The sequence below is a fragment of the Pseudomonas protegens genome (assembly GCF_003363755.1).
GTDB lineage: Bacteria > Pseudomonadota > Gammaproteobacteria > Pseudomonadales > Pseudomonadaceae > Aquipseudomonas > Aquipseudomonas danubii.
In genome coordinates this window covers 6,142,346-6,255,611 of the sequence record NZ_CP031396.1, presented here as the reverse complement: position 1 = coordinate 6,255,611, position 113,266 = coordinate 6,142,346, and the positions used below count along the sequence as shown (strand labels likewise).

110 protein-coding genes and 1 pseudogene (1 of these 111 only partly in view) are annotated in these 113,266 nt (G+C 64.0%); 52 read left to right on the top strand and 59 right to left on the bottom strand.

The features are described 5' to 3' along the window. Positions 1-1,990 carry the 5' portion of a DNA polymerase II gene (locus DWF74_RS28460; protein WP_115582215.1) on the bottom strand. The gene continues 371 nt to the left of window position 1, outside the view, so 1,990 of the gene's 2,361 nt are visible here — the first part of the coding sequence; it begins with the start codon at positions 1,988-1,990; its stop codon lies off the left edge, out of view. A gap of 568 nt (positions 1,991-2,558) precedes the next feature. Here DWF74_RS28460 and DWF74_RS28455 point away from each other — a divergent pair. Continuing rightward, positions 2,559-2,888, top strand: a complete 330-nt coding sequence (locus DWF74_RS28455; RefSeq protein WP_016968704.1) for a hypothetical protein — start codon at positions 2,559-2,561, stop codon at positions 2,886-2,888. 228 nt (positions 2,889-3,116) lie between these two features. Here DWF74_RS28455 and DWF74_RS28450 read toward each other — a convergent pair whose 3' ends face one another. Genes DWF74_RS28450 through DWF74_RS28430 form a run of 5 tightly spaced genes read right to left on the bottom strand, consistent with a single transcriptional unit; the run spans position 3,117 to position 7,836 of the window. Beyond that, a complete protein-coding gene (locus DWF74_RS28450) occupies positions 3,117-3,842 on the bottom strand; it encodes a YczE/YyaS/YitT family protein (protein ID WP_102864357.1) in 726 nt (241 codons plus the stop codon). A 55-nt stretch (positions 3,843-3,897) separates the two neighbouring features. Next, positions 3,898-4,830: an ROK family protein gene (locus DWF74_RS28445; RefSeq protein WP_102864356.1), complete on the bottom strand. Its 933-nt coding sequence runs from the start codon at positions 4,828-4,830 to the stop codon at positions 3,898-3,900. Then, positions 4,830-5,573, bottom strand: coding sequence for an SDR family NAD(P)-dependent oxidoreductase (locus tag DWF74_RS28440; RefSeq protein ID WP_162884140.1), 744 nt, complete (start codon positions 5,571-5,573; stop codon positions 4,830-4,832). Before DWF74_RS28440 ends, DWF74_RS28445 begins: the two co-directional genes overlap by 1 nt. A 23-nt stretch (positions 5,574-5,596) precedes the next feature. After that, positions 5,597-6,556: a transglutaminase domain-containing protein gene (locus DWF74_RS28435; protein ID WP_115582214.1), complete on the bottom strand. Its 960-nt coding sequence runs from the start codon at positions 6,554-6,556 to the stop codon at positions 5,597-5,599. Further along, entirely contained in the window at positions 6,553-7,836 is a 1,284-nt protein-coding gene (locus tag DWF74_RS28430) for an alkaline phosphatase family protein (RefSeq protein ID WP_115582213.1), read from the bottom strand. The genes DWF74_RS28435 and DWF74_RS28430 overlap by 4 nt, the downstream gene beginning before the upstream one ends. A 615-nt stretch (positions 7,837-8,451) precedes the next feature. Between DWF74_RS28430 and DWF74_RS28425 the strand changes: the two genes are divergently transcribed. From DWF74_RS28425 to DWF74_RS28410, 4 genes are read left to right on the top strand one after another with little or no spacing between them, the layout of a single operon-like run. After that, positions 8,452-9,660, top strand: a complete 1,209-nt coding sequence (locus DWF74_RS28425) for a DegT/DnrJ/EryC1/StrS family aminotransferase (protein ID WP_102864352.1) — start codon at positions 8,452-8,454, stop codon at positions 9,658-9,660. Further along, a complete protein-coding gene (locus DWF74_RS28420) occupies positions 9,657-10,733 on the top strand; it encodes a Gfo/Idh/MocA family protein (RefSeq protein ID WP_102864351.1) in 1,077 nt (358 codons plus the stop codon). Before DWF74_RS28425 ends, DWF74_RS28420 begins: the two co-directional genes overlap by 4 nt. A gap of 28 nt (positions 10,734-10,761) precedes the next feature. Beyond that, entirely contained in the window at positions 10,762-12,141 is a 1,380-nt protein-coding gene (locus DWF74_RS28415; protein WP_102879846.1) for an MATE family efflux transporter, read from the top strand. Beyond that, positions 12,141-13,013: a glycosyltransferase family 2 protein gene (locus DWF74_RS28410; protein WP_115582212.1), complete on the top strand. Its 873-nt coding sequence runs from the start codon at positions 12,141-12,143 to the stop codon at positions 13,011-13,013. Before DWF74_RS28415 ends, DWF74_RS28410 begins: the two co-directional genes overlap by 1 nt. Here the strand turns inward: DWF74_RS28410 and DWF74_RS28405 are convergent. The 24 genes from DWF74_RS28405 to DWF74_RS28290 form a co-directional block, all read right to left on the bottom strand. Beyond that, on the bottom strand, positions 12,953-13,714 hold the full coding sequence (locus DWF74_RS28405) for a PIG-L deacetylase family protein (RefSeq protein ID WP_162884139.1): 762 nt from the start codon (positions 13,712-13,714) through the stop codon (positions 12,953-12,955). The genes DWF74_RS28410 and DWF74_RS28405 overlap by 61 nt on opposite strands. Next, a complete protein-coding gene (locus DWF74_RS28400) occupies positions 13,704-14,810 on the bottom strand; it encodes a bis-aminopropyl spermidine synthase family protein (RefSeq protein WP_162884138.1) in 1,107 nt (368 codons plus the stop codon). Before DWF74_RS28400 ends, DWF74_RS28405 begins: the two co-directional genes overlap by 11 nt. Before the next feature lie 84 nt (positions 14,811-14,894). Further along, positions 14,895-16,064: a hypothetical protein gene (locus tag DWF74_RS28395; RefSeq protein WP_102864346.1), complete on the bottom strand. Its 1,170-nt coding sequence runs from the start codon at positions 16,062-16,064 to the stop codon at positions 14,895-14,897. Positions 16,065-16,118: 54 nt separating this feature from the next. After that, complete coding sequence (locus DWF74_RS28390) at positions 16,119-17,330, bottom strand: hypothetical protein (RefSeq protein ID WP_102864345.1); 1,212 nt, start codon at positions 17,328-17,330, stop codon at positions 16,119-16,121. Beyond that, positions 17,327-18,130, bottom strand: a complete 804-nt coding sequence (locus DWF74_RS28385; RefSeq protein WP_102864344.1) for an outer membrane lipoprotein-sorting protein — start codon at positions 18,128-18,130, stop codon at positions 17,327-17,329. The genes DWF74_RS28390 and DWF74_RS28385 overlap by 4 nt, the downstream gene beginning before the upstream one ends. A 31-nt stretch (positions 18,131-18,161) precedes the next feature. Further along, a complete protein-coding gene (locus DWF74_RS28380; protein WP_115582210.1) occupies positions 18,162-20,486 on the bottom strand; it encodes an efflux RND transporter permease subunit in 2,325 nt (774 codons plus the stop codon). Further along, positions 20,486-21,109 (bottom strand): adenylyl-sulfate kinase, encoded by a 624-nt coding sequence (gene cysC / locus DWF74_RS28375; RefSeq protein ID WP_115582209.1) that lies wholly within the window; start codon positions 21,107-21,109, stop codon positions 20,486-20,488. Before cysC ends, DWF74_RS28380 begins: the two co-directional genes overlap by 1 nt. Before the next feature lie 17 nt (positions 21,110-21,126). Next, on the bottom strand, positions 21,127-21,747 hold the full coding sequence (locus tag DWF74_RS28370; protein ID WP_102864341.1) for a sugar O-acetyltransferase: 621 nt from the start codon (positions 21,745-21,747) through the stop codon (positions 21,127-21,129). A 24-nt stretch (positions 21,748-21,771) separates the two neighbouring features. After that, positions 21,772-22,512, bottom strand: a complete 741-nt coding sequence (locus tag DWF74_RS28365; protein ID WP_115582208.1) for a class I SAM-dependent DNA methyltransferase — start codon at positions 22,510-22,512, stop codon at positions 21,772-21,774. Positions 22,513-22,615: 103 nt separating this feature from the next. Beyond that, complete coding sequence (locus DWF74_RS28360) at positions 22,616-22,969, bottom strand: DUF1801 domain-containing protein (protein WP_115582500.1); 354 nt, start codon at positions 22,967-22,969, stop codon at positions 22,616-22,618. Positions 22,970-23,011: 42 nt separating this feature from the next. After that, a complete protein-coding gene (locus DWF74_RS28355; RefSeq protein WP_102864339.1) occupies positions 23,012-23,404 on the bottom strand; it encodes a VOC family protein in 393 nt (130 codons plus the stop codon). 214 nt (positions 23,405-23,618) lie between these two features. Continuing rightward, the gene (locus DWF74_RS28350; protein ID WP_162884137.1) at positions 23,619-27,638 is read right to left on the bottom strand and encodes a non-ribosomal peptide synthetase; all 4,020 of its coding nucleotides are present in this window, start codon (positions 27,636-27,638) and stop codon (positions 23,619-23,621) included. An 8-nt stretch (positions 27,639-27,646) separates the two neighbouring features. After that, positions 27,647-27,958 carry a phosphopantetheine-binding protein gene (locus tag DWF74_RS28345; RefSeq protein WP_162884136.1) on the bottom strand — a complete coding sequence of 104 codons (312 nt, stop codon included), beginning with the start codon at positions 27,956-27,958 and terminating at the stop codon, positions 27,647-27,649. Beyond that, a complete protein-coding gene (locus tag DWF74_RS28340; protein WP_102864336.1) occupies positions 27,951-28,385 on the bottom strand; it encodes a type II 3-dehydroquinate dehydratase in 435 nt (144 codons plus the stop codon). Before DWF74_RS28340 ends, DWF74_RS28345 begins: the two co-directional genes overlap by 8 nt. Beyond that, the gene (locus tag DWF74_RS28335; RefSeq protein ID WP_102879858.1) at positions 28,363-29,034 is read right to left on the bottom strand and encodes an HAD-IA family hydrolase; all 672 of its coding nucleotides are present in this window, start codon (positions 29,032-29,034) and stop codon (positions 28,363-28,365) included. The genes DWF74_RS28340 and DWF74_RS28335 overlap by 23 nt, the downstream gene beginning before the upstream one ends. After that, a complete protein-coding gene (locus DWF74_RS28330; RefSeq protein WP_102864334.1) occupies positions 29,027-29,671 on the bottom strand; it encodes a sulfotransferase family protein in 645 nt (214 codons plus the stop codon). Before DWF74_RS28330 ends, DWF74_RS28335 begins: the two co-directional genes overlap by 8 nt. Positions 29,672-29,680: 9 nt before the next feature. Beyond that, positions 29,681-30,091 carry a VOC family protein gene (locus DWF74_RS28325; protein ID WP_102864333.1) on the bottom strand — a complete coding sequence of 137 codons (411 nt, stop codon included), beginning with the start codon at positions 30,089-30,091 and terminating at the stop codon, positions 29,681-29,683. Next, positions 30,085-31,155: an OsmC family protein gene (locus DWF74_RS28320; protein WP_110595803.1), complete on the bottom strand. Its 1,071-nt coding sequence runs from the start codon at positions 31,153-31,155 to the stop codon at positions 30,085-30,087. The genes DWF74_RS28325 and DWF74_RS28320 overlap by 7 nt, the downstream gene beginning before the upstream one ends. Further along, a complete protein-coding gene (locus DWF74_RS28315; protein WP_102879861.1) occupies positions 31,152-32,450 on the bottom strand; it encodes a trans-sulfuration enzyme family protein in 1,299 nt (432 codons plus the stop codon). The genes DWF74_RS28320 and DWF74_RS28315 overlap by 4 nt, the downstream gene beginning before the upstream one ends. 147 nt (positions 32,451-32,597) lie before the next feature. Then, positions 32,598-32,852 (bottom strand): acyl carrier protein, encoded by a 255-nt coding sequence (locus DWF74_RS28310; RefSeq protein ID WP_102879862.1) that lies wholly within the window; start codon positions 32,850-32,852, stop codon positions 32,598-32,600. A gap of 3 nt (positions 32,853-32,855) precedes the next feature. Continuing rightward, on the bottom strand, positions 32,856-35,087 hold the full coding sequence (locus DWF74_RS28305) for an ANL family adenylate-forming protein (protein ID WP_115582206.1): 2,232 nt from the start codon (positions 35,085-35,087) through the stop codon (positions 32,856-32,858). Next, positions 35,077-36,204 carry a radical SAM protein gene (locus DWF74_RS28300; protein ID WP_115582205.1) on the bottom strand — a complete coding sequence of 376 codons (1,128 nt, stop codon included), beginning with the start codon at positions 36,202-36,204 and terminating at the stop codon, positions 35,077-35,079. The genes DWF74_RS28305 and DWF74_RS28300 overlap by 11 nt, the downstream gene beginning before the upstream one ends. Before the next feature lie 3 nt (positions 36,205-36,207). Further along, entirely contained in the window at positions 36,208-38,022 is a 1,815-nt protein-coding gene (locus tag DWF74_RS28295; RefSeq protein WP_102864327.1) for a B12-binding domain-containing radical SAM protein, read from the bottom strand. Further along, the gene (locus tag DWF74_RS28290; RefSeq protein WP_102864326.1) at positions 38,022-39,521 is read right to left on the bottom strand and encodes an alkaline phosphatase family protein; all 1,500 of its coding nucleotides are present in this window, start codon (positions 39,519-39,521) and stop codon (positions 38,022-38,024) included. The genes DWF74_RS28295 and DWF74_RS28290 overlap by 1 nt, the downstream gene beginning before the upstream one ends. A 592-nt stretch (positions 39,522-40,113) precedes the next feature. Here DWF74_RS28290 and speD point away from each other — a divergent pair. The 8 genes from speD (at position 40,114) to DWF74_RS28245 (ending at position 47,015) form a co-directional block, all read left to right on the top strand. After that, positions 40,114-40,548 carry an adenosylmethionine decarboxylase gene (gene speD, locus DWF74_RS28285; protein WP_102864325.1) on the top strand — a complete coding sequence of 145 codons (435 nt, stop codon included), beginning with the start codon at positions 40,114-40,116 and terminating at the stop codon, positions 40,546-40,548. 886 nt (positions 40,549-41,434) lie between these two features. After that, positions 41,435-42,799, top strand: a complete 1,365-nt coding sequence (locus tag DWF74_RS28275) for a glutamine synthetase family protein (protein WP_115582204.1) — start codon at positions 41,435-41,437, stop codon at positions 42,797-42,799. Positions 42,800-42,956: 157 nt separating this feature from the next. Further along, on the top strand, positions 42,957-44,270 hold the full coding sequence (locus DWF74_RS28270; RefSeq protein WP_115582203.1) for an NAD(P)/FAD-dependent oxidoreductase: 1,314 nt from the start codon (positions 42,957-42,959) through the stop codon (positions 44,268-44,270). Between the two features lie 173 nt (positions 44,271-44,443). Next, positions 44,444-45,109: a hypothetical protein gene (locus DWF74_RS28265; protein WP_115582202.1), complete on the top strand. Its 666-nt coding sequence runs from the start codon at positions 44,444-44,446 to the stop codon at positions 45,107-45,109. Then, positions 45,106-45,627, top strand: coding sequence for a hypothetical protein (locus tag DWF74_RS28260; protein ID WP_060838788.1), 522 nt, complete (start codon positions 45,106-45,108; stop codon positions 45,625-45,627). The genes DWF74_RS28265 and DWF74_RS28260 overlap by 4 nt, the downstream gene beginning before the upstream one ends. Further along, on the top strand, positions 45,624-46,145 hold the full coding sequence (locus DWF74_RS28255) for a hypothetical protein (RefSeq protein ID WP_060838787.1): 522 nt from the start codon (positions 45,624-45,626) through the stop codon (positions 46,143-46,145). Before DWF74_RS28260 ends, DWF74_RS28255 begins: the two co-directional genes overlap by 4 nt. Beyond that, positions 46,145-46,555: a GFA family protein gene (locus DWF74_RS28250; RefSeq protein WP_115582201.1), complete on the top strand. Its 411-nt coding sequence runs from the start codon at positions 46,145-46,147 to the stop codon at positions 46,553-46,555. Before DWF74_RS28255 ends, DWF74_RS28250 begins: the two co-directional genes overlap by 1 nt. Further along, positions 46,548-47,015 (top strand): hypothetical protein, encoded by a 468-nt coding sequence (locus DWF74_RS28245; RefSeq protein WP_115582200.1) that lies wholly within the window; start codon positions 46,548-46,550, stop codon positions 47,013-47,015. Before DWF74_RS28250 ends, DWF74_RS28245 begins: the two co-directional genes overlap by 8 nt. Positions 47,016-47,119: 104 nt before the next feature. Here the strand turns inward: DWF74_RS28245 and nadE are convergent, their stop codons facing one another. Genes nadE through DWF74_RS28230 form a run of 3 tightly spaced genes read right to left on the bottom strand, consistent with a single transcriptional unit; the run spans position 47,120 to position 49,835 of the window. Then, positions 47,120-47,947 (bottom strand): ammonia-dependent NAD(+) synthetase, encoded by an 828-nt coding sequence (nadE, locus tag DWF74_RS28240; protein ID WP_115582199.1) that lies wholly within the window; start codon positions 47,945-47,947, stop codon positions 47,120-47,122. A gap of 1 nt (position 47,948) precedes the next feature. After that, on the bottom strand, positions 47,949-49,178 hold the full coding sequence (gene pncB, locus DWF74_RS28235; protein WP_115582198.1) for a nicotinate phosphoribosyltransferase: 1,230 nt from the start codon (positions 49,176-49,178) through the stop codon (positions 47,949-47,951). A 9-nt stretch (positions 49,179-49,187) separates the two neighbouring features. Beyond that, positions 49,188-49,835: an isochorismatase family protein gene (locus DWF74_RS28230; RefSeq protein WP_110595813.1), complete on the bottom strand. Its 648-nt coding sequence runs from the start codon at positions 49,833-49,835 to the stop codon at positions 49,188-49,190. Between the two features lie 183 nt (positions 49,836-50,018). Between DWF74_RS28230 and DWF74_RS28225 the strand changes: the two genes are divergently transcribed. From DWF74_RS28225 to DWF74_RS28215, 3 genes are read left to right on the top strand one after another with little or no spacing between them, the layout of a single operon-like run. Beyond that, on the top strand, positions 50,019-50,564 hold the full coding sequence (locus DWF74_RS28225; RefSeq protein WP_115582197.1) for an adenylyltransferase/cytidyltransferase family protein: 546 nt from the start codon (positions 50,019-50,021) through the stop codon (positions 50,562-50,564). 1 nt (position 50,565) lies between these two features. Further along, complete coding sequence (locus DWF74_RS28220; protein WP_102864315.1) at positions 50,566-51,273, top strand: NUDIX hydrolase; 708 nt, start codon at positions 50,566-50,568, stop codon at positions 51,271-51,273. An 8-nt stretch (positions 51,274-51,281) separates the two neighbouring features. Beyond that, the gene (locus DWF74_RS28215; RefSeq protein ID WP_060843260.1) at positions 51,282-51,788 is read left to right on the top strand and encodes an NUDIX hydrolase; all 507 of its coding nucleotides are present in this window, start codon (positions 51,282-51,284) and stop codon (positions 51,786-51,788) included. Here DWF74_RS28215 and DWF74_RS28210 read toward each other — a convergent pair. Further along, a complete protein-coding gene (locus DWF74_RS28210; RefSeq protein WP_115582196.1) occupies positions 51,740-52,687 on the bottom strand; it encodes a LysR family transcriptional regulator in 948 nt (315 codons plus the stop codon). The genes DWF74_RS28215 and DWF74_RS28210 overlap by 49 nt on opposite strands. A gap of 101 nt (positions 52,688-52,788) precedes the next feature. Here DWF74_RS28210 and DWF74_RS28205 point away from each other — a divergent pair, with 101 nt between their 5' ends. Then, complete coding sequence (locus DWF74_RS28205; RefSeq protein ID WP_115582195.1) at positions 52,789-53,979, top strand: aspartate aminotransferase family protein; 1,191 nt, start codon at positions 52,789-52,791, stop codon at positions 53,977-53,979. A 63-nt stretch (positions 53,980-54,042) separates the two neighbouring features. Here DWF74_RS28205 and DWF74_RS28200 read toward each other — a convergent pair whose 3' ends face one another. Beyond that, a complete protein-coding gene (locus tag DWF74_RS28200; protein ID WP_115582194.1) occupies positions 54,043-54,579 on the bottom strand; it encodes a DUF4174 domain-containing protein in 537 nt (178 codons plus the stop codon). Positions 54,580-55,288: 709 nt separating this feature from the next. Between DWF74_RS28200 and DWF74_RS28195 the strand changes: the two genes are divergently transcribed. The 3 genes from DWF74_RS28195 (at position 55,289) to DWF74_RS28185 (ending at position 58,695) form a co-directional block, all read left to right on the top strand. Then, positions 55,289-56,278, top strand: coding sequence for a response regulator (locus tag DWF74_RS28195; RefSeq protein WP_102864310.1), 990 nt, complete (start codon positions 55,289-55,291; stop codon positions 56,276-56,278). A 3-nt stretch (positions 56,279-56,281) separates the two neighbouring features. After that, entirely contained in the window at positions 56,282-57,229 is a 948-nt protein-coding gene (locus DWF74_RS28190) for a sensor domain-containing diguanylate cyclase (RefSeq protein ID WP_115582193.1), read from the top strand. 140 nt (positions 57,230-57,369) lie between these two features. Further along, positions 57,370-58,695, top strand: coding sequence for a hypothetical protein (locus tag DWF74_RS28185; protein ID WP_115582192.1), 1,326 nt, complete (start codon positions 57,370-57,372; stop codon positions 58,693-58,695). A 7-nt stretch (positions 58,696-58,702) separates the two neighbouring features. Here DWF74_RS28185 and DWF74_RS28180 read toward each other — a convergent pair whose 3' ends face one another. Then, positions 58,703-59,830, bottom strand: a complete 1,128-nt coding sequence (locus tag DWF74_RS28180; RefSeq protein WP_115582191.1) for a saccharopine dehydrogenase family protein — start codon at positions 59,828-59,830, stop codon at positions 58,703-58,705. 438 nt (positions 59,831-60,268) lie between these two features. Here DWF74_RS28180 and DWF74_RS28175 point away from each other — a divergent pair, with 438 nt between their 5' ends. Continuing rightward, complete coding sequence (locus DWF74_RS28175) at positions 60,269-61,138, top strand: isocitrate lyase/PEP mutase family protein (protein WP_102864306.1); 870 nt, start codon at positions 60,269-60,271, stop codon at positions 61,136-61,138. Positions 61,139-61,171: 33 nt separating this feature from the next. Here DWF74_RS28175 and DWF74_RS28170 read toward each other — a convergent pair whose 3' ends face one another. Then, entirely contained in the window at positions 61,172-61,576 is a 405-nt protein-coding gene (locus DWF74_RS28170; protein WP_102864305.1) for a response regulator, read from the bottom strand. 180 nt (positions 61,577-61,756) lie between these two features. Between DWF74_RS28170 and DWF74_RS28165 the strand changes: the two genes are divergently transcribed. The 5 genes from DWF74_RS28165 to DWF74_RS28145 all read left to right on the top strand — a co-directional run bounded on the left by DWF74_RS28165 (position 61,757) and on the right by DWF74_RS28145 (position 67,571). After that, the gene (locus DWF74_RS28165) at positions 61,757-62,506 is read left to right on the top strand and encodes an SIR2 family NAD-dependent protein deacylase (RefSeq protein ID WP_115582190.1); all 750 of its coding nucleotides are present in this window, start codon (positions 61,757-61,759) and stop codon (positions 62,504-62,506) included. Between the two features lie 51 nt (positions 62,507-62,557). Further along, positions 62,558-63,223 carry a suppressor of fused domain protein gene (locus tag DWF74_RS28160; RefSeq protein WP_115582189.1) on the top strand — a complete coding sequence of 222 codons (666 nt, stop codon included), beginning with the start codon at positions 62,558-62,560 and terminating at the stop codon, positions 63,221-63,223. Positions 63,224-63,446: 223 nt separating this feature from the next. Continuing rightward, complete coding sequence (gene ppnN / locus DWF74_RS28155; protein ID WP_102879885.1) at positions 63,447-64,820, top strand: nucleotide 5'-monophosphate nucleosidase PpnN; 1,374 nt, start codon at positions 63,447-63,449, stop codon at positions 64,818-64,820. A gap of 177 nt (positions 64,821-64,997) precedes the next feature. Then, positions 64,998-65,609 carry a class I SAM-dependent methyltransferase gene (locus DWF74_RS28150; protein WP_115582188.1) on the top strand — a complete coding sequence of 204 codons (612 nt, stop codon included), beginning with the start codon at positions 64,998-65,000 and terminating at the stop codon, positions 65,607-65,609. A gap of 180 nt (positions 65,610-65,789) precedes the next feature. Next, on the top strand, positions 65,790-67,571 hold the full coding sequence (locus DWF74_RS28145; RefSeq protein ID WP_115582187.1) for an FAD-dependent oxidoreductase: 1,782 nt from the start codon (positions 65,790-65,792) through the stop codon (positions 67,569-67,571). A 15-nt stretch (positions 67,572-67,586) separates the two neighbouring features. On the opposite strand, the gene DWF74_RS28140 is transcribed toward DWF74_RS28145, so the two are convergent. Further along, positions 67,587-68,639 carry a hypothetical protein gene (locus tag DWF74_RS28140; RefSeq protein ID WP_240321976.1) on the bottom strand — a complete coding sequence of 351 codons (1,053 nt, stop codon included), beginning with the start codon at positions 68,637-68,639 and terminating at the stop codon, positions 67,587-67,589. 187 nt (positions 68,640-68,826) lie between these two features. Between DWF74_RS28140 and DWF74_RS28135 the strand changes: the two genes are divergently transcribed. After that, positions 68,827-69,201 carry a DUF2784 domain-containing protein gene (locus DWF74_RS28135; protein WP_102864296.1) on the top strand — a complete coding sequence of 125 codons (375 nt, stop codon included), beginning with the start codon at positions 68,827-68,829 and terminating at the stop codon, positions 69,199-69,201. A gap of 50 nt (positions 69,202-69,251) precedes the next feature. Here DWF74_RS28135 and DWF74_RS28130 read toward each other — a convergent pair whose 3' ends face one another. Together DWF74_RS28130 and DWF74_RS28125 are read right to left on the bottom strand one after the other, a co-directional pair. Beyond that, a complete protein-coding gene (locus DWF74_RS28130; protein WP_102864295.1) occupies positions 69,252-70,061 on the bottom strand; it encodes a helix-turn-helix domain-containing protein in 810 nt (269 codons plus the stop codon). A gap of 44 nt (positions 70,062-70,105) precedes the next feature. Then, the gene (locus DWF74_RS28125) at positions 70,106-70,564 is read right to left on the bottom strand and encodes a GNAT family N-acetyltransferase (protein WP_115582185.1); all 459 of its coding nucleotides are present in this window, start codon (positions 70,562-70,564) and stop codon (positions 70,106-70,108) included. Between the two features lie 148 nt (positions 70,565-70,712). Here DWF74_RS28125 and DWF74_RS28120 point away from each other — a divergent pair, with 148 nt between their 5' ends. Then, positions 70,713-71,102: a DUF6713 family protein gene (locus tag DWF74_RS28120; RefSeq protein WP_102864293.1), complete on the top strand. Its 390-nt coding sequence runs from the start codon at positions 70,713-70,715 to the stop codon at positions 71,100-71,102. Between the two features lie 26 nt (positions 71,103-71,128). Then, positions 71,129-71,449: a DUF2834 domain-containing protein gene (locus DWF74_RS28115; RefSeq protein ID WP_115582184.1), complete on the top strand. Its 321-nt coding sequence runs from the start codon at positions 71,129-71,131 to the stop codon at positions 71,447-71,449. Between the two features lie 12 nt (positions 71,450-71,461). Here DWF74_RS28115 and DWF74_RS28110 read toward each other — a convergent pair whose 3' ends face one another. Next, positions 71,462-72,817 (bottom strand): MATE family efflux transporter, encoded by a 1,356-nt coding sequence (locus tag DWF74_RS28110; protein WP_115582183.1) that lies wholly within the window; start codon positions 72,815-72,817, stop codon positions 71,462-71,464. Positions 72,818-72,952: 135 nt separating this feature from the next. Then, on the bottom strand, positions 72,953-73,936 hold the full coding sequence (locus DWF74_RS28105) for an MDR family oxidoreductase (RefSeq protein WP_102864290.1): 984 nt from the start codon (positions 73,934-73,936) through the stop codon (positions 72,953-72,955). Between the two features lie 349 nt (positions 73,937-74,285). Between DWF74_RS28105 and DWF74_RS28100 the strand changes: the two genes are divergently transcribed. Genes DWF74_RS28100 through DWF74_RS28090 form a run of 3 tightly spaced genes read left to right on the top strand, consistent with a single transcriptional unit; the run spans position 74,286 to position 76,715 of the window. After that, entirely contained in the window at positions 74,286-75,221 is a 936-nt protein-coding gene (locus DWF74_RS28100; protein ID WP_115582182.1) for an ankyrin repeat domain-containing protein, read from the top strand. 47 nt (positions 75,222-75,268) lie between these two features. Next, on the top strand, positions 75,269-75,715 hold the full coding sequence (locus DWF74_RS28095) for a hypothetical protein (protein WP_115582181.1): 447 nt from the start codon (positions 75,269-75,271) through the stop codon (positions 75,713-75,715). A gap of 58 nt (positions 75,716-75,773) precedes the next feature. Beyond that, a complete protein-coding gene (locus tag DWF74_RS28090; RefSeq protein WP_102864287.1) occupies positions 75,774-76,715 on the top strand; it encodes a class I SAM-dependent methyltransferase in 942 nt (313 codons plus the stop codon). A 552-nt stretch (positions 76,716-77,267) separates the two neighbouring features. On the opposite strand, the gene DWF74_RS28080 is transcribed toward DWF74_RS28090, so the two are convergent. The 5 genes from DWF74_RS28080 to DWF74_RS28060 all read right to left on the bottom strand — a co-directional run bounded on the left by DWF74_RS28080 (position 77,268) and on the right by DWF74_RS28060 (position 82,217). Beyond that, positions 77,268-77,726 (bottom strand): GNAT family N-acetyltransferase, encoded by a 459-nt coding sequence (locus DWF74_RS28080; RefSeq protein ID WP_115582180.1) that lies wholly within the window; start codon positions 77,724-77,726, stop codon positions 77,268-77,270. Positions 77,727-77,864: 138 nt separating this feature from the next. Then, entirely contained in the window at positions 77,865-78,983 is a 1,119-nt protein-coding gene (locus DWF74_RS28075) for an agmatine deiminase family protein (RefSeq protein WP_115582179.1), read from the bottom strand. A 147-nt stretch (positions 78,984-79,130) separates the two neighbouring features. Beyond that, positions 79,131-80,252: an extracellular solute-binding protein gene (locus tag DWF74_RS28070; protein ID WP_102864284.1), complete on the bottom strand. Its 1,122-nt coding sequence runs from the start codon at positions 80,250-80,252 to the stop codon at positions 79,131-79,133. A 1-nt stretch (position 80,253) separates the two neighbouring features. Continuing rightward, on the bottom strand, positions 80,254-81,162 hold the full coding sequence (aguB, locus tag DWF74_RS28065; RefSeq protein ID WP_115582178.1) for an N-carbamoylputrescine amidase: 909 nt from the start codon (positions 81,160-81,162) through the stop codon (positions 80,254-80,256). Next, positions 81,159-82,217, bottom strand: a complete 1,059-nt coding sequence (locus tag DWF74_RS28060; RefSeq protein ID WP_115582177.1) for an agmatine deiminase family protein — start codon at positions 82,215-82,217, stop codon at positions 81,159-81,161. Before DWF74_RS28060 ends, aguB begins: the two co-directional genes overlap by 4 nt. Before the next feature lie 137 nt (positions 82,218-82,354). Here DWF74_RS28060 and DWF74_RS28055 point away from each other — a divergent pair, with 137 nt between their 5' ends. The 4 genes from DWF74_RS28055 to DWF74_RS28040 all read left to right on the top strand — a co-directional run bounded on the left by DWF74_RS28055 (position 82,355) and on the right by DWF74_RS28040 (position 86,912). Then, on the top strand, positions 82,355-83,230 hold the full coding sequence (locus tag DWF74_RS28055; RefSeq protein ID WP_115582176.1) for a LysR family transcriptional regulator: 876 nt from the start codon (positions 82,355-82,357) through the stop codon (positions 83,228-83,230). Between the two features lie 179 nt (positions 83,231-83,409). Then, positions 83,410-84,120 carry a FadR/GntR family transcriptional regulator gene (locus DWF74_RS28050; protein ID WP_102864280.1) on the top strand — a complete coding sequence of 237 codons (711 nt, stop codon included), beginning with the start codon at positions 83,410-83,412 and terminating at the stop codon, positions 84,118-84,120. Between the two features lie 115 nt (positions 84,121-84,235). Further along, a complete protein-coding gene (gene lhgO / locus DWF74_RS28045) occupies positions 84,236-85,429 on the top strand; it encodes an L-2-hydroxyglutarate oxidase (protein WP_115582175.1) in 1,194 nt (397 codons plus the stop codon). 154 nt (positions 85,430-85,583) lie between these two features. Further along, a complete protein-coding gene (locus DWF74_RS28040) occupies positions 85,584-86,912 on the top strand; it encodes an MFS transporter (protein WP_115582174.1) in 1,329 nt (442 codons plus the stop codon). A 27-nt stretch (positions 86,913-86,939) separates the two neighbouring features. On the opposite strand, the gene DWF74_RS28035 is transcribed toward DWF74_RS28040, so the two are convergent. From DWF74_RS28035 to mqo, 3 genes are all read right to left on the bottom strand, one after another. Further along, positions 86,940-87,722, bottom strand: coding sequence for a DeoR/GlpR family DNA-binding transcription regulator (locus DWF74_RS28035; protein WP_115582173.1), 783 nt, complete (start codon positions 87,720-87,722; stop codon positions 86,940-86,942). 68 nt (positions 87,723-87,790) lie between these two features. Further along, positions 87,791-88,513: a GNAT family N-acetyltransferase gene (locus tag DWF74_RS28030; RefSeq protein ID WP_102864276.1), complete on the bottom strand. Its 723-nt coding sequence runs from the start codon at positions 88,511-88,513 to the stop codon at positions 87,791-87,793. Positions 88,514-88,778: 265 nt separating this feature from the next. Further along, positions 88,779-90,416: a malate dehydrogenase (quinone) gene (gene mqo, locus DWF74_RS28025; protein ID WP_115582172.1), complete on the bottom strand. Its 1,638-nt coding sequence runs from the start codon at positions 90,414-90,416 to the stop codon at positions 88,779-88,781. Between the two features lie 726 nt (positions 90,417-91,142). Between mqo and DWF74_RS28015 the strand changes: the two genes are divergently transcribed. The 6 genes from DWF74_RS28015 (at position 91,143) to DWF74_RS27990 (ending at position 97,559) form a co-directional block, all read left to right on the top strand. Next, positions 91,143-91,637 (top strand): PaaI family thioesterase, encoded by a 495-nt coding sequence (locus DWF74_RS28015; protein ID WP_102864274.1) that lies wholly within the window; start codon positions 91,143-91,145, stop codon positions 91,635-91,637. Positions 91,638-91,805: 168 nt separating this feature from the next. Then, the gene (locus tag DWF74_RS28010; protein ID WP_102864273.1) at positions 91,806-92,312 is read left to right on the top strand and encodes a sigma-70 family RNA polymerase sigma factor; all 507 of its coding nucleotides are present in this window, start codon (positions 91,806-91,808) and stop codon (positions 92,310-92,312) included. Then, the gene (locus DWF74_RS28005; protein WP_115582170.1) at positions 92,309-93,286 is read left to right on the top strand and encodes a FecR family protein; all 978 of its coding nucleotides are present in this window, start codon (positions 92,309-92,311) and stop codon (positions 93,284-93,286) included. Before DWF74_RS28010 ends, DWF74_RS28005 begins: the two co-directional genes overlap by 4 nt. A 90-nt stretch (positions 93,287-93,376) precedes the next feature. Then, positions 93,377-95,815 (top strand): TonB-dependent siderophore receptor, encoded by a 2,439-nt coding sequence (locus tag DWF74_RS28000; RefSeq protein ID WP_115582169.1) that lies wholly within the window; start codon positions 93,377-93,379, stop codon positions 95,813-95,815. 103 nt (positions 95,816-95,918) lie between these two features. After that, entirely contained in the window at positions 95,919-96,614 is a 696-nt protein-coding gene (locus tag DWF74_RS27995; RefSeq protein ID WP_115582168.1) for a hypothetical protein, read from the top strand. Between the two features lie 93 nt (positions 96,615-96,707). Continuing rightward, positions 96,708-97,559 (top strand): CAP domain-containing protein, encoded by an 852-nt coding sequence (locus DWF74_RS27990; RefSeq protein WP_102880092.1) that lies wholly within the window; start codon positions 96,708-96,710, stop codon positions 97,557-97,559. A 125-nt stretch (positions 97,560-97,684) separates the two neighbouring features. Here the strand turns inward: DWF74_RS27990 and DWF74_RS27985 are convergent, their stop codons facing one another. Beyond that, positions 97,685-98,359, bottom strand: a complete 675-nt coding sequence (locus DWF74_RS27985) for an ATPase (RefSeq protein WP_115582167.1) — start codon at positions 98,357-98,359, stop codon at positions 97,685-97,687. Between the two features lie 247 nt (positions 98,360-98,606). Between DWF74_RS27985 and DWF74_RS27980 the strand changes: the two genes are divergently transcribed. Then, entirely contained in the window at positions 98,607-99,248 is a 642-nt protein-coding gene (locus DWF74_RS27980; RefSeq protein WP_115582166.1) for a LysE family translocator, read from the top strand. Positions 99,249-99,299: 51 nt separating this feature from the next. On the opposite strand, the gene DWF74_RS27975 is transcribed toward DWF74_RS27980, so the two are convergent. The 3 genes from DWF74_RS27975 to DWF74_RS27965 form a co-directional block, all read right to left on the bottom strand. Next, positions 99,300-99,482 carry a DUF1289 domain-containing protein gene (locus DWF74_RS27975; RefSeq protein ID WP_102864264.1) on the bottom strand — a complete coding sequence of 61 codons (183 nt, stop codon included), beginning with the start codon at positions 99,480-99,482 and terminating at the stop codon, positions 99,300-99,302. A gap of 3 nt (positions 99,483-99,485) precedes the next feature. Continuing rightward, a complete protein-coding gene (locus DWF74_RS27970) occupies positions 99,486-99,857 on the bottom strand; it encodes a hypothetical protein (RefSeq protein WP_162884135.1) in 372 nt (123 codons plus the stop codon). 85 nt (positions 99,858-99,942) lie between these two features. Then, positions 99,943-101,517 (bottom strand): L,D-transpeptidase family protein, encoded by a 1,575-nt coding sequence (locus DWF74_RS27965; RefSeq protein WP_115582165.1) that lies wholly within the window; start codon positions 101,515-101,517, stop codon positions 99,943-99,945. Positions 101,518-101,668: 151 nt separating this feature from the next. Between DWF74_RS27965 and DWF74_RS27960 the strand changes: the two genes are divergently transcribed. From DWF74_RS27960 to DWF74_RS31130, 6 genes and pseudogenes are all read left to right on the top strand, one after another. Further along, positions 101,669-102,382 carry a murein L,D-transpeptidase catalytic domain family protein gene (locus tag DWF74_RS27960; protein WP_115582164.1) on the top strand — a complete coding sequence of 238 codons (714 nt, stop codon included), beginning with the start codon at positions 101,669-101,671 and terminating at the stop codon, positions 102,380-102,382. 67 nt (positions 102,383-102,449) lie between these two features. Further along, positions 102,450-102,806 carry a hypothetical protein gene (locus tag DWF74_RS27955; protein ID WP_240321975.1) on the top strand — a complete coding sequence of 119 codons (357 nt, stop codon included), beginning with the start codon at positions 102,450-102,452 and terminating at the stop codon, positions 102,804-102,806. A gap of 55 nt (positions 102,807-102,861) precedes the next feature. After that, positions 102,862-103,383 carry an alpha-ketoglutarate-dependent dioxygenase AlkB family protein gene (locus DWF74_RS27950; RefSeq protein WP_115582163.1) on the top strand — a complete coding sequence of 174 codons (522 nt, stop codon included), beginning with the start codon at positions 102,862-102,864 and terminating at the stop codon, positions 103,381-103,383. 87 nt (positions 103,384-103,470) lie between these two features. Continuing rightward, positions 103,471-104,352, top strand: a complete 882-nt coding sequence (locus DWF74_RS27945; protein ID WP_102864259.1) for an alpha/beta fold hydrolase — start codon at positions 103,471-103,473, stop codon at positions 104,350-104,352. A gap of 245 nt (positions 104,353-104,597) precedes the next feature. Next, a pseudogene (locus DWF74_RS31135) lies at positions 104,598-105,320 on the top strand (MCP four helix bundle domain-containing protein); the annotation flags it as partial. A 42-nt stretch (positions 105,321-105,362) separates the two neighbouring features. Next, positions 105,363-106,226: a methyl-accepting chemotaxis protein gene (locus DWF74_RS31130; RefSeq protein ID WP_416760326.1), complete on the top strand. Its 864-nt coding sequence runs from the start codon at positions 105,363-105,365 to the stop codon at positions 106,224-106,226. A 45-nt stretch (positions 106,227-106,271) separates the two neighbouring features. Here the strand turns inward: DWF74_RS31130 and DWF74_RS27935 are convergent, their stop codons facing one another. Next, positions 106,272-107,606 (bottom strand): PLP-dependent aminotransferase family protein, encoded by a 1,335-nt coding sequence (locus DWF74_RS27935; protein WP_115582161.1) that lies wholly within the window; start codon positions 107,604-107,606, stop codon positions 106,272-106,274. A gap of 113 nt (positions 107,607-107,719) precedes the next feature. Here DWF74_RS27935 and DWF74_RS27930 point away from each other — a divergent pair, with 113 nt between their 5' ends. Then, on the top strand, positions 107,720-108,616 hold the full coding sequence (locus DWF74_RS27930) for a DMT family transporter (protein ID WP_115582160.1): 897 nt from the start codon (positions 107,720-107,722) through the stop codon (positions 108,614-108,616). Between the two features lie 386 nt (positions 108,617-109,002). Here the strand turns inward: DWF74_RS27930 and DWF74_RS27925 are convergent, their stop codons facing one another. From DWF74_RS27925 to gcvA, 4 genes are all read right to left on the bottom strand, one after another. Beyond that, complete coding sequence (locus DWF74_RS27925; RefSeq protein WP_102864255.1) at positions 109,003-109,599, bottom strand: nucleotidyltransferase family protein; 597 nt, start codon at positions 109,597-109,599, stop codon at positions 109,003-109,005. After that, positions 109,596-110,033 carry a bifunctional diaminohydroxyphosphoribosylaminopyrimidine deaminase/5-amino-6-(5-phosphoribosylamino)uracil reductase RibD gene (gene ribD / locus DWF74_RS27920; RefSeq protein ID WP_102864254.1) on the bottom strand — a complete coding sequence of 146 codons (438 nt, stop codon included), beginning with the start codon at positions 110,031-110,033 and terminating at the stop codon, positions 109,596-109,598. The genes DWF74_RS27925 and ribD overlap by 4 nt, the downstream gene beginning before the upstream one ends. A 15-nt stretch (positions 110,034-110,048) precedes the next feature. Continuing rightward, complete coding sequence (locus tag DWF74_RS27915) at positions 110,049-110,378, bottom strand: hypothetical protein (RefSeq protein ID WP_115582159.1); 330 nt, start codon at positions 110,376-110,378, stop codon at positions 110,049-110,051. 136 nt (positions 110,379-110,514) lie between these two features. Further along, positions 110,515-111,411, bottom strand: a complete 897-nt coding sequence (gene gcvA, locus DWF74_RS27910; RefSeq protein WP_115582158.1) for a transcriptional regulator GcvA — start codon at positions 111,409-111,411, stop codon at positions 110,515-110,517. 153 nt (positions 111,412-111,564) lie between these two features. Between gcvA and DWF74_RS27905 the strand changes: the two genes are divergently transcribed. Beyond that, on the top strand, positions 111,565-112,524 hold the full coding sequence (locus DWF74_RS27905) for a DMT family transporter (protein ID WP_162884134.1): 960 nt from the start codon (positions 111,565-111,567) through the stop codon (positions 112,522-112,524). A 103-nt stretch (positions 112,525-112,627) separates the two neighbouring features. Then, positions 112,628-113,260 (top strand): glutathione transferase, encoded by a 633-nt coding sequence (gene yfcF / locus DWF74_RS27900; protein ID WP_102864250.1) that lies wholly within the window; start codon positions 112,628-112,630, stop codon positions 113,258-113,260. Positions 113,261-113,266: the final 6 nt, after the last annotated feature.

Genomic DNA, 113,266 nt, shown 5'->3' with positions numbered 1-113,266 from the left:
GCTGGCGGTGGAAGATGCGCTGGTACAGCTCCTGCTGGAATTCCCGGGCCAGGGGCGACCAGTCGGTGCGCACGGTCTCCAGGCCCTTGTAGACCATCTCCTGACTGCCATCGGCGCGCTGCACCAGGCCGGCGTAACGCTTCTTGCTGCCCTCCTCGGCGCCGCGGATGGTGGGCATCAGAAAGCGTTTGTAGTGGGTTTCGAACTGCAGCTCCAAGGCGCTGTCCAGGCCGTATTGCTGCTGCAGATGCTCGCGCCACCACTGATTGACGTGGGCCACCAGGCCGCGGCCGATCAGCGCCGCCTGCTCCTCGTCATGCAGGCTGCCGAGCCAGACGAAGGTGGAGTCGGTATCGCCATAGATCACTTGATGGCCCTGGGCTTCGATCAACTGCCGGGTACGGGCCATGATCTCGTGGCCACGCAAGGTGATGGATGACGCCAGGCGTGGATCGAAGAAGCGGCAGCCGCTGGAGCCGAGCACGCCGTAGAAGGCGTTCATGATGATCTTCAGGGCCTGGGACAATGGCGCGTTGTGCTCGCGCTTGGCCACTTCGCGGCCCTCGGCGACCCGGGTCACGATCGAGGGCAGGCAATGTCGGGTACGGGAGAAACGCGCGCCGCGAAAGCCTGGCACCGAGTGCGGGTCATCCGGTTGACGCAGGCCCTCCACCAGCCCCACCGGGTCGATCAGGAAACTGCGGATGATCGAGGGGTACAGACTCTTGTAGTCCAGCACCAGCACCGACTCGTAGAACCCGGGCCGCGAATCCATGACAAAACCGCCGGGGCTGGCCTGGGGCGGCAGCTCGCCGAGATTGGGCGCGACAAAGCCCTGGCGATGCATCAGCGGCATGTACAGGTGAGTGAAGGCCGCCACCGAGCCACCGCTGCGGTCGGCGGGCAGGCCGGTGACCGTGGCCCGCTCCAGCAGGAAGGTCAGCAGCTCGGTCTTGGCGAAGATCCGCGTCACCAGCTCGCAGTCCTTGAGGTTGTAGCGGGCCAGGGCCGGCTTGTCCTCGGCGAACATGCGGTTGATTTCGTCCATGCGCTGGTAGGGGTTGTCGATGGACTTGCCCTCCCCCAGCAGCGTCTGGGCCACGTTCTCCAGGCTGAAGGACGGGAAACTCCAAGTCGCCGAACGCAATGCCTCGATGCCGTCGATGATCAAGCGCCCGGCGGCCGAGGCGAAGTAATGGGTGCGGCTGCCGTGCTCGCGCCATTGCATTTCCTCGCCACCACGCCCCAGGCGCAGGGGCACGGCCAGGCGCCGGGCATGTTCGTGAAGCACCCGCAGGTCGAACTGCACCAGGTTCCAGCCAATGATCGCGTCGGGGTCGTGCTCGGCCAGCCACTGGTTGAGTTTCTCCAGCAACTGCTCGCGGCTGGCGCAGAACTCCAGGTCGAAGTCCACCGGGCTGTCGTCCTCCCGGGCCTTGCCGAGCATGTACACCTGGCGCTGGCCACACCCCTCCAGCGCAATGGAGTACAACTCACCGCGCTCGCTGGTTTCGATGTCCAGGGACACCAGCTTGAGGGTCGGGCGGTAGTCCGGCGCCGGCTTCATCTGCGCCTCAAGCAGCAGGCCGTCGGGCCCTGGCTGGCCGCCAAAGGACACCGGCGCGGTAATGAAACGCTCCATCAGGTAGCGCTCGGGCGGACGAACGTCGCCCTCGAACACCTCGACACCGGCACGGCGCAGGGTCTTGTCCAGGCGCATCAGCTGATTGTGCTGCGGGCAGTACATGCCCAGCACCGGGCGCTGGTGGAAGTCCCGCAACTGCAAGGGGCGCAGCTGGACATCCGGGTCGTCGGCCAGCAAACGCTCGGCCTGGGCCCGCTGGGCCGCCGGAACAAAGGCCACGGACGTTTGCAACGGCAAGCGGATACGGCGCGGCCCCTGATCGGTGGCCAGCCAGAATTCGACTTCCGTGCCCGCCGGCGTGTCGCGCCAGTGCCGGGTCAGGACGAAGCCTTGTTGTACATCCACCGCTGCAACCTCAGAACATTTCAAGGCGCCGATTCTACCTGCCCTGACCGGCATTGGGGGGCCTGAGTGATGGCTTTTCGGCTTTTGTCAGACAATATGTAGTGCCTTAAAATTTTCACTACAAAACCGTTGACGAGAGGATTTCGCCCTTGCATGATGCAGGCGTCCCCCCGATCGGGGGACGAGGCAAAGGTGTTATGAGCAAGCTCGTCTGACCGCCGAGCTGTGACCCGGATGTGTACTGCCCACAAGGCAGATTGATGAAACTGACCTGGCATTGATCGTCCAGAACAAGGACAGCAAGCTAGCGAGAACTCTTCAAGATGCTTGTGGCCGATGGTGGGAATGTCGGCAGCTTCATCCAGGTTTACGCTGCTTCTCTTCGTTGTGACGCTATTGCGTAGCAGTTAATCAAGGCAACTACACGCATCAGGCTCTGGGCCTTATCTGTATCCGACAGACACCCTCTGTCGCCCTGTTTCCGGTATCAGGGTTCAACTTACCGACGTAGCAAGATGAATTAGCGAATCAACTTAGATAGATCGATAAATGGTCAAGGGGGCTACAAATGAATCTTAATAATCAACCCACTATTGATGAATTGGCACGTATGTTCGCCGCACAGAAAGACAGCCACGACAGCCACATCCTGTGGATTGCCAAGTCGGGCCAAGTGCATATCGACTGCCTGTCGCCCCATAGCCATGAAGCAGAGTTCGACCAGAACAACCAGGAACTGGCGGCCCGCCTGAAGATGTACCGCCGCGGCCAGGGCTACGTCGGCAAGAAAGCCGCCGCCGACAAAGACTTCATCGGTCGGGTCCTGGAGACCCTGAAAGCCGAATGGCAATCGCTGCGGGACAAGTCGGAAGTTCGGGTTATTGATCGGTTTTGTTGAGTACCTTGTGTGATCAACGGGTTGAACCCCCGTTGATCCACCCTCTTCCTGGAACAACTGCAACACGGCACATAACCAACTTCTGCGTGTTGCAGCCCACCTCTAGCAACTTTCACTCCCCTCATGACTTGCCACAGCGTTGCAACAAGTGGCTCGGAACTTCCCTGACGCGCCTGTTTCTCGACCATTCGATCCGGCACCTGGGCATGCTCTTCGAGCACAGCGGCCTTACTTGCCAGTGAGCGACGCCGGAGGGACGAAATACACATCGCGGCGCTTTAGCCCATAGTTGCCCATGCGCAGGTAACGCTCGTTCATGTTCATGAAGGGCTTGATCATCGGCGCGATGATCAATAGAAACGCGATGGTCCCGATGCCGAATGGCCCACCCATGAACCAGCCGAGGACAAAGACCGAAATCTCCAGAACCATCTTCGCCAGGGTGAAGGACCAACCGAGTTTGTTCATCATGCTGATCACCAGCAAATCGATGACCCGGATGCCGATCCCGCTCATGATGATCAGCGCCGAGGAATAAGCGCACAGCCCCAAGCCAATGGCGAGCAGCACATAAGGCCCCAGGGCCGCCGCCAACACCTCGTCAAACTCCAGAAACAGCCAGAGATCGATGAACAGTCCGGTCAGGGTCGTGGTCACAAAGGGACTGATCGGCGGCCACTGCCTGTTCCACAGTGCCCACCAGAGCAACAAGCCCACGGAGAACAATGCAGAACAAGCCCCCAGTCCCACCTGCAGATGATTGTTCAAGGCGATGACAAACACATCCAGTGGATCGGTGCCCAATCGGCTGACAATAAAGAACAGTGCCCCCAGCGAAAAGATCATCACGCCTATCAAGTACATCGCCAGCCGACTCGGCGTCAGCCAGGCACGCACAGAGGCGGCCAGGACTTTCTTGAGGCGCTTGGGCTCGTGGATTGGTTCGTTGATCATATCGTTTGCCTTTTCTCAGAATGGATACATCCGTTGTGTCCTGCCATGCGCCCATTCACCTCGAGCTCATGGAGATAAAACTCATGCCGTTGCTGACATGGCGAATGCTGACCCTGGAGTTGTCGATGCCACCTTCGCAAATCTCGTTCTGCACTTCGTGGCTGGCCTGGGCCAGATACAACCCGCCCAGCACCGAGGCTTCGGTGCCCTGGGGGGAATGCATCACCAGGGGCGGATTCAAGGAGGGTTTCAGGTAGCCCGGCTCGCGCAGCAGCATGCCCACCTGATGGGGAATTTCCGGGAAGCGTCCGAGCATGCCCCCGCCAAGGCAGATCACCTCCACCCGGAACAGCTCCACCAGGTTGGCCGTGGCCAGCGCCAGGGCCTGTACCGCCCGCAAGCGCCAGTGGTTAAGCGTGGCCTCATCGGAAAAGCCCATCGAGGCGACAAACTTGTCCAGTGAACGGAACGACGCATAGGCCTGCAGACAACCCGCCCGTCCACAACTGCAGGGCGCTCCTCCGGGCCAGACCAGCAGGTGTCCCAATTCGCGATCGGGCAACATGCGGCCCTGATAGACCACGCCGCCACCAACCCCGGTGCCCAGGGAAAAATGCACCAGGTTGGAGGCACGCATGACCGTGGCATCGCCGAAAGTCGCCGCCGTTCCGTCATCGCACCAGATCACCCGTTCGACCCCCTCGATGCGAAAAGCCGGGCCGATGGCCAGGCCTTCCCAGTCGGGTCGATTGGGCCAGCGAATGATTGTGCCGTCGGCATTGATCGTCGGCGCGCTGGCAATCACCAGGCAATTGATCGGGCCGTACAGCGCTATTTGCTGGCACAACAGGACCACCGCCTGTTCAAGAATGCTTTGCGGAACACAACCGGCCGGAATCTCGATGCGCTCACGCTGCACAACGCGTCCGGCGATGCTGAAGTGAAGGGCCATCTTGCTGCCGCCCAGGTCGATACTTGCGCAATGCATCAGAAACGCCCTCCGCCATCGACCGCGATCACCGCACCGTTGATATAGGAGGCCCGGGCCGAGGCGAGAAAGCCGACCACTGCCGCCACTTCCTCGGGGCGTCCCAAGCGTCGCAGGCCAATACGCTGGCACACCTGCTGTTCCTCGGCGGCGCTGTAATGGGTCGGTGGTCCGGCCACGGCCCCCGGAGCTACCACATTGACGGTGATGCCGAACCCACCGACCTCAAAGGCCAGTGATCGGGCGTAACCATGCAGCGCCGCCTTGGACGCGGCATAAAGGCTTTGCCCGGGCATCCCGCTCTCGCCGGCCAGTGACCCCAGGAGCACCACGCGCCCGGCTCGCTGCCCCAGCATCGGCCGCACAACCTGACGCACCAGGCGGATCGTGGCCTCGACATTGAGTTCGAACAGCGGGTCGCCATCGAGTTGATTGCTGAGCAGGGCAGACTTGCGCAACATCTTCCCGGCACAACAGACCAAGGCATGAATCGGCCTTGAGTCAGCGGCCAGGGTGACCAGCATCCTTGAGGTATCTTCTGCGCATGTCAGGTCGCAAGCGACCGGAATCAGTGTGCCAGGCAGCTCCGCGGTCTCGGCGACCAGGGCTTGCATACGCTCGATGTTGTGTTGATAGACCCCGAAGACCCAAGCGCCTTCGCGGACCAGCTCTTCACATATCGCAGCGCCCAGCACACCTGAAGCCCCTGTGACAAGGCACACCCGTCCATTCAGTTCCAGCATGATTTTCCCTATCTGCAATCGATTTAAACAGGCAGCTGAACCGCTACCCTGTATGACACCTGGTACTGCGTGGTTCCTGCCGTCGCCACAGGAAGCTGGCGAAAGTACTTGTCTTCGAAGCAGCTCAGGCAGGGAGCTCCGTTGTGGTCGTAGGATTCGACAACGCACAGCCTCAACAGCGCGCCCAGCGGTGACCTGTGCAGCGGCCATTGATCACAGACAAGCCCCGCCTGCTGTGACAGCAGGCGGATCATCAAGGGGTCCACGGCAATCCACTCACCACAGATCTGCAGTTCGGCCCAGTAATGGCCGGTGGCATAGGGGGAACTGAGCAGCAGGCCGAATACCTGCCTGGCAGGCAAGCCGAGTGCCTTGGCCCGCTCAACCAGCAGTTTCGAGAAGCCACCGCATTCGGCCAGCTTATGCCGGCTCATGAATTCAATATCCCAACGAACTCCGTCATGCAGCATGTAGAACTGCATGCCGGCACTGACCTCTTCGATCAGCTCCCGAAACGGACTCGGCAGGAGCCGCATTTGGCCCGGTATGACTAGGCATTGGCGATAGAAGTCACCGCCCTGCGGTGCCTCCAGCACACACAGGCGCTCCGCGGCGGTCAGCACCTGGATCGGCCCCTGGGGCGGCTGTTTCTCGTTGAGCGTATACACCAGTTCAACCTGTCGCTGACGATCGGACTGGCGAAACGCCGTGGCCCAACTGCGCATGGCCAGTTTGTGCAACGACGGCAAGCGCAGGTGCAGGGACAGGCTGTACAGATCGTCAGGATCGAAGAACTCGTCGTGCTCCTGAATACGCGACACCAGGCCGATGGACTTCAGTGTCTGCAAGTCACTGTCGACAAAGCCATAGAGCCCCGCCTCCCCTGCCGCCACGCTGAACCGGCGATGGTGATCCTCGACCTTGCCCAGATTATCGAGAACAGCTTGCGCCAACGGCTGCCGAACAAGCGCCAGGCTGGTCATGCGAAGCTCGTCATTTCACATTGGGCAGCCGCCTGACAACCACTCAGCCCGGCGATTGTCGGGGCGATCTGTTGCAGTTGAAGGGGCCCCGGCGCGACCTTGATCCTGGCCCCATCCAGCAGCACGAAGCCGCAGTCGCGATGCCATCCCGACTGCGCGGTGCGGCGCACGTGGTTGGCCCAGCGCGGATCGCCCAAAGGTGGGCGCTTGGGGTCCGCCGGAGTCACGATCAGGCTCGGGGCCAGGTGAGTATGGGGGCCCTGGTACACCTCCTCCCGGGCACGGACGCTGGCCAGCGCCGGCTGCCCATCGGCAAAGCGGATGTCACTCAGGCATTGCATCACCGCCTGGCGTTGAGCAGCGCTGGCGCGCCCTTCATTGCACAGGTCGGCGCACAACATCACCCCATGGGAACCCTGCACCGTCTCCAGGGCGACGCTGCGCTTGAGGTCAACCTGCCCCTGCTCGTCGAGCACTTGCAGGCCCGCGGCCCGCAAGTGCTGATCGATGGAGAAGAACCCCGCCAGTTCGCCGAAGCCCATTTCGGAAAACACCAGCATCGACTCTGGAGCCAGGGACTGCAGACGCTCGCAGGCACGGTCGATGAAGTCATAAGCGCGCAGAATCTGCGGGCGCTGCGCGGGCTCGGACTCAAGCATTTCGTACCACATGAAATGTGACAGACGATCGGCCAGGGTCAGGTTGACGATCATCACATCCGCCTCTTGCGCAAGCGCCATGGCGCTGTCGAGCTGATGCTCGGCAATCCGGAAGGCCTGGGCTGCGAACTCGTCGAAGGGCTGCCCGGTGTAGAACAGCGAAACGTCATGGGCGTAGCGCACCCCCTGGGCATTCAGGTCGCGCAGCAGGCTGCGCGGGTGGCTGGTATTCATTGAGTTGTGCATCGGGTAGGTAATCAGCGTGCCATTGAGCGGCCGCGGCGGATGGGTGAGCTGCACATTGACCACCGCAAAACGCTGACCGGCCATTTCCGGCCACTCCCAAAGCCGGGGCGCCATGACATCGGTGGTTTCGAGAATCCGCGGAATCTCCCCCGAACTGTGGGCGCTCCAGTAGGAAAAGCAGCCATGCCGACCCGGGTTGACCCCCGAGAAAGCGGTCGCCAGGTTGCTTGGCTCATAGGGCACCGGCCCACAATTCAAATGCCGATAAGAGTGCGCGCCCAAGCGCTGCGAGAACCATGGAAGCCGGCCTTTGGCAACTTCGGACTCCAGTACCAGTGGGTCCATCCCTTCGGCAATGACAATCAATGTCTTCATAATATCAATTAGCCTCTTATCATCCCTGAATCCGGCAAACTTAGTGAATACCGAACCAACACTTAGACATGACCGCAAAGTGACAATCCCTTTGCAATATCGCGAATACCACCCTGTCAAGAAAGCGAATAAAAGGCAGAAAGACACAAACCACTCCTTTATTTAAAAAGGAGAGCTGCATATAAATTCCCAGATATGAAACGACACTTCCTTGACGTCAGCTATTCTTATAAAGCGCGCCTACGCCCGCCACCAACCCACCTCAAAGCCATTCAGAACGGGGGCTTCAGGACAAATCAGCTATTTCCGATTTTTTAACACAGGGATTAATTCGGACACGACAACTGCAACTCCGAGAGTATTTCACAATATTACAAAGGATTACTAAAAATAACCTTGCACCCAGCTTTTAATCCCATGTTATCTTCACGGCGACTCTGAAAATAACAACTAGGGAAGCACCACCCACGAACTACAAAACCTATAGCACGACACATTTGGCAGCCCAACTACAACTTCAGGAAAGACACTTTAAACACCGGGACTTCTTCCAAAACATCCCGGTAAACATCTGCTTGCCTGTTTATTTATCAACCTTTCCAAGGGAATGGATGTATGACCCTGGCTATTGATGGCGGTACCCCTGTTCGACAAACCCCTTATCCCGGCTGGCCACAGTTTGGCGCCGAAGAGGAAAGCGCTCTGCTGCGCAGCCTGCATCAGGGCCAGTGGTGGCGCATGCAAGGCTGCGAAAACCTGGACTTCGAACAGGCCTTCGCGCAGATGCACGGCGCCCATTCGGCCTTTGCGGTGAGCAACGGCACAGTGGCGATCGAAATCGCCCTGCAAGCCGCAGGCATCGGTGCCGGTGACGAGGTCATAGTGCCGGCGTTCACCTTCATCTCCACCTCGATGGCCTGCCAGCGTATCGGTGCCACCGCGATTGCCGTGGATGTACTGCCCGACACGCTGTGCATCGACCCGGCCGCCGTGCTGGCGAACATCGGCCCCCGCACCCGAGCCATCATTCCAGTACACATGGCTGGGCACATGTGCGACATGCTCAGCCTGTCGAGAATCGCCGACCAGCATCGGCTGGTGATCATCCAGGACGCCGCCCATGCCCACGGCGCGCGGGGCTACGCAGATACCGGGATCGGCGAGTATGGCTCCCTGGCCTGCTTCAGTTTCCAGAACTTCAAGCTGATGACCGCCGGTGAAGGCGGCCTGGTCCTGTGCCCCAACGAAGAGCTGCGCGAGAAGGTCTTCCTGTATGGCAATTGCGGGCGTCCGCTGGGTGATCGCAGCTATCAGCACACCGTGGTCGGCACCAATGCCCGGTTGAGCGAGTTCAGCGCCGCGGTGCTTGGTGTCCAGCTTTCACGCCTGGAGCAACAGACCCGTGTGCGCCAGCACAACGCCCGGCTCCTGAGTGACACCCTGGCCCGCCAGGGACTGGTCACCGCACAGGTGCGCACCCAAGATGCCCACACCCATCCCTATTACATGTTCCTGTTCACCCTCAACGACCTCCCGGGCCAGCGCGCGCTGGATCGCAACCGGGTGGTGGACTGCCTGGTGGCCGAAGGCATCCCGGCGTTCCGCTCCTACCAGGCGCTGTACCGCATTCCCAGCTTCTGGCAGGCACCGGCACCGACCCGGCAGGACCTGGCCCAATGCATCGCCTCCTGTCCGGTGACCGAGCACATGGCACAACGAGGTATCTGGATCCATCACCGCGCCCTGCTCGGCAATGAACAGGACACCCTGGACATCGCCACGGCCATCGCCAAGGTCCACCAGCATCTGGCCGGCGAACGATGATCGAGCCCCGTATAGCCCTCGTCGGAGCCGGCTGGGTGGTGCGCAATGTCTGGGCACCACTGCTGGTGCAACACAATGCGCACATTGTCTCGGTGATCGATCCACAGACCGATGCGAGTACGGCCTTCCCTGCCATGTCGCCTGGCCCGCGCTGGCATCGCTGCATGAGTGACCAGGCGTTGCACAATTGCAATCTGGCCCTGATCTGCTCGCCCAACGTGCATCACGTGCAGCAGGCCTTGAGGGCCATGGGCCAGGGATTGCACGTGATCCTGGAAAAACCCGCCTGCCTGTCCTCCGCGGATGCCGAACAGTTGATCCGCTGCAGCCGTGAAACCGGTGCCGAACTCCTGGTCAGCGCCGCGGCGGCCCACCGCAGCGACGTTCGCGCCATGGCCGCGGCCCGGGGCGCGCTGGGCACACTGCACTGCATCGATGTCAGCTGGCGTCGGCGCCGTGGGGTGCCGCGCCCGGGCTCCTGGTTCACCCAGGCCAGCCAGGCCCTGGCCGGCTCGGGCGCGGACCTGGGCTGGCACCTGCTGGAGGTGGCTCTGCATGCACTGGACTATCCGTTGATCGACGCGGCCTTGTGCAACCATGTGCCGGCGACCGCCGATGAAGCTCAACAGCAGGCCACCTGGCGTGGCGACCAGGGCCCGGGAGGCGCGATCGAAGTCGAGTCGCAGTCATTCAGTTGCCTGCAGGCCCGGGGCGGCACGCTGGTGCGCATGAGTACTGCCTGGGCCAGCCACCAGGAGCACGATGAAACCCGTATCACCCTGTACGGCAGCGCCGGTGAGCTGTGTTTGCGCACCACCTTCGGCTTCAGCCAGAACCGCATCCAACAGCCGAGCCTGACCCTGACCGTGGACGGCACCCAGACCTCTCTGGCCTTCGCCGCCGAGGACAACCTCGCGCCCTACCGGGACTTCCTCGGCAGCCGCATCGCCAGCCTGGGCACTTGTGCGCAGACCCGCGAACACGAGTACCGCAAGCTGCGCTCGCTGGCCTCGGCGATGTCCGCCCTCTACCCCCATCTCACGCCATCTTGCACCGCCCGGCCAGATCACTGACCGGGCACCGCAGCCAGGAGCCACTCCCATGGCCAGTTCCACACCGCTCAAAGACAAGTTGCTGCAACTCTCCAAACTCTCGGGGCCGATCGTCGTGTCGCGCATCGGCTTCCTGTTGCTGTCCCTGGTGGACACCATCATGGTCGGGCGCTATGCCACCGAGTCGCTGGCTGCGATCTCCATCACCCACGCGATTGCCGACACCTACATGCTGATTGCCGCCGGGTTGCTGTTCGGCATCCTGGTCATGGGCTCGATCGCCATCGGCCAGCAGGACCCGCGCGCCGCCGGCCTGGCCGCCCAGCGCGGAGTGGTCCAGGCCCTCGGTCTCGGGCTGGCCTGCGCCCTGGCCAGTGTCGCCAGCCTGCCCTTGCTCGCGCGGTTCGGGGTGCAGGCGGAGCTGGCCGCGGCCATCGCCGAACTGATGGTCATCGTAGCGCTGGGGTTGCCGGCGATCCTGATCTACATCGCCTACTCGTTTTTCCTCGAAGGCATCTCTCGCCCCATGCCCGCCACCCTGGTCATCCTGGGCGGCAACCTGGTCAACGCGGTGCTGTGCTACGCCATGGTCTACGGCGAGTTCGGCCTGCCGGAAATGGGCGCCCTGGGCTCAGCCTGGTGCACCACCATTGTCCGGCTGTTGATGGCACTGGCGATCGTGCTGTATGTGCACCGGATCATGGCTGACCGTGACGATTTCGCGATCAACCAGCGTTTTCGCTGGGCCTGGCCGCAATGGCAGATGCAGCGCCGCATCGGTTACGGCGGCGGCTTGAGCTTCGGCATCGAAGCCCTGGCCTTCATGCTCATCGCGGTCATGGCCGCAGTGGCCTCGCCATTAATTGCCGCTGCCTGCGCGGTGCTGGTCAATATCCGCTCAATCCTGTTCATGATTCCCATGGGGGTCGGCTTTGCCACCTCGATCCAGGTGGGCATGGCCCACGGCAACCGCGACCTGCCGGACATCAAGCTGTCGACCCGCGCCGGGCTGCTGCTGGGGGTGTCCCTGAGCACCCTCTGCGCCCTGGTCCTGGCGGCCCTGCCGGAACCGTTGCTGGCGCAATACAGCCATGACTCGCAACTGCTGGCCGTGGCCCTGCCGAGCATGCTGCTACTGGCCCTGGCGCTGCCCTTCGATGCCTGGCAGGGAATCATGTCCAATGCCCTGCGCGGACGCGAAGACGCCATGGCCCCCACCCTGATCCATGCCATTGCCTACCTGCTGCTGATGGTGCCCCTGGGCTGGCTGCTGACCCTGCACTGGCAGCGCGGCCTCAATGGTCTGGTGGAAGCCATGCTGATCGGCAACCTGATCGCTGCGGTGCTCATGACCCAGCGCCACCACCAACTGAACCACCAGCCCGGCCAGGCTGGCCCTGCCAGCGACTTGCGCGACGAAGGTGCCTGATGCAGCTCTCCGTGATCATTCCGGTGCATGCCAAGGCCGAGCGCCTGCGCCTGACCCTGGCCAGCCTGCAGCGCCAACAGGCACGCTGTGAATTCGAGACCGTGATCGTCGCCGACGGCGCCCAGCCCGCCGTACTGGCCCTGGTCGAATCCTTGCCGGACGTACGGCTGCTCAGTTCGCCGGGCCTGGGGCGCGCAGCGGCGAGGAATCTTGGGGCCAGTGTCGCCAGGGGTGAGATCCTGCTGTTTCTCGACGATGACATCCTGGTCCAGGACGGTTTCTTCGAGGCCCACCTGCAGGCCCAGCAGACACACAGCGGCCTGGTACACGGCCGGCTGCGGGAACTGATTGCCCTGGGTCCGGTGAGCGATCCGGCCCTGGGCACCGTCGGCTGCCCACCGATCCTGGTGGAAGACTTGCTGGCCGGGCGCTGGACACCACAGAGCGCGCGGACCCTGGCCAATCCCCTGGAGCAGGCCGCAGAACATCCACGGGCCAGCCAGTGGCCATGGCTGGCCAGTGCCGGGGCGAACATCTCCCTGTCGCGCAGCGCCTGGCGCCAAGCAGGCGGGTTCGATGCGTCCTATGGCCGACGCTGGGGCATGGAAGACCTGGACCTGGGCTACCGCTTGTGGCGGGCCGGGGTCAGGCTGAGCCTGGAACCCCGCGCCTGCGGTTACCACATGTCCCATCACAATCCCCAGCGCTGGGAGGACCATCGGCATAACCTGCAACTGTTCCAGGCCCAGGCACCAATCGCCGAGGCCCTGGCCCTGGACGAACTGCTCTCGCCCACCGGCTCGGTGCAGCGCTACATCGCCCGGGTCGACCAGATCCGGCAGAACGCCGTGTCCCCCTGTACGCGGCAGTGACGCTGCAGGGCCTGGAGAAAACGGCCCTGACCGGCGAACAGCATCAGCACCTGGGAGCGGTAGCACAGCGCCGCCTCGCGCCACGCCGGCCAGGAACAGGCAATATCCCGGGCTTGCAGCTGCAGGCCCAAGGCCCGCACATGCCCCTGCAGCGCCTGCTGCGACAACTGCTCGGCATAGGGAAACTCACTGTAGAAATACACCCGGTTAGGCAGCTCGCGGGCCAGGCGATGGGTCAGGCAATGGTCGACATGCCCCCCGATGGCCAGCGGCGCGCAGACCACATCCTGCGGCCGTAGAAAACCTTGCAGCGCAGCCACCAGGGCAGCCTCCGGGGCTGGCCAGGAGGCCGGGGTGCTGTCCAGGAACAGCGACTGCAGGCTGGCATGCGCAAAACCTCCGCCCTGATCCAGACGCAATGCACCATCCGTTGCCTCCAGGTTCGAACAGCCGTAGCCGAGGACTGCGGCGGCACGCCGATCCTCGGCGCGACGTTGCCCGGGCGTGGAAAAACAGCGCCAGCGCTGCTCCGGCGCACGGGCCCGGGTCAGCCCCGCCGGGGCGTCGCCGGCAAACAGGCTCAACAGCTCAATCTCCTGCCGCGGCGCCCAGCGTGCCAGGCCGCTGCCCAGGGACCAGACCCCATCGTCCGGGTGCGGCGACAGCACCACCACCCGGCCATTGCCGGCCTCACTGGGCATTGGCGGTGCTGCCTGCGTACAACTGGCCCAAGCGCAGGAACCGGGAGATCTCCCGGTCATTGCGCTCCACCACCCGGCAGCGGCCCATCTTCAGGGGCGAGAGCTGGATGTCCGGGAAGTTGCGCATCTGCACCCAGGACAGGTGGGAAAAGGCCTGGTACAGCGCCTGCAGTTCACGCTCGCACGCCTGCACTCGCAACACCGGCGGCACCTCGGCCAGGCGTTGCGCGCTGGCGCTGAAGGCTTCCTCGAAGGCACTGCACACATGGGTTTCGGGACAGGGCACGCAGTAGTCCAGGTACAGACCAAAGCGCAGCAGCGCCTGATGCATCTCGACCTCCTGCCTGACCTGCTCCACTGACAGCACATCGTGACTGCCGAAGTTGAGGTAGCCGCTGCGCATGGCCGGTGGCGCCTTGAGTGCCTGCAAGGCGCGACAGACGAACATCAGCAAGCCTCCCAGGTCCTTGAAACCATTGACCGCAAAGCAGTCGAACTGCCCGACCAGGCTCTGGGGCAAGGGCTGGAAGACATCGTACTGAACCACCTCGATGTTATTGAAACCCTGCTGCGCCGCGACCCGGGCAATGGTCGCCAGCAACTGCGGGTCGATGTCCGCCACGACGATCCGTCGGCGATAACCATGTACCGCGAGGAACAGCGAGAACAACGCGTCATCCCCCAACAGCAACAGCGCCTCGTGATTCAAGTCGCCCAGGCTCTGCATGATCTTGTAACGACGGATCAAGGTTTCGTAGGTCTCGACGGACTGGCTGTACTGGCTCTGCTTGTCACTGATGAGATCGGTGAGGATCTCGCGAAAATGCGGGTTCAGGCGCAGGCTGTCGTCGCCCACCAGATGCAGGCCGCAGCCCGGCAGCGGAGTCTCATCCGGCCCCTCCCGGACAAAGCGCTGCGGCGAGCCTCCCGGCACCACGCGCAGCTGTCCCTCGGCCAGCAGTTGCGCCAGGCACCAGAGCACCTGCCGCACCGTCAGGCGCGACGACAGCAATTGATAGACCCGTTGGGGGGTGGCGAGTTTGGACAGCAGGTCGTCCAGTGCGGCGGGGTCCGCGGGTAAAGCGCTGGGCAGCATCGCCAGTCCTGTCTGTAGATCCGATCGAGTTGCCGCGAGTGTGCGCATGCAGCCTCCTGTATGCCTGGTTGAAGTGAGATGCCGTCAGAGCACGGCGTGCAGAATGTTCCCGGCACAACGGCCGTGAAAGAAGTTGACCCCGACTTCCAGGGTCGCGCCGCGCCGGTCGGAAAACCCCAGCCCGGTGCCGAACAACCCGCGCACCGCTTGGCCGCCCACCGTCAGTTCGTGGCTCTGCGGGTGCTTGCACAGGTTGCCGTCGCGCTGGTCCAGGCGCAGTTGACGGCCCTGGGCATCCAGCAGCCCGGGCAATCGGGGTCGGTAACCGGTGGCATTGATCAACAGCGCACCGCGGGCGAGCCAGGGTTGCGGATCGGTGGAGCCGATGTGCAAGACGACACTGGCGCGCGCGCCAGCCTCGATCTGCAGCAGGGTGTCCTGGGCGGCACCGCGCAAGCCGCAGAAGCGGTTGACCTCGCCACTGTCCTCATCCACCCGGTCCTGGGCCCCCAATGGCGCGGCAACCCGGGTCGAGGCCGCCCACAATGCCGGGCGGCGACGGCACAGGACCTGGATCGACCCCAGGCCGAGCAGTCCGGTGAAACGCTCAAGCAGGTAGCCGACCACGGAAAAGGCGCTATGACTGCCCCCCAGCACCACCACTGGCCGCCCTTGCTCCAGGGTCTGGCGCAGGATCGGGTCAACCCGCCCCCGCAGCACCCGGTCGGAGCACAGCACCGAAGTGGCCGGCATCGCCTCCTGCGGTTGCAGGTCACGCACCCGGGCGCCACAGGCCAGCACCAGGTAACGGCTGGAACTGTTACCCCAGCCACCACTGACCGTGAAGCCATCCGCCTCGCATCGGACGTCCTCGACCCCGTGGGCAAAATGGATCGCCGCTCTGGGGTGAGCCTGACAGCGCTCGATGATCACCTGCGCCAGTTGACGCAGAAACGCCGAGACCTGCACCAGGGGCACTACCTGCTCCGGAACCTGCAGCCAGCGTTGGACCTGGGGTTGATCCAGGCACTGGGCAAACACCCCGTCGCGGCGAATGCCGCCAAGAAAATCGGCAATCGGCGAATTGGCTTCGATTTCGTAGCCCAGGCCATCCCACTGCTCCAGGGAGGCACTGCGCTCATGCACCTGCAACCCGCAGTCGAGCAATTGCTGCAAACGGCCATTGCGATCTGCAGTAATGAACAGACCCAGGGCCGCGGGCCCGAATCCGATGATCTGTAGCAAGGTATCCATGGCGTTATCCCTTTAAGCAATTGCATGGGATCGGCCCGGCGCGCGCCGGTACGATCAGAATGAATAGGAAAGCTCCAACGCCACGTGGGAATCGCTGGCCAGCGCATCCCAGACCACGTCGCTCGCGGAACTGTTGATCAGCGCCGCGCTGACACCGGCCCGCACTGCATCGCTGAGCCCCAGGTCGAGGGAGGCGCTGAGCATGTTGTTGCGCAGATCGGACGCCTGCGCGGTGTAGCCCAGGAACACCGAGGACAAATGGGCATCGTTGAGTTCCAGACGCGCCCCCAACAGGAACTTGCGATCAAAGATGCTCACCGGGGCCAGGGGCTGGTCACGGTCGTGGTGGTATTCACCGATCAGGCTCAGGTCGGCATCGCGCCAGGCCCGGTTAATCGCGTATTCGAGCCCCACCGACAGCTTGCGCGAGCTGTAGGCATTGTCGCTAACCCGCTGATCCAGGGCCTCGAGCTTGTACAACCATTGTTCCCTGACCCAGATCGCATCCAGCCCCCATTGCGTGACCTCGGTGTACTGGGCCACCAGGCTGTCACCTTCGGCGCGCAATGCCGGCGACCGATTGGTGCCCTTGAAGTAGCTCAGGCCGATGTCCAGGTCGGCCACCGAGACGAAATAACGCGCCGCCAGATCCAGGGAATCCGGATCGGCACCGTGGATGTACTCGGCCGCTGGCTGGACCCGGTAAGCGGCAAACCGCGCCGGCTCGCTGTAGAACTGCACCGGTTCGAAGCCGTCGAGCAGGTACAGGCTCAGATGCCCGGGCCCCAGGGTGCTGCCCAGCTTGATGGCTTTCTGCGAGAGCTTTTCTTCCGGTTGCAGACCGTCGAGGTTGTCGTAGGTGTTGATCACATCCACCAGTTGGCGGGTCTCCATGACACCCCAATGCTCCTTGATCCGCCCCACTTTCAGCTCACGGTTGTCCTGCTCGAGGAGCACGAACAGCTCATCCCAATAGAAACTCGGCCGCGGGTCCCTGGACCCGCTCTCCAGGTAGCGCGGGTTGACCACCAGGCGCAGGCGCAGGCTGTCCCAGCTCTGCAGGTACTGGTAGTCCAGGCCCAGTTGCGCGGTGCCGGACAGCTGCCCATCGTCGACGCCTTCGGCCGGCGATGAGCTGAAGAAGTAGCGCTTGAGCGCGATCTTCGCCGACAACCCCTGCTCCGCCTCGGCCTGCACCTGGGTGACGCTCCAGCACAGCCCCAGCATCAACGCCTGGAGCCTGCGGTGGACCTTGCCTGGATTCATTGCGTCAGGTTTCCAAGCCTTGCAGGTTCAAAAGCGTCCTCCCGGATGCCGGTGCGAAACTGCACGTCGGAACTGACCAGCACGGTTTGCCGACCGGTGATGTGATTGACCATGGTCATGTTCAGGGCACGCCAGTAGCGCCCCAGGAACAACTGGTAGTCACCCAGGGTCAGGGTCTTGAACTTGCTGCCCTTGCGGTCGTAGTACTCGGTCTTCATCTGCCGGTAGTCGGTCTTGTTGTACCAGACCCAGATCGACGAATAGCCCGAATACGGATACAGCGGCACCTGCTTGACCACCGCGCACTGGAAGTCGCCGCAGGGTTCGTCGCGCAACCATTGGTAGTCGTAGTTGCCGACTTCCATTGAGCCAATGTCCTCGTAGGAAAACTCGCTGCCCGAGAACGACCCGGAACGGTCGGCCGCCGCCACCCGTTTGACCCGCTTGAGGGCCGGCAGGTACAGCCAGACCTGATCGCCTTCCTTGATCTTGGAGTGGATCAGCACCCGGGAATTCTTGATGTTCTCCGGGGCTTCGAAGGTCAGCAGCACCTTGTCGCCCACCGCCGTGCTGGCGGTTTCGAAGCTGTTCATGCGCATGAAGCGGTCGGTGCTGGCGCCCTCCTTCTCCACCAGGGTCAGGCGGATTCTGGCACTGGTGTCCTGGTAGCCCAGGTCACTGTCGCGCCAGTGATGGGCGTATTGCTGCCCCAGTTCCTGCTCCGGGCTGGCCAGCGATGTCCCCTGGTACAGCAGTGCGCAGAGTGACAGGCAGACGCTCGATACGGCATTGCAGTTCATTGTCGATTCCTTCTCTGAATACGGGTCGGGTTCAGGCTTCGCGCGTGGCCAGTCGCGTGGCGGCGCGGCCCCACAGGAAGCGGTCAAAGGTCAGCAGCACCAGGGGCAGGCACAGAGCGTCGAAGATCAGTCCGAGGAAAATCGCGATGACTGCCAGCAGGCCGAAATCGGCGTTCATCGAAAACGGCGACAAGGTCATCACCATGAAGCCCGAGGCGAGAATCACCGCATTGGCGAACACCGACGGCAGCACATGCTGGTAGGTCAGGCGCAGTGCCTCTCGTGGCGGGTGGCCCTGCACCAGGCGCAGTTCCTTGTAGTGGCTCATGATGTGGATCGTGGCCTCGACGATCAGGCCGTAGACCACCACGCAGACATTGATCGCCGCGGTATTGATCTCACCGCGCCACAGGCCCCAGAGGCCGAACATGATGAAGAACGGAAAGACGTTGGGCAGGATGCTGATCAACCCCAGGCCGGCGTTGCGCAGGAACAGCGCGACCATCAGGGTGATGGTCACCAGTTCGAACAGCAGGCCATTGACCATGTACTCGATGCTGATGTGCGTGAGGTTGGCAAACACCACCGCCTCGCCGGTGCCCAGGCTCGGCACCAGCGCCGCACGATCGGCATGGGTCTGCCACCAGTCATCGGCCCGCTGCTTGATGTCGCGGATCTGCTGGGTGTCGAGCCGGCTCAGGGTCACCACCAGGCGCGTGGCCGACTTGTCGATGTTGATCTGGCTGCCCAGGTCGAGGCCGAACGGCAGTGACATTTCGTACACCAGCAGCATCTGTGCGGCCAACGCCGGGTCGCTGGGCAAGCGATATTCCCCGGACTGCCCGCCGTTCATGGTCTGGTTGAGCTTCTTCAGGGCATCACCGAGGGTGGTGACCGAATCGACTTCCGGCTGAGTCCTGAGCCACTGGGCGAAACGGTCCAGTTCGACGAGAAAGCCCGGATCGGAAATATCGCCCCTGGCCGAGGTGGCGACATATTCCAGGCGATAGATCCCGGACAGGTTGTCCATGGCGAACTCGGTGGCGTTGCGCACCGGGATGCTGGTGTCGAAGTTCTCCACGATCCGGTCATTGATCAGGTTGTTGCGCGCCGGCTCGATCGCCAGCACGAACAGCACCACAAACCCCAGCAGCCAAAGCTTCGGGTAGCGCAACAACGGCTCCATGTACAGCGAATAGCGCCGGCTGGCGGCCCCCTCAAGCGGCTTGAGCCGCAGCAGCGGGATCAGCACCGCGGCCACCGAAATGGTCACCAGCAACGCCATGACCGCACCGATGGCCGCCAGCACCCCGAACTCCTTGTAGGGCGGCGACGCGGCGAACACCAGGCTATAGAAACCCACGGCATTGGTCGCCGTGCCAATGGCAATCGGCTTGATGGTGTCCTTGATCGCCGCGCAGGCCAGGTCCACCCGGCGCTGGCCATACTCAGCGCTCATCTGCCGCGCGGCGGACAGCACGTGCATGATCTCCGCCACCGAGGTCGCCAGAACAATGGTCGGTAGCAGGCCGGTCAAGGCCGTCGCCTCAAAGCCCAGCCAGCCGCTGGCGCCCAGGGTCGCGGCGGTGGCCATGCTGATGGCGATCAGCACCACCAGCAGGGCGCCAAGACTGCGCAGCATCAGCACGCTCACCAGCAGAATGATCAGGTACATCAACGGCGTGAGCACCGCCATGTCTTGCTGCGCCGCTGCCGGATAGGCCGCCTCCACGGCCGCCAGCCCGGTCAGGTGCACCTGCAGTTGCGGGTTCTTGCGGGCAAAGTCATCCAGCAGGCGCTGGCCTTCGGCGGTGGCGGCCAGCGCCGCATCCAGGGTCTGTGGCGGAAACTGCAGGGTGACCAGCACCCCCAGCGTCTGGCCATCGCTGGACACCAGGCGCTTGACCAGTTCGATGTCATTGCGTCCCAGGCGCTCCATCAACTCGATGTGGGACGGCGTCAGGTCCGTGGGCTCGCGTACCAGGGCCTCGACATGCACCGTGTCGCCTTCGGCGAACACATGCTGGAAGTTGGTTACCGAGTCCACCCGATAAGCGTGGGGAATGTGCCAGGCCTGTTGCGTCAGCTCATGCAACTGCTCCAGGTACTCCCGGGTAAACACCGTGCCCTTGGGGTTCTTGATCACGAACAGCAGGGTGTCGGACTTGCCAAACTGCCGGTGCAAGGCGTCCAGTTGCTCGACGGTTTTTTCGCCCTCGGGAAAAAACGCCCGGTAGTCGGCGGCGAAGCGGATCGAGGTCATCCCCCAGGACAACCCCGCGACCAGCACCAGCACCAGGGCAAACAGCCAGAAACGGTAACGCTTGAGCACGCGCTCGAAGGTCGAAGTGGCCATCAATGATGTCCTCCACCGATGCGCCCAATGACTTCCAGCAACTGCCCGACGCCGTCGTCGACACTGCGCCCTGCCGTCTCGATCAGGCACTCGCAGGCCGTCGGCGGCTGGTAGGCACTGTCAATCCCGGTGAACTCCGGCAGCAGGCCACTGCGGGCCCTGGCATACAGGCCCTTGGGGTCGCGCGCTTCGCACAAGGCCAGAGCAGTGGCGACGTGCACCTCGATGAACGACGGCGCGGCAAACAACGCCCGCGCCCGCTCGCGGTCTTCAATGAATGGCGAAATCGCACTGACCAGGACGATGTAGCCACTGTCGTAGAACAGCCGGGCAACCTCCCCCAGGCGGCGGATATTCTCCTTGCGGTCGGCGGCGCTGAATTTCAGATCGCTGTTCAACCCGCCACGCAGGTCGTCGCCATCCAGGACCCGCACTCGTGCGCCCAACTGCCCGAGCCGCGCTTCCAGGGCCCTGGCCAGGGTCGACTTGCCGGCCCCCGAAAGGCCGGTGAACCACACACACAACGGTCCATGGACGAACCGGCCGGCCGCCTCGCCGAGGGAGGCGATAGCGCCGGTGTCGCCCTTGCCTGTGTCATCGATATTCACTGTCACGTCTCTCATAAACAGATCCAGTAGGTTCACTCGTACACCGAGCGGATGATTCGGCAGGGATTACCTGCCGCCAGTACCCCGGCCGGGATCGAGCGTGTCACCACGCTGCCGGCGCCGATGACGCTGCCATCGCCGACCTCCACCCCGCCCAACAGCACCGCCCCCGCGCCGATCCACACATCGTTGCCCAGCACAATCGGTGCTGCCCGCTGCACGCACTTGAGGCGAGCGTCGATCCGCACCGTACGTGCCCGGGGGTCCAGGGGGTGGGCGGTGGTCATCAGCTGTACGCCGGGCGAGAGGTAGGTGCGATCGCCGATGAGGATCCGGTTTGCGTCCAGAAAGGTGCAGTTCATGTTGATAAACACCTCATCGCCAATCTCGATATGCACCCCGTAATCACAATAAAAGTTGGGTTCTATCCAACTGTTCAGGCCCACTCGCTTGAGTAACTTCGCCAGCAGGGCCTGCTGTTCCTTGAACGCCAGAACAGAGCAATCGTTAAAGCGTCGTTGCAATGCCTGGGAGCGAAAACGCATGCGCGCAAGTTCCAGATCAGGCGTACAGAACCACTCTCCCGCGAGCATCAACTCGCGGGCCGAACGACTTTCGTCGATCACAATGCGTGGTGATTGAGAAACGTCCATGTCCAACTCCGAAGTTCAGGAAAGTCAGGCCTGGGGCAACTTTTCATAGGTCGATATATGTTTGAACGAGCCCTCGACGAAAGGCGTCTTGTCCCAACTTGACCAGCGCTGCACCAGGCGCATGCCCGCCAGCTCGGCCATCAGGTCCAGTTCCGCCGGCCAGGCATAGCGCAGCTCCACCGGAATCACTTTCACCCCTTGCTCCTGCATGCGGATAAAGCGGCAGCTGACCCGCTGCGCGACGGCATCCAGGCGCGAAGCTTCCAGCAGCACTTCGTTGCGCTCCAGGCCGCCGACATAGACCGGCTGGTCCTTGCCGTAGCGCGACAGGTCCGGATAAAAGGTCTCGATCACCAGGCGTCCATGGTCCTTGAGCAAGGCGCTGGTGGCCTTGAAGCAACTGACCTGGGCGGCCTGGGACAGCAGCAGGAACAATGAACTGAAGGTGCAGAAGGCCAGGCTGAACGGACCGCCCCCGACCCCTTCCAGGGTGGCGAAATCCGCCTCGGTCAGGGGAATGCCGGCCGCACCGGGCTTGGCCCGCAGCTTCTCCAGCATCGACGGTGATGCATCGACGCCATGCACCTGCACACCGCGTGCACGCATCGGCAAGGCGAAACGCCCGGTGCCGATCCCCAGCTCCAGCACCGGCTCGCGGGTGCCGGCCATTGCCACCAGGACCTCGATGGCATTGGCCGGAGCATCGCCGTACAGGTCGTCATAGATATCGGCCAGGGTTTCGCCGTAAGTGCTGGCATCGTTCATGTGCTCATTCCACTCTGTGGTTTTTTCAGGGCAATAAGGTCCCGTGCGGGGGATATGATCCCCCGCAGGAAACAACCGTTAGTTAGGTGTTCAGTTCAAAAGACTATTGAGTGATTGCTTGCCTTACATAATCAGCAAGATGCTTCTTTTGAACATCCGATACAGCAAACAACTTGATATGCCTGCGAAACTTTCCAGAGCCTTCGAGCACCCCGTGCGGGTCGTCGAACAGATAGCCCTGACCAAACTCCACCGATACATGGTCGGTATAGGCATAGACCCCGCAGAACGGCGCTGCACGGGAAAACATGACGCCCCCGTACTTGACCATTTCCTCGACGCCGCCGCAGGTTTCCTCCACCACCTGGCGCACACGCTGGACGATGTCCAGCAAGGCTCCGTGGGTGCTGCCGATGTCCTCGAGCAACGCCAGGACCGCATCCTCGGTTTTAACCATGACCGCGTACTCCCTGGCAGCCCGCAACCTCAAGCCCGGTGCTCACTGGCCCACCGGAGTGCACAACTCGACCAGGGTTCCGGCCGGGCAACGCACATAGGAAACCACCTGCCCCCAAGGCTTGTGCTGAATAGCCGCGTGCTCGGTGGCGCCGGCGGCCAGGGCCTTGGCATGGGCCTTGGGCACATCATCGGTGACCAGGGCGATCTCGATGCCCAGAGGTTTGTGCTGAGGGCTGCAGAACTGGTAGCCGCCTTCACAATTGGAGTCCGCCAGGCCGCGGCTGGCGAAGGCCAGGGTCGTGGCGCCACTGTCGAGTTCACCGTAATCACCGGACTCGTCGAGGAAACGACGGGAGAAACCGAAGGCGTCCTCGAAGAAACGGATCGAGGCTTCAACATCGGGAACATAAACAATCGTGTATCCAAACTTCACAGTGTCACTCCTTTAATTACCCTGTTTATGAGGCTCCTGGCGCCTGGGTGGCAGCCTTGGAGCCGAGGCGAATTTTCCCGGTTAGCGGGGCGATCCGCCAGTGCAGAATCAGCCTGGAACAGCACTTTCAGACACTCCACATCATGGCCCGCAGCCACTAGTGAGCCGCCTGCCGGGGTGGCCACTGGGCGCGCACGCCTGTGTTCACCAGCGTTCATGTCCCTGCCTGGCGGTCATCCGCCGCGCTGACTTCGCGCACCGCCGCCGCCAGGCTCAGCAAAATCTGCTCCAGGGCCGCCCCGGAAAGAATGCTGTAGTGGTCACCAGCCAGGGTCAGGCAATGGGCGTCCCGGTCCTGTCCGGCCAAGGGACGCAGCCCGCTGGACGGCTGCTCGACGCTGGCCTGCAGGTGCCAGGTCGGGCAAGCCGGCGCTCGGTAGCGATAATCGAGCAAGGCGGCGTAGTGCCGACAGAACAAGGCAAAGCGTTCCTGGGTGGCGCTCTCGCAGACTTCGGCTACCGCCTGGCCCGTGGCCTGGATCTGGGCGCAATGCTCCAGGTCGTCCTGAAACAGTTGCTGCAACAGGCTCGGCGGCAATTGCACCACGCTGTCCAGCGGCGCGCCCGCATCGAGGGTCACCAGCGCCAGTTGCTGACGGCCGCGGTCACTGAGCAAGCGGGCCATTTCCACCGCCAGCACGCCACCGAACGACCAACCGGCCAGCACCACCGGACGTGCTGCCTGCAGGCTGTCCTGCAATTGCTCCAGGTACTCCAGAGCCTGATCCTCAAGCGTATCGAAACGCTGGCCGGCGTCGGCACACAGGCCAATCACCTGGAAGTCCTCGCGGGTGGCACGAATCATCGGCCAATAGCACGACAACGCCCCGCCCACCGGGTGCACCAGCACCAGCAAGGGTTGCGGCTCACCGCTGCCGGCGCAGAAATCCACCCGGTTGCGGTGCCGCCGGCCCGTGCCCTGCACATGCCCGAGCAAGGCACTGACCGAGGGATAGGCGTAGATGTCCGCCAGGCTCAGGTCCAGCCCCAGCTCAGTGTTCAACCCCAACAGAATGTGCACCGCGTGCAGTGACGAGGCGCCCATGTCGAACCATGAATCAGCCGCGCCACGTACCGCCGGCAACACCCGCTGGACGCAGCTCAGCAGCAGTTCCTGCCGGGCCGAGAAGCCCACCTCCTGCACCGGCTCGCCGGGCTCGCAAAGCCCTGGCAGCAAGGCCACCAGCGCCCCCCGATCCACCTTGCCGTTGGCGCTCAGCGGCATCTGCGCCAGCGCGAACAACTGCACCGGCAGCATGTAGGGATTGAGGTACTGCGCCGCGAAGGCCAGCAACTGCGGGCCACTGGGTGCCGGCTGACCGGCGACGAAAAACCCGTACAAGGCCCCGGCAGCGTCTACACACACCGCCACCTGTTCAACCCCGGGGGCGCGTCCCAGCACCGCATCGATCTCCGCCAGTTCCACACGCATGCCATTGAGCTTGACCTGCAAGTCCTCGCGGCCGAGAAACTCGATCTCCCCGTCCATTCGCAGCCGTCCCATGTCACCGGTGCGGTAGACCCGCTGCTGCAACCCGGGCTCGATGAAGAAGGCCTGCTCGGTCCGTTGCCGATCATGGATGTAGCCCGCTGCCAGGCCGTCGCCGGCGATGTACAGCATGCCCTTGACCCCAGGCGGGCAACGCCGGCCCAGCGCGTCGAGAATGTAGAACCGCTGGTTGCTCAGCGGTCGGCCATAGGGAATGCTCGGCCACTCGGGGTGCACTTGCTGGACCTCGAAGCAGTTGGACCAGATGGCCGCCTCGGTGGCGCCCCCCAAGGCCACGAAGCGCGAACCCGGTGTAAGCTCCCGCAGGCGCTCGGGCAACCCCAGGGCGATCCAGTCGCCGCTGGCCATCCACAGGCGCACACTCGCCGCCGGCGTCGGCAGGCCCACCGCCCTGGCGTAGCCCAGGGCCATTTCCATGATCGCCGGGACCGAGTTCCAGACAGTCGCCCCATGGGTCCGTGCCGCGTCGAGCCAGGCCTGGGGCTCGGCCCGCTCGCCATTGGCCGGCAGGATCAGCGCACAGCCGCACAATGCCGGCATGAACAGGTCGAACACCGACAGGTCGAAGCTGAACTCACTGACCCCCAGCAGCCGGTCCTGGGCGTCGATGGCAAAGCGCTCGCGACAGTCCAGCAGGGTATTGAACGCGGCGCGATGGCTGACCGCTACCCCCTTGGGCATGCCCGTGGTGCCGGAGGTGAACATCAGGTAGGCCAGGGAACTGTCCACCGCCGGATAAGCCGGTGCGATAGCGGCGCCCTGCGCCTCCGGCGACGCCAGCCAGTGCCGGTAGTCGAGCGACCAGTTCACCGGCGATGCGAGCACCGCCGCGATGTCCGCAGCATCGTCGCCCAGCACCGTGGTGGCCGCTGCCTGGGTGATGATCGAATGCACCCGGCGCACCGGAGAACTCTTGCTCACCGGAACATAGGTCGCCCCGGCCATCAGTACCGCGTAGATCGCCACCACATTGGCGCTGTCCCGACTGCCGCGCACCACCACATGGTCACTGGGCCCCACGCCGTTTTCATTCAGGTGGCTGGCCAGACGACTGGCCAGGCGCAACAGCTCGGCAAAACTCAGACTGCTGCCAGCGCTCAACAGCGCCGGCGCATCCGGGCGCAGCGCCGCTTGCCTGGACAGGCCCTGATGCAGAGCCTGCCGAGGCAGCGGCCGCGTGCAGTGATTGAAGGCATCGACCCGGGCCAGCAGTGACTCAGGCAAGGCCAGCTCGGTCAGCTCCCAGGTCGACGGCTGGTTGGCCAGGCGCTCCAGGGCGCCATGAAAATGCTCGAAGGCCTGGGCGACAAGCCCGGGCTCGAACAAGCCCTCGCGCTCGTCCCAGGACAGGCACAGGCCCGCCTCGCTTGCGAAGGCCTGGGCGTCGATCCAGATCTGCGGCGTCATCATCGCGTGATCGGTCTGTTGCAGCGGTGGCGCCGGCAGGTCCATTTCCAGCAACGAGGAAAACACATAAGGCATCGGCGGCTCGCTGCTGTCGAGACGCTGGTCGTGTTCGCGAATCCATTCGCGGACCACTGACACGCCATCGTAGGCGGCATGCTGCAGCGCACCGTACAGGTCCTGCTGGACTCGCTGGGCGCAGGCGGCAAAGGCCAGGGGTTGGGATGGCAGATCGAGCAGCAGGGTATCGGCGAAATTGCCGATGGTGCGGGCGAACTCCGGCCCCAGCAGCGTCCGAGTGCTGTACATGACGCTGCAGGTCACCGTGGTCCTGCCCGACCAGCGTGCCAGGGTCTGCAGATACACCGTCAGCAGGACCGCATTGAGCGACACCCGATGATGCCGTGCCGCCGCACTCAGCGCCTGCTGCAGCGCCGGCGTCAGGACCACCCGATGCTCGATGAAGCGCGCCGGTGTTGCACTCGCCTGCCGACGCCGAGCCAGCGGCAGGTCCGGACCCGCAGCCAGTTGGGGAATCTTTTGCAGCCAGTAGTGCCGGGCCTTGAAACGCGCCAGGCGTTGGGCCCGGCTCCACGCCGCGACTTGCGCCGGGGCATAGCCCTGCGCTTGCAGAGGACTGTCTCCGGCGACCAGTGCCAGCAAGTCACCGATAAAAATCTGCACCGCCGGGGCATCGAACAGCGCCAGCCGATAGACCACATGCAAACAGCGCTCATGGGGACCTGCCACCAGCACCAGGCGAAACAGCGGCTGCTCCGCGGTCAACGGCGCAATCGGCATGGCGCTGTTCGCCAGGGCCGTGCAACGCCGTGGGTCCGTCCCCTCTGCAGCGACCTGCTGCTCGACCATCAGCTGCGGCGCGACCAGCGGCTTGAAGCGCGGGGCCTGGGCGTCCAGGGTGTACGCCAGGATCGGGTGCAAGGCCAGCAGGCGGGGCAATGCCGCTTGCAATTGCGCGGCCGTGGGCACCGCGCCGGCATAGACCAGGTGCAGATAGGCAGCACTGCCCTGGCTGAAAGCCGAATGCTCACCCAGCCAGTAGGCCTGGCGCAGCCCGCCAAGGTGAGACGCCAGTGGGTCCGTTGGGGCCAGGTACGCCAGCAAGCGACTCCTCTCATGACCCACTAAATGGCGGATATCTTCAGGCAGTCCGTCTGCGCCGCAGTAGTAGCGCAGGCGCCCGCCATCTTCATAGAGGTGCACACCGCGCTGCTCCCAATGCTCGATCAATGTCGCCATCGCCTGGCTCATAGTTCGCCCTCGCAGATTGCCCCGGCACGCCGGCCGGCCGCCCCCTGCAGCACGGCGGCAACAAACTCGCCGAGGGTCGCGGTGCCGACGATCAGGGTCAGGTCAATCCCGTCCTCGCCGCACAGTTGCGGATGCAGTTGTTCGAGCAGTGCACACAGTTGCAGGGCCTGCAACGAGCTGCCCCCGATGGCGAAGAAGTTCTGCCCGGCATGCAACTGCTCCTGCGCCACCTTCAGCAAACGGGCGCAGAGGCCCAGCACGTCGTCCATCACCTGAGTCTGCAGCGGTACCGCCGTTGCACTACACATGGCGGGCTCCCACCAGTGCCGCGGCGGCCAGGGCATAGCCATCAGTGCCCAGACCGGCAATGAAGCCGTGGCACAGGGGCGCCAGCAACGAACTGTGACGGAAGCTCTCGCGGGCAAACAGGTTGGAAATGTGCACCTCCATCCAGCGCCCCGGGTAGTCCTGCAAGGCATCGCGCAAGGCCCAGCCGGACATCATCAGCGCCCCCGGATTGATGATCATCGCCTCGGCCTGATGCTGGCTCTCGATGAAGTCGATCAACTCGCCCTCATGGTTGCTTTGTCGGGCCAGCACCGTCCAGCCACGGGAGGCGGCGACCGCGGTGACCTCAGCGGTGATCTGGTCCAGGGTCTTGGTGCCATAGACCTGCGGTTCGCGCAGCCCCAGGCGCCCCAGGTTGGGGCCGTTAAGCAGGAGTAATGTCGGCATGGCGAGCCACCTCCAGCAAGGCCAGGATCTGGCCTGGCGCAGTCAGTTGATAGGTGCTGGGATAGCGCCGGATCTCCTCGCCGGGATGATCCCAGAGCGCCAGCGCGGTCTGCATGCCCGACGCCTGGCCGCACTGCAGGTCAGCCAGGGCATCGCCCACGAACAGGCAGCTCGCCGGGTCCAGATGCAACTGTTCGACAATCATCCGGGCCATGTCCGGCGCCGGCTTGGGATTGGCCACGTCGTCGCTGCCGACGATGCAGGAGAAATACTTCAGCAGGCCCAGGTACTCGAGAATCGCCACCGTGCGCCCATGGTCCTTGCCCGTGGCGATCGCCATGGGAATGCCCCTGGCATGCAAGCTCGCCAAGAGTCCCCCGACGCCTTCGAACACGCGGATGCGCTGCATTCGCGCGTTGCTTTCACGCATGAACACCGGGTGCATCTGCGCCGGCAGCCCCATGATCTTCATGATCTGCACAAAGCTGCGTCCCAGGTGCTTGCAGTACTCGCTGAACGGTGGTGGCTCGACGTCCGCCCCTACCACCTGGGCATGGGCCGCGTGGTAGGCCTCGCGAATCACTTGCTTGCTGTCGATCAAGGTTCCGTCGAGGTCGAAGATGACTGCACGGATGGGCAATTCAGACATGGCTCGCAGCCTCCATCGCCGCTTGATGATTCAGACCTCGATCCACGGTGGCCGCCATCGACTGCACCGCCAGGGGCAAGGGTGAGAGGAATGCCGCAACCCGGGTGAATTCGCCGTCAGGGTCTTGCAGCACCCGTTGATAATCCAGTTCCAGCAGTTGCATGTTCGGCCGCGAACGGACCCATGCCAGCACCTGGGCCACATGCTCGCGATACAGCCGCGCCAGTTCCTCGACCTCCTGCCCTCCCCAGACCTGACCGCTGTGGTGCTCGGCCATGTCTCGCTGGGAACGGATCACCGCATCGATATCACGGTGCATGAACAACACCCGATACCCGTGGGTCGCTGGCAGGTGCTGGAGAAAGCGCGACACCAGCTTGACCGCACGGCCGCGGGCCTGGTCCATCCACCCCAGGTAGCCGTCGCGGGACTTGACCGCTTCCCATTCGAAATAGCCATGGGGATTGCGTTCATCGCCCTGGCGCAGGTTGTCAGTCAGCGGCGCCAGGCCGGCACTGGCCAGGGCACGCATCATCATAGAGGTGCCGCTGCGCGGCAGCCCGGAGACCACGGACACGAAGCCGCCATCGCCAGCAACGCAGTCCGGTACATTCATGCATTCATATTGCTTAAGCATCCCAGCTCCTTACTCGTTCTTTCCCGGCTGCCCGGTATCCCGGACAGCGGCCTGCGGGCTGCACTGGACCAGGCCCAGGCGGTTGCCGAACGGGTCCTCGATCACCGCCTTGTAACTGCCCCACAGGGTCGGCCCTGGCGCCTCGACAAGGGTCACCTGCGGCGGCATCCGGGCAACCAGCGCATCCAGCTCAGGCACCATCAGGTCAAGCATGCTGGCCGGCGACGGTCGGGCCATCAGCGGGTCTTCGATCAGGCCGAGTCCGGCACCGCCCTGCTCGTCCACATCCAGGCTGATCCAGCGGGTCGGGGCAAAGCGCCGGCTGACCTGCAGACCCAGGACCTGCACATAGAAGGCTTCGGCAGCCGCCAGGTCGGGAACCGCCAGGGTGGCGAAACACAGGGTCGACTGATTCAGCATGGCTGGCACTCGCGGGCATCCTCGGGCAGCGGCCGGGCACCGACCTGGAACTCGAAACCCACCCGATGGCGAATCAGGGCACACACCACCGAGGCCTCGATGCTCGCCGCCAGCTGTTGCATCAGCGTCGCCAACTGGGCGGCCGGCCAGCCTTCGACTTGCAGTTCAAGCTCGATGTCCTGTAGGTGAACCGGGGTCGGCGCCACTTCACACATGCCGCGGATGTCCACCATGGCCCGCACGTCCAGGTGCACCGCACCCGGCAACTGCTGGCGACGGTTGAGCTGCGCCAGGACATCGGCGGCAATCGCCATCAGCAGGTATTCCTGGGGGTTGGGGCCCCAGTCGATACCGGCCAACTGCTTGGGCTGGTCGATAGGAAAGCTGCGCAGGTCCTGAGGGTCCTGGTGGACGAAGTCCGCCCGCAGTTGAGTGCCATAGAGCCACTGGCAATCCAGGGACAGGGCCTGGGTCTTGGTCTGGACCGCCGCAGTATCCGCAGGCGCCTGCTCGAAGGGGCAAAACCTGTGCCAGGGGCCAGCGCCCTCGGCATCCACCAGACGTGCCGAAAGCCCCAGGGGCTGGACGAAAGTCTGGTGATTGGGACTGTGGCTCTTCACCGCCTCGATCACTTCCAGGGCTTCGCTGATCTTCTTGTCGGTGCCCGAACGGATCTCGTAGCGCACTTGGGGAGCAGCAGCGGCCGCTTCCTGCAGGATCGCGCTGGTGGTCATGGACAGATGATCGACCGTGGTCCGTCGCGCGGAAAACCCCGACACCGCGGACACCAGGAAACAGCCGGAGAGCGCCGCCAGGGCCAATTCCTGGGGCCAGGCCGGGTCCAGCAGCCCTTGGCATTGCAACGCCGGGCTGGGGCGGATCGGTACTTCGAAATGCCGCGGCGCGCGCAACAGGCCGATCAAGGCCGGAGCCACGCCGGCCAGCATGCCGCCGGCCGGCGAACAGTGCGCATAGGCGGCGTAACGGAAGATCGCCTGGGCCGGCTCTTGCTGGATCTCGTGGACAATCTCACTGAAGCCCGAGATGTTCATTCCGTTTCTCATGGCTGACTCCTTCCTTGGTAGACCTGACGCAACGCCTGCTCGAGATCGGCACACAGGTCATCAGGGTCCTCGATTCCCACCGACAGCCGGACCAGCCCGGGGTTGAGCCCGATCTTTTTCTGCTGCTCACGAGTCAGGCCGCTGTGGGAGGTGTTGAACGGCAGGCTCACCAGCGACTCGACACCGCCCAGGCTGGTGGCACAGGTGATCAGCTTGAGGTGTTCCAGCAGTTGCAGGGCCGCCGGATCGCCGCCCCGCAGCTCAAAACCGAGCATGCCGCAGGTGGCCTGGGCGGCGTACTGGTACAGATGGGGGTGGGCATACTCCTCGGCATAGACCGAATGCACCGCGGTCACCTGTGGATGGCGTTCGAGAAAACGCGTCACCTGCCGGGCCCCTGCGGCATGAGCCTGCATGCGCACGGCCAGGGTCTTCATGCCCCGTTCCAGAAGGAAGCACACGAAGGGGTCCAGGTTACCGCCAAAGCGCAACAGCTGTGCCCAGACCCGGTCCACCAGCTTGCGACTGCCCGCAACCGCGCCACAGGTGGCGTCACTGTGCCCGTTGAGGTACTTGGTCGCCGAGTGGATGACGATATCGGCCCCCCACTCCAGGGGACGGCAACTGATGGGTGAAAGGAAGGTGTTGTCCACCACCAGAAGAATGTTCTCCTGCTTGCACAAGGCAGCGATGGCCAGCAGATCGATGGCCTTCATCAGCGGGTTGGACAGCAGCTCGAAAAACATGATCTGGGTCTGCGGGCGGATCGCCCGGCGAATCGCCTGCAGATCCAGCGGGTCGACATAGCTCACCGAGCGCCCGGCCTGGCTGATGTCGGCGTGCAGCAGGCTGTAGCTGCCACCGTAGAGATCGTAGGAAGAGATGATATGGCCATTGCGGTTGGTCAGGGCGAACAGGGTCGAGGCGATCGCCGCCATGCCCGATGACAGAACCAAGGCACTTTGCGCCCCCTCCATGGCCGCCACCTTCAACTGCACCGACCACTGCCCCGGGTTGCCGTAGCGGCTGTAGGTGGGAATGTCACGCACGTAGCCTTCCAGGAACGACTCGTAGGTGGACTGGCTGAAGCGAAAGGTGGTGCTGGGAAATATCGGCGTGCCCACGGCCCCGGTCACCGGGTCCTCGTAGGTGCCAGCGTGCACGCAGAGTGTCGCCGGGGCCTCGCCTTCGGTCAGCCAGCGATTGTTCTCCATCGCCGGCCCGGCCAGACGCTGGCGGTTGAGCTGGTTGAGCCAGGGCAACTGGGCATCGGTGCCGGGACGATTGGCAAACATTGCCTCAGTCTTTTTTGCATCGTTCACACGAATTCCCTCGTCGTTCGGTTCTTCCGGGCGGCCCGGCGGGCGCCGGGCCGCCCAGGTCGGCGCGCACTGCAAAGCGCGCGGCCGACGTTGGCAAAGAGACACATGCCGTCATCGTCCTCAGACGACCCGGGCCTGGGTCTTGTCGGCGACGAAGGCTTCCAGGCGCTCCAGCGAGTTGACCAGTTCAATGGACAGCTCGTTGTCCTCGATGGAAAAGCCGAACTCGGTTTCCACCTGGATCAGCAACTGCAAGGCGTCGATCGAGTTCAGGCCCAGGGTGCCGATCAGGTCGCCCCCCGAAAGGTCTTCGCGGCTCAGCTCACGGCCCACGGTGCTGGAGAACACTTTGATCAAGCGGTCGGTATCGGTCATTTTCTAGCTCCTGCTGAATAACATCGTGCATTGATAAATCATCGATTCGCGGCGCCAGATTTGCTCGCCGACGAACCCCAGGCGCGCCAGCGCCGCAACCACCTCGTCCTGCCTCGGGTACTGGCAGCCGCCATGGGTCAGCCAATCCACGCCGACAGCTGCCGAGGCCGTGTCGCAAAAGAAAATCTCGTCAATGATCAGCCGGCCACCTGCCCCCAGGCGCTCCAGCAAGGCAGGCAGGGCCTGGGCTACGCTGGGCTGGTGCAAGGTGTTGTCGAGCACGATGACGTCGAACCGGCACTCATCGAGCTCGGCCAATGTCTCCCGGCTGTGCACCGGAATATCCGCCGCCACAGGGTTGAGCCCCCCCAGTGGCACGATCCGGCTGGCGTTGCAGTCAAGGCGTCGGCGACCAAGCAACGCCTGGGTGTACACCGCGCCGGTGGCACAGACATCGAGCAGGCGAATGGCGCCCGTCGTGTGGAGCAAGGCCTTGCGCCAGGTCAGTTGCGCAGCCAGTTGCTTGTCCGCCCCGGACACTGCGCGCTGGTAGCGCCGAAGCAATTGCGGATGCTTGGGACTCTGCTCGAAAGCGCGCCGGTCGAGGCCGTCATGCAGCACCGCCAGCAGCTCGTCCAGACGGTTCCAGTGGCGGTTGTTGAAAGCTTCCAGATCGAGCACCGGAGCCAGGGCCTCAAGGTCCTGCGCATGCGCCTCGACGCCTGCGGCTTCCTGCACCAATCCGTTGGCCTGGGCGGTGTCGAAGGCCACCGCCAGAGTCTGCGCATGCAGCCCGGTACGCTGGGCAATCTGATCGACGCTCAAGCCCTGGGCACTGAGTTGCAAGGCGCCGCAATCCCACAATGCCAACAGCAATTGCGAACGCTTGTAAGCGTGGGCCGCGTCGAGCAATACCCGGCTGGCAGCCGGGCGGTAGCGGCGACTGAGCAGCGGCTTGCCATTACTGCTACGAGCAATCAATGCCGTGCGCTCGAAGCGGTCGGGGACCTTGGCCGAAGCCAGGTTCGCCTGACAGTATTCGCGCAGCAGTCCCGGGTTCCAGGGCCGCTCGGCACTCCAGACCACGAAGGCGAAAATATGGTCGTTGCCTGCCCGGGCCGACTTCACTGCCCGCACCGAGCAATCCAGTACGTCGGGGTGGCTGGTCAGTACCGATTCAATCTCGAACGGCGAAATCCAGCGTTCGCCCCGACGGATCGCACTGCTTTCACGACCGACAATGCTGTAGCCGGCCGGACTCTGTTCGGCGATGTCGCCGGTGTCGTAAAGGCGGCCATCCTCCAATCGCACCTTGAGGGCAAACGGCTGACCCGCCGCCGGCTCCACGACTTCGATCCCCGGCATGGGAAAGCCGATGGACAACGGCGGCAATGGCGCGACGCCGGCAAACACGGCACCGCTTTCGGTACTGCCATAGTTGCGCGACAGTCCGATGCCGAAGGCCTGCTGGAATTGCTGGTCGAGCTGTCCGTCCACCGGGCCGGCGCCGGACATCACCACCTTGAGCTGGGGCGGACGCTCACCCTGGCCAACCCGCTGGGCCATCAGGGTCGCCAGCATCGGCGTGACCACGCAATGGCTGGCGCGCAGACGCAGCGCCTGCAGCGCCGCCCCCAGTTCCGTGGGCTTGCAGATTTCCACCTGGGACCCGGCCAGCAACGCGCCCCACAACCAGCCCAGTGCATAGGCGTGATACACCGGGGCAATGAACAGTACCCGGTCCTCGTGGCTCAGTTGCAACAGCCGGCAATAGCGCAAGCCTTCGTCGCGCCAGCTGTGCAGGTCGCGAAAAACCAGCGACGGTTCCCCCGTGGTGCCCGACGTCAGCAGATAGATGCCACGCCGGTGTGGCTGCACTGCCGGATCGCCAGGCAGTGCAGCGCCAGGCTCAAGCGATGTCACCCGCAGTTCGCCCTGCTCCAGATGGACGCTGTGGCTGATCGCCCCCTGGGCGGCATAGCGCTGCAGTTCCTGGGGCTTGGCATCGCTGGCCACCAGCAACGGCGACAAGCCCTGCTCCAGCAGCACCAGCAACAGCGCGGCATGCTCAAGCGTACTGTCGAACACCAGCAGCAGGCGCTGCTGGCCGCTGCTGGCCAGTTCACCAAGCTGCCGGGCCCACTCACTGCGCCGGGTTGCCGGCAGCGAAGCCAGTACCGGCCCCGCGCTCAGTTGGGCAAACCAGCGGTCATCGGTCCGTGACTCAGGCGCCATGTTGATACGCTTCCTTGGCTTGTTCGAGCAGGTTCCTGACGGCCTGGGGCGCGTAGGAAGGCGCACGGCACAACTCGTCCAGGCTGATAGCGTCTTCGAAATACAGGCTCAGGGTGTCCCAGGGCGTGAAGCACCCCTTGCAGGCATCCAGCCGTGGTCGTTCAGCCAGCAGCAACTGATAGAACGGTGAGCGGTTCACCGGCGCCAGAGCCTTGTTCCAGTCCTGCTCCAGCACGTTGCCCATGTTGTGGAACCAGATGTTCGGACAGGGCGTGGCCACGCCGTCGCTGAAGGTCGACAGCACCAGGCGCGGCAGGTGACAGCGCCAGGTGCGCCGCCCCTGGTGATAGAACGAACTGAGGCGGTCCAGGTAGGCCTTGGGTGGCAGGATCTGCGGGTAACGCTCGCGCAGCTCGAACAACGCGTCGATGAAGGGATACTGCTCGGGGCGCACCTTGAACTTCTCGCTGTCCGGGCCGCGGACGGGGAACGGAAACAGCTGCGGCGGGTTGTCTGCAAACCCGGAGCACCACTCCACGAACTCGCGCAGATACGGCGCACTGCGGTCATTGAGCACGCCGTAGACTTCCAGCGGCAGGCCGGCCTCCAGGACCATCGCGATACGCTCCATGATCATCTCGTGGATGCGTGGCGACAGGACCCGATAGCTGTTGCCCTGATAGTTGCTGCTGTCGAGTGAGATCTGCACCACGACATTGCCCAGTTGGGCCAGGCGCCGCACTTTGTCCCGGGTCAACGGCAGGCCGTTGGTCTGTACAATCAGCACTTCATGCAGGGGCGACATGCTCTCGATGAAGCTCATGATGCCCTTGATGATGAAAATCTCGCCGCCGGTGAGTTTCAGCAGCGGTGGCTTGAAGGTGCGGTTGACCCGCTCGACGATGGTCTGCAGACGCCGGCCCAGGTCACTGTCTTGGCTGTAGACGTCGTGCACCGGCGGCTGGAAGATCAGCTTGCCTTCGTGGGACGACTTCATGTTGCTCTGCCCGGTCAGGCAGTAGGTGCACCCCAGGTTGCAGGAGTCCTCGTTGATGACCAGGTCATTGCCCAGCAACTGGCTGTGACCGAGAAAGTTCACCGGTTCGGCATTCGTCATGGCTCAAGCCCCTTTGCTGAACTGGATGTCGCGCAGGCTCAGCCCGGCGCGGTGGAGTTGCATGCTGATACCCAACTGGACCTGGCGCAGCTCGCCGAGCTTGACCCGGTAGAACTGCTCGACCTGGGGTCGCCGTTCATGGGCATAGGCCTCGTCGAGGGTCCCCTGCTCGGCCAGGTCGGTCATCTCGGAAATCAGCGCATAGTTGAAATCGCTCATGAGCCGGCGCAATTCGGCGGCCTTGGCTTCGCCGGCTTCGAGAATCGCCATGCCCCGGGCGTCGCCGAGCACCGCACGCCGCAAGCGCGACATGAAGGTGTGCATGACAATGTCGTAGGTCTCGAACTCGAACACCGCCGGTTCCTTTTCGATGACCATTTCCGAGGCGTACTTCTCGCCGTAGAGCAAGGCACTGATGGTCGACAACTGACGCACTCGCGGGTCTTCGAAGTCGTAGCTCAGGGCATTGAGCGACACATCGAAGTCGTCATGCAGCTTGCCCTCGGCGCGCAGGGTCTCGACCGCCTCCGCCCCGGGATAGAGCTCCAGGCGCACGGTGTAGCGGCGCAGGTTGTAGCCCATGTATTCGCGCAGGAAGAGGTTGTTGTCACGGATCTCCTGGAAGGTCGACCAGGGGTGATAGGCAATGAATCCGAAGGCCACGTAGATGCCGGCACCACGCACCAGCTCGATGGCCCGCTTGTTGTCCTCGACCGTGGACTTCTTCTTCCAGCGGTCCAGGCCGATCTGTGAACCCGACTCGATGCCGATCAGCACCTTCTCCAGGCCGGAGCGGTACAGCAGGTCCAGCAGCGGCTGGTCTTCGGGGTGCCAGTTCTTGGCCTGCATGCAGCAGTTGTAATAGATCTTCAGCCCACGATCGAGCACGCCCTGGGCGATGTCGGCAATCCGCTGCTTGGCGAACGGCGCACCGCCCGGGTCTTCGAAGGTCGAGTCGACGAAGTCGAAGGTGTTGAAGTTGTACTTGTGATAAAGCCGCTCGATTTCATCGACGATATTGTCCGGGGTCCTGGCCCGCCAGAGCTTGCCGGGGTTGATCTTGTTGCCGGCGTGAGGCGCGTTGCAGAAGGTGCAGCGCGCAGTGCAGCCACGGGTGGTGGCCAGGCGCAGGTAGGGCAGCTTGCCACTGTTGAGCTCGAACTGATCCCGCGCCGGCTCAGGCAGCATGTCCAGCTCCGGCACCGGCTTGCCAATGGGGTTGTCGATGACGAACCCGCCCTCCTCGCGCCAGCTCAGGCTCGGCACCCGGGCGTAGTCGCCGTGATCCCAGAAGGCCTCGACGTAGCGCACCAGCGGCACGTCGCCCTCACCGCGCACCAGGGCGTCAAGGAAGCTCCAGTTGGGGTTGCTCAGCAACTTGGAGCCCAGGAAGGTGGCCAGCGGGCCACCGGCCAGAAACGCCACCTGCTCGGGCAGGGCCGCACGCAATGCCGAACCGAAAGCGGTGGCATGACTGACGGTGACCGTGGTCAGGGAGAAACCAATGAGGTCGGGCTTGAAGGCCACCACTTCAGCAATGGCAATCTCGTCGCCGTGCTGGATCGACTTGACCTCGACCACCTGGCACTCGGCTCCCAGGTCCCGCAGGATCGACACCAGGTAACTGACGCCCAGGTGTTCGGAACTCATCACCAGGTCGCCATCGAGCAACACCGGAAAGCACACGCGCATCGGCTGCGGCTTGCGGAAGTCGACAGTGGAATGCAGCGGATTGGTCGGTGGCGCGTCGATCGGCTCAGCCAGGTTGGCGAGCGGAATCAACCCGTCGGCGGCGTTGGTGAACTGCACGGTTTCCATTAAAAATACCCAATTTGTTGTAATTGGCTGTCCATGAAGCGCTGTTCTTCTTCACTCATTCGTTGCCCGCCACAGCCTTTGCGGCCGGGCTCGCGCTGCGGCTCGTGGGCCGGTTCCAGCAACCAGTGGCCTTCCAGCCCTTCAGGGACCGGCAGCCCCAGATGGGCCAGGATCGTCGGGTAGATGTCTTCGATCCGCGCTTGCAGCGCGGCGTCCTCGGGAAAGGTCGAGCCACGGATAAACACGATGCCGTCGGGCCGATGCACGCCACGCTGGGCCGGTGTACTCCAGACCCGGCCGGTGAGTGCCGGCGTCGGCATGACGCTGAAATCCCTGGGGATCAGCAGGTAGTCGGGAGCGTCCTGCAGGCGTGCGCCGGCATACACCTGATCGGCCTTGACCAGCGTGAACCAGGGGCGCCCCTGTTCGTCGAGCACCTGCGCCAGGGCTTGCTGCAAACGCGCTTCGGCCTCCGGCAACTGCTCGGCGCGCAGCACCCCCTGGGCCTCGCGCCCCATCAGATTGGCATTGACACCGAAGCAGCCAGGGGTGGGCATGTAGAACTCGGTGCGCGACCAATCCACCACACGTCGGTAGCTTCCGGGGGCGTCGAACCAGGAACGCGCCCCCGGGTCGTCGTGGGAGGCCTCGGCGCCCGAGTCCTGGAGTTCATAGCGGGTCGCCAGCAGGCCCTGTTGTTCGAGGAACTCGTGCACGCTGAAGTCCGCTTCACACAGGCCAAAGCCATGGTCGGAAGCCACCACCACCAGGGTGTCGTCATCGGCCAGGGTCAATACCGTGCCCAGCGCCTGATCAATATCGATATAACACTGTTCCACTACTGAACTTGGCGCCGAGTGATCGCCCCAATAATAGTGACTGACACGATCAACTTCGGTGAAGACTACAAACAGTGCATCCACTGGTCGGGTCCGCTGCAGAAAACAGCAAGTATCGGCACGCCCCTTGATAAACTTTCGCGCCTGCTCACAGTAGTCTTCCTGACCGCGATACATAGTGACAATGTCTGAGTGATAGTGCAGTCCCGCCTGCATCAACTCATGCATCAAGTTGGCGGGCGAGGTATATCTCAGGGTTTTGGCCAATGGCCAGCTGATCATATAGCCGCCCTGAAGATCTGCCGGCGGATGAGTCATGGGGATATTGTAGGCACCGACTTTCAGCCCCTGGCGTTCCAGGGTCAGCCAGCAGGGTTCACGCCCATAGTCGGCAGCGTTCATTGCCCGGAAACGATAGTCCACAGACTGGGTCGACCAGAACTGGTAGATCCCGTGTTCACCCGGAGAAACCCCGGTAAACATGGAGGCCCAGCCCGGTGCCGTGTGCGGTGGGAAGGTCGATTGCAGTACCCCATGGGAGGCGCGCCGGCGCAGTGCGCTGAAGTTCGGCAGCAATCCCCGAGCCATCAGTTGCTGGAGGACAGCATGGGACGCCCCGTCGATACCGAAGACCAACAATTTCAACTTCTGATCTTCCATGATCACCCACCTCCGACACTAAAGTTCAACCAGATAAACTTTCATCAACATTGCAGAACAACATTTCAAACAGCAGCGACGTATAAGAAGCGCTATTGCGACGCCATTCGAAAACCAACCGACAAAGTTTGAGACCCACAACTACCAGGCACAGCCGGAACAGCAGCGAAAACAAGCTAACACCGACATCAAACAAAGAACTCCGAAAATAATTTCAGACTTGTAACAAAATCAATCCGAGTATGAATCGATATTTCCAGAAACTAATAAAGGAACAGATTCGCCCCCGGACAGCACGGCGACGCCTGCCGATGGCGATAGCTGAACCGATGAGTGAGTTGATCAAGGCCCATGAATCATTGCCGGTGCCGTGCGCCGCCTTGCCTCGGGGCCTGCGCGCCAGGTGCTGATCGCTCCGCCAGGGCCTGCGAAACAATTGGTATCAACCTCTTACATACTCAAATAACCCGCCGGCAATTTGCCTGGAAATCGAGTACCGGCTATCCCATCATCGGCGCCTGCAATCAGGCCTGCGCAGCCTGTCACTCACCGACCCGCGCCATCCGTACTGGTGTCGAAACAGGGAAGTCCTATGAACCCGAACGCCAATGCTTTTTTTGGCAGGCACACGCTGGGCGAGCTCTATCAGATCGCCCCCGAAAAGCTCAATGACCTGGATGCCTTGACTCAACTGCTGTGTGCCGCTTCCGCCGAAGCCGGCGCGACGGTATGTGGCACGCTGACAAAACGCTTCGAGCCACAAGGCGCAACGGTCCTGGTGATGCTGGAGGAGTCCCATGCCTCCTTCCACACCTACCCCGAGCATGGCGCGCTGTTTCTCGACATCTTTACCTGCGGCACAACCTGCGACCCGGTCAAGGCATTCGACTACATCTGTTCGAACCTGGGCTGCGATGTACGGGCGATGAAGATCGTTGAGCGGGGAGCGACGCAAGCATCCCCTCACCTGCCAGCCAGCCATGCAGCGCCGGTGGTACGGCACCAGGCAGAGTCGGTCGATCCCTAGGCTTTGTACGAAGAGCCTTGATACTCGGTGATGCTGCGTGGAAAACGGCCTCGTGCGCGAGTCCGATCGGAAGGCTCATTTACACCCCGTAAAGTCGAACGCGACCCCGGCCGTTCCTCGACCGTTTTCGCCTTGCCTGACCTTCGTCTTGAAACTTTTCGTACAGAGTCTAGCGAACGCCGGCCCGAGCTGAAGCCCCGGGCCTCATGCACCGCCGACAGGGGCTGCCGGCACCTGTGCCCGGTGTCTACTGGGGTTCTGTAAAAAAAATCAGACACTTCTGGCAACCAGAAAGCACCGCTCTAGCTCGCACCTCTCCCCGTGGGTGCAGGGCACCCGCCAGGGCACTGGAGCCGTTTACCCCCCTTACATTGGCGGACGGATTCTTGCAGTATTGATCCGCCCTGGGACAACGGCTCCATTGCTCTGCCCCAGCAGCGCCCGGTTCCCATAACCAATAACTACAACGAACTCGACAGCGAGATCACCCGGCGATGTACCCCCTGAGCCCGTTTCACGGATTCGACAGATCAGTTCCCGCGCCCCTGCACAGTGGCCGCGGTGGTGACGTCGACGCTCGGTTCTCGCTGCCCCGCTCACGCCCCGCCACGCCTCGTGAGGTTCATGAGGACCGCGCCGCCGTTATCGGCTTGTACTTGCTGGGCAGGTCCTGCCCATGAAGCTAATGGTCAACCTGCCCATGGCCCTGTGCCGCTCCCGTCTGCGCCACTCCTCACGTCCTCCGGATCGCTCGCCTGCGGCCTGATCGCGCGCCTCTGCGCGTAACGGCCCCAGAACTGATTTCTGCCCTTGCAACCGAGCCGCACACGGCGTTGTTGCAGGACCTGAAAACCTGCGCGCCCCAATGGCGCAAGCGAGAATCCTGATGAAATTTGCCGCCCTCGACGAAGCCCGTGACTTCCTGGCCGTCAACCCTGACATCGACATGATCGAGCTGTTCATCCTCGACGCCAACGGCGTGCCCCGAGGCAAGCTGCTGCACCGCGAAGAACTGCTGGCGGTGTATGAAAGCGGCCGGCCCCTGCCCAGCACCATCCTCGGCCTGACCCTCAACGGCGACGACGTGGAGAACTCCGGCCTGGTGTGGGACGTTGGTGATATCGACTGCCGCGCCTACCCGCTGGCCGGCAGCCTGGTGCGCCTGCCCTGGCGGCAGATTCCAACCGCGGCGGTGCAGGTCAGCATGCATCCGCAAGAGGGTATGCCCGCCAGCATCGCCGACCCGCGCCACCTGCTGATCAAGGTGATCGACAGCCTCAAGGCCGAGGGTTACCACCCGGTGATGGCCTGCGAGCTGGAGTTCTACCTGCTGGACGCCAAGCGTGACGGCAACGGCCGACCGCAACCGGCCCTGGACGCCGACGGCGGTCGTCCGCGCAGCACCCAGGTCTATGGCCTGCGCGAGCTGGAGCAGATCGAGCCGTTCCTCGCCGATCTCTATGCCGCCTGCAAACTGCAAGGCATTCCGGCACGCACGGCGATCTCCGAGTACGCCCCGGGCCAAGTGGAAATCACCCTGGAACACGGCGATGCCCTGCAGGCCATGGACCAGGCGGTGCGCTACAAGCGCCTGGTCAAGGCCGTGGCCCACAAGCACGGGATGCAGGCCACCTTCATGGCCAAGCCGTTCGATCACCTGGCCGGCACCGGCATGCACATGCACGTGAGCATTGCCGATGCGGCGGGCCGTAACCTGTTCGCCTCCGAGGACCCGGCCGGCACCCCGCTGCTGCGTCAGGCCGTGGGCGGGATGCTCGCTTCCCTGCTGGAATCGCTGCTGCTGTTCTGCCCCAACGCCAACTCCTACCGGCGCTTCCAGGCCAACAGCTACGCGCCCCTGGCGCCGACCTGGGGCGTCGACAACCGCACCGTGAGCCTGCGGGTGCCCGGCGGTCCGGCCAACAGTCGGCACATCGAACACCGCATCTGCGGCGCCGACGCCAACCCTTATCTCGCGGCGGCGGCGATCCTCGCCGGCGTCCATCGTGGCCTGCGCGAACAGCTCGATCCGGGCGATCCGGTGCAGGGCAATGGCTACGCCCAGGCCACCGAGCTGCTGCCCACCGACTGGCTGACCTCGCTGATCGCCCTGGAGCAATCGGCCTGGGCCCGGGATGCCCTGGGCCATGAGTTCCTCGGCGTGTACCTGGCGGTCAAGCGTGCCGAATACCGCCAGTTCATGGCCGAAGTCGGCGAGCAGGACTGGCGCTGGTACCTGACCCAGGCCTGAGCCCCAGTAACGATCTGCGGTGCTGGACTCATGGGCAAGGCGGCCTGAAACCGCTTTGCCGGACCTGAGCTGCGCCCGGCAGATCATCGACAGTTGCTGAAGCGCTGGCCGCTGCCCCCACGCAGCCGCCGGTTGTTTTTTCCACGAGGATTTTTCAATGACAGCCGCCTTCGATCCGCGGACCCCGGCAGCCGAGCGCTGCCCCAGCTACTACAGCGCCACCCTGAATCAGGAAACCCATTACCCGACCCTGCAAGGCAGCCATCAGGTGGATGTGGTGATCATCGGCGGCGGCTTCACCGGCGTCGCCAGCGCGGTGGAATTGGCCGAACGCGGCCTGAAAGTCGCCATCGTCGAAAGCCACAAGATCGGCTGGGGCGCCACCGGGCGCAACGGTGGCCAGGTCACCGGCAGCCTTTCCGGCGATGCGGCCATGCGCAAGCAGATGCGCCGCGAACTGGGCGACGAGGTCGACGATTTCATCTGGAACCTGCGTTGGCGCGGACACCGGATCATCCAGCAACGGGTGGAGAAATACGCCATCGCCTGCGACCTCAAGCACGGCCACCTGCACGCGGCCTACAAGCCTAGCCACCTGCCCGGCCTGCGCGCCGACTACGAAGAAGCGCTGCGCCGCGGCATGGGCGACGAAGTCAGCCTGCTGGACCGGACCCAGGTGCGCGGCCTGCTGGAAAGCGACCTCTATCACGGCGCGATCAAGAACACCCGCAACCTGCACCTGCACCCGCTGAACCTGTGCATCGGCGAAGCCCGGGCCGCCGAAAGCCTGGGGGCGCTGATTTTCGAGCACAGCGAAGTGCTGCAGATCGTCCACGGCGAACACCCGGCAGTGATCACCGCCCAAGGCCGAATCAACGCCAAGCAAGTGCTGCTGGCCGGCGACGTCTACCACAAGCTGGAGCCGAAGAAGCTCAAGGGCAAGATCTTCCCGGCCATGGGCGGCATCGTCACCACCGAGCCGTTGGGCGACCTGGCCAAGCGCCTGAACCCCGAAGACCTGGCGGTCTACGACTGCCGCTTCGTCCTCGACTACTACCGCATGACCGCCGACGGCCGCCTGCTGTTCGGCGGCGGCGCCAACTACAGCGGCAAGGACTCGCGGGACATCGCCGGCGAACTGCGCCCGTGCATCGAACGCACCTTCCCGGCGCTCAAGGGCGTGGGGATCGACTTCCAGTGGAGTTGCGCCATGGGCATCGTGATCAACCGCATCCCGCAACTGGGCAAGCTCTCGAACAACGTCTGGTACTGCCAGGGCTACTCCGGTCACGGCGTGGCCACCAGCCACATTATGGGCGAGATCATGGCCGAAGCCCTGACCGGCCACCTCGGCCACTACGACACCTTCGCCGCCTGCCGACACATCCGCGTGCCCTTTGGCGACCAGTTGGGCAACCCGATGCTGGCGGCGGGCATGTGGTACTACCAGATGCTGGAGAAACTGCTCTGAGGGTTCGGTCAATAGGCCTCCCTCTGGTCATTGTCACTGGCCGCAACTACCCAAAGCCCAACCGATTCCGTACCATCGCGCCGCTCACGAGCGGCGCCAGGGAAGGCCATGTACAGACACTCATGCCTCCCTCCTTGCCTGCGCCTTGTCCAAAGTCACTTTCAGGGTTCCCCATGTTCCGCGTACTCAAGGCTTCGTCCTTGCTGCTGGCCACCAGCATAATTTCTGGCTGCATCAGCCAACCCGCCGCCATCGTCAGCGCCCCTCTGCAACCCGCAGCCAACGAACCCACGACCTATCTGGTGGGCGCTATTGGCCCGCAGTACCTGGGCGGCGGCGGTGCCGCCACCAACCTGCGCCTGCTGATTCGCAAGCGCGGCTCAATCAATGGCGCCGCGGCACTCTGGGAGGGCGACCCACGGCCAACGCCTGAGGACATCCATGAACCCCGCGCAGCCGGCAGTGTATTTGTCATGCCGCTCAAACCGGGTGATTACGAGTTCTACAACTTCCAGTTCTGGTCCATGGTCTACACCCCGGGGCTCGGCTCACGCCTGCAATCCCAGGAAGCGCGCGAAGAGTTCGTACTGCCGCTGCGCCTGGAGGCGGGCAAGGCGTATTACATCGGCGAGTTTCGCTCGGTCTGCAGCCAAGTGACCCAGTGCTTCTTTGCCTGGAGCAATCAGATGCCCCGTGACGCCGTGATTGCCCAGCGCCAGGTGCCGGGGCTGCCGGACCTGCAATGGATGCCGCTGGATCTGGACAAGGCCAAGCCCTTCATCCTTCCCGTCGACAAGCAAACCAGCCCAGCCAACGCCACTGCGGAGATTCATCCATGAAATCCTGCCTGACCCTTTGCGCCCTCCTGCTGCTCGCGGGCTGCACGGCAACCGACACCTTGCCGGACCGTCCGCTGACGGATGGCCAAGCCTATTTGATGCCCCTGCATGTGATGGTCGATGACCCATTGCGCGCCGCTGAGTTACGTAACGCCTTGCGTGCCACCGGGGTGTTCGCAGATGTCCAGACCGGCGCCGGACAAGCTGGCGACTACAGCGCCCGCATTCAGTTCAAGTCCGAGCGGGACATGCCGCCAATGCCGTTGATCTTCCTCAGTGCCGCCACTCTGTTCCTGATGCCGCTCTCCAATGGCATCGACACCCACACCGACATCAGCCTGCTGCACGAGGGCAAGCTCCTCAAGCGCTACAGCTATCGCAACCTGACGCATAAATACACCTGGTTGCTGGATCAAGGCGGTGAAATGCAAGAACAGAATATCCAGCGCATCGCCCGCGCCTTTGCTGGCGATCTGCGTCAGGATCAACTGTTGCCAACCGCGAGTCAGGCCCAATGAACCCCATAGGTTTGACCACCCTGCTGTGCAGCGCACTGATCATCACCGGTTGTGGCACCCGAATGGCACCGCTGGACTACCGCAGTCAACATCCCTATGTACCGCTGACCCTGGACCTGGGCCCGGTGAAAAGTCGCTTCGACGAACAGGAGCAACGGGAAACCATCGCCGCCCTGCGTCAAACCGGAGCCTTCTCCTTTCTCGATGGTGGCTACAGCCGCAGCGGCTACCGCCTGCTGATCAGCGAGCCAGGCGGCAAGAGCGCGGGGTTGCTTGGCGCGTTGAATGCCATCACCCTGCTGACCTTCCCCATGCCCTACTCCTACCAGAGCAACTTGCGCGGCAGCCTGCTCAAGGACGGCCAACTGCTCAAGACCTACGACTACCGTCGTGAAGGCTATAGCGTAGCGGCCTGGTATGTTCCGCCGGTGCAGGTCGAAAGCCGCAGACAGATGCTCGATGAACTGCTGCATGACTTGGAAAAGGACCGTTTGATTCCTCAGGAGAACCCACGCTGATGACTGCCAGCCTGTACCGGGGCGGCTGCCTGTGCGGGCAGATTCGCTTCGAGGCCCGAGGGCCTGCCGCCAATCCCCACACCTGCTCGTGCAAACTGTGCCAGCGCCACAGCGGCGCCCTGACCCGGGCCTGGGTCGAGTTCCCCAGCACCCAGGTGACCTGGACCGGCCCCGCCGGCGCTCCGGCGACCTTCAGGTCTTCGGACTATTCGAGCCGGGCCTTCTGCCGGGCCTGCGGCAGCTCCCTGGGGGCCATCGATGATCAACCGACCATTGCCTTGCTCCTGGGCTGCTTCGACGACAACCGCGGCCCGGCGCTGATGCCGCACAGCCATTCGTTCAGCGACCGCTGGCCCGAGGGCTGGCAGCCCGCGCCGACAACGCAGGATAAAGGTGGACAGCATGAGTGAAGCACCGTCGCACTGCTGCGCGCCCCTCGCCTCGAACGTCTGGACCTGGTACGGCCAGGACGAATACCGAAGGATCATCCTGTTGGGGGAGCTGGGCCCGGCCCTGGAGTTCCTGGCCTCGGAGGCCGACCGCCAGCGCACGGAGGTCGGCTGCTGCGCCGAGTGTGGCCTGTGGTCCAACCACCTGGATTATCTCGAGGGCTTCGTGAAGCACTTTCCGGCGTACCTGGCGCCCACTCTGCACCCGCGCCTGCAAGCCCTATTGAGCGGCTGTGAAGCGCTGTGCCGAGAGGCCTACGGGGTAACGCTGGAGGACAACGGCTTCAAACACCCGCAATGGCTGCCCCTGCGCCAGGAAGCGCGTGAGTTGCTGGGCATGCTGGGTTGGCAGGACGTGCGCGAGCATATGCCCGAGCTGATTGAAGAATGCCGGGCGAGCTTGAGGAAATGGCCGGATTGAAGGGCGGGTGGCCGCGCTTGGCTGGCGCGGTTGTTCGCTGGCAAGCCAGCTCCTACGGCCGGGGGTGATGGAGTAGGAGCCGGCTTGCCGGCGAAGGCGTCGGCTCAGGCGGGACTGCGGGGCAAGGCGCGTTTGTGAGCGGTGCGCCGGTAGGCGCTTTCAATCAGTTGGCGCACGCTATCGGGCACCGGTTGGCCCATCAGGTAGGCATCGATTTCTTCGTAGCTGCAACCGTAAGCCGTTTCGTCCAGCTTGCCCGGAGCCAGTTCCTCCAGGTCCGCGGTGGGCGCCTTGTGCACCAGATGGCCTGGCGCGCCGAGGGCATCGGCCAGCAGCCGCACCTGGGTCTTGGTCAGGCCCGACAACGGGGCCAGGTCGCAGGCGCCGTCGCCGTACTTGGTGAAGAAGCCCATCAGGGCCTCGGCAGCGTGGTCGGTGCCCACCACCAGGCCATTGCTGAAGTTGGCCACGGCGTACTGCGCGATCATCCGCGCCCGGGCCTTGACGTTGCCCTTGGCAAAGTCCGTGAGGGCCGCTGAAGGCTGCAAGCCGTCGATCCGCACCTGGCTCATCAGGCCGTCGACGCTGTCGGCAATGTTGCAGGTACTGACGGCATCGGCACCGATGAAGTCCAGGGACGCCTGGGCATCGCTTTCGTCCGCCTGGTTCTTGTAGGGCAGGCGCATGGCGATGAAGCGGACCTCATGCCCTGCCCCGCGCAGTTGCTCCACCGCCAGCTGGCACAGGCGGCCGGCGGTCAGGGAGTCCACCCCGCCGCTGATGCCCAGCACCAGGGTGCCGCACCCGGACTCGCGCAGCACCTGCTGGATAAAGTCCACGCGCCGGGCGATCTCGGCGGCCTCGCCACCGCGCACCAGTTGCCGGTCGACGCCCAGTTCCCGGGCGATACGTTCTTGGGTTGGGTTGCTCATGTCAGGCCTCCAGGGGCGAGTGGGCAAGATCGACGTTGAACACCTGGGCGGCGTAGCGCAGGAACGACGGGTCTTCACAAACGTTCTTGATCGGGTCGTCGGAGAACTTCACCACCGGTTCACCATGCACCCGCACCAGTTTCATCACGATGCTCAGTGGCTCCACGCCTTCGACGTCGCAGGCCAGGCTGGTGCCCATGCCAAACCCGAACCTGGCCTGGCCACGCACGTGGCGCAGGATCGGCAGGCATTTCTCGAAGTTCAGGCCATCGGAGAACATCAGGTCCTTGGTCCGTGGGTCGATGCCCAGTTCGCGGTAGCGGGCCAGGACCTTGTCGGCCCAGAGCAACGGGTCCCCGGAATCCTGGCGCAGGCCGTCGTAGAGCTTGGCGAAGTACAGGTCGAAGTCCTTGAGGAAAAAGTCGGTGCTGATGCAGTCGGTCAGGGCGATGCCCAGGCGTCCGCGATACTCGTGCACCCAATTCTCCAGGGCGGCGTTCTGGCTCTCCCGCAACCGCCCCAGTTGCTGGTGCACCATCAGCCACTGGTGGGCCATGGTACCGATCAGCGGCAGGTCGAACTCGTAGGCCAGGTGGGCATTGCTGGTGCCGACGAAGACCCCGGGAAAGTCGCTGCGCATGATCTTCACCACTTCGCGCTGGGCCTTGAACGACAGGCGCCGGCGGGTGGAAAAATCCGAAACGCGGAACTCGGCAAGCTCGTCGCGGCTGGCGTTTTTCTCCAGCCATTCAAACTTCTGGTAGAGCCGGCGAGTGACATCCTCAAGCTCCACCTCGGGGTAATTATCGCGGTTGCGCAACTCGCTGACCATGGCCAGCACCGGCTGCTCGAACATGATGCAGTGCAGCATCGGACCACGGACGCGGATGCTCAGTTGGCCGTCGACCGCCGCCACGTGGATGTAGCGCAGGTTGAAGCGGAACAGGCCGAGGAACTGTTCGAAGTCCGGGGTCAGGTACTCACGAAAGCGCTTGTTGAACAAAAAGCGCTGTTCGCCTTCGCGCATCTGCAGGCCGGCGAGCTTTTCCAGTTCCTGGCGGATCTCGGGGATCAGGTGCACCAGGGACTCTTTGGAGCGGACGATGAACTGATATTCCACATCGACATTGGGGTGCTGGTGCAGCACCGCCTGCATCATGGTGAAGGTGTAGTAGTCGGTGTCCAGCAGGCTCTGAATCACGCCGTTGTTACGGTCGAATGCACTTTCCATGATGACTCCTCAGGCCTTGGCCAGTCTGGCGGTTGCTTCGCGGGTCGCGGCCACCGCGATGCCCGCTCGTTGCATGTCGTCGATCGCCTGGGTAGCACCCTCGGCGCTGATGGCGCGACAGGCCGGCAGGTGAATGATCACCTTGAAGCCGGCGGCGGCCAGTTGCAGGGCGGTGGTCTTGACGCAGAAATCCAGGGCCAGGCCGCCGACGATGACTTGTTGCACGCCCTGGCTGTTGAGGTACTCGATGACCCCGGTGGACAGCTTGCCGTGCAGGTCGTGATAGCAGGCGCCATAGGGATGCAGGTCCGGCTCCACGCCCTTCCACACGAAGTAGTCGTAGTCGTACGGCGTGGGCAACTCGTCCAGCAGGGTGAAGCCTGCGGTGCCCGGTACGCAGTGGCTGACCCAGGTCAGGTCGGCGTGTTCCAGGCCGGTGGGCTGGAGCATCTGTGCGTGCTCGGCCACCACCCAGGGAGCCTGGGGGCTGTGGGCGTCCTTGCTGCCGATGCGCAGGCTGGCCAGGGTCGCCATGAAATTCAGCTCGCCGCCGATGCGATCGCCTTCGGCCACGGGCAACTCGTTCGGGCACAGCGGGGTAAAGCTCTTTTGTGCATCGACATCGAAGGAAGCGGTCTTCATCGTTTGGCTGTTCATGCTGGGTCTCTCCTCTGCATGGAGCACAAAGTACATGTCATGTACTTTCATGGCAAGCCCCTATGGATTTTATTTTTATCAGTCGATCTTCAACCAATCTGCACTAGCAAGGTGAAAAAGGAGATTCTCCGCCGACAAAAGCAATGCCAAGGTACACGTCATGTACCAAACGAGGAAAAGCAGATGTTTGAACTGGCCCTCTATGGCGGCGCCTTCAACCCGCCCCACGCCGGACACGCCCAGGTGATGCTGGAAGCCGCTCGCCACGCCCGCCGGGTACTGGTAGTCCCGAGCTTTCGCCACCCGGATGGCAAGCGCATGGCCGATTTCGAGCAACGGGCCAACTGGTTGCAGGCGATCACCACGCACTTGCAGCCCGAGTGCCAGGCCGAGTTGGCGGTCAGCCGCCTGGAGCGGCAGCTGGCCCTGGTCGATCCGGGTCCGGTCTACAGCTTCACTCTGCTGCAACGCCTGGCCGACGACCTGGCCCTGGACGGCAAGCGCATCGCCCTGGTGGTGGGTGAAGACGTGGCGCGGCAGTTGCCCAGGTTCCATCGCGGCGAAGAATTGCTGCAACGCTTTTCCATCCTCTGCATAGAGGAACAGCCCGGGGTGCGCAGCAGCGTATTGCGCCAGTACCTGGCCCGCGGCGAAACACCACCCAGCCAATGGCTGGCACCGGGCATGAATCCGCTAAACTACGGCCTCTACGCCGTCCACGGAAGTTGATATGCACGATCGCACCACCCTCCCCAGCGCCTACCTGCACACCATCGACCTGTGCCTGCTGCGCTACAACCGCGAGCGCTGCGAGCTGGAAATCCTCCTTCACCAGCGGGACAGCGAGCCATTTGCCGGACACTGGGCGCTGCCGGGCATCGTGGTCAACGGCGATGTCGAGGACCGCAGCCTGAATGACGCAGTGGAACGCCTGCGCCGTTCGAGCAAGGTCGACATGCCCCTGGCCTGGCTGGAACAGGTGGGCACCGTGGGCGACGCCTTCCGCGACCCGCGCTGCTGGTCGTCCTCGACCTTCTACCTGGGGATCGTCAGCGACCCGGTGCAGCCGGGCCCGCAGCAGGGTTTCTTCGCCCTCGGCGAGGTGGCCAGCGGCGCCTTCAAGTTGCCGTTCGACCACAACAGCCTGGTGGCCCAGACCAGGGAGCGGCTGTTTTCCAAATCCCTGTACAGCAGCCTGCCGCTGATGTTTCTCGGCCAGGAGTTCAGCGCCCCCGAGGCGGTGAGCATCTTCTCCCTGGTGCTGCAACGGCCGGTGCTCAAGACCAGCATCCGCCAGCGCCTGCTGAAGATGAGCGAAGCCGGCTACCTGCAGGAAACCGGGCGCAAGAAAAGCGGCGATGGCGGCCGCCCGCAAGCCACGGTGGAAAGCCTCAAGCCCACCGAGCTGTACCTGTTCGATCGTTGTTTCCTGGAGTAATAGCGCCCATGAGTTCCACCCCCGACAACCAATGCCTGCTGCAAACCCCCTACTTCAAGGTGGTCCGCGAAAACGGCTACTTCATCATCAAGGAAGCCCAGGCGGTCAACGGCGTGGTGGCCGTGCCGACCCTGGCCGATGGCCGGCTGATGCTGGTCGAGCTCAAGCGCCGGGCCATTGGCGGCCAGTCCATCGAGTTTCCCCGGGGCGCCATCGATGCCGGGGAAAGCGCCTGTGACGCCGCGGTCCGGGAGCTGCTGGAAGAAACCGGCCGGCAGGCTTCGTCCGTGCGCCAGCTGGGCTTGCTGCACAGCAATACCTCACTGATCGCCAGCGCGGTGGCGGTGTGTCAGGTACAGGTCACCGAGCAGCAGAGCGCCGCCACCGACGGCGAGGTGGACCATGTGCTGTGGGTCAGCCGCCAGGAGCTGCTGGCCATGATCGCCGCCGGCCGGATCACCGACGCTCATACCTTGTCCGCAGCGATGATGCTGCTGGCCGCCGAATCGGCCTGACGCCCCCATTTTTCCAGGGCGAAATCGACGAAGCTGCGCAGCTTGGGCAGGCGGTAGCGGTCCTGGGCATACAGCAGGTGCATGGTCCGAAACGGCAACTGATAGTCCTGCAGCACCGGCACCAGCCGGCCCTGCTGCAGGTCCTCCTCCACCAGCGCATCGGGCATCATCACCAGCCCCAGCCCACCCCGCGCCGCCCGGTGCAACCCGGACGAAGTGTTGGTCAGCAACGAGCCGGACACCGGAATCAGCACATCCCCCTCGGGCCCGCGCAATGGCCATTGCGTGGCGGTGGAACTCCACTCGTCACCGGCCGGGTAGGCAAATGCCAGGCAGTTGTGCTGCTGCAGATCCTCGGGAACCTGCGGGGTGCCGCAACGCTCCAGGTACTCCGGAGCGGCGCAGATGGTCAGGGTGTAATCCTGCAGCGGCCGGGCAATCAGCGCTGAGTTGTCCAGGTTGCCCAGACGCACGGCCACATCGAAGGCGCCGTCGCTCAAGTCGAAACGCTGATTGGCCAGGGTCAGTTCCACCTTGACCTGAGGACAGCGCTCCCGGAACTCGCTCAGGGCCGGAGCCAGGCGCTCGGTGCCGAAGGTCAGCGGCGCGGTGATGCGCAAGGTGCCGGAGGGCTCGCCTTGAGCCTGCTCCGCCAGGCGCTCGGAGTCCGCTACCAGGCCCAGTACCGCCAGACAACGCTGGTAGTACTCGGTGCCGAATTCGGTAAGGCGCTGGCGTCGCGTCGTGCGGTTGAGCAGGCGCACTCCAAGGCGCTGCTCCAGGGCCCGCAAGTGATTGCCCACCATGGTGGTGGACATTGCGCATTCCCGGGCGGCGGCCGTCATGTTTCCCGCCTCCACCACCTTGACGTACACCGACATTGCCTGGAACAGATCCATTATCAACCCTGACTTCAAGATGATTAAAGAAATGGCGAGTTTATCTAGCCTGAATGGCTAACGATACTGGCAGCACACCCCCTGAGATGGAGTCGCCCGCCATGACCGCCGCCTGCCTGATGAGCACCTACCAGCCCCTCGCCCTGAGCTTCTGCAAGGGCCTGGGCAGCCGCCTCTGGGACCAGACCGGGCGTGAGTACCTGGACGCCATCGCCGGAGTCGCGGTGACCGCTGTCGGCCACTCTCATCCACGCCTGGTCAGCGCCATCCGCGAACAGGCCGGCCTGCTGCTGCACAGTTCCAACCTCTATGACATCCACTGGCAGCAGCAACTGGCCGCCAAACTGACCCAGCTGAGTGGCATGGAGCGGGTGTTCTTCAACAATTCCGGGGCCGAAGCCAATGAAACCGCCCTCAAGCTGGCGCGCCTGCACGCCTGGCACAAAGGCATCGAGCAGCCCCTGGTGGTGGTCATGGAAAACGCCTTTCATGGCCGGACCCTGGCCACCCTGGCCGCCAGCGACGGCCCGGCAGTGCGCCTGGGCTACGGCCAGTTGCCGGACGGTTTTCTCAAGGTGCCGTTCGGCGATCTGACCGCCCTGGAATCGGTCGTTGCCAAGCACGGTCCGCGCATCAGCGCGGTGCTGATGGAGCCGATCCAGGGTGAAAGCGGCATCCAGCTGGCTGCGCCCGGCTACCTCAAGGCCGTGCGTGAGCTGTGCACCCGGCGCAACTGGCTGCTGATGCTCGACGAGATCCAGAGCGGCATCGGCCGCACCGGGCGCTGGTTCGCCTGCCAGCACGAAGGCGTGGTACCGGACGTGATGACCCTGGCCAAGGGCCTGGGCAATGGCATTCCCATCGGTGCCTGCCTGGCCCGGGGCAAGGCCGCCGAACTGTTCACCCCAGGCAGCCATGGCAGTACCTTCGGCGGCAATCCCCTGGCCTGCCGGGCGGCCTGCACCGTGCTGGACATCATCGAGGAACAGCAGTTGCTGACTAACGCCGAGCAACGCGGCGCCCAGTTGCTAGGTCGGTTGCGGGAGGAACTGGCGGGACATCCGGCGGTACGGGAGATTCGCGGGCTGGGGCTGATGGTGGGTATCGAGCTGGTACAGCCGGCCCAGCAGTTGGTGCAGATCGCTGCCCGTGATCATGGCCTGCTGATCAATGTCACCCGGGGCACGACCATCCGCCTGCTGCCCCCCTTGGTGATCGATGCCGCAGAAGTGGAGATGATCGTCGACGGGCTGCGCCAGACCCTCGAGGCGCTGTCATCGCGCCAGGGCTGACGCGATGACGCTGGGCAAGTTCCGGGGCGCGCAGCGCCTGCCCCGGCTAGCCGGCTATGCATTTCAGTCGTCCAGCGGCTTGGGCGCCGCCGCCGGCTTGGCCGCCTTGCCGGCCTTGGCACTGGCCGGTTTGGTTTCCGGCTCGGGAGCCGGAGCTGGAGCCGCGGCCTGTTTCTCCGACGCCGGCAACTGGTCGACCGCGCTGAAGACTTCCTTGAGCTCGATGCTCCCGGAGTGCTCGAGCTTTTTCTCGCCGTCCTTGCCCACCAGGATCACCTTGGTCTGGGCCCCCGCCCCCAGCTTGAGGCTGCGGATCAGGGCCATGGTGGATTGCGGGTCGATGTCCTTGCCATCGCGCTGGCCGATGGTGTTGATCACCGTATACAGGACCATGTTGCGTTCGTTGAAGGCTTGACGGGTCGCCGGCTCATCCAGGGACTTCTTCAGGCTCACCAGGGTCGGGTCCACGGTGCTGGGGGCGATCACGATCAATGGCCGTGACTTGCCCAGGTCCTGAGCCAATGGGCCGTCGTTGTCGGCCGCCAGGACCGGGCCGGCGACAGCGAGCAGAGTAGCGAGGGTCAATGACCGAATGAACATGCGTCTCTCCTTATGTTTTCCACGCAGTAATGATTGCGCATTGCAGGAAAAGGTCCAGGCCGGGACTCAAAATCTGACATTTTTTTGCCCGGCCGGCCGGGCCTGTGCCTCGTGGTCTATAGGCGGCGGGAAACAAGGGCTACAGGGTTGGCAGCGATCATCGAAGTGCATTCCACGGTAAGGTTTTGTTGCATATAAGCGGGCTGTACGGAGTATCGGAACAGCGGTTGCGCCGAAACTTTCATGCCCTCCTCCGGCAGCAGAATATGCCGTCTTTCATACCACCGTCCCTGACCCGCTCGTACATCAAGCGTATTGAACGGCCGCATTTTAAAGTTGCTTGCAAAGTGCCATTTTGCAAACGCCAGAAAACAGGCACAACGGTTCGCTGACCTTTAACCACCCTTTCTATATGGGGGCTTTCGATCTTTCAGCATCTCGCTGAACTCACCCAGCAATGCAAAGGGAACAACGCATCGAGGCACAGACTGATATCAGCCGAAAGTTGCAACTCGCTCTGCAGTTCAATGCACAGAACAATGATCTGGAACAAATAACGCAATGAACGCCGACTTGTTCTTCCATTGCCGACCGAACTATAGTGCGGCGCGGCACGGACAGCCCGTTACACCACCCTTATTGCGCGGCAACTCGTTATATTCCTGAACGTTATCCAACGGCGGTTTTTTCGAATGAGCGTCCGACCCCGATGATCCCTCTCCTCGTCTGCGATGACTCGAGCATGGCCCGCAAGCAGGTGCTGCGGACCTTGCCCAGCGAGTGGCGGGTGTCCGTGACCCAGGCCTGCAACGGCCGCGAAGGCCTGGAAGCCCTGCGCCGGGGGCTGGGCAAGGTGGCGTTGCTGGACCTGACCATGCCGGTGATGGACGGCTACCAGGTCTTGAGTGCGGTACAGGAAGAAGGCATCGACGCACAGATCATCGTCATCTCCGGCGACGTCCAGGAAGAAGCGGTCCGTCGCACCCGCGAACTGGGGGCCCGGGCCTTCCTGAAGAAGCCCTTCGATCCCCAGCAGTTGCGTGCACTGCTCAACGAACTGCAACTGCTGGACAGCCCTGGCGCATCACCCGTCGCCCCCCTGTCGCCGCCCCCCCTGGTGACCTTTCGCGACGCGTTCCGGGAAACCGTCAACGTCTCCATGGGCTACGCCGCGGCGCTGATCGCCAAGGTCCTGGACGTGTTCGTGCACCTGCCGATCCCTCACGTCAATGTGCTGGAGGCCGGCGAACTGCAGATGCTCCTGGCCGATGCCAATCGCGCCCGGCAACTGACTGCCATCTGCCAAAGCTATATCGGCAGCGGCATTGCCGGCGAAGCGCTGCTGATGTTCTACGACTCGGAAGTGGCCGACATCGCCCAACTGATGGAACAGGGCACCGATCCCTATCAGGAAATGGAAGTGCTGATCGACCTGTCCAGCGTGTTGATCGGTGCCTGCTTGAGCAGCATTGCCGAGCAGCTGGATGTGTTCTTTTCCGTGGGTCATCCCCAGGTGCTCGGCGAACACACCACCATCGATGAATTGATCGTGCTCAACCAGCAACGCTGGAACAGGACCCAAGCGGTGGAGATCAGCTACAGCCTGGAAGAACAGAACATCCACTTCGACCTGTTGCTGCTGTTCACCGAGAGCTCCATGGCCTTGCTGGAACAGAAGCTCGCCTACCTGATGAATTGAGCCATGCCCAAACGAATGGATTTCAGTGAACTGCACTGGCTGCTGGCGGTAGTCCAGAGCATCGATGTGGGGATCGTGGTGCTCGATCTGGAGTGCCGGGTCCAGGTGTGGAACAGCTTCATGGAGAACCGCTCCGGCGTGCCGTCCAAGCAGGCCATAGACCAGTCCTTTTTCGAGCTGTTCCCCGAGGTCGAGCGACCCTGGTTCACCCGCAAGGTCGGGCGTGTGGTGGCCCTGGGCACGCCGGCCTTCACCATCTGGAAGCAGCGGCCATACCTGGTGCATTTCAACAACTACCAGCCGATCACTGGCCAGGGCGAGTTCATGTACCAGAACACCACGCTGCTGCCGCTGCGTTCGTCCAACAGCGAGATCCATCACGTCTGCCTGGTGATCTACGACCTCACCGACGTGGCGATCAACAGCCTGGCGTTGCAGAAGGCCAACCAGCAGTTGCAGCACCTGTCACGCGTCGACCACCTGACCCAGCTGTTCAACCGTGGCCACTGGGAACAGCGCCTGGCGTTCGAATACAGCCGCCACGGCAACGCCATTGCCCTGCTGATGCTGGACATCGACCACTTCAAGTCGATCAACGATCGCTACGGGCACCAGGCCGGCGATGCAGTGATCAAACGCGTGTCGCAACTGATCCACGAGCATGTGCGCGACAGCGATGTGGCCGGGCGCTATGGCGGCGAAGAGTTCGCCATCCTCCTGCCCCACACCGATCTGGCCGGTGCCCACACCCTGGCCGAGCGCCTGCGCCAGTCGGTGGAAGCACAACAGGTGATCCACAACGGCCAAACCATCGCCTTCACCATCAGCCTGGGCATCGCCTGCCTCGACCGTCCGGCCCGGGACCACCGTTGCCTGATCGAATGGGCCGACCAGGCGCTGTACGCCTCCAAGCACGCCGGGCGCAATCGGGTCAGCACCTACGCGCCTTGAACAGCAGGACTCGGGCGCCTTGAACAAGGGCACTCAGGCCCCTTGAAAAAAAGCCGCCGCCAAGGGATAAACTGCGCGCTTTTCCGGTCCATCCCCCGGTCTGCTACGCCTTTTCCAGCGCCACAAGGAGTCCTGCGCGCATGTCCCAGTCGAATTCGAACCTGTCCCCGCAACAGCAATGGCAGCAAGCCGTGCTGACCTATGCCCGCGACATCAACCACTATGTCGAAACCGGCACCCGCGAGGGCTGGAAGGGCTTGAAGGAACCGAACATGCCCGACACCGAGCACCTGTTGCAGGACTGGCAAGCGGCCCTGGAAGCGAGCAATCAGGCCCCCCATGATGAGGCCGCGCGCCAGGCGTTCCGCCAGGACTGGCCACCGGCACACTTCCCACTGACGCCACGCCTGGAAAGCCAGGGGCGGATGATTCCGACCCTGGCCCTGTTGCCGGACGGTAGCCTGCTGGCACGCATCGGCGCGCCCTACGAGGCCGGCTTCGTGGTGCATATCGACGATGCGCGGATCCAGACCCTGGCGCAGGTGGAGTGCTTCGGCATGTGCCCGCAGCGGCGTTATTTCGCCTGGGGCCGGGCCGACGGCATCCAGGTCACTGACGGCTGGAATGGGCCTCAGGTGGCCAGCTTTCCCTGGCCCGCCCCTCACACCGGCCTGCCGGCAGGTCTGGAGCTTGAAGACAACGGACGCCCCTCTGCCACCAGCCTGATCCCTTTCCCTGACGGGCGCCGGGTGCTGCTGGTGAGTGCCGACGGCATCTTCGTCCTGGCTGCCGATGGTGCCACCCGCCTGCTGCGCAGCCTTGAGGACATCCAGCAGGACCTGGCCGACGGCGTCGCCGCCGAAGACCTGAGCATCGGCCTGAGCATGGAACATGGCGCGGTGTCGCCCGATGGCCAGTGGATCGCCATCGGCGAGCAAAGCGGGATGCACCTGGTGTTCGATGCGAGGTTGCAACAGGTCGCGCAGATCGGCCCCGCCAGCGAGTACCCGCACTTCGCTCACTTCAACCAGCGCGGCGACCGCCTGCTGCTCAATGCCTGCCACTTCTATGGCGGCGCCAGCGTGGGGGTGGCGGTAGCCGACCTGCCGGGGCTCTCCACCGACTTCTACAGCGACGACCCGCGCACCCCGGTGCTGCAAGAAGGCGCCCGGGTGTATGCCGCGGCTTCACGGGGCGACGAGTTCATCATCGGCGACGCCTACGGTTACCTGCGGGCCATCAGTGAAACCGGCGAAGAACGCTGGCAGCACTACATCGGCTCGACCCTCACCGCCATGGACATCAGCGTCGACGGCAAGACCCTGGTGGCCGCGACCTATGCCGGGATCATCGTCCAGATCGCCCTGGATAGCGGACGACCGGACTGGCAGATCGGCACCGGCGAGCACCATGAGCTGCGGCGCTGGCTGTTCTGGAAGGACTTCGCCAAGCCGCTGCTGTGGTGAGTGGGTTTTAAACCGGCGGGCGCGAGAAACTCACCTGCAGTTGCAGGTGATCCGGATCATCGATCGCCCGCAGGTACTCCTCGACACTGACCTCGCCAGCACTGGAGCGCGCCCCCGAGACCGGCACATGGCCGGCCAGCAGCTTGTGCACCAGGGCCACCGCAGCGCAGCTGGGGATTTCCGGGCCGTGATCGTGGGTGGCGGTCAACTGCGCGTACATCGACAGCGGCTGACCGTCCTGGCCCAGGCCATGCACGTCCACGTACAGGGCACTGAGGCCGTCGCCGAAACCTTCAAACCAAGTGCCGCAACGATGCAGACGCGCAGCCCAGGGCGCCGGGTCGGCGATCAGCCCGAGCTTCACCGCCTGGGCCAGCAGGGCGTTGGCCAGCCCGGCGACCTTCAGCCCGGCACCCGCCTTGAAGCTCAAGGTGTGGGCGCCATAACGCTCGGCGAACAGGTCCAGGTCCGGTACATCGACATTGGCCACCAGCCGCGTGCCCAGCCTGGGCAGCTTGCGCAAGGTCAGGCCCTGCCAGCCGATCACCGGGAGCGACTGGCCGTCCTTGAGTTGCAGGATCGGCCGGCCGGCGTAGGCCAGTACACCCTGGATGGTGGACAGGCCGGGCATTTTCGCCGAGGAGGAAATACCGTGCTCGATCCGATCGATGCGGGAGAAACGCTCACGGTGCTCATCGATGATCGCCGTCGACAGGGTCGGCACCGAACTGCACCCGCTGAGGAGGGTCACCCCGGCGGCCCGAGCCGCCTCATCCAGGGTGCCGATACCGCGCACGAACTGGCGGCAGTCGGCCAGGTCGCAGTAGTTGACCCCAGCCTCGATGCAGCCCTGGGCCACCGCGTAGGACTGGCCCTGGAACGGCCCTGCGGTGTGGATCACCCAATGCACATCCAGGGCCTTGAGCGCCGGCACCCACTGCGGGCCCATGGCATCGCCGCACCAGCCTTCGCAGGGCTGTCCAGCCTCGGCTTGCAGCGCCTGAACCTTGGCCGCGAGCTTGCGCGGGTCACGCCCGGAAATCAGCAGATGCACCCCGGGCGTCTGGATCAGATAGCGGCAGACGATGCTGCCGAAATTGCCATAACCACCGACCACCAACACCCTGAGCGTCATTACCTGCATCCTTGAACCAAGCCATTGCGCAGCTGCCAAGCTGCCATTCGAGGCGCGGCAGCTTGGTGGATTTGCCAGGGATCGACAAGCCCCCGGTTGCCCGCGGCGGCCTCCTCAACCGCCTTCGGCGAAGCGTCGTAATATTCGGTTAGAAAAAAAATGCCAATGCCGGTCCGGCATAATGCTATGCAAATTCCTCATCAACTCGGGCCTTGGAGCGTGTTAGCCTCGTCCCGCTATGTCGGCTTCGCATAATAAACTTGCCGGTTCACGCAACCGAGTAAGACCCAGACGCCTTGTTACCCCCCTTTGCTTCACCTTCATCTGCCCAACTAACGTTTCGCTGTGAGCCCTTCAATCATCGGCTCGCCAAGGGAACTGATTGCAAAATCTGACTCGACCTCAAGGTCGATCTCTCGATCCTATCTCGGAGCTGTTATGTCCAGGCTTTCCCATCAAGATTTGCGCCGCGGTTTCCGTGAACTGATCGCTTCCAACTCCTGCTACCACACCGCTTCCGTGTTCGACCCGATGTCTGCCCGTATCGCCGCCGACCTGGGTTTTGAAGTGGGCATCCTGGGTGGCTCCGTGGCTTCGCTGCAAGTGCTGGCGGCCCCTGACTTCGCCCTGATCACCCTCAGCGAATTCGCCGAACAGGCCACCCGCATCGGCCGTGTGGCCCAGTTGCCGGTGATCGCCGATGCCGACCATGGTTATGGCAACGCCCTCAACGTGATGCGCACCGTGGTTGAACTGGAGCGTGCCGGCATCGCCGCGCTGACCATCGAAGACACCCTGCTGCCCGCGCAATTCGGGCGTAAATCCACCGACCTGATTGGCGTTGCCGAAGGCGTCGGCAAGATCCGCGCCGCCCTGGAAGCCCGGGTCGATAACGAACTGGCGATCATCGCCCGGACCAACGCCGGGATTCTTCCGGTGCAGGAAATCATCAGCCGCACCCAGCAGTATCAACGTGCCGGCGCCGACGCCATCTGCATGGTGGGCATCCGTGATTTCGAGCAACTGGAACAGATCTCCGAGCACCTGAGTGTGCCGCTGATGCTGGTGACCTACGGCAACCCGGCCCTGCGCGATGACGCACGCCTGGCGGAGCTGGGAGTGAAAATCGTGGTGGACGGCCACGCCGCCTACTTCGCCGCGATCAAGGCCACTTACGACTGCCTGCGGGAACAGCGGCAGATCTTCACCCAGGCCTCGGACCTGAGTGCCACCGAACTGGCTCATACCTACACCCAGCCCGAGGACTACATCGTCTGGGCCAAGGAGTTCATGAGCGTCAAGGAGTAACACCGGCGATGGGCCGGGGTGAGGCGCAACGCCTCAACCCTGGGCCGATTTCAGCGCGCCTTCCACACAGTCGAGGATCTGCCCGATGGTCCAGGGCTTGCGAATGAAGGACACCGGATAACGCACCCCGGAACTCTCGGGGGTCTCGAACCCCGACATGACCACAATGGGCAGCGACGGCCAGTGCTCACCGCACAGGTTGCTCAGGCTGGCGCCATTGAGCCGGCCGGGCATGGTGATATCGGTCAGCAGCAGGGCCACGTCCGCGGCATGTTGTTGGAGGAATTCCCAGGCCCGGTCGGCACTCTCCATGGCCTCGGTGGCAAACCCCTCGTCCTGCAGAATCTCGCACAGGAACTCCAGCACCGTCGGTTCATCCTCCACCACCAGGATCAAACGGGAGGTGGCGTCTGGGTTGACGGACGAGGCTGGGCACATGGGGTAACACTCCCTGAAGGTTTGAGGACTCTACGGACAGGACCGCTGACAAGAGTTATGAGCGGCGGCTTGACGATAAATTCATTCCCGATGCGCCCGCAGTGTTTTTTTCGGACAGGTCCGAACCGGCTGGCGATAATGCGACCCCGATATCAGCGTAACAAGGGAGACAGGTCATCCATGGAGTTCGATCCCCAACGCCTGGCCCAGGCCCGACACCTGGTGGTGTTCAGTGGCGCCGGAGTCTCGGCCGAAAGCGCCATCCCGACCTTTCGCGACGCCCTGACCGGATTGTGGGAGAACTTCGACCCGGCGCGGCTGGCCACGCCCCAAGCCTTTCGCGAGGACCCGGCGCTGGTCTGGGGCTGGTATGAATGGCGCCGCATGAAAGTGCTCCAGGCCCGACCCAACCCGGCCCACCTGGCGATTGCCGAACTGGCCCGGCGCGTACCGCGCCTGACCCTGATCACCCAGAATGTCGATGACCTGCACGAGCGCGCCGGCAGCCCCTCGGTGCTGCACCTGCACGGCAGCCTGCATCACCCCAAGTGCTTCGCCTGCAACCGCCCCTTCAGCGGCAAACTGCCAGAACCCCTGTTGCCGGAGCAGGGTTGCAGCCTGGAGCCCCCCCGTTGCACCGGCTGCAACGGCAAGATCCGCCCCGGGGTGGTGTGGTTCGGCGAAGCCCTGCCACCGCACATCCTCAAAGAGGCATTCAAAGCGGCAGGCGAATGCGACCTGCTGTTGTCGGTAGGCACCTCGGGTCTGGTGCAGCCAGCGGCGCAGATCCCCCAACTGGCGCTGGAGCAAGGTGCCTGCGTGGTGCACATCAACCCGCAGCCCCAGGCCTGTACGAAGCCTGAGGAATACAGCCTGGTGGGCAAGGCCGGAGAGATTCTGCCGCAACTGCTGCGCCAGGCCTTTGCCTGATTTTCTGGCGGCTCAAGCCGAGCCACCGTTTCTGTTCAAGGACGCTTTCACATGCTGCAATCCCCCGACTCTTCATGGTTTGAAGCCGCCTGGGCACAACGTGAAGAACAACTCTACCCGGCGCTGTTCGGCGACCTGGGCCCAGGCATCTACCCCCTGGACATGGCGCTGTTCAGCGAGGTCTTCGGTCAGACCGAAATCGACCCGCGCTGGCTCAGCCACGGAGTCTTCGAATCTCCGCCTACCACCACGCGCAGCAGTTGGCTGTACGTCACTTCAGGGCTGTCCAATGCCTGGGAAGATGCGCAACCCGAAGCCGATGGCTGGTCCGGGATGGGCCAGGAACTGCTGCTGGAAACCCGCGAGCAGGCGCCCTGGGCCCTGCACCTGCTGCGTAAATTTTGCGCCTATCAACTGCTACTGGCCGCCGGCCGTTTCGGCGAGCAGCAGCCTCTGGGCGAATGGGACCGCATGCGTACCGGGCAACCCATCGACGGCGGCGACAGCCTGTTGCGGGCATTGCTGTTCATTCCCGCGCCGGCTTTTTCCGGGCCTCATCAATTGCTGAGCGGACGCTTCGAATTCCTGCAGATCGTCGGTCTGACCCTGGACGAACACGCCTGGGGCCAGAGCGCGGGTTATCCGGCCCTGCAGCAACGCCTGACCCAGGCCGTAGCCTCGCCGGTGATGGATCCGGCACGGGCCAGCGTCTGCTGAGGCTCGATGAAAATTCACCGCGACCGTGACGGATCGTCATTTTTCCAGCCACAGCGGGCCCGCTTGAGGTAGATTCAGACAGCGAACAATCTCGCGACGACGTTTGCTTTCTTGCCCTGCCGCTGGAAACCAAGCCCCGTACCGGTGGCTCTTTCACTGCCCCGCCGTTTTTTCGCCACTGACCGCACATGGCGCGGTGGCGCCGATTTCAGGAAATGGATTAATGCCGCAAAGACAAGTGATCAATGCTTCGGTGAGCCCGAAAGGCAGCCTGGAGACCCTCTCGCAACGTGAAGTGCAACAACTCAGCGCCGCCGGTTCCGGCAGCATCTACACGCTGTTCCGCCAGTGCGCCCTGGCGATCCTCAACACCGGCGCCCACGTCGATAACGCCAAGACCATCCTCGACGCCTACCACGATTTCGAAGTGCGCATTCACCAGCAGGACCGTGGCGTGCGCCTGGAACTGCTGAACGCACCGGCCGACGCCTTCGTCGATGGCGAGATGATTGCCAGCACCCGGGAAATGCTCTTCAGCGCCCTGCGCGACATCGTCTACACCGAGAACGAACTGGACAGCCAGCGCATCGACCTGGAGAGCTCCCAGGGCATCACCGACTACGTCTTCCACCTGCTGCGCAACGCCCGCACCCTGCGGCCCGGCGTGGAGCCGAAGATGGTGGTGTGCTGGGGCGGCCACTCGATCAATACCGAAGAATACAAATACACCAAGAAGGTCGGCCACGAACTGGGCCTGCGCAAGCTGGACATCTGCACCGGCTGCGGTCCGGGCGTGATGAAGGGCCCGATGAAAGGCGCCACCATCGCCCACGCCAAGCAGCGCATGAGCGGCGGCCGCTACCTGGGCCTGACCGAGCCGGGGATCATCGCCGCCGAAGCACCGAACCCCATCGTCAACGAGCTGGTGATCCTGCCGGACATCGAGAAGCGCCTGGAGGCCTTCGTGCGTGTCGGCCACGGCATCATCATCTTCCCGGGGGGCGCCGGCACCGCCGAGGAATTCCTCTACCTGCTGGGCATCCTGATGCACCCGGACAACCGTGAACTGCCGTTCCCGGTGATCCTGACCGGTCCCAAGAGCGCAGCGCCCTATCTGGAGCAGCTCAACGCCTTTGTCCTGGCGACCCTGGGCGAAGCGGCGCAGAAGCACTACCAGATCATCATCGACAACCCGGCAGAAGTGGCCCGGCAGATGACCGAAGGGCTGAAGACCGTCAAGCAGTTCCGCCGCGAACGCAACGACGCCTTCCACTTCAACTGGCTGCTGAAGATCGACGAGGGCTTTCAGCGCCCCTTCGATCCGACCCACGAGAACATGGCCAACCTGCAACTGAACCACGCCCTGGCGCCCCACGAACTGGCGGCCAACCTGCGCCGGGCGTTCTCCGGCATCGTCGCCGGCAACGTCAAGGACCAGGGCATCCGCCTGATCGAACAGAAAGGTCCCTACAGCATTCACGGTGACCCGGCGATCATGCAGCCCCTGGACCAACTGCTCAAAGCCTTCGTCGAGCAGCACCGCATGAAGCTGCCAGGCGGCGCGGCCTATGTGCCGTGCTACCGCGTAGTGAGTTGATCCCCAGCCCCTTCGGTGGTTGAACAGCGCCGCGCGTTCCCTGGGAGCGCGCGGCTTTTTCTTGCCCGGCATTGGCCTCCCGCGCCAGGCCGCCCCCTCGGCTTTGTGCTAGCTGAAACCCGGCAAAGGATGGCCGGGCTCCGGTAGGATGTGGCGCCAACCATCAAGGAGTGATTCATGCCAGCACCAGACAGTGAGACGTCCGCCCGGTGGGAAGCCTTCTACAAGACTTTCGAGGGTCGCCCACCTTCGCCCCTGTTGTGCCGCGCCCTGGCCTTGAACCTGCCCGACATGGACCACCCTCAGGCCATCGACCTGGGTTGCGGCTCGGGCATCGAGACCCGCTTATTGCTGGAGCGCGGCTGGAGAGTGCTGGCCATCGACCAGGAAGCGAGCGCCATCGAGCGCCTCAAAGAACGCGCCGGAACCCTCGCCGAAGGTCGCCTACGTGCCGTCCAGGGGCAGTTCGAAACCCTCAATGAACTGGCGCCGGCCCAGCTGATTCACGCCGGACTGGCCTGGCCGTTCTGTCGCCCCGACGCCTTCGCCCGGTTCTGGCAGGTGCAAGTCGAGGCCTTGCAACCCGGCGCGTTGCTGGTGGGCCAGCTGTTCGGTGAGCGGGACCAATGGGCCACGGCGCCAGACCTGACTTTTCACTCCCGCAGCGCCGCACAGGCACTGTGCGCCGGCCTGCACATCGAGCATTTCGAGGAAAGCGAAGGGCTGGGCAAGAGCCTGCGCGGTCCCAAGCACAACCACAGGTTCGACCTGATCCTGCGCAAACCCTGACGGACGCCACCAAGGCCGCCGCCCTATCCCCCCTCCCATCCTCGGGCAACGCCGCTGCACAGGGTGTTGCCACCTGCAAAACGCAGCGGGTTTGACAGCCTCGCGGCCACGTGAAATAGTTTTTCAACAATATGGAACATAATTCCACTTTTTATAATTACATCGAAAAGGCCTGTCATCGTGAGCGAAGTTCCCGCCGCAACCCTCCCGCCCCTGGATTGTGACCTGCTGGTGATCGGCTCCGGCGCTGCCGGCCTGGCCTGTGCCGTGACCGCCGCGTGGCATGGCCTGAAGGTGGTAGTAGTGGAAAAGGATTCCACTTTAGGCGGTGCCAGTGCCTGGTCCGGTGGCTGGATGTGGGTGCCGGGCAATCCCCTGGCGCGCCGCGCCGGCATCCATGAAAACCCGCAGCAACCGCGCACCTACCTCAGGCATGAACTGGGCGAAGGCTACGACGCCGGACGCATCGACGCCTTTCTTGATAACGGCCCACAAATGGTGGCGTTCTTCGAACAGCACACCGCCCTGCAGTTCGTCGACGGCAATGGCATTCCGGACATCCACGGCCAGGTGCCCGGGGCTGGCATCGAGGGTCATCAGGTGATCGCCGCGCCCTATGACGCCCGGGCCATCGGTCCCTTGCTGGCGCGCCTGCGCCGGACCCTGCGCGAGACCTCGTTCCTGGGCATGCCGATCATGGCCGGGGCTGACCTGGGCGCCTTTCTCAGCATGACGCGCTCGTTCAAGTCGCTGTTGCATGTGGGCAAGCGCTTTATCCGCCATCTGCGGGACCTGGCGCTGCATGGCCGAGCCATGCACCTGGTGAACGGCGTGGCGCTGATCGGCCGGCTGGCGAAGTCGGCCCAGGACCTGGGAGTGAATCTGCTGGAGTCGTCGCCGGCCCGTTCGCTGCTACAGGACGATCAAGGGGTGCACGGCGCCCTGGTCGACACGCCTCAGGGGCCGCGGGAGATCCGTGCTCGTCGCGGCGTGGTCCTGGCGGCCGGCGGTTTTGCCCAGGACCCGGTTCGACGCCAGGCGCTGTTTCCCCGGGCGCCTGACCCCGATGAGCATCTGGCCTTGCCCCCCTTGAGCTGCTCGGGAGACGGCATTCGTCTCGGTGAGGCCGCCGGTGCCGTGCTGGCCACCGACCTGGCCAGCCCGGTGGCCTGGGCCCCGGTATCGCGGGTGCAACACGCCGACGGCAGCATCGGCCACTTTCCCCATATCATCGATCGGGCCAAGCCCGGGGTGATCGGGGTGCTGGCCAATGGCAAACGCTTCGTCAACGAGGCCGACGGTTACTACGACTACACCGCGGCCATGGTGGAAGCGGTTCCGGCCGGCGAGGAAGTGGCGTCCTGGCTGATCTGCGACCACCGCTTCCAGCGTCGTTACGGACTGGGTTATGCCCGCCCCTTCCCCCTGCCCGTGGGCCATCTGGTGCGCAACGGCTACCTGCAACGGGCCGACTCCATCCAGGAGCTGGCACGGCGTTGCGGCATCGACCCACAAGGCCTGGCCGCCACGGTACAAGCGTTCAACCAGCATGCCCGGCAGGGTCAGGACCCTGAGTTCGGTCGCGGCTCGACGCCCTACAACCGCAAGCAGGGTGACGCCCTGCACCCAGGGCCTAACCCCTGCGTGGCGCCTATCCAGCAAGGGCCGTTCTATGGGGTCAAAGTGCTGCCCGGCAGTTTCGGCACCTTTGCCGGGCTCAAGACCAGTCCCCAGGCCCAAGTACTGGATCAGGCCGGGGCGGTGATCCCGGGGCTGTATGCCGCGGGCACCGACATGGCCAGTGTCATGGGCGGCTTCTACCCGTCCGGGGGCATCAACCTGGGGCCGGCCATGACCTTCGGCTACATTGCCGGGCGCCATGCCGCAGGCGTCAGTGACTATGAGGTGATCCTCGAACCGGCCCTTGGCGCAGGTTCCGGACAATGCGCTGCGATGCATTGACCTGGCGCCGCGGGTTCATGGGCTCCAGCCGGGGCCCTGCTCCACCAGGGGCTGCGACGCCTGCAACTGCGCCTCGATCTGCCGCGCCAGGTAATACACCCCGGCCATGACCCCGTGCTCAGGATCATGCAACTGCTTGAGCCAGGCCTGATCGAAGGCCACGCCCAGATCGCGCCGGGTCTGCGCCTGCAGGTCCTCGCGCTCATTGCTCTGGACCAGGGCCCGTACGCCCGCCACCCCCACGGAAATCAGCGCTCCGGCCACCCGCCCCACCGCGGCGGCCACGGCACCGGCCACACCGCGACTGGCAAACTGGGCCTGAAGTTTCTCGCTGGTGACCTGGGCCACCTGGGACACGCCCGGCGCCGCCTCCCCCTGATCGGTCGCCGGCCCGGCATGAATCTGCTGCAACAGCGGCGCATAGGCCGGCAGACGGGCCACCGGCTCGACCTGCAACAGCTGCTGCAACGAAGCGCGCTGCCCGGCCTGGGGCCCAATATCGATGGCGATGATCCGCGCCAGATGCTGATCCAATTGCGGCACGGGCAACTGGTGACGCACAGTGCTGAGCTGCACCTGCTGACGCAGCAACTGCACATAGAACTCCATGGCCTCGCCGGTAATGCCATCGGCATCGATCTCCAGCGCCACTGGTGCCAGGACCCGCTGCTGATACTGTTCCTGCAGGTAACCGGCCAGGCGCCTGGAAGCCTGTGCGTCATCGCCCCGGTCGTTCAGGGAATACCAACCGACCTTGAGCGCCAGCCATTCCTGGGTCCAGTAGCCACTGAACCAGGGAATGAAGTGTTCGTCAGTCTGCTGATAGATCCGTGTGCGCCAATGCTCCATGGAGCCCTGGGCATAGACTTCAGCCTGCTGGGTGGCGGAGCGTGAGGCGTTCAGCAGTTCCCCGTCCACCTGACGCCAGACGGCCGGACTGACCGGCGCCTGGGCGACGGGTTCGGCGACACGGCTGGCGCAGCCAGGAAGGAGCAGTACCAGCACCGCCAGCCCCAGGCTGAACAACCAGGACCTGGGGCGACAGCAACGCAGCGCCAGTGAGCACAAGGCAAGTCCCTCCCTGAAGGCAAGGCCAGGCCAGGCTCGACTGTCCGGCCTGGCCTACTTGCAGTATAGGTAGCGCCACTGCGAGGCCCGGGGCGTTTTGCCAGGCGCTCGTGCAATCGTTACGGCATCGGTATATTGCCCGGGGCGCCTGCGCCACGGACCTGCCTCCCCCCTACAAGGAACCTTCATGCTCTACCGCATCGCCGCTGACAGCCTGGTGCTGTTTCACCTGTCATTCATCGTCTTCGTGCTGCTGGGAGGCCTGCTGGTGCTGCGCCATCCGCGGCTGATGCTGCTGCACCTGCCCGCCGCGGCCTGGGGTGTGGCGGTGGAAGTCCTGCACCTGGAATGCCCGCTGACCCGCTGGGAAAACCTGTTGCGCCACGCCGCCGGCCAGGATGGCTACGGGGCCGGGTTCATCGAGCACTACCTGATCCCACTGATCTACCCCGCCGGCTTGACCCCGGGCATCCAGCTCTGGCTGGGCAGCCTGGTTCTAGTGATCAACCTCTCGGTCTACGGCTACCTGGCACGGCGCTGGAGCCGTACCCGCCACGCCTGAAGCCTCCCCCCTTGTGACCGCAGCGGCGAACTGGCCCGCACCTTGGCGCTCTAGGACGGATCGGCCTCGCAGGCCTGGGTCAGCGCCTGCCAGGTGGCCTGGTCGGCAGGGATCAAGTGCTCGATGCGCAATGACGCCACAGTGATGTCCTGGGGCATGCCAAAGGTGGTGAAGGTGGAAAGAAAACGCAGTTCGCCCGTGGGCCCGCGCACCCGTGTCAGCAGCAACGGCGTGGCCAGGCTTGCAGCACCCGCCGCCTCGCCGGGACACGGCAGGCTCGCCAGCAGCGCCACCAGCCCTGGCTGTTGCGCCGCCTCCCGGGCCGCCCGCTGCCAAGCCACCTGACGGATCTCTTCGGCATTGATCAGGCAGTCACCAAAACCACCGGGCAGCAGCAGGCTCGCCAACAGATTGAAGCCTTGCTCCAGCGCCGCCGCCGGCAGTCCCAAAAGCCCGAACAAGGCCGTGGTGGCGCGATTGGCGGCCAGTACCTGCCAGCCGCTGTCGATGACAATGGCCGGCGCCGGGTTGTTGGCCTGGAGCAGGTGCATCAGCGCGGCGCGCACCGGCTCCAGGCCCGGATCGTCCAATGGCAAGGCGGCATAACGGGGGGCATAGCCGGCGGCAAGATACACCCGGTTGCGTATTTCCAGTGGGGTATCCAGGGTGCTCAGCAAGCCATGCAGCAGCGCCGGGCTGGGCTGGGCCCGGCCCGTCTCGACACAGCTCAGGTGCCGTTGCGACATGCCCACCTGCAACGCCAGATCCAGCTGGCTCAAGCGCGCTTGGCGCCGCAGCTGGCGCAGTTGCGCGCCGACCGGCAGCGCTGGCGCGGGAACGCGTCCAAGGGGTTCAATCATCGGGTTCCGTCATCCTTTGGGTGGGTTAGCCGTTGGCGGACAGCTCAGCGAACAGGCTTGAAAAAGATCAGTTCGGGATCATCCTCGTCCAGGTTCTCGACCACCCCACTGGGGCGAAAACCCGCCTTGGCCAGCAACCCCTGGGCCGCCAGATTGGAGCGGTTGGTGGAGGTGAACAACTTGGTCGTCCGACAAGCCCTGTCGGCGGCAGCGAGCAGCCGTTGTGCCACCCCCTGACGTTGCTGCTCGGGTGCCACAACCACCAGGGAAACGAACCCCTGCTCGAAAAAATCATGCTTGAGCAACACATAGCCGGCGACCCTGTCGCACGCCACCTCGACCCACACCTGGCCCCGCCCGACCGCCTCACGAAGCGCCTGGCCTCGGCTGGCATGAGCTTGCGCGTAAGCATCAAAGCCAAGCATGGCCGGCACATCCTCAGGCCGAGCCTCACGAATCAACCGCGGGATACCTGGCTGGGGAAGCTGTTGGTTGTCACTCATCGCTACTCATTCCTTGAGGGTGTTGGTCGTCCGGTGCGGCCCAGCTGAGCGCTTGTGCCCCACGCCTGTCTATGACCTGGGAGGTCATTGAGTGCCCCGGGGGTTGCCACTTAGCCTGTTCGCTCCCCGTAGTTCAAGGAGTTTAACAGTGAGAAAAACACTCTGGCGCCTATGCCTGGCCTTGTTCGCCGGCCATGAACTGGACGCCGTGGCCCAAGCCGAGTGGCGCCTGCTGTATGGCTTGCGCGACCTCGATCCGGCACTGGGCCAGCAGTGGTTCATTGCGCTGCATGTACCGCTGTGCGTCGCACTGATGTGGCTGATCGGGCACCCGCGCCAGGCCATGCGCCGGACCAGCCGGCAACTGCTGGCCGCGTTTGCCGTGGTTCACGCCGGGCTGCACTACAACCTTCAGCAGCACCCGCTGTACCTCTTCGACTCGCTGCTGTCGCAAACGCTGATCTTCGCCTGCGGTGCCACCGGCCTGCTCTACCTGATGCTGGACCTGGGCCGGCAACGCTCCCCGTGCAACGACTGATCACCTCCCTGCTCAAGGAACCCACCATGCCCCGTCCCTACCTCGCGCTGCTGACCCTGCTGGCCTTCAGCGCCTACACCCTGTTCACCCTGCTCCAGGCACAGCAGTCGCTGCTGCAATTCGGCATGCAACTGCTGTCGCAATCCGACACTGCACAGGTGGTCATCGACCTGTACTTGATGGCGCTGCTGGCTGGACTGTGGATGCTGCGAGACGCCCGGGCCCGCGGACGCTCGGCGCTGTCGGTGCTGCCCTACCTGCTGCTGACGGCAGCCTTCGTCTCCATCGGCCCGTTGCTGTACATCGTGGTCAACGGCTTTGGCCGAGGCTCGCCCCGCAGCGCCTGAGCGGCAACGGCCTCAGATCAGCCGCTGGATCTGCTTGTGCCGCCAGACCAGCTTGAAGTAGCCGGTCTGCAGCACCAGCATGCTCAGGTAGGCCACCGGGAACGCCATCCATACCCCCTGCAGGCCGAAGTGCGCGTCCAACAGATAGGCCATCGGCAACTGCACCCCGAGGATGCAGAAAATCGAGATCGCCACCGGCATCAGCACCGTGCCGCTGGCGCGCATGATGCCACCCACCACCGCCTGGAAGCCGAACACCAGGATGCTCCAGAGCATGATGTGCAGCAGGTGTTCGGCCTGCACCAGGGCTGTGGGGTCGATGATGAACAGCCCCAACAGCCAGTGGGAAATCAGGTAGCCGAGCAACACCAGGGCCCCGGTCAGGCACAGGTTGATCGCCAGGCCCGTGCGCAGGATCGGGGTGATGCGCTCCAGGCGCCCGGCGCCGATGGCCTGGGCCCCGAGGATCGACGCGGTGATGGCGATCGACAGCGCCGGGAACTGCACATAGTTGACGATCTGGGTCACCGCGCCGTAGGCCGCCGTGGCCTGGGAACCGTGGCGGTTAACCAGGGCCAGGATCACCAGCTCGGAGAGCGAGATCACCACCATCTGCACCCCGGTGGGCAGGCCGATGCGCAGCACCTTGGCGAGGATCGCCCGGTCCAGTTTCATCGCCGCGAACAGCGCCCGATCCGGCGCCAGGGGATGGGCCCGGCCACTCAAGCGCCAGACCAGGAAACCCATGGCCAGGATATTGCCCACCAGCCCGGCGAAGGCCGCACTTTGGATGCCCATCGGCGGCAGGCCCAGCCAGCCACGAATCAGCGCCGGAGTCAGCAGCAGGCCCACCAGGGTCGACACGATCAGCGCCAGCAGCGGCGACAGGGTATCGCTGACGCCCCGCAGCAACTGGGTAAAGAGCACGAACACCAGCAGCAGCGGCATGATCAGCATCATCACCCGGGCATAGCCCACCGCATCGTCCAACACATCCAGCGGGGTCCCCAGCCCCTGCAATGCCGGCCGCGCAAACAGCATGCCCAGCAGCGCCCCCAGCAGGCCGATCAATGCGCCGAGCAACAGGGTGCTGCCGGCCACCGCCTTGACCGTGCCCAACTCCCGGGCGCCCCAGACCTGGCCGATCAGCACCGAGGCCCCCGCGCCCAGGCCGATCACCAGGGCAATGAAGAAGAACACGATGGGGAACATCCCCGACACCGCGGCCAACGCCTGGGTCCCCAGCATCTGCCCGATGTAGATGCCGTTGAGCGTGCCGGAGAACGACTGCAGGAAGTTCGACAGCACCATGGGCAAGAGGAAGATCAGGTACACCTGCCAGAGCGGGCGCTGGGCGGGAATCGACATGGGGCAGGCAACCTCGGATCAAGAGGACGAAGGGCCGCGAAGCAGTCCGTGGTACGGGGCTCGCGTCGGTCCTGGAAGGTGCAGCAATGAAGGCCGCACGCGACGCTCCGGCAGCGCAGCGGCCCGAGGTTTGTATCAGCGGTTGACGTCCACCACCACCCGCCCGCGGACCTTGCCTTCGAGCAGTTCGCGGGCGACGGTCAACGCCTCTTCCAGGCCCACTTCGCGGGTGATCCGCTGCAGGTGCTGCTGGTCCACCTCGGCAGCCAGGCGCTCCCAGGCATGCACCCGTTCGTGGTAGGGACGGGTCACGCTGTTGATCCCCAGCAAGCTCACACCCCGCAGAATGAAGGGCGCCACCGAAGCCGGGAAATCCATGCCCTGGGCCAACCCGCAGGCAGCCACCAGACCATCGGCGGCGGTGCCGGCACAGACGTTGGCCAGGGTGTGACTGCCCACCGAATCGATGGCCGCCGCCCAGCGTTCCTTGGCCAGCGGGCGTCCCGGTTCGGACAGTTCGGCACGCTCGATGATACGGCTGGCCCCCAGCGTCTTGAGGTAGTCGGCCTCTTCCGGCCGCCCGGTGGCGGCAATCACCGAGTAGCCCAGGCGCGACAGCAGGCTGATGGCAAAGCTGCCGACGCCGCCGCTGGCACCGGTGACCAGCACTTCGCCGTGCTCGGGGGTCAGGCCGCTGCGCTCCAGGGCGATCAGGCACAGCATGGCGGTGTAGCCGGCAGTGCCGATGGCCATGGCCTGGCGCGCGCTGAAGGCTTCTGGCAGGTGGATCAGCCAGTCCCCCTGCAACCGGGCCTTCTGCGCCAGCCCGCCCCAATGGCTCTCGCCCACGCCCCAGCCATTGAGCAGCACCTGCTCCCCCGGGCGAAAGCGCGGATGGCTGCTGGCTTCGACGGTGCCTGCCAGGTCGATTCCGGGGACCATGGGAAACTGCCGCACCACCGGGCTTTTGCCAGTGATCGCCAGGCCGTCCTTGTAGTTCAGGGTGCTGTAGGCCACCCGCACCGTGACATCACCTGCCGGCAGTTGCACCTCCTCCAGTTGGCTCAGATGGGCGCGATAACCTGCAGTGTCTTTGTCGATCACAATGGCCTTGAACATCACGGACTCCTGTTGGCAAGGGAGGCTGCAGCGCTGGCTGCAACGGCGTAGAACGCGAACGCGCCATCCTACGCAAGCCTTCGGAAGGCGTCCATGAACACCCCTGCCCGCCGCAGAATTGCTCCGCTGGCCGGGCCGGTGCTGCCGGTCATTGATCCGCCCTCACCCCAGTCCCCGCCGGCGACGCTCACAATGGCCCGGGCTGCACCCAGCGTCCCCTATCGCAACGTAGCCCAGCGCGACTGGCCTGCCAGAACGGCGATGAGGGGCCTATCGGGCGTGGCAAAAACGCAGCATGCAGCATTACCATGCCGCGGTGTTTCTACCCTGACCGAACGGATTCTCGACCTTGTCTCACCTACTGGAAAAAGCCGCCGCACGCGGCGATCTCGCGGCCATCGAGCGCCTCCTTGATGCCGGCGCGGACCTTGAATGGCAGCACAAGGGCACCGGCCGCACGGCCCTGCTGGCCGCCACTATCGCCGGGCACCGGCCGGCCGTGGCGCTGCTGCTGGCACGCGGCGCGAATGTCCAGCAACCGTGCAAGGCCCTGGGCTACAGCCCCCTGGCCTGGGCCGCCAGCCAAGGTGATAGCGCCATGGCCGAGTTGCTGATAGCCCATGGCGCAGCGCTCGAACACGCCAGCCCCGAACTGCAACGCACTGCCCTGATGAACGCCGCCCAGGCCGGGCACGAGGCAATGCTGAGCTTGCTGCTCAAAGCCGGCGCCGATCCCCAGCGCCTGGACTTCCAGCAGCGCAATGCCTGGTCCCTGGCCGAAGAGAAGGGCCATACCCAGATCATGCAACAGCTGGCGCAGGCCGGTGCCGGAGCGCCGCCAGCGTCCGCGGCGGCCCCTTGCCTGCCCTGGCCGCCACTGGCACCAGGCGATGACAACAGTGGCGATCCGGTCACCCAGGTGCGGGCCTATACCCTGGCGCTGGAGGCCTGGGAACAACGGGGCAATGCCCTGGACCACAAGGCTGTCGACGCGGCCTTCTGGGCCGAACCGCAACAGCTCCTCGAACGTTTCTGCACCCTGCGGCCGCGGGCCTACCCCCGAGCCTCCTACGGTTACCCCACAACCTACTCCGAGGCCGACCAACTACTGGGCTGCCAGCTGCTCAAGCCCGCCCAGGCCGAAGTGCTGATGCGTGATCCAGCCTCCCGGACGCTGTGCTACGAGCATCGCTTCCTGGTCAAACGGGTCGCGGGGCAATGGCGCATCGACAGCGTCAAGCGGCGCCTGGCCGGCACCCCGAAATGGACCAACGCGATTCTGTGACGCCCCTGCAACTTGCACGCCCCTCTCACCTTTCAGGACCTGTCCCCATGAAATACGACGACGCCTCCTGGCACTACGGCGGCGACTTTCCCGACGACCTGCCCACCACGGCCGGAGCCACCCACATCGGCCTGTTCCTGGCCTGGATGCTGATCAACGACTTTGCCAGCGAGGAGCTGCTGGACGATGTCGAAGAGGAGATCCGCCAAGTCCAGGCCCGCACCCTCGATGGCCGCGAGTTCCTGTTGCGGATACTGGATGAAAAGCTCAGCGACGGCGATTTCAACGACGAAGGCAATGCCTTTGCCCTGGCCTACTACAAGGGGCGGGACAGCGGTCGGTTTTCCAGCGACTACGAACAGATCCTGGCCCCCGAGCCGGGCACCCTCTACCGGGTGGAAAACAGCTGGATCAACTACGACCGGCTGGCATCGGTGATGGACGAGCGACTTGCACACTGGCGCGCCACGGGGCGAGCGCAGTACATCGACTGAGCGCCGGACGCCGGCAATTGTGGTTAAATGCCGCCCCCGAAAATCGCCGGTTACCGTGATGACCCCTCAAGCCCTCGCCACCCTCAACCAGCACTTGCTAACCGCCCTGGCCACCGCGCCCACCGAAACCCGGCGCCTGTTCCATGGCCGCGGCCGCTGCTGGCCGGGGCTGGAGCAACTGACCGTGGACTGGCTGCAAGGGGTACTGCTGGTGTCCCTGTTCAAGGCGCCGGAGCCTGAACAACTCGCGGCCCTGAAGCTGCTGCTGGTGGAGCTGGGCGACTCCGCGCAATGGGCCGCCAGCGGCGCCCGCAGCCTGATGCTGCAGCACCGCTACCTGCCCGACAGCCATGGCGAATGGCTGCTGGGCCCGCCGGTGGATTCCTGCACCATCACCGAGGAAGGCCTGCGCTACCAGGTGGACCTGGGCAGCAAGCAGAACAACGGGCTGTTCCTCGACATGCGCTACGGGCGCAACTGGGTCCGGGCCCATGCCCGGGGCCAGAACGTGCTCAACCTGTTCGCCTACACCTGCGGCTTCTCGGTAGCAGCGATCGCTGGCGGTGCCGAGCGAGTGGTCAACCTCGACATGTCCCGAGCGGCCCTGAGCCGTGGCCGCGACAACCACCGGCTCAATGGCCACGACACCAGCCGGGTGAGCTTTCTCGGCCATGACCTGTTCAAGTCCTGGAGCAAGGTCAAGCAAGGTGGCCCTTACGACCTGGTGATCATTGATCCGCCATCGTTCCAGAAAGGCAGCTTTGTCCTGGGCAAGGACTATGCCCGCGTCCTGCGGCGCTTGCCGGAGTTGCTGACAGCCAACGGCTGCGTGCTGGCCTGCATGAACGACCCGGCATTTACCGTGGAGTTTCTGCTGGAGGGCATGGCCGAGGCAGCGCCGGGGTTGCGTTTTGAACAGCGGCTGGAGAACCCGCCAGAGTTTCCCGATGCCGATCCGCAATGTGGGCTCAAGGCGCTGGTGTTTCGTCAGGGGGAATAGAGGGGCCATCGCTGCTTGGAAGGGGCCGGAAGATCAAAAGCCAAAGCCAAGGTGCGCAGGCTGGCTCCTTGTAGCCGCTGCCGAAGGCTGCGAACGAGCGCTAGCGCTCGCAAGACCAGGCGACGCGGTGGTTCAGGAACATTGGGGAGGCAGGTTTAGCGTCTCCTGCGGAGCCGGTCGCAGCCTGCGGCAGCGGCTACATTAACGCGAACGGCGATGAAACAGGCCGGCCGGCAGGCCGCCGTCAGATTTTGATCTTGATCTGAACGCCCCGTTAACCACGATGGCCGAACGCAGGCATTGAGCCGTGGGTAACCCGGCAGGGATGCCGGGTTAGCCGCCACCCGGCCAGGGATGGCCGGTGGCGGCGGCCCACGGATCAATGCCGGAGTTCGGGCATGCCGAGCCCCAGCGAGGCACCGAGTGGAGGGGCAAAGCCCTTTGGTTACTTTGGGGCCCCAAAGTGACTCGCCGTAAGGGCGAAACCGCCAGCCGCCACACCCGCAGCAACGGATATGCCCCCCAAAAAAAACCCAAAGCCCCCGCTGCGCCTCAAAACCCCATCCGATACTCAATAACCCCAGGCTTGTGCGCCACCCAGTCATACAACCTCTGCGCACGCTTGTTGCTCTCCTGGGTATGCCAATACAAGCGCCCACACCGCTGTTCCCGGGCAAAGGCCTGCACCCACTCGATCAACAGTTTCCCCGCACCACTGCCCCGCACTGCCGGTGCGACATACAGGTCCTCCAGATAACAGAAGTCGGTTACCGCCCAGGTCGAACGGTGCAACACCGAGTTGACGAAACCGATCAGCTCATCACCCTGCACCGCCACCGCTGAAAACACCGGCTCTTGCGGATCGCAGAAACGCTCGAAGGCAACCACACTGACCTGCTCATCCAGCGTCACCTGATAGAAATCCTGATACGCCAGCCACAACTGCAACCACTGCTGATAATCGCCAGGCTGAATCGGTCGTATCGTCACTGCGTGTTGTTGATCACTCATTGCACTCTCCTGTTGAAAACCCACTCCAGACGTCAACCCCTGGATGGTGAGGAGCGCCAGCTTATGGTTTGAGTGGAGGGCTTGATCAGTCCAGTTCAATCGAAAGGAGCAGACCACTTTTGCCAGCGCCCTCGAACCTCACACCTCGGGCTGCTGATGGGTCACGCAGTGGATTCCCCCGCCTCCCGCCGCGATGGCGTCAATGTCCAACTGCACCACTTGCCGCCCGGGGTACAGGCTCTCCAGCAGGGCCAGGGCCTTGGCATCCGCCGCCGGATCGCCGAACTGCGGGGAAATCACCGCGCCATTGATCACGAAGTAGTTGATGTAGCCCGCGGCAAAATCGTCGTTGCCCCGGCTGAAGCGCGTCTTGCGCGGGTTCAGCGGCGGCGACAGGGTGTGAACCTGCAGCTTGCGGCCATCGGCATCGGTGGCATTGCGCAGGATCTCCAGGTGCTTGAGGGTCACCTGGTGGTCGTAGGAGTCCGGGTCGTTGTCGAGGTTGGCCACCACCACCCCGGGCCTGACGAAACGTGCATAGAAGTCGACATGGGCATCAGTGATGTCCCGGCCCTTGATCCCCGGTAGCCAGATGATCTTGCGCAAGCCGAGACAAGCCTTGAGTTCAGCCTCCACCTCGGCCTTGCTCCAACCCGGGTTGCGGTTGCTGTTGATCCAGCTGCTTTCGGTCATGATCCCGGTGCCGTGGCCATCCACCTCGATACCGCCCCCCTCGCCTACCAGCTCGCTGCGCAGGTACCGGGCATCGGCGGCGTCGGCCATTTGCCTCGCCAGCCGGGCATCCCGGGCGTGGCGCTGCTTGTTGCCCCAGCCATTGAAGTTGAAGTCCACCGCGCCCAGTTGGCCCTGGGCGTTGGTGACGAAGTTGGCGCCGATATCGCGCATCCAGATATCGTCCAGCTCGGTGATCACGTAGCTGATGTTGTGCGTCCCGCACAGTGTTTCGGCCAGGTCGCGCTCCTCTTCGCGACAGAACAGGGTCAGGGGTTGATGGACGGCGATGGCGCGGGCGATGCGCCCCTGGGCTTGCTGGACATCAGAGGTGAAGTCTTCCCAGATCGCGTCCTGGGCGCCAAAGGCCATGAAGGCCCGCTGCTGGCGGTCGCCTTCGTCAGGCAGGTACCAGTCGTCCTGCTCCTGGGCTCGGGCTTGGCGGGAGCCCAGGCCCAGGCTGGTCATCGCGGTGATTGCGACCAGCAGCGAGGCCTGTTTGATAAGTTCACGTCGGGTGGGCATGGGGCAATTCTCTGGGTGGGGTTTGCTGAAGGGGGTACAAAAGCAGGCGAGGTGCTAACGGGCGCCTTCGCGGGCAAGCCTGTTTCTACCCGGACATTGTAGGAGCCGACTTGCCGGCGAACCGCACCGCGGCCTGCCGGCCCGGGTTCAGGGGCTTGGTGCTGTCGCGGTCTTGAACTTGGTCCAGGCGCGCATTCGGGCGCGCATGTCGGCCTGTGGGATGTCCCGGCCGGGGATCAGGCGTTCGAAGCTGGCTTGATCCGGGTAGATGTCCGGGTTGTCGCGCATCTGCGGATCGACAGCGGGCCGGGCCTTGGCATTGGCCGTGGGATAGCCGGTGGAGTTGCTGATGGCCGCCATGTTCTCCGGGCGCATGACAAAGTTGATAAAGGCATAGGCGTACTCCGGGTGCCGGGCGTCCTTGGGGATCGCCATGGTGTCCATCCACACCGTGGTGCCTTCACGGGGGATGCGGTACTGGAAGTCGACCTTTTTCCCCGCGGCATCGGCAGCGCGCTGGGCCTGGGTCATGTCGCCGCTGTAACCCAGAGACAGGCACAGATTGCCGTTGACCAGGTCGGTCACTGGCTGCGACTGGAACTTGCGGATGTAGGGCCGCAGCTTCCCCAGCAGTTCGCCGGCGGCCTGCAGATCCGCCGGCTTGGCGCTGCGCGGTTCACGCCCGAGGTAGTTGAGCGCCACCGCCAGCACTTCATCCGGCGAGTCGATGACCGAGATTCCGCAATCGGCAAACTTGCTCGCCAGCTCGGGCTTGAACAACAGGTCCAGGCTGTTCACCGGGGCATTGGGCAGGCGCTCGGCGACCTGCTGTGCGTTGTAGGTCAAGCCGATGGTGCCCCAGGTGTAGGGCACCGTCGCCTGGCTGGCGCGGGGGTACTGGGTCCGCAGTTTTTGCAGACCGGGCTCGATGTCGTCCAGGCCGCTCAGCTTGCTCGGGTCCAGGGTCTGCAGGCTGCCGGCGCGCATCAGCCGTTCGGCCACGGTGTCGCCGGGGAAGATCAGGTCGTAGCCGCTGCCGCCCGTCATCAGCTTGGCTTCCAGCACTTCGCTGCCTTCCATGACGTCGTAGATCACCTTGATCCCGGTTTCGGCGGTAAAGCGACTCAGGGTATCGGCGGCGAAATAGTCGGCCCAGTTATACAGGCGCAGGGTCTTGTCCTCGGCTTCGGCCCGGGCCTGGGTCGATACCAGGGTCGCGGCGAGCAACCAGCCGAGTGCCTGCAAGCGGGGTTTGCCAGTCGGTTGCATATCATGCCTCCCGGGTAGTCCAGTGGGGGTGGATGCGTTGTCCATCGAGGCTCAGCAGGGGGCCGTACATCTCCGGGCGCCGGTCACGGAAGATGCCCCAGGTGCGGCGCTCTTCGGCCATGGCCGCAAGGTCCAGGCTGTGCAACAGCACGCCGTCGGTCGTGCGATCAGCCGCGGCCAGCAGGCTGCCCTTGTGATCGCAGATAAAGGACGAGCCATAGAAATCCATATGCAGCGTCGGATCGCTGGTGGCCACTTCGCGGCCGATGCGGTTGGCCGCTACCACGGGCAGCAGATTGGCCGCAGCATGGCCGCGCATGGTCATCTGCCAGTGGTCCCGGGAATCAAGATCGGCCGCTCCCGGCTCAGAACCGATGGCGGTGGGAAACAGTAATACCTCGGCCCCTTGCAACGCCAGGCAGCGGGCGGTCTCGGGAAACCACTGGTCCCAGCAGATGCCGATCCCCAGGCGTCCGTAAGCCGTATCCCAGACCCGGAAACCGGTGTCGCCTGGGCTGAAGTATTCCTTCTCCTGATAACCCACCGCGTTGGGGATATGGGTCTTGCGGTACACCCCCAACAGGCGTCCGTCAGCGTCGGCGACGCTGAGGGAATTGAAGTAGGCCGTGCCGGCCCGCTCGAACCAGCTCAGGGGCAGCACCACCCCCAGCTCCCGGGCCAGGGCGGCGAAGCGCTTGAGTACCTGGCTGCCGGCATAGTCCTCGGCCAGGGCCAGGTGCTGGTGCTGTTGCTCGATGCAGAAGTACGGCGTGGCGAACAGTTCCTGCAGGAGGATGACCTGGGCACCTTGGGCCGCCGCTTCCCGCACCCGTTGTTCGGCGCGATCAAGGTTGCCTGGCAAGTCCCAGGTACAGGGCATCTGGACGGTAGCGACGATCAACGGGCTCATGCCAGCACCTCCAGCGGCCACAGCGGCTGCTGCTGGGTGATGCAGTGCACGCCACCGCCGCCGTGGGCCAGGTGGTTGATCCGTACCGGCACCACTTCCCGCCCGGGAAAAGCCCGGGACAACACCTGGGCCGCCGCTTGATCGGCAGCGATGCCGTAGGCCGGCATGATCACCGCGCCATTGGCCAGGTAGAAGTTGGTGTAGGACGCGCAGAACACCTCGGCCCGAGCGTCCACCGCAGCACTGGCTTCGAACAGTTCGATCAGTTCGAAGCTGCGCCCCTGGGCATCCCGGGCCAGCTCCAAGGCCCGGCGGTTCTCGCGCACCACTTCGGCGTACACCGACTCCTGATCGTGGGTAGCATCCACCAACAACACCGCTGGGCGCGCGAAGGCGCACACCCCGTCGACATGGCCATCAGTCATGTCACCGGTGACATGGTCCGGGTCACCCGGCAGCCAGATGGTCTTCTGCACCCCCAGCAAACGGCTGAAGACGTCCTCGATCTCGGCCTTGCTCAGGCCCGGGTTGCGATTGGGGTTGAGCAGCACCGACTCGGTGGTGATCAGGGTGCCCTCGCCGTCCACATGGATGGCACCGCCTTCGTTGGCCAGCGGGCTACCGAAACTGGGCAGCCCCAGCTCGTCGAGCAGGCGCCGAGCCAGGCTTCGATCCAGGTCGTGAGCCGATTTTTCACCCCAGGCATTGAAGCGCCAACTGACCCCGGCCAGGCCTTGCTGCGGATGACAGATAAAACTCGGTCCGGAGTCGCGGCACCAGCTGTCATTCACCGCCTGGGCAATCAGCTCGACATGGTCGCCACACAGCGCGCGGGCACTGTCCAGAGCCACCGGGTCCACCACCAGTTTCACCGGCTCGAAACGGGCAATGGCATTGGCCACCCGCGCAAAATCCGCCTGCACATCGGCCAGGGTCACGCCCCAGACCGACTCCCACAGGGCCTGATTGTGGGGCCAGACCATCCAGGTCGCGGCGTGGGGCGCCCACTCGGCGGGCATCCTCCAACCCTGGGTTTGATGGTGATTGCTGAACATGGGCGCTGCACCTCTGAAGTAAGGTTTTTTTATCAATCGACCAACAGGGTCGAACCATTGCGCCCATGCTATGACTTTGAAAAACCCTCAACAAACGATAGATTTAGCGCAATTCTGATCAGCAAGGCTTATCAATCATGTTGAAACACTGGCCTCCCCTGAATGCCCTGCGCGGTTTCGAAGCCGCCGCGCGCCTGGGCAGTTTCCACAAGGCCGCGCAAGAGCTGCACCTCACCCAGTCGGCCATCAGCCAGCAGATCCGCAGCCTGGAAACCTTCCTCGAACAGCCGCTGTTCCACCGCAGCGGCCGCAGCGTCACCCTCACCGATGCCGGGCATGACCTGCGCAGCACCACCCAGTCGCTGCTGCAACAACTGGCGGTGGGCATCCGTCGCCTCGAGCAGTACCGCAAGCCCAATCAGTTGGTGGTCAATACCAGCCCAGCCTTTGCCCGTCACTGGTTGCTGCCACGCCTGGGGGAGTTCCATCGCCTGCACCCCGAGGTGGACCTGTGGCTGTTCACCAGCTTCGAACCGCCGGACATGAGCACCCAGACCATCGACCTGACCCTGCGCGACGACCTCAGCGCCCAGGCCGAGTGCAGCTACCTGGAGCTGTACCACGACCGTCTGTACCCGGCCTGTCACCCGTCCCTGCTGGAGCAGCCCCAGGAGCTACGCACCACCTTGCATGGCGAACGGGAAATGGACTGGAGCCACTGGGTGGTGGAAGGCGGTACAGACATCGGCCAGCGCAGCAACGGCCTGAATTTTTCCGATCCCGGGTTGCTCCTGGACGCCGCCTGCTCCGGCCATGGGATTGCCCTGGTCAGCCAGTTGCTGGCGCAACAGGCCCGCCGTCAGGACCTGCTGGTGCCCCTGTGCGAACAGAGCGTGCGCGGCCCGACCTGGGCCTGGCTGGTTCATCGGGACAGCGAGAGCAGTGCACTGACCCGAAGCTTCTGTGAGTGGTTGCAAGCAGCACTGCTGCGCGGCAACGAGGACGCGGTGTGACCCCGCCCGCCCGGCGCCCGGAGGCATTGCCCAGCGCCAGCGAGTGGCAGCCCAGGCAACGCCTGAGCACGCGGCGCCGGGGCTCTAACGGCTACCGGCGCCGCTGCACCGTGGTTTTTTCTTGACAGTGAAAAATCCCACCCGCTATTGTCTGACAACCTGACTACCAAGGTTTCTCCATGCTTGAACTCCAGCGTCCCGACTCTCTCGTTGTGCGTGTGGTCAATGCGATCCGTACCGAGATCGACTCCGGCCGCCTGGCTCCCGAGTCGCGCCTGCCCACTGAACAGCAACTGGCCGAGCAGCTGAATGTCAGCCGCTCGGTGGTGCGCGAAGCCATTGCCCAGCTCAAGGCCGATGGCGTGCTGATCGCCCGGCGCGGCCTGGGGTCGTACATTTCCAAGACCCCGGCCGGCACGGTGTTCCGCTTCCCCCAGGCCGATGGCCGCCTGCCGGATCTGGCGCAGATGTTCGAGATGCGCCTGTGGATCGAAACCCAGGCTGCGTCGATTGCCGCCCAGCGCCGCGATGCCGCCGATCTGCAGCGCATGCAGCAAGCCCTGCAGGAAATGCACGACAAGCGCAGCGATTTCGAAGCCGCGGGGTTGGCGGACGTGGAGTTTCACCGGGCCATCGCCGAGGCCAGCAAGAACGACTACTTCGTGGCCTTCCATGATTTTCTGCGCAGCCAGCTAACCAGCGCCCGCAAGGCCGCCTGGGAAAACTCGGCGCGGCGCCAGGTCGGCGGTTCCGCCGATGCCACCCAGGAACACCAGGCGCTGTACCAGGCCATTGCCGCCGGTGATCGCCAGGCCGCCGCCGCTTGTGCCGATGCTCACTTGCGTGCCGCGGCCAAGCGCCTGGACCTGGAGCTGCCAACCCTCGACTGACACCTGCAACACGCTTCAAGCCGCAAGCGCTAGCCTGCGGTTTTTTTATCGGAACACTTAGTCTGACAACCTGATAACCAGACTTGAAACCGTTTGATCCAAGGTACCCAGAACCATGATTTATGACTTTTGCATCATCGGCGGCGGCATCGTCGGACTGGCCACGGCCATGGAGATCCTCAAGCGCCAGCCGGGCGCCTCGCTGGTGATCCTGGAAAAGGAAAATGTCCTGGCCCGGCACCAGACCGGTCACAACAGCGGGGTGATCCACGCCGGTATCTACTACGCGCCGGGCAGCCTCAAGGCCGACCTGTGCAAGCGCGGCGCCGAGGCCACCAAGCAGTTCTGCAGCGAGCACGGAATCAAGTTCGAGGTCTGCGGCAAGGTGCTGGTAGCGTCCAACGCCCTGGAAATGCAGCGCATGGAAGCCCTGTACCAGCGCTCACAACAGAACGGCCTGAAGGTGGAGCGCCTGGACGCCGAGCAACTGCGTCAGCGTGAGCCGAACATCGTCGGCCTCGGCGGGCTGTTCCTCGACGCCACCGGCATCGTCGACTACCGCGAAGTCTGCGAAACCATGGCCCGGGTGATCCGCCGCGACGGTGGAGAAATCTGCCTCAGCCAGACCGTGACCGCGATCCAGGAAAACGCCGACAGCGTCACGGTCAACAGCCATGGCGGCAGCTGGCAGGCGAAGAAACTGGTGGTCTGTGCCGGCCTGCAATCGGATCGCCTGGCGACCCTGGCCGGGGTGAAGATCGACCACCAGATCATCCCCTTCCGCGGCGAGTACTTCCGCCTGCCGGCCTCGAAGAACAACATCGTCAATCACCTGATCTACCCGATCCCCGACCCGGAGCTGCCATTCCTCGGCGTGCACCTGACCCGCATGATCGACGGCAGCGTCACCGTCGGCCCCAATGCGGTGCTGGGCCTGGGCCGGGAGAACTACAAGAAGTTCTCCATCAACTGGCGCGACGTGGCGCAGTACGCCAGCTTCCCCGGGTTCTGGAAAACCATCTGGCAGAACCTGGGTTCCGGCACCACGGAGATGAAGAACTCGCTGTTCAAGTCCGGCTACCTGGAGCAGTGCCGCAAGTACTGCCCGTCCCTGGAAGTCTCCGACCTGCTGCCCTACGAGGCGGGGATTCGCGCCCAGGCAGTGATGCGTGACGGCAGCCTGGTGCACGACTTCCTGTTCGCCCAGACCCCACGCATGTTGCACGTATGCAACGCGCCCTCGCCCGCCGCCACCTCGGCGATTCCCATTGGTTCGATGATTGCCGACAAGATTTTCCAGGCCGACTGAAACACAGGCGCGGCACGCCTTGTTGCACAGCGCTGCAGCGCTGTCTGCGGGGCCCCGTGCCGCCGGAATACCCCTCGGCAGTCCCTTTGGGGCACACCGAGCAAGACCCGCGTCAACTCGACAATAAATACAATGATCCAAGAGGATGTACACAATGACCGCAGTTGAAACCGGCATTACTGCAGCGGAAACCCCACAACAAACCCAGAAACGCCTGCGCAAGGTCGCGGCGGCCACCATCTTCGGCTCGATGCTGGAGTGGTACGACTTCTACCTTTACGCCACCATGGCGGCCATCGTCTTCTCGAAGATCTTCTTCGATAACAGCAACCCGAAAAGCGCCACGCTGATGGCCTTCTCCACCTTTGCCATCGGCTTTATCGCCCGTCCCTTCGGCGGCATCCTGTTCGGCTACCTGGGGGACAAGTTCGGCCGCAAGCAGGTGCTGGTGCTGACCTTCTGCCTGATGGGCGTGTGCACCGCACTGATCGGCCTGATCCCCAGCTACGCCTCCATCGGCATCTGGGCACCGATCCTGCTGGTGGCGATCCGCATCATCCAGGGCCTGGGGGCCGGCGCCGAACTGTCGGGCGCGGCGGTCACCTCCTATGAACACGCCAGCGAAGGCAAACGCGGCAGCCAAGGTGCCTGGCCCGCGCTGGGGCTGAACCTGGGCCTGCTGCTGTCGTCGCTGACCATTTACCTGTTGACCATCAACGGCAACGAGTTCCTGCTGGCCGGCGGCTGGCGCATTCCGTTCGTCTGCAGCATCGTCCTGGTGGCGGTGGGCCTGTGGGTGCGCAACAGCATTCCGGAAACCCCGGAGTTCAAGGAGCTGAACAAGGAAAGCCAGAAGGCCAAGGCCTCGCCCCTCAAGGCACTGTTCAAGAACGACCTCAAGGGCCTGGCGGTGGTGTTCTTCGTCGCCATTGGCTACAACGCCCTGAGCTACATCTTCAAGACCTTTTCCCTGGCCTACCTGACCCAGTACAAGAACGTCGATGTGCACGTCACTTCGCTGTCGGTGACCATCGCCAGCCTGATTGCCATCGTCGCCGTGCCCTTCTTCGGCTGGCTCTGCGACAAGTGGAGCAGCAAGACCGTGCTAATTCTGGGCGGGGTGTTCTCGCTGCTGTTCGCCTACCCGTTCCTGGCCCTGCTCAATACCGGCGAGAGCCTGATGATCTACATCGCCATCGGTGTCGGCACCGGCATCCTGGCACCGATGATGTTCGCACCTCAGGGTTCGTTCCTCAGCCGCCAGTTCCCCACCGCGACCCGCTCCTCGGGCTTTGGCACAGGGCGCGAGATCGGCACCGCGATTGCCGGCGGCCTGGCGCCACTGGGCGCCCTATCCCTGGTGACCGCCTCGGCCACGCACTCCACCGACGGCGTGGTGATCATCCTCGCGGTCGCCGCCGTGCTGGTGATGGTGTTTGCCCTCTTCGACCAGGGGCGCAAGCACTCGGCGTTCAAGAACTGACAACCCGTTGAGTCACCCAGGGGCGGCTCAGGCCAGCAGCACCTCAATCCCCAACTGGCGATAACCTTCGATATCCACCTCTGGCACTTCCTGCTCGGTCACCAGCCGCTGCAGGCGGTTGCACGGTGCGACCACAAAGGGCTCCATGGCGCCGAGTTTGTCGGCGGTGGTCACGGCGATGACTTCGGCGGCGCTGTCGAACATCGCCTGCTTGATCGGCACTTCATCGAAATGCAGGGAGCTGATGCCGATCTCCGGATGAATCGCACAGACCCCGGTGAACATCAGGTCGGCCTTGATCCCCTGGATCATCCGCAGTGCTTCATGGCCGCTGGCGGACAGGGTGGCCGGGTTGAGCTGGCCGCCCACGAGAATCACCTTGACCCCGGGGTATTCGGCCAGGGCCACGGCAATCATTGGCGAAGCGGTGACTGCGGTCAGGCGGATATCGGCCGGCAGGGACTGGGCGATATGCAAGGTGGTAGAGCCGGAATCGAACAGCACCGTCTGGCCGTCCCGCACCCATTGCACGGCAAACTGCACCAGACGCAGTTTCGCCTCGTTGGTTTCGCCGACCCGCGTGAAGTAGTCCTTGCCGCTGTCCTTGGGTCGCGGCAGCGCACCGCCATGCACCCGCTGCACCAGGCCATTGGCATCCAGCTCGGCGAGGTCGCGGCGGATGGTGTCTTCTGAAACCGCGAAGTGCCGGCTCAGCTCAGCGGCCATGACCTTGCCGTCGCGCTCCAGCAGTAGAAGGATCTTTTGTCGACGCAGGGAGGGCAGTTCGGCTGCCGGGTGCAGGTTTTGCATGTTCTTGCCCGTTTTTGCGTGTTTTCGCGAGATTAGCCAAGCCCTCTCGCGAAAACAAGCAGCCGCGCTCAGGAGATCAATTGTGGGGGCCGTGCGTTGTACAGCGCCGCCTCACCCAGGCGCTCGCGCACCAGGGCCTGGGCCTGCCGGGTCATCTGGTCCAGGTGCCGGTCGCGCTTCTTCTCCGCTTCCAGCATGGCCTTGCGCCCGTGCTGGGCCAGCAGGTAGCTGTGAATCTGCCGCACTTCCACCGATTGGTAGATCGGCGCCACGTCCAGTACCGCCAGCAGGCCATCGCTGCCATGGTCTCGGGTATTCATCAGCACTTGCGGACCGCGGGCGCCCAGCAGCTGAAAGCCCAGGGCCTCGAAACACTCCACTTTGGCCACGTGACAGGCCAGCTCGGCATGGGGATAGCGGGCACGCAGCGCCTCCAGCATCTGCCGGGCAATGCCCTGGCGTCGATGGTTTTGCCGCACCGCCATATAGGCCACGGCACAGGCCTGGGGATCGTCCTTGAGCGGCAGGTACAGGGTGAAGCCCAGCACCTGCTCAGGGTCCTGAGTGTCGGTGGCCACCACCAGCTCTACCGCGATCCCCCGGGAACCGTCCATGGCCTGCAGGTACAGGTGCACTTCGTAGCCGACGCCGTACTGGTACAGGTTGTACAGCGGGTTGCTCGGGGCAATGGCCACCGCGCTGATGTCGGTGATGTAGTCCACGACCATTTGCTGGATCTGGCTCTGGATGGCTTCGGGCGGCGGGGCTTGGAACAGGGTGATGCTGGACATCGAGGCAGTGACTCCGAGGGTTGAGGCGTGCCCGCAACGGCGGGCGCGGCAATCATACCGCGTCACGGCAAGGCACAGGCAGCCAACAAGATGCTTGAGTCGGGCTCAAGCCTCGTTGAGAAAGATACGGAGATGCTGTTTCAGAGGTACCGGCAAGACCGGCCAGTTGCGACGACATCAGGGATATCGCCGCAACCCATGCAAGATACGGCTGCACGGTGGCAGCCGCTGCGCCCCATCCGACGAACGCGGACGGGGCCGAGGCTTACAGCGCCATGTCGGCCGCTGGGTTGCTCTCTGGCTTGGCCATGCTGGCCGGAGCCTGAGGTGCAGCGCCCTTGACCGCTGGTGGCGGGGTCAGTTGCAGCACTTCGGCGGTGTAGGCCCACTCTTTGGCCACACGCTCGGGGCTGTCGTTCAGGGCGGTGCCGTAGCTCGGTACGATCTGCTTCAGCTTCTCTTGCCAGGCTGGCGTCGCGACCTGGTCCTTGAAGACTTTCTGCAGCACGCTGAGCATGATCGGCGCGGCGGTCGAGGCACCTGGGGAGGCGCCCAGCAGACCGGCGATGCTGCCGTCCTGGGAAGCGACGATCTCGGTGCCCAGTTTCAGCACGCCGCCCTTCTCTTCGTCACGCTTGATGATCTGCACGCGCTGACCGGCCTGCCACAGGCGCCAGTCTTCTTGCTTGGCGTTGGGGAAGTATTCCTTCAGGGCGTTGAAGCGGTCGTCATCCGAGAGCATCAGTTGGCCGGCCAGGTATTCCACCAACGGGTACTGTTCGATACCGACTTTGGTCATCGGCCAGAAGTTGTGGGTGGTGGTGCTGGTCAGCAGGTCGAAGTACGAACCTTCCTTGAGGAACTTGGTGGAGAAGGTAGCGAATGGGCCAAACAGGATGACCCGCTTGCCGTCCAGCACGCGAGTGTCCAGGTGCGGAACCGACATCGGCGGAGCGCCCACCGAAGCCTTGCCGTAGGCCTTGGCCAGATGCTGCTCGGCAACGCTGGCGTTCTCGGTCACCAGGAACGAGCCACCCACCGGGAAGCCGGCGTATTCGTTGGCCTCGGGAATGCCCGACTTCTGCAGCAGGTGCAGGGCACCGCCGCCGGCGCCGATGAACACGAACTTGGCGTCGGTTTCGGTTTTCGAACCGTCTTTGAGGTTCTTGTAGGTCACGCGCCACGAACCGTCTTCATTGCGCTCGATGTCCTGCACTTCGCTGGACAGCTTGAGGGCAAAGTTCGGCTGGGCTTGCAGGTGAGCGACGAACTGGCGAGTGATCTCACCGAAGTTGACGTCGGTGCCGATCGGGCTCCAGGTCGCAGCGATCTTCTGCGCCGGATCACGACCTTCCATCATCAGTGGCACCCACTTCTTGATCTGCTCGGCGTCTTCGGAGTACTGCATGCCGCTGAACAGCGGGCTGGCCTGCAGGGCCTCGTAGCGTGCCTTGAGGAACTTGATGTTGTCATCGCCCCAGACAAAGCTCATGTGCGGCGTGGAGTTGATGAACGAACGCGGGTTCTTCAGCACACCGTTCTTGACCTGCCACGACCAGAACTGGCGGGAAATCTGGAATGCTTCGTTGATCTCGATGGCCTTGGCGATCTCGATCTTGCCGTCCTTGCCTTCCGGGGTGTAGTTCAGCTCAGCCAGGGCGGAGTGACCGGTACCGGCGTTGTTCCAGCCGTTGGAGCTTTCTTCAGCCACGCCATCCAGGCGCTCGACCATCTCCATGGACCAATCGGGCTGCAGCTCATTGAGCCAGACCCCGAGGGTCGAACTCATGATGCCGCCACCGATCAGCAGCACATCCACTTTCTTCGGCTCAGCCGCGTGCGCGGACATGAGGCCTATCGACATCGCCAGCCCGATCAGGGCCGTGTTCACTTTCTTCAACATTCTGTAGTACCTACGATAGAACGCCATCCGCCGCCCCATCCTCGATCCTGCGAACTCAGTGCATTGCGAAACAGGCATTTCGCAGGCCCTGGATGAGCGCATTCAAAAGAACTGGAGGGTGGGCACACAAGGCCGACGAGACTGGCTCGACCTCAGTTTTATATCGCTCCGGCGCTGACTTCTTGTCGTTTTTGGCTTCAGCTACTTGAGTGACACTTGTTTCTCAGGACACGTCACGGGACGTAGACCAACGGGCAATGACGCCCCACTCCTTTCACCGACACCGGACTCGATTCGACGCACAACACTGACACCCGTCTACACGGGGCCAGCAGGACAAAGAAGGGTCGGGGTCAACCAAAGGAGGTAGACGAACACTGCCTGACATTGCATTCGGCGAGTTTGCCCAGACACTCCCACGCGCTTGCAAGGACCCGAACAGGCCACTTGAAGCAAAGCATAGGGGAGGTATTTCTGCACAAACGATGAACCGATTCAGCGCAAGAATATCATTACGGCATCAGCCTGTCTTGGCCGGAGCGGCTGCCCTGGCCCTCGAAAAAACCGCGACGCACTACGACACTCGCCACGATCAATGCGTCACAAAGACGCTGGCCGGTCGCTACGCCTCGGCACTGCACTGAGCCTTGGCGGTCAGCAATGGCACAGGCATCATGACCGGCCGCAAGACCTGCCAGACCATCGTCAAGGACAAGAAGAACAACCATGCACGAGACTTCCCTGCAAGACACCACCGCCCCCGAGGGCGTCTGTTTCGGCTGCGGCAGCAGCAACCACCACGGCCTGCAGATCAAGAGCCACTGGCATGAAGACGGCGTGCATGTGATCGCCGAGCACCTGCCGCAATCCCAGTACTGCGGCTGGCCGGACCTGGTCTACGGCGGCCTGATCGCGATGCTGGTGGACTGCCACTCCAACTGGACCGCCATGGCCTACCACTACCGTAACGAACAACGGGAACCGGGCAGCCTGCCGCGCATCGACTGCGTCACCGGCAACCTGGGCATCAAGTTCATCAAGCCCACGCCCATGGGCGTGCCGCTGACCCTGCGGGCCCGGGTCGACGGCGACGTGGGCCGCAAGAGCCGGGTGATCTGTGAGGTGTATGCCGGCGATGTACTGACCGCCATTGGCGACTCGGTGTTTGTTCGGGTCGATACCGGACAGCTGGCCGCCGCCGCTCATGGTCGTGAAAGCTGATCGGACAGCAGCCTCGCCCCTGAAATTGGCAGGCGTGCCCCGCCACTCCTGCCCCTCCAAAGCGCCATGACCGGCGAGGACTTCAGCACTCACATACAACGATTGCGATCCTCCGGCGCGCCCCTGTACTATTGAGAACGATTCACACTCACATCTCGGCAGGCAACGGTGCATTCATCTTCGAGCAACAAGCTGGGCTTCTTTTTCAGCGACCATCACCGTTGGCTGCTGCAGCATATTCACAGGCGCCTGGGCAATCGCGCCGACGCCGAAGACACCGCCGCCGACACCTTCTGCCAGTTGCTCGCGGCAGAGGTCGACCCGGACAGCATCGAGCAGCCACGGGCCTACTTGTCCACCATCGCCAGGCGTTTGATGTTCGATCGCCATCGTCGACGCCAGTTGGAGCAGGCCTACCTGCAGCGCTTGTCTGCCCTGCCGGAACTGCTGGCACCCTCCCCCGAAGAGCAGTTGCTGCTGGTCGAGGCCCTGGTGGCCATCGACCGGGCGCTGGACGGCCTGCCACTGATCGTCAAGACCGCGTTTCTCTACAGCCAGCTCGATGGCCTGAGCTACGTGGCCATCGCCCGCAAGCTGGAGTTGTCCGAACGCACCGTCAGCCGCTACATGAAGCAGGCCTTGCGCCAGTGCTACCTGAGTGAGCTGGCCCTGTGAGCCGGCAACCCCTGGACCCGTTGACCGAGCAGGCCATCGACTGGATGGTGCGGCTGCGCGCCGGTGATCCGGACCCGCGCCTGGAACAAGCCCTGGCCACCTGGCTGGCCAGCGATCCGGCCCACGCCCAGGCCTGGAATCACCTGCAAGAACGGCTTGGCACATCATTCAATACCTTGCGTGCTCTTGATCGACGCGTGCCCGGGCAGGCTGGCGAAGCCCGACAACTGCTGCTCAGCCCCCGCCGCTCTCGGCGCCAACTGTTGCGCGGCCTGGCCGGACTCGGCCTGCTGGGCGGCGGCCTGTGGCTGGGCGCCCAGACTCGGTATGGCGAAACCCTGCTGGCGGATGTCAGCACCGGCCGCGGCCAGCGTCGGGACGTCACCCTGGCCGACGGCAGCCACCTGAGCCTGAACGCCGACAGCGCCGTGGACCTGCGCTTCGACGACCAGCAACGGCTGGTGATCCTGCGCCATGGCCAGTTGCTGATTCAGGTTGCCGCCGACCCGCGGCGACCACTGCGAGTGCGCAGCGCCCAGGGCCAGGTCCAGGCCCTGGGCACCCGTTTCCTGGTGAGCCAGGAAGCCAGCGCCACCCGGGTCGTCGTGCTGGAGCACTCGGTGCGGCTGCGCCTGCTGACGGGCGATGAACGCGATCTGCAACAGGGGCAGGCCGCCCTGCTGCACCCCGAACGTATCGAACTGCTGGAGCAGGATCAGCGGTATCGCGGCGATTGGCTCAACGGTCGCCTCAACGTGCTGAATGACTCCCTGGAGCAGGTGGTCGCAGCCCTACGCCCTTACTGTCGGGGCTACGTGCGGGTAGCCCCTTCGGTCAGCCATCTACGGGTGCAGGGCGTGTTCCCTCTGGATCAGCCGGAACGGGCCCTCAGCGCCCTGGCGGAGACCCTGCCGATCAGGATCGATCGCTACAGCCCCTGGCTCACACTGATCCGCCCCCGCAACCAAGAATGAATATTTTTTGAAAATCACTCTTATTTGTGTCCGGTTTTCATTTCTTGTCCCACCTATCTCCTGACACGCCAACACAATCAGGAGAATTCCGTGCGCAACCCTTGGTTCCATGTCCTTCCCGCTGCCTTCGCCGTGGCTGCCCTGAACAGCCAGGCTCAGGCCCAGGAGCAGCTCCAGTCGTTCAACTTGCCGGCGGCCCCCCTGGCCGTGACGCTCAACGCCATCGCTGGCCAGAGCGGCGCCGTGCTGGCCCTGGAACCGGCGCTGGTCCAGGGCAAGCAGGCCCCGGCGGTGATTGGCCGGATGACTGCGCTGCAGGCCATGCACAGCGCGCTGGTCGGCAGCGGCCTGCAATTGAAGCTCACCGTCAGCGGCCACTACAGCGTCGAGCCGCTCCCGGCCGACGGTGCCCCCGTGCAACTGGGCATGACCAGCATCATCGAGAGCGGGCTCGACACCACCACTGAAGGCTCCGGCTCCTACGCCGCACGTGCAGTGACCATCGGCAAGGGCACCCACAGCCTGCGGGAGATTCCCCAATCGATCACGGTCATGACCCGTAAGCAGATGGATGATCAGGGCCTGACCGACCTCAAGGCCGCCGCCAACCAGACCACCGGCCTGGTGGGGGTGCAAGGGGTGGGCAAAGGCATGATCCTCTCCTCCCGCGGCTTCCAGATCGACGATTGGCAATACGATGGCGTGCCGATCCCGCGCAACACCTACTCTCTGGGCAACTGGGCGACCCAGGACCTGATCTTCTTCGACCGCCTGGAAGTGCTGCGCGGTGCCTCGGGGCTGCTGCAGGGCACCGGCAGCCCGGGGGGCGCGATCAACCTGGTGCGCAAGCGCGGCCAGAACACCCCGACCGTGACCCTGACCGGCAAGGCCGGCTCGTGGGACCACTATGGCCTGCAACTGGACGCCGGCGGCCCACTGAATGCCGCCGGTACGGTACGCGGGCGCATGGTGGCCGACGAGGACCAGAGCGATTCGTTCATCGACAAGCAATGGAGCAAGACCCACTCGCTGTACGGGTCCCTGGACTTCGATCTGAGCGACGACACCACCCTGGGCCTGGCCGCCAGCCGCTCCGAGGCCGAATCGCGGCCGATGCTCCGCGGCCTGCCGCGCTATACCGACGGCAGCACGGTGAATCTGCCGCGCTCGACCTACAGCGGCGCGCGCTGGAACCATTCGCAGATCAACGTCACCACGCTCTACGCCGACCTGGAGCACCGCTTCAACCAGGATTGGACCTTCAAGCTCGGTGCCGTGCGCATGAGCGAAAGCAACGACTCGATCCAGCAACGCATCCAGACCACCCTCCAGGGCGTCAACGCCGACGGCAGCGGCCTGCAGTACGCCGACTGGGTCACCGACTTCGACAACACCAAGATCGGCCTCGACATGAACCTCACCGGGCGCTTCGAGGGCCTGTCCATGGATCAGGAAATCACCCTGGGCGGCAACTATTCGAAACTGACCACTGACGATGTCTTCGCCCGCACCTTCAACAATGGCGGCAACATCTTCGCCATCGATCACGACCGGCCGAAGGTCAGCTACGACAGCCTGCTCAATACTCCCGGCGGACGCGGCACCCACAGTCAGTACGATGTCCGCCAGAAAGGCCTGTATGGCAGTTGGCGGATCAAGCCCATGGACGACCTGACCCTGGTGCTGGGTTCCCGGGTCAGCTGGTATGACTACCGCTACGACGCTACCAACTACCAGGCCATCAGCCACAAGGGCACCGCGGACGATCCGTCCACCATGACCGACAGCGGCGAAGTCACGCCTTACGCCGGCATCGTCTACGACCTGAGTCGCGAATGGTCGGTGTATGCCAGCTACACCGATGTGTTCGAGCCGCAGACCGCGCGCACCGCCAGCGGCTCGATACTGCAACCGGTGATTGGCAGCAACTATGAAGTCGGCCTCAAGGGCGAGCTGCTCGAAGGCCGGGTCAACACCTCCCTGGCACTGTTCCGCTACGACCAGAAAAACCGTGCCGTACAGGACACCGCCTCGGGCTACGCCTGTGACGGCTGGTACTGCTCCACCGCCTCGGGCAAGGTGCGCAGCCAGGGGCTGGAAGCCGAAGTCAGCGGCGAAGTGGTGGATCGTCTGCAGTTGTTCGCCGGCTACACCTACAACACCACCACCTTCCTTGAAGATCCGCAGGATCAGGGTCGGACATTCAGCCAATGGACCCCCAAGCACATGCTGCGGGTGTGGAGCGACTACCAGCTGGACGGTGCCTTGAGCCGGGTCAGCACCGGCCTGGGCTTCACCAGCCAGAGCCACACCCTGGGCTATGAACGCAGCTACAAGGTGCCGGGCTACACCGTCTGGAACGCCCGCATCGCCTATCAGTTGAACGACGAGGTGAGCCTGGCACTGAACGCCTACAACCTGTTCGACAAGCACTACTACATCTCTGGCTACAACCAGTTGAATGGCAACAACAACTTCGGTGATCCACGCAACTTCATGCTCAGCGTGAAGTACACACCGCAGTTCTGAATCGGCCTTGTCGCAGCGCCCCCCTGCGGGCGCTGCAGACAGCGCCGGGCTTTTGTATGATCCGCCCTCGCCCCGCCCCTTCCTGAGGACGTTTCATTTGAGCATGGACATTCAAGACATCCAGCGCAGCCTGGCAAGACCCGCGCTAAAACTCGTCGCCGGCGGCTTTCGCCCCACCCAGGCCATGGATGAAAGCTGGCTGGGTCGAGTCTTTCTGTTTCGCGAAGACGAAGAGTTGCCGCGCAACGGCGTCGGTGAAACCCTGTTGCCCTTCGCACAGCTCTATCTCCCGGCCCTGCCCTTTCACAGCCCGCTGCTGGAAGGCGTGCGGGTGCTGAGCGTGTTTGTCGCCAACCCCTTTCCCGAACCCCTGGAGCCCATGGGCGAACGTTGGCTGATCCGCGAATACCGCGACGACGAGGTGCTGGTGCGCAAGGAGCTGGTGGCTCCCGGAGCCTTCCTCAAACCCATGCCGATCAAAGCCGAAGCCGTGGCCGAGGACTTTCCGCTGTGGGACGGTGGCGGCATCCCCGATGAGGTGGAGCAGGCCATTCTCGACCTGGAACGCAGCGGCCGCATCGAGTGTTACTACGACCTGATCAGCCACTGCTATGAACACAAGCTGGGGGGCTATCCGTCCTACTGCCAATCAGGGATCGATGTCGGAGACGGTTTCAAATTCGTGATGCAGATTGCCTCCGACGCCAAGATCGGACTCAACGTGGTGGACGGCGGCAAGTTGATGTTCTGGAAGCATCGCGACACGGGCGAATGGGCGCTGTACTTCGACTTCTATTGAGACCGGCCTGTGAATAGCGATTTCATGCTCCAACGGATGAAAAGCCCGGACGCCGGGTGCATCATGAGCGCTGTCATTTCTCGGGAGACCTTCATGCCCCTGCGTCCATTGCTCTTGCCCGCCGCCGCTCTGGCGCTGGGCCTGCTGGGTTCGGCCAGCGCCATGGCCGATGATCGGTCGCAGTTGATCGAATCGATCAACGCCTACCGCAGCCAGCCGCAACGTTGCGCCAACCAGGCCTCCTCGGAGCTGCCACCGCTGGCCAGCGATCCGCGGCTGATCCTGCCCGTGGACAACGTCGGTGACCTGCAACAGGCCCTGGCACGGGCAGCCTATCCCATGGTCAATGTGCAGGCCATCAGCCTCTCCGGCCCCCGGGACGCCCAGGCGGCGATGCAAGCGGTGCGCGAGAGCTTCTGCCAGGTGGTGCTGGACCCGCAGTTCGTCGATATCGGCGTCAATCGCCAGGCCAACCAGTGGCGCATCGTCCTCGCCCGGCCGTTGCTGGCCGCCCGCCTCGGGGATTGGCAAGCCGAGGGCCAGCAATTGCTGGCACAGATCAACAGCGCCCGCAGCCAGCCCCGGCAATGCGGTGGCCAGAGCTTTGCCGCCAGCGCACCGCTGGCCTGGAACGCCACCCTGGGCAGCACCGCCGAAGCACACAGCCGGGCCATGGCCAACCAGAACTATTTCGATCACAAGGACCATGACGGCCGCACCCCGGGCGATCGCGCCGAACTGGCCGGTTATGCCGGGCAACAGGTGGGCGAGAACATCGCCGCCGGCCAGGACAGCGCGCGCAAGGTGCTGGACGGCTGGCTGGCCAGTCCCGGGCACTGCGCCAACCTGATGAACCCGGCCTACCGCGAGCTGGGTGCAGCTTATGCAGTGGACCCGAAAAGCGATGCGGGCATCTACTGGACTGCAATGTTCGGCGCGCCTTGAGGCGCCGGCTCCAGATGTGACCTGCCGACCACAGCTGCCGGCAACCCCTGGGCAGGGTTCGAGCCCGGCCATGAACGCAAACGCCCCGATCAACCGGGGCGTTTTTTTTTCAGCCAATGGTGACCTTACTGGTTGGTCGCCACCTGCCCAGCATCACCCTGGCCCACCAGCGCCTTGAGGGATGCGTCGAACTGCTTCAGCGCATTGACCTGCAGCTCGGTCTGCTGGTTGATCTGCGCGGCAATTTCCGGTGCCGCCTTGCCCCGGACCCAGACCGAAGGCAGCTCCTTGGCCTGAATGCCTTCGGCCTTGCCGATGTATTGCAGGTTGGCGTCATAGAACTTGGCGATGAACCGCGCCTCCACCTTGCGGTTGGCCTTGGTCACCAGTTGGTTGTAGGTATCGAGCATGACCACCACGTCAGGCCGGGCCTGGACCACGGCATCGAGGCTGTCATACAGGGTCACGCTACCAAAGTGTTTCTGCAACGACGCCGTCAACCAGTTGATCGCCCGTTGCGGGTCGGAACTGTCGACAAAGGCGGCACTGATGCGCGGGTCGAGCCCGGCATTTTTCGCCCCGTTCAGCGCCACCGAGTGGTAGTGCTCCAGGTACTCCAGGGTATTGAGGGTGTTTTCGCTGTACAGCAACCCTACCGACTGGGCGTGCCGCAGATCGGCGCTGCTGTCGGCCATGGGCAAGAAGTGGCAGGACATGTCATCGGCGGCGAAGGCTGTCGCAGAAGCACCGGTTCCCGCGATCAAGACAACCACAAGGGTCAATAGAGTCGAGATTCTCATCGGGTGTTTCCTTCTGCAGCCAGCACGGTGTAAGCGCCATCTTCCTCCTTTGCTGGAAAAACGGAACCTGCACTTTTTGATGATAACTATCGATTGCAGCAATGGTTGACAATAGGCACCGATTCGCCTGCGAAGGTGCAACCTCGATCACCCGCCACGACCTGCAAGACCCTCATTTTCTGGCATACAGCTGGCCACCGCCGCTATAGAATCAAGCCCCCCTTTCTCTGCAACACGAGTCCGAACCATGGATGCTCACTCGATATTGACCTACACCCTGGTGGCGGCGATCGCCATCGCCAGCCCCGGTCCTGCCACTCTGGTGGCGTTGCACAACAGCGTGGCCTACGGTGCCAAGTCGACCCTGTGGTCGTCACTGGGCAATATCAGCGGGCTGTTCTGCATGTCTGCCGCGGCCATGCTCGGCCTCGGCGCGCTGATCGCCAGTTCCGAGTGGGTTTTCAATGCGGTGAAGATCGTCGGCGCCGGCTATCTGTTCTACCTCGGTGCCAAGCAGCTGTTCAGTAAAAGCCAGCTACTGAGCGCCAGCAGCGCCGACAACGGCAAGCTCGCGCCCCCGCCGCGCCTGAAGTTGTTCAAGTCGGCCTTCCTGACCGCCGCCTCCAACCCCAAGGCGACGATCTTCTTCACCGCGCTGTTCCCGCAGTTCATCGACCAGCACGCCGCGCTGCTGCCGCAGTTCTTCATCCTGACCCTGATCTTCATGGCCCTGTCGCTGATCTCCCTCAGCGTCTATGCCGTGCTCGCTTCCCGAGCCAAGGGCGTGCTGACCCGGCCGGCGCTGTCAAAGTGGGTCAATCGCGTGGTGGGTTCGACCTTCATCTTCTTCGGTACCACTATCCTGGCGATGCGTCGGCAAACGGTCTGACCAGGCGCCTGACCGGGCACCTGATCTGCCTTGAGGGGAGTGAAGCGGCCTTCAACCCTTCTTTTTCTGCAAGGCCTTTAGCCGCGCACTGGCCCGCTGCACGGCGGCCATCTTTTCCGGGCGCTTCATGCGCTTCCATTTGCGGATGTCGTCCTTGGTCCGTCCGCAACTCACGCACAGGTCGCCGCTGAGCTGGCACAGGGCGATGCAGGGGTTGTCGATTTCCTTGGCCATGGCTCAACCCCGCCCCGGACGCAGGCGCTTGAGGCGTTGCGCCCAATCGCCGCCATTGATCCGCCGGCATTGTTCCTCGCTGTCGAAGAACACATGGGCCGCCAATGACTCAAGACGCACATCGGCCTCGCCCAAGGCGCGGGCTGTCAGTTCAATCATCCGTGAGCCCTGGCCCGCCGCCAGGGCCTGCTCCTTGTGGGCCTGGGTGTCGAAGATCCAGGCCACCACCAGGCTTGCCGGAAAGGCGGCGTAATTCACTTCGTGGGTCAACCAGGAAAAGCCGACGATCTCTGCCTTGGCGGCCTCGCAGGCTTCGGTCAGGGTGGCGGCCAGCTGGCGTTCCATGGCGGCTTGCCGGCGTTTGTCGAGTGGCATGAAGGACCTTGAGCAAGGAAAAAAAGGCCGCACAAGATACCTCAAACCCGCCACTCGCGGCGGCGCGTTGCACCTGGGCTAGCACCTACAGAAGCTTGCTACCCAAGGCGCTGGACAGGACGTCGTCGTGCCCATAGATGTCCGGCGCATACAGCAGTTGCCCATGGCTGTCGGCTTGCACCGTCCAGTAGCTGAGCAGAATCGGCACCGGCCTGGCCAGGCGGAATTCATGGGTCAGGCCGGTGGCCAGCAGTTCGTTGGTGCGCAGTCGCTCCGCCGGGCTCAGCAACCAGTCGCGCAGTTGCAGCGCCTGTTCGACCCGCACGCAGCCGGAACTGAAGGCACGGGGCCCCTTGCTGAACAGCGCCTGGCTCGGGGTGTCGTGCAAATACACGGAGAACGGATTGGGAAAACGGATGGCGATGCGCCCCAAGGGGTTGCGCGGGCCCGCCCCCTGGCGCAGAAGAATATTGCCGGGACGCTCCCAATCGACATCCTCGGGCGCGAGGGGCTGGCCATTGGCGTCCAGCACCTGCAGGTTCTGACGATTGAGGAAGCCCTGGTCACGGCGGATTTCCGGCAGTTTGTCTTCCTTGAGAATGGTCGGCGGCACCGTCCAGGTGGGGTTCAGGGTCAAGCGCGTGACCTGGGACTTCAACAGCGGGGTCTGACGCTCGGCACGGCCGACCTGGGTGCGGGTCTGCCACACCACCGCATCGTCCTGATAAAACGTCAGTTGCGCGGCCGCGACGTTGACCAACACGATATTGGGTTCGAAATCCTGGGCCAGCCAGCGCAGGCGTTCAAGGTTGATGCGCAGTTGCTCACGGCGCTGGGCCGGGCTGATATTCAGCTCCTTGAGGGTGCCCGCCCCCATCACGCCATCAGCCTGCAGCGAATGACTGAGCTGGAAATTTTTCACCGCGTTTACCAGGTCACTGCTGTAGGTATTATCGTCACTGACCTCGGGGCTTGGCAGAAAGCCGCCCAGGTACAGGCGCTGGGCCAGTTCCGGGACTCGCTTGTCCTGCATGTCCGGACGCAACAGCGGGCCACTGGCTACCGCCTGCCAACGGGGTAATGGTTGCTGGCGTTCACGGGCATAAACCTGGCGCAGGTTGCGATATTGCTCAAGATTCGGACGGGCCTGATCGAAGGCGCCGGCGAGGTTCTCCAGCCCGGGCACGGCCATCGCCAGCAACGCCGCCTGGCGATCGTCCGCCAGCGGCTGGGCCCGCCACAAGGGCTCGAAGCGGCTCTGTGACAGGCGACCGTAGTGCAGGTCCTGCAAGGCTTGCAGGTACTGATGACTGATCGCGATATCGGTGCACAGCTCATCCCCTGCTGCGCTGCTCACCGGCAGCCGATAGTGCTCCGGATCCAGGCCGTCATCGATCACCTGGGCCAATTGCGCCTGCAAGCTGGCCAGCCGATGCTCGGCGGACCACACCGGCTGCTCGCCGTTCTGGCGGTAGAACGCCTGCAACAGCAGTTGTGCGGAAGCATCCAGGCGTGGACTCAGTGCCGGGCAAGCCACCGCCACCTGGGTCAACGTCAGTTGCAGCGCACTGGGCGGCGCCAGCGCAGGGTCCTCGGCCAGCGCGACCAATGGCGCAGCGAGCAGGCACAGGCTCAAGTAACATGCGGTTTTTTTGAACAACTGCTTTACTCCAATCCGTGGCCTTCAGTGCGTTGGCCAACCGTTACGGCAGATGGGGAACAATCAGGCCTGGGATCTAAACATATAGACCAGACTGCCGGGGGAACGACAGGACGTCAGGAGCTAAAGTGATCATGGGGATGCTCTAAACATGTTGAACTTCTTGTGCCGAATCTGCCTGGCGACTATCGCCCTGGGCGCCTTTTGCAGTCCTTCCTTCGCCGCCAGCAAACCCGCTCCCGCGCTGTACAGCAGCCTCGCTCACGCCGCACCGGAACTCAATCCCCAGGCCCTGAAAAGTGCCCTGAACGCCATGCAATGCGCGGTCAACAGTGGTGCCCGACAGGCCCGGCACCTGGCGGTGATCGACTACTCGCAACCGTCCACCGCGCGGCGCCTGTGGATCTTCGACCTGCGCAGCAAAAAACTGGTGCTGCGCGACCTGGTGGCCCACGGACAGAAGTCCGGGGAAAACTTCGCCACCCAGTTCTCCAATCGCCTGGGCAGCTATCAATCCAGCCTGGGCCTGTTCCGCACCCAGGAGAGCTACGAAGGCAGCCACGGCTACTCCTTGCGCATGGACGGCCTGGAGCCCGGCTTCAATGATCGGGCCCGGGACCGGGCCATCGTGATCCATGCCGCCGACTACGTGAACCCCTTGTGGAGCCAGCGCCAGGGCCGCATCGGCCGCAGCCAGGGCTGCCCGGCGGTACGCCCGCAAGTGGCGCGCCAGGTGATAGACAAGCTCAAGGATGGCCAGTTCATGTTTTCCTGGTATCCGGACCAGCGCTGGCTGAAATCCTCGGCCTACCTCAATTGCCAGCCGCGTCAGGTGGCGAGCATCCTCAGTGCCAATGGTGGCTGAACAAAGGCGCTGAGCGCAGCGGCCAGCCCGCTGCCGGGTTGCGCCGAGCGCCGGCGACGAGATACCGTTGCCGACCTGGAACGCCACCTCGCCCGAGCCGGACCTCATGCCTTCAGCGCCCTCCCTGCTTCTCCATCATCCCGGACCACGCCCGGCCTTCTACCGAGTCGCCGAACACCTGTGGGGCGCCGGTTGCAATGTGGACTCCGATGGCGACAGCAGAACCCCCGACGACGAGCAGTGGACCGAGTTGACCCTGATACTGCGCGCCTCCCCCGAGCAACGCCTGGACATCGACCCGCTGTCCCGGGAGCCCCTGGTCTTGCTGATCCGCGCTTCTGCGGCGGACCTGGGCGCCAGGGCCGCGCACTTCATCCAGTCGGTGGCAGGCGGCACCCTCCAGGCACACATCACGGACCGATAAGGACCGGGCCCTGCCCTCTGGCAATGGCCCTCCTTCCCCCACAGGCAGCGCTTTTATGAATCCACCCGAGATCGACTTTTTCCCCGACTTCATCGCCGACCCGCAGCGGTTGTTCAACCACCTCAAGCAGGGCGTGCAATGGGACGAGCGCATGCGTGCCCGCAAGACCGCCAGCTTCGGCGCGCCCTACGACTACTCGCAGATCACCTACCCGGCGGTGCCGATGCCCCAGGCGCTGGAGCAGCTGTGCGGGCCGATCGAGCAGTTGCTGGGCTTTCGCCCCAACAACTGCCTGCTCAACTTCTATCCGGACGGCCAATCCTCCATGGGCTTCCACTCCGATGCCAACGAGCAACTGGTGGAAGGCACCGGGGTGGTGATCGTCTCCCTGGGTCACGCCCGGGCCATGGTCTTTCGCCACAAGGAAAGCGGCGCCACCTTCGACTACAGCCTGGCCAGCGGCTCGCTGCTGCACATGTCGGACGAACTGCAGAAACACTGGCTGCACGCGATCCCCAAGGCCCCGAATGCCGGTGAACGCATCAGCCTGTCGTTTCGCCAGCTCAAGACCGCGTAGTGCTGGACTCGGTCAGGATCGGCCCTTGACTCAAGGGCCGCGCCATCGACAATGCCCGGCTGTGATCACCGCTCGAATAGAGGCCCCATGCAGTTGCTCCCCTGGTCCTACCCCTGCCCCGAAGGCTTCACCCTGCGCGGCCTGCGCTCCGAACCTTCGGGCAAACCGTTGCTGCACTTCCTCCACGGCAACGGCTTCTGCTCCATGGCCTATCGTCCGCTGCTGGCCTTGCTGGCCGAATCCTTCGACCTGTGGCTCAGCGACGTCCAGGGCCATGGCGATAGCGATCATGGCGGCCCGTTTGTGGGTTGGAATCGCACCGCAGAACTGGCGGCCGAAGCCTTCGAGGCCGGGCTCAAGGCCTACGGTGACGTGCCCCGCTACGCCGTCGGCCACAGCTTTGGCGGCGTGCTCACCAGTCTGATCGTGGCCGAACGCCCCCAGCTGTTTGCCAAGGCAGTGATGCTCGACCCGGTGATTTTCAGCCCGTCGATGATCAGCTCCCTGAGGCTGCTCTCGGCCCTGGGCCTCAACCGTCGCCATACCCTGGCTCGCAAGGCCGCTGCCCGCCGCCAGCATTGGCCGGACCGCGCCTCGGCCAAGGCCGCCCTGGCCAACCGGGGGATCTTCAAGGGCTGGAGCGACGAGGCCCTGAACGCCTATGTCGAGCACGGTCTGAAAGACGACGGTCAAGGCGTAGCGCTCAAATGCTCCCCTGAGCGCGAGGTGGACATTTTCAGCAGCTTCCCGCGGCGCCTGTGGCGATCCCTGCGCCGGGTGCAGACCCCGACCCTGGTGATCCACGGGCGCGACAGCTACCCCTACGTCGCCCGCTCGATCAAACGCTGGGCCGCCCTCAACCGGCACCTGAGCACCCAGGTGATCGACGGCCAGCACTGTTTCATGCAAGTCGACCCAGTGACCAGTGCCCGCTCCATCGCAGGCTTCCTGCACACCGAAGCCCATTGAAAGCTGCGGGCCAGGCGCCCGCAAATAGATGTCATCGTGATATCATCGGCGGGTTTTCCAGGCCGGCCGTGCCTCCTGTCCCCCCTGGAAAACCCTGGCTAAGGCGCCGATCAGATGCGCCTACCGCCGACCTTGTGTGCAAAAACCGACGGTGCCGTGAAGCCTCGCTCCACAGCGCACCGCACAGATGCAAACCGCGACTCGCTTCGCCGGTTGTACTTTTTGCCGCCACAAGGAACACAGTCATGCTCTTGAGAACGATGAATATTTCCCGCCGCGCAGGGTTCAGCTTCGCCCTGATCGCCCTGCTGGCACTGGGCCTGGGGGGCTTCTCGTTGCTGGAAATGCGGCGCATGAACCAGCAATCCCTTGAGGTCGACCAGAACTGGCAGCCATCGATTGTCGCCGCCAACGCCCTGGCCCTGACCAGCACCCAGATCCGTACCATCACCCTGCGCATGCTGGTGGTCCGTGACCACGACGATGTAAAGGCCCTGCTCAAGCGCGTCGGCGAACTCGACGAGCAACTCAATCGCCAGCAAGGCGTTTACGAGAAACTGATCACCGAGGCCGAGGAGCGCTCGGCCTATGAACGCTTTCTCAGCGCCAAGGCGGCCTACATCAAGGATCAGCACCGGGTGGTGGAACTGGTGCGCCAGGGGCACAAGGAAGCGGCCATCGATGTCGTCGACGGCGGTTCGTTCCTGACCCAGGCCGACGCCATGCTCAAGGAGCTGCTGGACATCATCGACACCAACACTCGGGGTGGCGTCGCCGCCGCGCAGCTGAGCAGTGAGGTGTTCCAGGGCGCCATTGCCATGGTCGTGCTGATCATGCTGATCGTGGTGGCCCTGACCATCGCCCTCGCCCTGCTGCTGACCCGCAGCATCGTGCGCCCACTGGGCCAGGCCGTGGCCGTGGCGGAAACCATCGCCAGCGGCGACCTCGGCCAGAGCATCACGGTCAGCGGCAAGGACGAACCGGCACGCCTGCTGCAAGCCCTGCAAACCATGCAGGCCAGCCTGCGGGGCACCCTGCAGCGGATCGCCGATTCCTCCAACCAACTGGCCTCCGCCGCCGAGGAACTGCATGCGGTCACCGAACACTCCAGTCAAACCCTGCACCAGCAAAGCAATGAAGTGGAGCAGGCTGCCACGGCAGTCAACGAGATGACCGCCGCCGTGGAGGAAGTAGCGCGCAATGCGGTGAGCACCTCCGAGGCCTCCCAGGAAACCGACCGCACCGCCCACCACGGCCGCGAGCAGGTGCAACACACCGTGGACTCCATCGGCCAACTGGCGGCAGACGTGACCCAGACCTGCGAACAGGTCGAGCACCTGGCAGTGGACGTGCGCAATATCGGCCAGGTGCTGGAAGTGATCCGCTCGATTGCCGAACAGACCAACCTGCTGGCCCTGAATGCGGCCATCGAAGCGGCCCGGGCCGGGGATGCCGGACGGGGGTTTGCCGTAGTCGCCGACGAAGTGCGGGCCCTGGCCCATCGCACCCAGCAGTCGACCCAGGAAATCGAAAGCATGATCAACACCATCGAAGAAGGCACCGAAGGTGCGGTCAGCGCCATGCGTAACAGCAACGAGCGGGCACACCTGACCCTGGAGGCGGCCCGCGCCTCGGGGCTGGCCCTGGACCAGATCACCCAGGCCATCACCATGATCAACGAGCGCAACCTGGTGATCGCCAGCGCCAGCGAAGAACAGGCCCAGGTCGCCCGGGAAGTGGATCGCAACCTGATCAACATCCGCGACCTGTCGACCCAGACCTCGGCCGGGGCCAACCAGAGCAACGCCGCCAGCCAGGAACTGTCGCGGCTGGCGGTGGACCTGAACGGGCTGGTGACCCAGTTCAAGCTCTAAAAAAGCAGTTGTCAGCGGCACGTTCGAAGCGTCGAACGTGCCGCTTCAGAACGCGTAACGGGCGATCACTTGCCGGACCTTGGCCAGCGCCTCGGGCAAATCGGCCAGGTCCACCGAGCCCAGGGCCAGGCGAATGGCGTGGGGCACCGGCCCGGCGCAGACAAAGGGCTCGGCGGTAGACACCGAGACGTTCTCGCGCAGCAACGCCATGGCCACCTGATCGGCGCGTACTTCCTCGGGCAAAGGCAGCCAGAGGAAGTACGAGTTGGGGTGGCCGATATGCTCCAGCCCTGCCAACAGCTCCCGAGCCAGATGCTGACGGGCCTGGGCGTCCTGACGTTTTTCCTGCTCCAGGCGCGCCACGGTGCCGTCCTCGATCCAGGCACAGGCCATGGCGGTCATCACCCCGGGGGTGTTCCAGGTGGTGGCGCGGATCGCGCGTTCGAGCAAGGGCGCTCGGTCTGCGGAGGTCACCACGTAGCCGACCCGCAGCCCGGCGGCCACACTCTTGGAAAAACCCGAGATGTACACCGTGCTTTCCGGGGCCAGGGCCGCCAGGGGTGCAGGTGGATCGTCCGCCAGATAGGCGTAGGCCGCGTCCTCAATGATCAGCAACCCATGCTGGCGGGCCAGGGCCACCAGACGCTGGCGCCAGGCCAGGTCAAGCACCCAGCCCATGGGGTTGTGCAAAGTCGGCATGGCGTACACCGCCCTTACCCGCCGACGCTGGCACAAGCGCTCGAAGGCATCGAGGTCCGGACCTTCTGCCGTCAATGGGATGGCCAGCAACTCCAATCCGTGCGCATCCGCCACCACCTTGAACCCCGGGTAGGTCAGGGCATCGGTGGCCACCACGTCGCCGGGCTTGAGCAGGGCCATGACCGTGGTCGCCAGGCCGTGCTGGGCCCCACTGACAATCAGCACCTGCTCGCCCTTCACTGCCAGACCGCGACCCGCCAAATGCTGCGCCACCGTGGCCCGCTCATGGCTGCGGCCGGCGTGGGGTTGATAACGCAGCAGGGCCTCCAGATCGCCGCAGGACGCCAACTGACGCAAGGCTGCGCGCAGTAACTCTGCCTGCCCGGGCAAGGACGGGTAGTTGAAGTTCAAGTCCAGGGTTCCGGCCGCCGTGGCCTGCTGATCTACACCCTGTCCGGGCGGTAGCGCGGTTTCACGGACAAAGGTGCCACGCCCGGTTTCGCCGCTGATCAAGCCCATGGCTTCCAGCTCGGCATACACCCGCGAGGCGGTTACCAACGCCAGCCCTTCCCTGGCCGCCAGCTCTCGATGGGTGGGCAGGCGGGTGCCAGGGGCCAGCACGCCGCGACGGATATCGGCGGCGAACACATCGACTAACTGCTTGTAGCGGGCGCGGGCCATTGGCGCTGTATCCATGACAATTTTTTGATTGTGCTGATTTTCAATCCTAGGATGAGCTGGACGCAAGCCCCACCCCGGGCCTGCCCCTGCCAACCGTAGTGAGCACTTGTTGAATGCAACGGACATCGCACCTGCAATCCCCCCCGCTGGAAAATACCGCCGGCGGCTGGCTGAACGGCTTTATCGGGGTACTGATCTTCAGCGGCTCACTACCGGCGACCCGGGTCGCGGTGCTGGAGTTCGATCCGCTGTTCCTTACCGTTGCCCGCGCCACCCTCGCTGCGGTCCTGGCCCTGTGCATCCTGTTGCTGTTCAAGGAACGACGCCCCAGCAGGCAGCAATTGCTGCCCCTGACCATCGTCGCCCTGGGCGTAGTGCTGGGCTTTCCCTTGCTGACCGCCCTGGCCCTGCAGTACGTGACCTCGGCTCACTCCATCGTGTTTCTCGGCCTGCTACCCCTGGCCACCGCGGTATTCGGCGTATTGCGCGGCGGTGAACGGCCACGTCCGGTGTTCTGGCTGTTCTCGGTGCTGGGCAGCCTGCTGGTAATGGGTTATGCCCTGTCCCAGGGACTGTCGGCGTCGCCCCAGGGCGATTTGCTCATGCTCCTGGCGGTGCTGGTGTGCGGCTTGGGTTACGCCGAGGGCGCGCAACTGTCCCGGACCCTGGGAGGCTGGCAGGTGATTTCCTGGGCCCTGGTTTTGTCGTTGCCGGTCATGGCGGTCCTGACCCTGTTCAGCGCTCCGGCCTCCTTTAGCGGCATCAGCCTGCCGGCCTGGTTCAGCCTGGGCTACGTCTCGCTGTTCAGCATGCTGATCGGGTTTGTCTTCTGGTACCGCGGCCTGGCTCAAGGCGGGATCGCTGCCGTCGGCCAGCTGCAGTTGTTGCAGCCATTCTTCGGCCTGGCCCTGGCCGCCGGCCTGCTGCATGAACAGGTCAGCCTGGGCATGCTCGGGGTCACAGTGGCAGTGATCCTGTGCGTGGCCGGAGCGAAGCGTTGGGCCAAGTGACAGAAACGACAGTGGCAGGCTCAAGAGGCCTGCCACTGCTTGCGCCTTACCTGGCGACGGGTGCTGCAAACGGCTTGGGGTCTAGGTCGGAGAGATAGTGGCAAGCGCACCGATCGCGATGGTCAAGGCTAAAAATCCAAACAAGAAAAACGCCATCTTAGTCATCAGGCCTCCTGAACAGTAGGTGTGCGGTGCAGCGGGCCCGGTTTCCAGCCGGGAGGCCGGACGGGCGCGCCATTTTCAAACCTCGGCTGTTCTGATAACAGACGCAGATACGCGAGAAAAATACGGATCAGAAGCACTGCCCGGGGAATCGCGGCCTACTCCTCACCACCAGGGCCGCCGGGTTCAACACCCTGGAAGGACCCAGTGCACGACGGGAGTGATCAGCCCTGCTCCAGCCTGAGCAACGGCCATTTGCCCTGCCAGTTCTTCGACCGCAGCCGTTCCAGGAAGACCGGGCGCTTGGATTCGACAAAACCTGTCGTCGGCCGAATCAACAAGCGCAAGAGATCATCGAGGCCCAACGGCGCGCACACTTCACAAGCCCCTTCGGCCCCCAGCCTGACGGCGACCGCGGTGGCGGTTTCCGGCCAGTAGGTCATGGCATCGGCGCTGGACAGGTAGGGCCGGTCGCCGTTCTTCAAGTGCATCCGGGCCTGGTTCTTCACCGACCAGTCGACCCCCGGATGGCTCGCCCGCAGTTGCTCTTCCAGTTGTCGATCGAGCTCGGCAGAACAGCGCTGGCGATCGAACCAGATGACATCCACGTCGCTGTCCAGGGGCGAACAGGCCCGGCCGTGCAGGTGATCCCACACCGCATTGCGGACAAAACCGGCGCCGATCCAGCAATCGTCAAGCCCCAGGGCCTGCACCTGCTGCAGCAACTGCCAGCGCAGCGGATCGGCAGCGATGATCGCCCCGACCCGGGCCGCCTGTTGCTCCTGCGGCTCCTGGAACGGGCGGACCTCAGCCGGGCTCAATACCCGCCCGCCAGCAGATAAGCCGACAGGTCCTGCGCGGCCTCTTCAGCCAGCAGCCCGACCTGCACCTCGATCCCCGCCTGCCGCAGGATCTGCACACCGGCACCGGCGTTGCGCGAATCGGGGTCGAGCATTGCCACCACGACGCGGCCCACGCCCCGTTGCACCAGGGTTCGCGCACAGGATGGCGTGCGGCCCTGGAAGGAACAGGGTTCAAGGGTGACGTAGGCCGTGAGCCCGCTGCAGTCGCCGGGCCACTGGGCGAGTGCCATGGCCTCGGCGTGAGGCTCGCCCGGGCGCTGGGTGAAGCCCTGGCCGACGATGTGCCGATCCTTGACCAGCACACAGCCCACAGGCGGGTTGGGCAGGCAGCCGGGCAAGGCCTGGCGCCCGGCAAGCAGGGCCTGTTGCATGAAGTAAACGGGGGTGGACATAAAGGCCTCGGTGGATTATCGACGGGCCAACTTATACCGCACACAGTCGTCGTAAAAGCTTTTGCGCAAGGCTTCGGGCCTGATCCGCGAGGCACTGTCGTAGGTCTGCTCGGTGATCCCCAGGGCCATCATGCGCATCCAGCCCTTGCTGAACTTGTAGGTCTGGATCTTCTGCCGCGCCGCGTACAGCGACACCCCGGACAACTTCAGCTCCTGAGCCCGGGCAGCAGTGCCTGCGCCCCAACTGCACACATAACGGTCATTGGCCTGCAGCTCTCTGGCCTGGGCCATCCCGGCCCCGCCCAGCAGGGCGCAGGAAGTCAGCGTTATCAACACATGGCGCATTTATCGGTCACCTAACCACCTGAAAATAAAGTGATTTTGCCGATACCTTGGCCAGTGCGGGGCCAGCAGATTGCCTTATCGATCAAGGCAAAGTGCCTGCCACTGCTGGCCAGTCATGCGGTACAGGCGCAACGCACTATGCCAGCGGCTCGCCGCGCCCGGCTTCGGCCAGCAACCACTGGCGCAACAGCGCGACATTGGGTCGCTCCAGGGCCGCTGCCGGATAGACCAGATAGTAAGCCAGATCACTGGCCACACCCTGGGCAAGCGGCGCCAGCAGGGAGCCCTCGGCCAGTTCCCGGCGGACCAGCGAGCGGCGCACCAGGGCAACCCCCAGACCCGCCTTGGCAGCTTCTATGGCGCCATTGCTGTCGACGAACACCCGGCCCCGGCCACCGTCGATCTGCCCGGCCCCGGCCGCCGCCAGCCACAGCGCCCAGTCGTGACGATGCTCATCATGCAACAACGGCAGCCCTGCCAGCTCGGCGACCGTCAGGCCGGCGTCCTGCCCCAGCAGCTGCGGGCTGCACACCGGGGTCAACTGGTCATCGAGCAAGCGTTCGCTGAGCAGCCCCTCATAGCGGCCAAAGCCGTGGCGCACCGCCAGATCGACGCCATCGCGGGCCAGGTCCACCTGGCGGTTGCAGGCGCTGATCCGCACATCCACCCCAGGTGCCTGCGCTTCGAATCCCGAAAGCCGTGGCACCAGCCACTGCGTGGCGAAACTCGGCGTGCAACTGAGCACCAATACCTCCAGACGCACACGCCCGACCATCTGCGCCGTAGCCTCGCGCATCATCCGAAAGGCCGTGCGCAAGGTCGCGAAGTACTCCTCACCGGCCGCGGTCAGGATCAAGCGCCGGGGGCGGCGCAAAAACAGCGCGAGACCCAGCACCGACTCCAGCTCCTTGACCTGCAAGCTGACGGCGCCCGGGGTGACATTCAGCTCCCTGGCCGCCAGGGTCACGCTCAGATGACGCGCTGTGGCTTCAAATGCGCGCAGTGCCGCAAGGGGCGGCAAGGCCATGCTCATGATTTAGCTCTCCTCAACCATGGAGCGAAAAACGCTCGTTTGTCCGCGGTCGCAACTTGCAGAATAATTCGACACGGCAGCCATTCAAATAGCCAAGGCGTCCGTGCATCGACGAGCAGGACTCAATCATTGAAACACGTGGGAGTAAGCGGCATGACCAGGCAAAAAGTCATGGGAGTGATGGAATGGGGGCAATTGCTGGTGCTGTCGATCCTCTGGGGTGGCTCGTTCTTTTTTGTCGCGATTGCCGTCAAGGAGCTGCCGCCACTGACCATCGTCATGCTGCGAGTGAGCCTGGCCGCCCTCGCCCTGCTGACGCTGATCCGTATCCTCGGCCTGTCACTGCCCCGGGACCGACGAGTGTGGCTGGCGTTCTTCGGCATGGGGCTGCTCAACAACCTGCTGCCCTTTGGCCTGATTGTCTGGGGCCAGACCCATATCGCCAGCAGCCTGGCCGCCATTCTCAATGCCACCACGCCCCTGTTCGCGGTACTGGTGGCCCACGTTCTGACCACTGATGAAAAAATCAGCGGCAACAAACTGGCAGGGGTGCTGGTCGGCTTTGTCGGGGTGGCGATGATGATCGGCCCCGATGCCCTGGCGGGCCTCGGGGATCATCTCGGGGCACAGTTGGCGGTACTGGGTGCGGCACTGTCCTATGCCTTCGCCGGAGTCTTCGGCCGGCGCTTCAAGGCCATGGGCGTCGCCCCACTGCTCAGCGCCAGCGGTCAGATCTGCGCCTCCAGCCTGCTGCTGATCCCCCTGGCGCTGCTGCTGGAGCGGCCCTGGAACCTGCCACTGCCGAGCCTGGCCACCTGGGGCGCGCTACTGGGAATCGCCCTGCTGTCCACCGCCCTGGCCTATGTGCTGTTCTTTCGGATTCTCTCCAGCGCCGGCGCCACCAACCTGATGCTGGTGACCTTCCTGATTCCCATCAGCGCCATTGTCCTGGGCTGCCTGGTGCTGGGCGAGCAGTTGCACGCCAGGCACCTGCTGGGCATGGGCATGATCGCCCTGGGCCTGGCGGCCATCGACGGCCGGCTGCTCAGGCGCTTCAGGGCACGCAAGCAGGCACCGTTGGACAGCGACAGTTTTCTCGGCAAGGACATTTGATAGCGGCCGGTATTCCCGCGAGGAATGCACGGATAAAAATCGCGCATTTTATTTATCGCCCGGGATCTCTTAGCGTGTCCGTTCCCCCATTGGAGATCCCGCCGTGACCGACGCCCGTCCACGCCTGTACGTCGATGCCCAGTTCACCAGCCCCTATGCCCTGTCAGTGTTCGTGGCGTTGCGGGAAAAGGGCATCGACTTCGAACTCATGCCCCTTGACCTCGATGCCGGTGAGAATCGCGCCCCGGACTATGCCCGCCTGTCCCAGACCCAGCGGGTGCCGACCCTGGTGCATAACGGCTTTGCCCTGTCCGAATCTTCGGCCATCACTGAATACCTGGAGGAGCTGTTCCCTGAACCCGCGGTCTATCCCCTCGACCGACAACAGCGAGCCAAGGCCCGCCAGGTCCAGGCCTGGCTGCGCAGCGACTTGCTGCCGATCCGTCAGGAACGCTCGACCCTGGTGGTGTTCTATGGCTGCAAGGGCGAACCTCTGTCGCCACCCGCCGAAGCGGCGGTGGCCAAGCTGATCGATACGGCGCAAGCACTGTTGGCCGATGGCCGTGACTGCCTGTTCGGCCAGTGGTCGATTGCCGATGTCGACCTGGCATTGATGCTCAACCGGCTGATCCTCAACGGTGACCCGATGCCCGCGAACCTGGTGGACTATGCCCGGCGCCAATGGCAGCGGCCGGCGGTGCAGGAATGGCTGCGGTTGCCGCGGCCGGCGCTGTAGCGGCCT

Coding starts and splice junctions, on each gene's coding strand:
- DWF74_RS28335 (WP_102879858.1), bottom strand. CDS start 29,034: ATGTCTGAATTGCCCATCCGTGCAGTCATCTTCGACCTCGACGGAACC.
- speD (WP_102864325.1), top strand. CDS start 40,114: ATGAACCCGAACGCCAATGCTTTTTTTGGCAGGCACACGCTGGGCGAG.
- DWF74_RS28115 (WP_115582184.1), top strand. CDS start 71,129: ATGCCCCGTCCCTACCTCGCGCTGCTGACCCTGCTGGCCTTCAGCGCC.
- DWF74_RS28435 (WP_115582214.1), bottom strand. CDS start 6,556: ATGACCAGCCTGGCGCTTGTTCGGCAGCCGTTGGCGCAAGCTGTTCTC.
- DWF74_RS28395 (WP_102864346.1), bottom strand. CDS start 16,064: ATGGATACCTTGCTACAGATCATCGGATTCGGGCCCGCGGCCCTGGGT.
- DWF74_RS28360 (WP_115582500.1), bottom strand. CDS start 22,969: ATGGTTAAAACCGAGGATGCGGTCCTGGCGTTGCTCGAGGACATCGGC.
- DWF74_RS28135 (WP_102864296.1), top strand. CDS start 68,827: ATGCTCTACCGCATCGCCGCTGACAGCCTGGTGCTGTTTCACCTGTCA.
- DWF74_RS28105 (WP_102864290.1), bottom strand. CDS start 73,936: ATGTTCAAGGCCATTGTGATCGACAAAGACACTGCAGGTTATCGCGCC.
- DWF74_RS28075 (WP_115582179.1), bottom strand. CDS start 78,983: ATGCCCACCCGACGTGAACTTATCAAACAGGCCTCGCTGCTGGTCGCA.
- DWF74_RS28190 (WP_115582193.1), top strand. CDS start 56,282: ATGCCCAAACGAATGGATTTCAGTGAACTGCACTGGCTGCTGGCGGTA.
- DWF74_RS28415 (WP_102879846.1), top strand. CDS start 10,762: ATGGCCAGTTCCACACCGCTCAAAGACAAGTTGCTGCAACTCTCCAAA.
- DWF74_RS27960 (WP_115582164.1), top strand. CDS start 101,669: ATGTTGAACTTCTTGTGCCGAATCTGCCTGGCGACTATCGCCCTGGGC.
- mqo (WP_115582172.1), bottom strand. CDS start 90,416: ATGTTGAAGAAAGTGAACACGGCCCTGATCGGGCTGGCGATGTCGATA.
- DWF74_RS28230 (WP_110595813.1), bottom strand. CDS start 49,835: ATGAACAGCCAAACGATGAAGACCGCTTCCTTCGATGTCGATGCACAA.
- DWF74_RS28070 (WP_102864284.1), bottom strand. CDS start 80,252: ATGCAACCGACTGGCAAACCCCGCTTGCAGGCACTCGGCTGGTTGCTC.
- DWF74_RS27950 (WP_115582163.1), top strand. CDS start 102,862: ATGAATCCACCCGAGATCGACTTTTTCCCCGACTTCATCGCCGACCCG.
- DWF74_RS27915 (WP_115582159.1), bottom strand. CDS start 110,378: ATGCGCCATGTGTTGATAACGCTGACTTCCTGCGCCCTGCTGGGCGGG.
- DWF74_RS27945 (WP_102864259.1), top strand. CDS start 103,471: ATGCAGTTGCTCCCCTGGTCCTACCCCTGCCCCGAAGGCTTCACCCTG.
- DWF74_RS28270 (WP_115582203.1), top strand. CDS start 42,957: ATGACAGCCGCCTTCGATCCGCGGACCCCGGCAGCCGAGCGCTGCCCC.
- DWF74_RS28275 (WP_115582204.1), top strand. CDS start 41,435: ATGAAATTTGCCGCCCTCGACGAAGCCCGTGACTTCCTGGCCGTCAAC.
- pncB (WP_115582198.1), bottom strand. CDS start 49,178: ATGGAAAGTGCATTCGACCGTAACAACGGCGTGATTCAGAGCCTGCTG.
- DWF74_RS28175 (WP_102864306.1), top strand. CDS start 60,269: ATGTCCAGGCTTTCCCATCAAGATTTGCGCCGCGGTTTCCGTGAACTG.
- DWF74_RS28015 (WP_102864274.1), top strand. CDS start 91,143: ATGCACGAGACTTCCCTGCAAGACACCACCGCCCCCGAGGGCGTCTGT.
- DWF74_RS28180 (WP_115582191.1), bottom strand. CDS start 59,830: ATGACGCTCAGGGTGTTGGTGGTCGGTGGTTATGGCAATTTCGGCAGC.
- DWF74_RS28055 (WP_115582176.1), top strand. CDS start 82,355: ATGTTGAAACACTGGCCTCCCCTGAATGCCCTGCGCGGTTTCGAAGCC.
- DWF74_RS28440 (WP_162884140.1), bottom strand. CDS start 5,573: ATGCTGGAACTGAATGGACGGGTGTGCCTTGTCACAGGGGCTTCAGGT.
- DWF74_RS28095 (WP_115582181.1), top strand. CDS start 75,269: ATGAAATACGACGACGCCTCCTGGCACTACGGCGGCGACTTTCCCGAC.
- DWF74_RS28170 (WP_102864305.1), bottom strand. CDS start 61,576: ATGTGCCCAGCCTCGTCCGTCAACCCAGACGCCACCTCCCGTTTGATC.
- DWF74_RS31130 (WP_416760326.1), top strand. CDS start 105,363: ATGCAGGCCAGCCTGCGGGGCACCCTGCAGCGGATCGCCGATTCCTCC.
- DWF74_RS27935 (WP_115582161.1), bottom strand. CDS start 107,606: ATGGCCCGCGCCCGCTACAAGCAGTTAGTCGATGTGTTCGCCGCCGAT.
- DWF74_RS28260 (WP_060838788.1), top strand. CDS start 45,106: ATGAAATCCTGCCTGACCCTTTGCGCCCTCCTGCTGCTCGCGGGCTGC.
- DWF74_RS27995 (WP_115582168.1), top strand. CDS start 95,919: ATGGACATTCAAGACATCCAGCGCAGCCTGGCAAGACCCGCGCTAAAA.
- DWF74_RS28400 (WP_162884138.1), bottom strand. CDS start 14,810: ATGCTGCCCAGCGCTTTACCCGCGGACCCCGCCGCACTGGACGACCTG.
- DWF74_RS28450 (WP_102864357.1), bottom strand. CDS start 3,842: ATGATCAACGAACCAATCCACGAGCCCAAGCGCCTCAAGAAAGTCCTG.
- DWF74_RS28390 (WP_102864345.1), bottom strand. CDS start 17,330: ATGAATCCAGGCAAGGTCCACCGCAGGCTCCAGGCGTTGATGCTGGGG.
- DWF74_RS28225 (WP_115582197.1), top strand. CDS start 50,019: ATGTTTGAACTGGCCCTCTATGGCGGCGCCTTCAACCCGCCCCACGCC.
- DWF74_RS28040 (WP_115582174.1), top strand. CDS start 85,584: ATGACCGCAGTTGAAACCGGCATTACTGCAGCGGAAACCCCACAACAA.
- DWF74_RS27970 (WP_162884135.1), bottom strand. CDS start 99,857: ATGCCACTCGACAAACGCCGGCAAGCCGCCATGGAACGCCAGCTGGCC.
- DWF74_RS28290 (WP_102864326.1), bottom strand. CDS start 39,521: ATGGAAGATCAGAAGTTGAAATTGTTGGTCTTCGGTATCGACGGGGCG.
- DWF74_RS28345 (WP_162884136.1), bottom strand. CDS start 27,958: ATGTGTAGTGCAACGGCGGTACCGCTGCAGACTCAGGTGATGGACGAC.
- DWF74_RS27990 (WP_102880092.1), top strand. CDS start 96,708: ATGCCCCTGCGTCCATTGCTCTTGCCCGCCGCCGCTCTGGCGCTGGGC.
- DWF74_RS28295 (WP_102864327.1), bottom strand. CDS start 38,022: ATGGAAACCGTGCAGTTCACCAACGCCGCCGACGGGTTGATTCCGCTC.
- DWF74_RS28205 (WP_115582195.1), top strand. CDS start 52,789: ATGACCGCCGCCTGCCTGATGAGCACCTACCAGCCCCTCGCCCTGAGC.
- ribD (WP_102864254.1), bottom strand. CDS start 110,033: ATGTCCACCCCCGTTTACTTCATGCAACAGGCCCTGCTTGCCGGGCGC.
- DWF74_RS28030 (WP_102864276.1), bottom strand. CDS start 88,513: ATGTCCAGCATCACCCTGTTCCAAGCCCCGCCGCCCGAAGCCATCCAG.
- DWF74_RS28445 (WP_102864356.1), bottom strand. CDS start 4,830: ATGCATTGCGCAAGTATCGACCTGGGCGGCAGCAAGATGGCCCTTCAC.
- DWF74_RS28385 (WP_102864344.1), bottom strand. CDS start 18,130: ATGAACTGCAATGCCGTATCGAGCGTCTGCCTGTCACTCTGCGCACTG.
- DWF74_RS28035 (WP_115582173.1), bottom strand. CDS start 87,722: ATGCAAAACCTGCACCCGGCAGCCGAACTGCCCTCCCTGCGTCGACAA.
- DWF74_RS28245 (WP_115582200.1), top strand. CDS start 46,548: ATGAGTGAAGCACCGTCGCACTGCTGCGCGCCCCTCGCCTCGAACGTC.
- DWF74_RS28215 (WP_060843260.1), top strand. CDS start 51,282: ATGAGTTCCACCCCCGACAACCAATGCCTGCTGCAAACCCCCTACTTC.
- DWF74_RS28350 (WP_162884137.1), bottom strand. CDS start 27,638: ATGGCGACATTGATCGAGCATTGGGAGCAGCGCGGTGTGCACCTCTAT.
- lhgO (WP_115582175.1), top strand. CDS start 84,236: ATGATTTATGACTTTTGCATCATCGGCGGCGGCATCGTCGGACTGGCC.
- DWF74_RS27975 (WP_102864264.1), bottom strand. CDS start 99,482: ATGGCCAAGGAAATCGACAACCCCTGCATCGCCCTGTGCCAGCTCAGC.
- DWF74_RS28405 (WP_162884139.1), bottom strand. CDS start 13,714: ATGCCCAGTGAGGCCGGCAATGGCCGGGTGGTGGTGCTGTCGCCGCAC.
- DWF74_RS28060 (WP_115582177.1), bottom strand. CDS start 82,217: ATGTTCAGCAATCACCATCAAACCCAGGGTTGGAGGATGCCCGCCGAG.
- DWF74_RS28160 (WP_115582189.1), top strand. CDS start 62,558: ATGCTGCAATCCCCCGACTCTTCATGGTTTGAAGCCGCCTGGGCACAA.
- DWF74_RS28370 (WP_102864341.1), bottom strand. CDS start 21,747: ATGGACGTTTCTCAATCACCACGCATTGTGATCGACGAAAGTCGTTCG.
- DWF74_RS28080 (WP_115582180.1), bottom strand. CDS start 77,726: ATGAGTGATCAACAACACGCAGTGACGATACGACCGATTCAGCCTGGC.
- DWF74_RS28365 (WP_115582208.1), bottom strand. CDS start 22,512: ATGAACGATGCCAGCACTTACGGCGAAACCCTGGCCGATATCTATGAC.
- DWF74_RS28305 (WP_115582206.1), bottom strand. CDS start 35,087: ATGGCGCCTGAGTCACGGACCGATGACCGCTGGTTTGCCCAACTGAGC.
- DWF74_RS28150 (WP_115582188.1), top strand. CDS start 64,998: ATGCCAGCACCAGACAGTGAGACGTCCGCCCGGTGGGAAGCCTTCTAC.
- DWF74_RS28220 (WP_102864315.1), top strand. CDS start 50,566: ATGCACGATCGCACCACCCTCCCCAGCGCCTACCTGCACACCATCGAC.
- DWF74_RS28300 (WP_115582205.1), bottom strand. CDS start 36,204: ATGACGAATGCCGAACCGGTGAACTTTCTCGGTCACAGCCAGTTGCTG.
- DWF74_RS28315 (WP_102879861.1), bottom strand. CDS start 32,450: ATGTTTGCCAATCGTCCCGGCACCGATGCCCAGTTGCCCTGGCTCAAC.
- DWF74_RS28185 (WP_115582192.1), top strand. CDS start 57,370: ATGTCCCAGTCGAATTCGAACCTGTCCCCGCAACAGCAATGGCAGCAA.
- DWF74_RS28425 (WP_102864352.1), top strand. CDS start 8,452: ATGACCCTGGCTATTGATGGCGGTACCCCTGTTCGACAAACCCCTTAT.
- DWF74_RS28380 (WP_115582210.1), bottom strand. CDS start 20,486: ATGGCCACTTCGACCTTCGAGCGCGTGCTCAAGCGTTACCGTTTCTGG.
- gcvA (WP_115582158.1), bottom strand. CDS start 111,411: ATGAGCATGGCCTTGCCGCCCCTTGCGGCACTGCGCGCATTTGAAGCC.
- DWF74_RS28430 (WP_115582213.1), bottom strand. CDS start 7,836: ATGAAGACATTGATTGTCATTGCCGAAGGGATGGACCCACTGGTACTG.
- DWF74_RS27930 (WP_115582160.1), top strand. CDS start 107,720: ATGCAACGGACATCGCACCTGCAATCCCCCCCGCTGGAAAATACCGCC.
- DWF74_RS28250 (WP_115582201.1), top strand. CDS start 46,145: ATGACTGCCAGCCTGTACCGGGGCGGCTGCCTGTGCGGGCAGATTCGC.
- DWF74_RS28130 (WP_102864295.1), bottom strand. CDS start 70,061: ATGATTGAACCCCTTGGACGCGTTCCCGCGCCAGCGCTGCCGGTCGGC.
- DWF74_RS28125 (WP_115582185.1), bottom strand. CDS start 70,564: ATGAGTGACAACCAACAGCTTCCCCAGCCAGGTATCCCGCGGTTGATT.
- DWF74_RS28455 (WP_016968704.1), top strand. CDS start 2,559: ATGAATCTTAATAATCAACCCACTATTGATGAATTGGCACGTATGTTC.
- cysC (WP_115582209.1), bottom strand. CDS start 21,109: ATGAGAGACGTGACAGTGAATATCGATGACACAGGCAAGGGCGACACC.
- DWF74_RS28310 (WP_102879862.1), bottom strand. CDS start 32,852: ATGACCGATACCGACCGCTTGATCAAAGTGTTCTCCAGCACCGTGGGC.
- nadE (WP_115582199.1), bottom strand. CDS start 47,947: ATGAGCAACCCAACCCAAGAACGTATCGCCCGGGAACTGGGCGTCGAC.
- DWF74_RS28195 (WP_102864310.1), top strand. CDS start 55,289: ATGATCCCTCTCCTCGTCTGCGATGACTCGAGCATGGCCCGCAAGCAG.
- DWF74_RS28320 (WP_110595803.1), bottom strand. CDS start 31,155: ATGAGAAACGGAATGAACATCTCGGGCTTCAGTGAGATTGTCCACGAG.
- DWF74_RS28340 (WP_102864336.1), bottom strand. CDS start 28,385: ATGCCGACATTACTCCTGCTTAACGGCCCCAACCTGGGGCGCCTGGGG.
- DWF74_RS28200 (WP_115582194.1), bottom strand. CDS start 54,579: ATGTTCATTCGGTCATTGACCCTCGCTACTCTGCTCGCTGTCGCCGGC.
- aguB (WP_115582178.1), bottom strand. CDS start 81,162: ATGAGCCCGTTGATCGTCGCTACCGTCCAGATGCCCTGTACCTGGGAC.
- DWF74_RS27985 (WP_115582167.1), bottom strand. CDS start 98,359: ATGAGAATCTCGACTCTATTGACCCTTGTGGTTGTCTTGATCGCGGGA.
- DWF74_RS28330 (WP_102864334.1), bottom strand. CDS start 29,671: ATGCTTAAGCAATATGAATGCATGAATGTACCGGACTGCGTTGCTGGC.
- DWF74_RS28420 (WP_102864351.1), top strand. CDS start 9,657: ATGATCGAGCCCCGTATAGCCCTCGTCGGAGCCGGCTGGGTGGTGCGC.
- DWF74_RS28110 (WP_115582183.1), bottom strand. CDS start 72,817: ATGTCGATTCCCGCCCAGCGCCCGCTCTGGCAGGTGTACCTGATCTTC.
- DWF74_RS28255 (WP_060838787.1), top strand. CDS start 45,624: ATGAACCCCATAGGTTTGACCACCCTGCTGTGCAGCGCACTGATCATC.
- DWF74_RS28210 (WP_115582196.1), bottom strand. CDS start 52,687: ATGGATCTGTTCCAGGCAATGTCGGTGTACGTCAAGGTGGTGGAGGCG.
- DWF74_RS27980 (WP_115582166.1), top strand. CDS start 98,607: ATGGATGCTCACTCGATATTGACCTACACCCTGGTGGCGGCGATCGCC.
- DWF74_RS28050 (WP_102864280.1), top strand. CDS start 83,410: ATGCTTGAACTCCAGCGTCCCGACTCTCTCGTTGTGCGTGTGGTCAAT.
- DWF74_RS28410 (WP_115582212.1), top strand. CDS start 12,141: ATGCAGCTCTCCGTGATCATTCCGGTGCATGCCAAGGCCGAGCGCCTG.
- DWF74_RS27905 (WP_162884134.1), top strand. CDS start 111,565: ATGACCAGGCAAAAAGTCATGGGAGTGATGGAATGGGGGCAATTGCTG.
- DWF74_RS28165 (WP_115582190.1), top strand. CDS start 61,757: ATGGAGTTCGATCCCCAACGCCTGGCCCAGGCCCGACACCTGGTGGTG.
- ppnN (WP_102879885.1), top strand. CDS start 63,447: ATGCCGCAAAGACAAGTGATCAATGCTTCGGTGAGCCCGAAAGGCAGC.
- DWF74_RS28090 (WP_102864287.1), top strand. CDS start 75,774: ATGACCCCTCAAGCCCTCGCCACCCTCAACCAGCACTTGCTAACCGCC.
- DWF74_RS28325 (WP_102864333.1), bottom strand. CDS start 30,091: ATGCTGAATCAGTCGACCCTGTGTTTCGCCACCCTGGCGGTTCCCGAC.
- DWF74_RS28265 (WP_115582202.1), top strand. CDS start 44,444: ATGTTCCGCGTACTCAAGGCTTCGTCCTTGCTGCTGGCCACCAGCATA.